Source organism: Aphanothece stagnina RSMan2012, assembly GCF_046764815.1.
In the GTDB taxonomy this organism is placed as follows: Bacteria; Cyanobacteriota; Cyanobacteriia; order PCC-6307; family Cyanobiaceae; genus NIES-981.
Genome location: NZ_JBKOUC010000010.1, coordinates 1 through 106,895, shown reverse-complemented (window position 1 = coordinate 106,895; position 106,895 = coordinate 1). Strand labels below are relative to the sequence as shown.

General features: G+C 68.1%; 121 protein-coding genes, 1 tRNA gene, 1 rRNA gene and 1 pseudogene (1 of these 124 running past the window's edge). 65 read left to right on the top strand and 59 right to left on the bottom strand.

Annotated features, from left to right (window positions below; translation table 11 throughout):
• Together hemB and ACLNEE_RS08650 are read right to left on the bottom strand one after the other, a co-directional pair.
• Nucleotides 1-668 carry the 5' portion of a porphobilinogen synthase gene (gene hemB, locus ACLNEE_RS08655; RefSeq protein WP_411423165.1) on the bottom strand. It extends 334 nt beyond the left edge of the window, so only the first 668 of its 1,002 coding nucleotides appear in the window; its start codon is at nucleotides 666-668; the stop codon falls past the left edge of the window.
• Between the two features lie 59 nt (nucleotides 669-727).
• A complete protein-coding gene (locus tag ACLNEE_RS08650; protein WP_411423164.1) occupies nucleotides 728-1,717 on the bottom strand; it encodes a DnaJ C-terminal domain-containing protein in 990 nt (329 codons plus the stop codon).
• Nucleotides 1,718-1,976: 259 nt separating this feature from the next.
• Between ACLNEE_RS08650 and ACLNEE_RS08645 the strand changes: the two genes are divergently transcribed.
• From ACLNEE_RS08645 to grrM, 6 genes are all read left to right on the top strand, one after another.
• Complete coding sequence (locus ACLNEE_RS08645) at nucleotides 1,977-2,429, top strand: hypothetical protein (RefSeq protein ID WP_411423163.1); 453 nt, start codon at nucleotides 1,977-1,979, stop codon at nucleotides 2,427-2,429.
• A gap of 23 nt (nucleotides 2,430-2,452) precedes the next feature.
• The gene (locus ACLNEE_RS08640; RefSeq protein ID WP_411423162.1) at nucleotides 2,453-2,908 is read left to right on the top strand and encodes a hypothetical protein; all 456 of its coding nucleotides are present in this window, start codon (nucleotides 2,453-2,455) and stop codon (nucleotides 2,906-2,908) included.
• A gap of 78 nt (nucleotides 2,909-2,986) precedes the next feature.
• Entirely contained in the window at nucleotides 2,987-3,235 is a 249-nt protein-coding gene (locus ACLNEE_RS08635) for a hypothetical protein (protein ID WP_411423161.1), read from the top strand.
• Nucleotides 3,236-3,356: 121 nt separating this feature from the next.
• Nucleotides 3,357-4,286: an extracellular substrate binding-like orphan protein GrrP gene (grrP, locus tag ACLNEE_RS08630; RefSeq protein WP_411423160.1), complete on the top strand. Its 930-nt coding sequence runs from the start codon at nucleotides 3,357-3,359 to the stop codon at nucleotides 4,284-4,286.
• A 41-nt stretch (nucleotides 4,287-4,327) separates the two neighbouring features.
• A complete protein-coding gene (gene grrA / locus ACLNEE_RS08625) occupies nucleotides 4,328-4,729 on the top strand; it encodes a GrrA/OscA1 family cyclophane-containing rSAM-modified RiPP (RefSeq protein ID WP_411423159.1) in 402 nt (133 codons plus the stop codon).
• Complete coding sequence (grrM, locus tag ACLNEE_RS08620; protein WP_411423158.1) at nucleotides 4,726-5,904, top strand: cyclophane-forming radical SAM/SPASM peptide maturase GrrM/OscB; 1,179 nt, start codon at nucleotides 4,726-4,728, stop codon at nucleotides 5,902-5,904. The genes grrA and grrM overlap by 4 nt, the downstream gene beginning before the upstream one ends.
• On the opposite strand, the gene ACLNEE_RS08615 is transcribed toward grrM, so the two are convergent.
• Complete coding sequence (locus ACLNEE_RS08615) at nucleotides 5,883-6,263, bottom strand: hypothetical protein (RefSeq protein WP_411423157.1); 381 nt, start codon at nucleotides 6,261-6,263, stop codon at nucleotides 5,883-5,885. The genes grrM and ACLNEE_RS08615 overlap by 22 nt on opposite strands.
• A 103-nt stretch (nucleotides 6,264-6,366) precedes the next feature.
• Nucleotides 6,367-6,861, bottom strand: coding sequence for an ankyrin repeat domain-containing protein (locus tag ACLNEE_RS08610; protein ID WP_411423156.1), 495 nt, complete (start codon nucleotides 6,859-6,861; stop codon nucleotides 6,367-6,369).
• Between the two features lie 424 nt (nucleotides 6,862-7,285).
• Between ACLNEE_RS08610 and ACLNEE_RS08605 the strand changes: the two genes are divergently transcribed.
• Together ACLNEE_RS08605 and ACLNEE_RS08600 are read left to right on the top strand one after the other, a co-directional pair.
• Nucleotides 7,286-7,876, top strand: coding sequence for a hypothetical protein (locus tag ACLNEE_RS08605; protein WP_411423155.1), 591 nt, complete (start codon nucleotides 7,286-7,288; stop codon nucleotides 7,874-7,876).
• Nucleotides 7,877-8,048: 172 nt separating this feature from the next.
• The gene (locus tag ACLNEE_RS08600; RefSeq protein WP_411423154.1) at nucleotides 8,049-8,372 is read left to right on the top strand and encodes a helix-hairpin-helix domain-containing protein; all 324 of its coding nucleotides are present in this window, start codon (nucleotides 8,049-8,051) and stop codon (nucleotides 8,370-8,372) included.
• 197 nt (nucleotides 8,373-8,569) lie between these two features.
• Here the strand turns inward: ACLNEE_RS08600 and ACLNEE_RS08595 are convergent, their stop codons facing one another.
• Entirely contained in the window at nucleotides 8,570-9,043 is a 474-nt protein-coding gene (locus ACLNEE_RS08595; RefSeq protein ID WP_411423153.1) for an HIT family protein, read from the bottom strand.
• A 109-nt stretch (nucleotides 9,044-9,152) separates the two neighbouring features.
• Nucleotides 9,153-9,425 carry a hypothetical protein gene (locus tag ACLNEE_RS08590; RefSeq protein ID WP_411423152.1) on the bottom strand — a complete coding sequence of 91 codons (273 nt, stop codon included), beginning with the start codon at nucleotides 9,423-9,425 and terminating at the stop codon, nucleotides 9,153-9,155.
• Nucleotides 9,426-9,744: 319 nt separating this feature from the next.
• On the opposite strand from ACLNEE_RS08590, the gene ACLNEE_RS08585 reads away from it, so the two are divergent.
• The gene (locus ACLNEE_RS08585) at nucleotides 9,745-9,933 is read left to right on the top strand and encodes a hypothetical protein (protein WP_412006994.1); all 189 of its coding nucleotides are present in this window, start codon (nucleotides 9,745-9,747) and stop codon (nucleotides 9,931-9,933) included.
• A gap of 15 nt (nucleotides 9,934-9,948) precedes the next feature.
• Here ACLNEE_RS08585 and ACLNEE_RS08580 read toward each other — a convergent pair whose 3' ends face one another.
• Nucleotides 9,949-10,164, bottom strand: coding sequence for a hypothetical protein (locus ACLNEE_RS08580; protein WP_411423150.1), 216 nt, complete (start codon nucleotides 10,162-10,164; stop codon nucleotides 9,949-9,951).
• 237 nt (nucleotides 10,165-10,401) lie between these two features.
• Here ACLNEE_RS08580 and ACLNEE_RS08575 point away from each other — a divergent pair, with 237 nt between their 5' ends.
• The 3 genes from ACLNEE_RS08575 (at nucleotide 10,402) to ACLNEE_RS08565 (ending at nucleotide 14,792) form a co-directional block, all read left to right on the top strand.
• A complete protein-coding gene (locus tag ACLNEE_RS08575; RefSeq protein WP_411423149.1) occupies nucleotides 10,402-11,091 on the top strand; it encodes a DUF6629 family protein in 690 nt (229 codons plus the stop codon).
• A 389-nt stretch (nucleotides 11,092-11,480) separates the two neighbouring features.
• Entirely contained in the window at nucleotides 11,481-12,536 is a 1,056-nt protein-coding gene (locus tag ACLNEE_RS08570; protein WP_411423148.1) for a hypothetical protein, read from the top strand.
• An 861-nt stretch (nucleotides 12,537-13,397) separates the two neighbouring features.
• Complete coding sequence (locus tag ACLNEE_RS08565; protein ID WP_411423147.1) at nucleotides 13,398-14,792, top strand: hypothetical protein; 1,395 nt, start codon at nucleotides 13,398-13,400, stop codon at nucleotides 14,790-14,792.
• Between the two features lie 200 nt (nucleotides 14,793-14,992).
• Here the strand turns inward: ACLNEE_RS08565 and ACLNEE_RS08560 are convergent, their stop codons facing one another.
• The 8 genes from ACLNEE_RS08560 to ACLNEE_RS08525 form a co-directional block, all read right to left on the bottom strand.
• Nucleotides 14,993-15,388, bottom strand: a complete 396-nt coding sequence (locus ACLNEE_RS08560) for a hypothetical protein (RefSeq protein ID WP_411423146.1) — start codon at nucleotides 15,386-15,388, stop codon at nucleotides 14,993-14,995.
• A 67-nt stretch (nucleotides 15,389-15,455) separates the two neighbouring features.
• Nucleotides 15,456-15,818: a hypothetical protein gene (locus ACLNEE_RS08555; RefSeq protein WP_412006993.1), complete on the bottom strand. Its 363-nt coding sequence runs from the start codon at nucleotides 15,816-15,818 to the stop codon at nucleotides 15,456-15,458.
• A complete protein-coding gene (locus ACLNEE_RS08550) occupies nucleotides 15,818-15,952 on the bottom strand; it encodes a hypothetical protein (protein ID WP_412006992.1) in 135 nt (44 codons plus the stop codon). The genes ACLNEE_RS08555 and ACLNEE_RS08550 overlap by 1 nt, the downstream gene beginning before the upstream one ends.
• Before the next feature lie 4 nt (nucleotides 15,953-15,956).
• Nucleotides 15,957-16,307, bottom strand: coding sequence for a hypothetical protein (locus tag ACLNEE_RS08545; protein ID WP_411423143.1), 351 nt, complete (start codon nucleotides 16,305-16,307; stop codon nucleotides 15,957-15,959).
• The gene (locus tag ACLNEE_RS08540) at nucleotides 16,304-16,663 is read right to left on the bottom strand and encodes a hypothetical protein (protein ID WP_412006991.1); all 360 of its coding nucleotides are present in this window, start codon (nucleotides 16,661-16,663) and stop codon (nucleotides 16,304-16,306) included. The genes ACLNEE_RS08545 and ACLNEE_RS08540 overlap by 4 nt, the downstream gene beginning before the upstream one ends.
• Nucleotides 16,663-17,079: a hypothetical protein gene (locus tag ACLNEE_RS08535; RefSeq protein ID WP_412006990.1), complete on the bottom strand. Its 417-nt coding sequence runs from the start codon at nucleotides 17,077-17,079 to the stop codon at nucleotides 16,663-16,665. Before ACLNEE_RS08535 ends, ACLNEE_RS08540 begins: the two co-directional genes overlap by 1 nt.
• A 43-nt stretch (nucleotides 17,080-17,122) precedes the next feature.
• Nucleotides 17,123-17,377, bottom strand: a complete 255-nt coding sequence (locus ACLNEE_RS08530; protein WP_411423140.1) for a hypothetical protein — start codon at nucleotides 17,375-17,377, stop codon at nucleotides 17,123-17,125.
• The gene (locus tag ACLNEE_RS08525; RefSeq protein WP_411423139.1) at nucleotides 17,374-17,532 is read right to left on the bottom strand and encodes a hypothetical protein; all 159 of its coding nucleotides are present in this window, start codon (nucleotides 17,530-17,532) and stop codon (nucleotides 17,374-17,376) included. The genes ACLNEE_RS08530 and ACLNEE_RS08525 overlap by 4 nt, the downstream gene beginning before the upstream one ends.
• Nucleotides 17,533-17,575: 43 nt before the next feature.
• Here ACLNEE_RS08525 and ACLNEE_RS08520 point away from each other — a divergent pair, with 43 nt between their 5' ends.
• Together ACLNEE_RS08520 and ACLNEE_RS08515 are read left to right on the top strand one after the other, a co-directional pair.
• Nucleotides 17,576-18,148: a hypothetical protein gene (locus ACLNEE_RS08520; RefSeq protein WP_411423138.1), complete on the top strand. Its 573-nt coding sequence runs from the start codon at nucleotides 17,576-17,578 to the stop codon at nucleotides 18,146-18,148.
• Nucleotides 18,148-18,321, top strand: a complete 174-nt coding sequence (locus ACLNEE_RS08515) for a hypothetical protein (RefSeq protein ID WP_411423137.1) — start codon at nucleotides 18,148-18,150, stop codon at nucleotides 18,319-18,321. The genes ACLNEE_RS08520 and ACLNEE_RS08515 overlap by 1 nt, the downstream gene beginning before the upstream one ends.
• 581 nt (nucleotides 18,322-18,902) lie before the next feature.
• Here the strand turns inward: ACLNEE_RS08515 and ACLNEE_RS08510 are convergent.
• Nucleotides 18,903-19,655 (bottom strand): tyrosine-type recombinase/integrase, encoded by a 753-nt coding sequence (locus ACLNEE_RS08510; RefSeq protein ID WP_412006989.1) that lies wholly within the window; start codon nucleotides 19,653-19,655, stop codon nucleotides 18,903-18,905.
• 652 nt (nucleotides 19,656-20,307) lie between these two features.
• On the opposite strand from ACLNEE_RS08510, the gene ACLNEE_RS08505 reads away from it, so the two are divergent.
• Entirely contained in the window at nucleotides 20,308-21,486 is a 1,179-nt protein-coding gene (locus ACLNEE_RS08505) for a THUMP domain-containing class I SAM-dependent RNA methyltransferase (RefSeq protein WP_411423135.1), read from the top strand.
• A 6-nt stretch (nucleotides 21,487-21,492) separates the two neighbouring features.
• On the opposite strand, the gene ACLNEE_RS08500 is transcribed toward ACLNEE_RS08505, so the two are convergent.
• Both ACLNEE_RS08500 and ACLNEE_RS08495 read right to left on the bottom strand, forming a co-directional pair.
• Nucleotides 21,493-21,885: a phage holin family protein gene (locus ACLNEE_RS08500; RefSeq protein WP_411423134.1), complete on the bottom strand. Its 393-nt coding sequence runs from the start codon at nucleotides 21,883-21,885 to the stop codon at nucleotides 21,493-21,495.
• Entirely contained in the window at nucleotides 21,882-22,328 is a 447-nt protein-coding gene (locus ACLNEE_RS08495; RefSeq protein ID WP_411423133.1) for a glycine zipper domain-containing protein, read from the bottom strand. Before ACLNEE_RS08495 ends, ACLNEE_RS08500 begins: the two co-directional genes overlap by 4 nt.
• 98 nt (nucleotides 22,329-22,426) lie before the next feature.
• On the opposite strand from ACLNEE_RS08495, the gene smc reads away from it, so the two are divergent.
• Nucleotides 22,427-26,065, top strand: a complete 3,639-nt coding sequence (gene smc, locus ACLNEE_RS08490; protein ID WP_411423132.1) for a chromosome segregation protein SMC — start codon at nucleotides 22,427-22,429, stop codon at nucleotides 26,063-26,065.
• A gap of 25 nt (nucleotides 26,066-26,090) precedes the next feature.
• Nucleotides 26,091-27,239 carry a PRC-barrel domain-containing protein gene (locus tag ACLNEE_RS08485; protein ID WP_412006988.1) on the top strand — a complete coding sequence of 383 codons (1,149 nt, stop codon included), beginning with the start codon at nucleotides 26,091-26,093 and terminating at the stop codon, nucleotides 27,237-27,239.
• 51 nt (nucleotides 27,240-27,290) lie between these two features.
• Here the strand turns inward: ACLNEE_RS08485 and msrB are convergent, their stop codons facing one another.
• From msrB to ACLNEE_RS08470, 3 genes are all read right to left on the bottom strand, one after another.
• On the bottom strand, nucleotides 27,291-27,731 hold the full coding sequence (gene msrB, locus ACLNEE_RS08480) for a peptide-methionine (R)-S-oxide reductase MsrB (protein WP_411424467.1): 441 nt from the start codon (nucleotides 27,729-27,731) through the stop codon (nucleotides 27,291-27,293).
• A 33-nt stretch (nucleotides 27,732-27,764) separates the two neighbouring features.
• Nucleotides 27,765-29,078 (bottom strand): glycosyltransferase family protein, encoded by a 1,314-nt coding sequence (locus tag ACLNEE_RS08475; RefSeq protein WP_411424466.1) that lies wholly within the window; start codon nucleotides 29,076-29,078, stop codon nucleotides 27,765-27,767.
• A 28-nt stretch (nucleotides 29,079-29,106) separates the two neighbouring features.
• Nucleotides 29,107-29,188, bottom strand: a tRNA-Leu gene (locus tag ACLNEE_RS08470).
• 179 nt (nucleotides 29,189-29,367) lie between these two features.
• Between ACLNEE_RS08470 and accC the strand changes: the two genes are divergently transcribed.
• Nucleotides 29,368-30,720, top strand: a complete 1,353-nt coding sequence (gene accC / locus ACLNEE_RS08465) for an acetyl-CoA carboxylase biotin carboxylase subunit (protein WP_411424464.1) — start codon at nucleotides 29,368-29,370, stop codon at nucleotides 30,718-30,720.
• A 43-nt stretch (nucleotides 30,721-30,763) separates the two neighbouring features.
• On the opposite strand, the gene ACLNEE_RS08460 is transcribed toward accC, so the two are convergent.
• Nucleotides 30,764-31,084, bottom strand: coding sequence for a YggT family protein (locus ACLNEE_RS08460; protein WP_411424463.1), 321 nt, complete (start codon nucleotides 31,082-31,084; stop codon nucleotides 30,764-30,766).
• Between the two features lie 89 nt (nucleotides 31,085-31,173).
• Here ACLNEE_RS08460 and psbX point away from each other — a divergent pair, with 89 nt between their 5' ends.
• The 4 genes from psbX to ACLNEE_RS08440 all read left to right on the top strand — a co-directional run bounded on the left by psbX (nucleotide 31,174) and on the right by ACLNEE_RS08440 (nucleotide 33,402).
• The gene (psbX, locus tag ACLNEE_RS08455) at nucleotides 31,174-31,296 is read left to right on the top strand and encodes a photosystem II reaction center protein PsbX (RefSeq protein ID WP_411424462.1); all 123 of its coding nucleotides are present in this window, start codon (nucleotides 31,174-31,176) and stop codon (nucleotides 31,294-31,296) included.
• A gap of 83 nt (nucleotides 31,297-31,379) precedes the next feature.
• Nucleotides 31,380-32,285 (top strand): Ycf66 family protein, encoded by a 906-nt coding sequence (locus ACLNEE_RS08450; protein WP_411424461.1) that lies wholly within the window; start codon nucleotides 31,380-31,382, stop codon nucleotides 32,283-32,285.
• A gap of 122 nt (nucleotides 32,286-32,407) precedes the next feature.
• Nucleotides 32,408-32,875, top strand: coding sequence for a TolB-like translocation protein (locus ACLNEE_RS08445; protein WP_411424460.1), 468 nt, complete (start codon nucleotides 32,408-32,410; stop codon nucleotides 32,873-32,875).
• A complete protein-coding gene (locus tag ACLNEE_RS08440; RefSeq protein ID WP_411424459.1) occupies nucleotides 32,872-33,402 on the top strand; it encodes a TolB family protein in 531 nt (176 codons plus the stop codon). The genes ACLNEE_RS08445 and ACLNEE_RS08440 overlap by 4 nt, the downstream gene beginning before the upstream one ends.
• Before the next feature lie 37 nt (nucleotides 33,403-33,439).
• Here the strand turns inward: ACLNEE_RS08440 and ACLNEE_RS08435 are convergent, their stop codons facing one another.
• The 3 genes from ACLNEE_RS08435 to ACLNEE_RS08425 are packed head-to-tail and all read right to left on the bottom strand — an operon-like array spanning nucleotide 33,440 to nucleotide 36,078.
• Nucleotides 33,440-33,634 (bottom strand): chlorophyll a/b-binding protein, encoded by a 195-nt coding sequence (locus ACLNEE_RS08435; RefSeq protein WP_412006987.1) that lies wholly within the window; start codon nucleotides 33,632-33,634, stop codon nucleotides 33,440-33,442.
• A 55-nt stretch (nucleotides 33,635-33,689) separates the two neighbouring features.
• Nucleotides 33,690-35,693, bottom strand: coding sequence for an ABC transporter ATP-binding protein/permease (locus ACLNEE_RS08430; RefSeq protein WP_411424457.1), 2,004 nt, complete (start codon nucleotides 35,691-35,693; stop codon nucleotides 33,690-33,692).
• A 40-nt stretch (nucleotides 35,694-35,733) separates the two neighbouring features.
• A complete protein-coding gene (locus ACLNEE_RS08425) occupies nucleotides 35,734-36,078 on the bottom strand; it encodes a histidine triad nucleotide-binding protein (RefSeq protein WP_411424468.1) in 345 nt (114 codons plus the stop codon).
• Between the two features lie 80 nt (nucleotides 36,079-36,158).
• Between ACLNEE_RS08425 and ACLNEE_RS08420 the strand changes: the two genes are divergently transcribed.
• Entirely contained in the window at nucleotides 36,159-37,739 is a 1,581-nt protein-coding gene (locus ACLNEE_RS08420) for a YifB family Mg chelatase-like AAA ATPase (RefSeq protein ID WP_411422495.1), read from the top strand.
• Here the strand turns inward: ACLNEE_RS08420 and ACLNEE_RS08415 are convergent.
• The 5 genes from ACLNEE_RS08415 to def form a co-directional block, all read right to left on the bottom strand.
• Nucleotides 37,721-37,972 carry a hypothetical protein gene (locus ACLNEE_RS08415; RefSeq protein WP_412006986.1) on the bottom strand — a complete coding sequence of 84 codons (252 nt, stop codon included), beginning with the start codon at nucleotides 37,970-37,972 and terminating at the stop codon, nucleotides 37,721-37,723. The genes ACLNEE_RS08420 and ACLNEE_RS08415 overlap by 19 nt on opposite strands.
• A 202-nt stretch (nucleotides 37,973-38,174) precedes the next feature.
• Nucleotides 38,175-38,345, bottom strand: a complete 171-nt coding sequence (gene rpsU, locus ACLNEE_RS08410) for a 30S ribosomal protein S21 (RefSeq protein ID WP_006172073.1) — start codon at nucleotides 38,343-38,345, stop codon at nucleotides 38,175-38,177.
• A gap of 76 nt (nucleotides 38,346-38,421) precedes the next feature.
• On the bottom strand, nucleotides 38,422-39,159 hold the full coding sequence (locus tag ACLNEE_RS08405; protein WP_412006985.1) for a DUF3747 domain-containing protein: 738 nt from the start codon (nucleotides 39,157-39,159) through the stop codon (nucleotides 38,422-38,424).
• A 109-nt stretch (nucleotides 39,160-39,268) separates the two neighbouring features.
• Nucleotides 39,269-39,469, bottom strand: a complete 201-nt coding sequence (locus ACLNEE_RS08400; RefSeq protein WP_411422488.1) for a hypothetical protein — start codon at nucleotides 39,467-39,469, stop codon at nucleotides 39,269-39,271.
• A gap of 6 nt (nucleotides 39,470-39,475) precedes the next feature.
• The gene (gene def / locus ACLNEE_RS08395) at nucleotides 39,476-40,060 is read right to left on the bottom strand and encodes a peptide deformylase (RefSeq protein ID WP_411422487.1); all 585 of its coding nucleotides are present in this window, start codon (nucleotides 40,058-40,060) and stop codon (nucleotides 39,476-39,478) included.
• A gap of 75 nt (nucleotides 40,061-40,135) precedes the next feature.
• Here def and ACLNEE_RS08390 point away from each other — a divergent pair, with 75 nt between their 5' ends.
• The 4 genes from ACLNEE_RS08390 (at nucleotide 40,136) to ACLNEE_RS08375 (ending at nucleotide 45,056) form a co-directional block, all read left to right on the top strand.
• The gene (locus tag ACLNEE_RS08390) at nucleotides 40,136-42,112 is read left to right on the top strand and encodes a S9 family peptidase (protein WP_411422486.1); all 1,977 of its coding nucleotides are present in this window, start codon (nucleotides 40,136-40,138) and stop codon (nucleotides 42,110-42,112) included.
• A 66-nt stretch (nucleotides 42,113-42,178) separates the two neighbouring features.
• Nucleotides 42,179-42,712, top strand: a complete 534-nt coding sequence (locus ACLNEE_RS08385; RefSeq protein ID WP_411422485.1) for a hypothetical protein — start codon at nucleotides 42,179-42,181, stop codon at nucleotides 42,710-42,712.
• Nucleotides 42,709-43,596 (top strand): hypothetical protein, encoded by an 888-nt coding sequence (locus tag ACLNEE_RS08380; RefSeq protein ID WP_411422484.1) that lies wholly within the window; start codon nucleotides 42,709-42,711, stop codon nucleotides 43,594-43,596. Before ACLNEE_RS08385 ends, ACLNEE_RS08380 begins: the two co-directional genes overlap by 4 nt.
• Before the next feature lie 89 nt (nucleotides 43,597-43,685).
• Nucleotides 43,686-45,056 carry a sodium/glutamate symporter family protein gene (locus ACLNEE_RS08375; RefSeq protein ID WP_411422483.1) on the top strand — a complete coding sequence of 457 codons (1,371 nt, stop codon included), beginning with the start codon at nucleotides 43,686-43,688 and terminating at the stop codon, nucleotides 45,054-45,056.
• A 25-nt stretch (nucleotides 45,057-45,081) separates the two neighbouring features.
• On the opposite strand, the gene ACLNEE_RS08370 is transcribed toward ACLNEE_RS08375, so the two are convergent.
• On the bottom strand, nucleotides 45,082-45,762 hold the full coding sequence (locus ACLNEE_RS08370; protein ID WP_411422482.1) for a class II aldolase/adducin family protein: 681 nt from the start codon (nucleotides 45,760-45,762) through the stop codon (nucleotides 45,082-45,084).
• A 62-nt stretch (nucleotides 45,763-45,824) separates the two neighbouring features.
• On the opposite strand from ACLNEE_RS08370, the gene ACLNEE_RS08365 reads away from it, so the two are divergent.
• The 3 genes from ACLNEE_RS08365 to ACLNEE_RS08355 all read left to right on the top strand — a co-directional run bounded on the left by ACLNEE_RS08365 (nucleotide 45,825) and on the right by ACLNEE_RS08355 (nucleotide 48,241).
• Nucleotides 45,825-46,199 carry a hypothetical protein gene (locus ACLNEE_RS08365; RefSeq protein WP_411422481.1) on the top strand — a complete coding sequence of 125 codons (375 nt, stop codon included), beginning with the start codon at nucleotides 45,825-45,827 and terminating at the stop codon, nucleotides 46,197-46,199.
• Nucleotides 46,200-46,251: 52 nt separating this feature from the next.
• On the top strand, nucleotides 46,252-47,223 hold the full coding sequence (locus tag ACLNEE_RS08360; protein WP_425625098.1) for an integron integrase: 972 nt from the start codon (nucleotides 46,252-46,254) through the stop codon (nucleotides 47,221-47,223).
• A gap of 202 nt (nucleotides 47,224-47,425) precedes the next feature.
• Entirely contained in the window at nucleotides 47,426-48,241 is an 816-nt protein-coding gene (locus tag ACLNEE_RS08355) for a class I SAM-dependent methyltransferase (protein ID WP_411422479.1), read from the top strand.
• A gap of 117 nt (nucleotides 48,242-48,358) precedes the next feature.
• Here ACLNEE_RS08355 and ACLNEE_RS08350 read toward each other — a convergent pair whose 3' ends face one another.
• Nucleotides 48,359-48,571, bottom strand: a complete 213-nt coding sequence (locus tag ACLNEE_RS08350) for a DUF3955 domain-containing protein (protein WP_197210783.1) — start codon at nucleotides 48,569-48,571, stop codon at nucleotides 48,359-48,361.
• Nucleotides 48,568-49,029, bottom strand: coding sequence for a lysozyme inhibitor LprI family protein (locus tag ACLNEE_RS08345; RefSeq protein ID WP_411422478.1), 462 nt, complete (start codon nucleotides 49,027-49,029; stop codon nucleotides 48,568-48,570). The genes ACLNEE_RS08350 and ACLNEE_RS08345 overlap by 4 nt, the downstream gene beginning before the upstream one ends.
• Before the next feature lie 116 nt (nucleotides 49,030-49,145).
• Here ACLNEE_RS08345 and ACLNEE_RS08340 point away from each other — a divergent pair, with 116 nt between their 5' ends.
• Entirely contained in the window at nucleotides 49,146-49,358 is a 213-nt protein-coding gene (locus ACLNEE_RS08340; protein ID WP_412006984.1) for a hypothetical protein, read from the top strand.
• Nucleotides 49,359-49,366: 8 nt separating this feature from the next.
• On the opposite strand, the gene ACLNEE_RS08335 is transcribed toward ACLNEE_RS08340, so the two are convergent.
• On the bottom strand, nucleotides 49,367-49,657 hold the full coding sequence (locus ACLNEE_RS08335; protein WP_411422476.1) for a hypothetical protein: 291 nt from the start codon (nucleotides 49,655-49,657) through the stop codon (nucleotides 49,367-49,369).
• A gap of 66 nt (nucleotides 49,658-49,723) precedes the next feature.
• On the opposite strand from ACLNEE_RS08335, the gene ACLNEE_RS08330 reads away from it, so the two are divergent.
• On the top strand, nucleotides 49,724-50,323 hold the full coding sequence (locus ACLNEE_RS08330; RefSeq protein WP_412006983.1) for an SH3 domain-containing protein: 600 nt from the start codon (nucleotides 49,724-49,726) through the stop codon (nucleotides 50,321-50,323).
• Nucleotides 50,324-50,917: 594 nt separating this feature from the next.
• Nucleotides 50,918-51,508: a hypothetical protein gene (locus tag ACLNEE_RS08325; protein WP_412006982.1), complete on the top strand. Its 591-nt coding sequence runs from the start codon at nucleotides 50,918-50,920 to the stop codon at nucleotides 51,506-51,508.
• Between the two features lie 290 nt (nucleotides 51,509-51,798).
• Here the strand turns inward: ACLNEE_RS08325 and ACLNEE_RS08320 are convergent, their stop codons facing one another.
• Nucleotides 51,799-52,647, bottom strand: coding sequence for an NAD(P)H-binding protein (locus ACLNEE_RS08320; protein WP_411422473.1), 849 nt, complete (start codon nucleotides 52,645-52,647; stop codon nucleotides 51,799-51,801).
• A gap of 106 nt (nucleotides 52,648-52,753) precedes the next feature.
• On the opposite strand from ACLNEE_RS08320, the gene ACLNEE_RS08315 reads away from it, so the two are divergent.
• On the top strand, nucleotides 52,754-53,698 hold the full coding sequence (locus tag ACLNEE_RS08315; protein WP_411422472.1) for an AraC family transcriptional regulator: 945 nt from the start codon (nucleotides 52,754-52,756) through the stop codon (nucleotides 53,696-53,698).
• A gap of 173 nt (nucleotides 53,699-53,871) precedes the next feature.
• Here ACLNEE_RS08315 and ACLNEE_RS08310 read toward each other — a convergent pair whose 3' ends face one another.
• Complete coding sequence (locus ACLNEE_RS08310) at nucleotides 53,872-54,117, bottom strand: hypothetical protein (RefSeq protein ID WP_412006981.1); 246 nt, start codon at nucleotides 54,115-54,117, stop codon at nucleotides 53,872-53,874.
• A gap of 24 nt (nucleotides 54,118-54,141) precedes the next feature.
• Between ACLNEE_RS08310 and ACLNEE_RS08305 the strand changes: the two genes are divergently transcribed.
• Nucleotides 54,142-54,708: a hypothetical protein gene (locus ACLNEE_RS08305; protein ID WP_412006980.1), complete on the top strand. Its 567-nt coding sequence runs from the start codon at nucleotides 54,142-54,144 to the stop codon at nucleotides 54,706-54,708.
• Here ACLNEE_RS08305 and mtnA read toward each other — a convergent pair.
• Nucleotides 54,699-55,820, bottom strand: a complete 1,122-nt coding sequence (mtnA, locus tag ACLNEE_RS08300; protein ID WP_411422470.1) for an S-methyl-5-thioribose-1-phosphate isomerase — start codon at nucleotides 55,818-55,820, stop codon at nucleotides 54,699-54,701. The genes ACLNEE_RS08305 and mtnA overlap by 10 nt on opposite strands.
• A gap of 68 nt (nucleotides 55,821-55,888) precedes the next feature.
• On the opposite strand from mtnA, the gene ACLNEE_RS08295 reads away from it, so the two are divergent.
• Complete coding sequence (locus ACLNEE_RS08295; RefSeq protein WP_411422469.1) at nucleotides 55,889-56,635, top strand: SpoIIAA family protein; 747 nt, start codon at nucleotides 55,889-55,891, stop codon at nucleotides 56,633-56,635.
• A gap of 74 nt (nucleotides 56,636-56,709) precedes the next feature.
• Here the strand turns inward: ACLNEE_RS08295 and ACLNEE_RS08290 are convergent, their stop codons facing one another.
• The 7 genes from ACLNEE_RS08290 to ACLNEE_RS08260 form a co-directional block, all read right to left on the bottom strand.
• Nucleotides 56,710-57,270, bottom strand: a complete 561-nt coding sequence (locus ACLNEE_RS08290; RefSeq protein ID WP_411422468.1) for a DUF1543 domain-containing protein — start codon at nucleotides 57,268-57,270, stop codon at nucleotides 56,710-56,712.
• Nucleotides 57,271-57,275: 5 nt separating this feature from the next.
• The gene (locus tag ACLNEE_RS08285; RefSeq protein WP_411422467.1) at nucleotides 57,276-57,671 is read right to left on the bottom strand and encodes a L,D-transpeptidase; all 396 of its coding nucleotides are present in this window, start codon (nucleotides 57,669-57,671) and stop codon (nucleotides 57,276-57,278) included.
• 31 nt (nucleotides 57,672-57,702) lie between these two features.
• Nucleotides 57,703-59,034, bottom strand: coding sequence for a SufS family cysteine desulfurase (locus tag ACLNEE_RS08280; RefSeq protein ID WP_411422466.1), 1,332 nt, complete (start codon nucleotides 59,032-59,034; stop codon nucleotides 57,703-57,705).
• Between the two features lie 5 nt (nucleotides 59,035-59,039).
• Nucleotides 59,040-60,173 (bottom strand): SufB/SufD family protein, encoded by a 1,134-nt coding sequence (locus ACLNEE_RS08275; RefSeq protein ID WP_411422465.1) that lies wholly within the window; start codon nucleotides 60,171-60,173, stop codon nucleotides 59,040-59,042.
• On the bottom strand, nucleotides 60,173-60,988 hold the full coding sequence (gene sufC / locus ACLNEE_RS08270) for a Fe-S cluster assembly ATPase SufC (protein WP_411422464.1): 816 nt from the start codon (nucleotides 60,986-60,988) through the stop codon (nucleotides 60,173-60,175). Before sufC ends, ACLNEE_RS08275 begins: the two co-directional genes overlap by 1 nt.
• A gap of 97 nt (nucleotides 60,989-61,085) precedes the next feature.
• Nucleotides 61,086-62,525 (bottom strand): Fe-S cluster assembly protein SufB, encoded by a 1,440-nt coding sequence (gene sufB / locus ACLNEE_RS08265; RefSeq protein ID WP_411422463.1) that lies wholly within the window; start codon nucleotides 62,523-62,525, stop codon nucleotides 61,086-61,088.
• A gap of 18 nt (nucleotides 62,526-62,543) precedes the next feature.
• Complete coding sequence (locus ACLNEE_RS08260; protein WP_411422462.1) at nucleotides 62,544-62,906, bottom strand: ferredoxin-thioredoxin reductase catalytic domain-containing protein; 363 nt, start codon at nucleotides 62,904-62,906, stop codon at nucleotides 62,544-62,546.
• A 265-nt stretch (nucleotides 62,907-63,171) separates the two neighbouring features.
• Between ACLNEE_RS08260 and sufR the strand changes: the two genes are divergently transcribed.
• Complete coding sequence (sufR, locus tag ACLNEE_RS08255) at nucleotides 63,172-63,930, top strand: iron-sulfur cluster biosynthesis transcriptional regulator SufR (RefSeq protein ID WP_411422461.1); 759 nt, start codon at nucleotides 63,172-63,174, stop codon at nucleotides 63,928-63,930.
• Nucleotides 63,931-63,979: 49 nt separating this feature from the next.
• A complete protein-coding gene (locus tag ACLNEE_RS08250; protein ID WP_411422460.1) occupies nucleotides 63,980-64,375 on the top strand; it encodes a hypothetical protein in 396 nt (131 codons plus the stop codon).
• Here ACLNEE_RS08250 and ACLNEE_RS08245 read toward each other — a convergent pair.
• On the bottom strand, nucleotides 64,372-65,274 hold the full coding sequence (locus ACLNEE_RS08245; protein WP_411422459.1) for an EamA family transporter: 903 nt from the start codon (nucleotides 65,272-65,274) through the stop codon (nucleotides 64,372-64,374). The genes ACLNEE_RS08250 and ACLNEE_RS08245 overlap by 4 nt on opposite strands.
• A gap of 21 nt (nucleotides 65,275-65,295) precedes the next feature.
• Here ACLNEE_RS08245 and ACLNEE_RS08240 point away from each other — a divergent pair, with 21 nt between their 5' ends.
• From ACLNEE_RS08240 to ACLNEE_RS08205, 8 genes are all read left to right on the top strand, one after another.
• Nucleotides 65,296-65,898, top strand: coding sequence for a phycobiliprotein lyase (locus ACLNEE_RS08240; RefSeq protein ID WP_411422458.1), 603 nt, complete (start codon nucleotides 65,296-65,298; stop codon nucleotides 65,896-65,898).
• A gap of 131 nt (nucleotides 65,899-66,029) precedes the next feature.
• The gene (locus ACLNEE_RS08235; protein ID WP_411422457.1) at nucleotides 66,030-66,788 is read left to right on the top strand and encodes a phycobilisome rod-core linker polypeptide; all 759 of its coding nucleotides are present in this window, start codon (nucleotides 66,030-66,032) and stop codon (nucleotides 66,786-66,788) included.
• A gap of 176 nt (nucleotides 66,789-66,964) precedes the next feature.
• A complete protein-coding gene (locus ACLNEE_RS08230; RefSeq protein WP_411422456.1) occupies nucleotides 66,965-68,056 on the top strand; it encodes a DUF4912 domain-containing protein in 1,092 nt (363 codons plus the stop codon).
• 47 nt (nucleotides 68,057-68,103) lie between these two features.
• Entirely contained in the window at nucleotides 68,104-68,277 is a 174-nt protein-coding gene (locus tag ACLNEE_RS08225) for a hypothetical protein (RefSeq protein WP_411422455.1), read from the top strand.
• 47 nt (nucleotides 68,278-68,324) lie between these two features.
• Nucleotides 68,325-69,773 (top strand): phospholipase D-like domain-containing protein, encoded by a 1,449-nt coding sequence (locus tag ACLNEE_RS08220; RefSeq protein WP_411422454.1) that lies wholly within the window; start codon nucleotides 68,325-68,327, stop codon nucleotides 69,771-69,773.
• 27 nt (nucleotides 69,774-69,800) lie between these two features.
• Nucleotides 69,801-70,043: a hypothetical protein gene (locus tag ACLNEE_RS08215; protein WP_412006979.1), complete on the top strand. Its 243-nt coding sequence runs from the start codon at nucleotides 69,801-69,803 to the stop codon at nucleotides 70,041-70,043.
• Nucleotides 70,044-70,084: 41 nt separating this feature from the next.
• The gene (locus tag ACLNEE_RS08210) at nucleotides 70,085-71,305 is read left to right on the top strand and encodes an FAD-dependent monooxygenase (RefSeq protein ID WP_411422452.1); all 1,221 of its coding nucleotides are present in this window, start codon (nucleotides 70,085-70,087) and stop codon (nucleotides 71,303-71,305) included.
• An 82-nt stretch (nucleotides 71,306-71,387) separates the two neighbouring features.
• The gene (locus ACLNEE_RS08205) at nucleotides 71,388-71,831 is read left to right on the top strand and encodes a hypothetical protein (RefSeq protein WP_412006978.1); all 444 of its coding nucleotides are present in this window, start codon (nucleotides 71,388-71,390) and stop codon (nucleotides 71,829-71,831) included.
• 71 nt (nucleotides 71,832-71,902) lie between these two features.
• Here the strand turns inward: ACLNEE_RS08205 and ACLNEE_RS08200 are convergent, their stop codons facing one another.
• The gene (locus tag ACLNEE_RS08200; RefSeq protein ID WP_412006977.1) at nucleotides 71,903-72,277 is read right to left on the bottom strand and encodes a hypothetical protein; all 375 of its coding nucleotides are present in this window, start codon (nucleotides 72,275-72,277) and stop codon (nucleotides 71,903-71,905) included.
• A 129-nt stretch (nucleotides 72,278-72,406) separates the two neighbouring features.
• On the opposite strand from ACLNEE_RS08200, the gene ACLNEE_RS08195 reads away from it, so the two are divergent.
• Entirely contained in the window at nucleotides 72,407-74,068 is a 1,662-nt protein-coding gene (locus ACLNEE_RS08195) for an alpha-D-glucose phosphate-specific phosphoglucomutase (RefSeq protein ID WP_411422494.1), read from the top strand.
• A gap of 38 nt (nucleotides 74,069-74,106) precedes the next feature.
• Here the strand turns inward: ACLNEE_RS08195 and ACLNEE_RS08190 are convergent, their stop codons facing one another.
• The 5 genes from ACLNEE_RS08190 to ACLNEE_RS08170 form a co-directional block, all read right to left on the bottom strand.
• Complete coding sequence (locus tag ACLNEE_RS08190) at nucleotides 74,107-77,370, bottom strand: efflux RND transporter permease subunit (protein ID WP_411422449.1); 3,264 nt, start codon at nucleotides 77,368-77,370, stop codon at nucleotides 74,107-74,109.
• 6 nt (nucleotides 77,371-77,376) lie between these two features.
• Nucleotides 77,377-78,585: an efflux RND transporter periplasmic adaptor subunit gene (locus tag ACLNEE_RS08185; protein ID WP_412006976.1), complete on the bottom strand. Its 1,209-nt coding sequence runs from the start codon at nucleotides 78,583-78,585 to the stop codon at nucleotides 77,377-77,379.
• Nucleotides 78,586-78,658: 73 nt separating this feature from the next.
• Complete coding sequence (locus ACLNEE_RS08180) at nucleotides 78,659-78,955, bottom strand: hypothetical protein (protein WP_412006975.1); 297 nt, start codon at nucleotides 78,953-78,955, stop codon at nucleotides 78,659-78,661.
• A gap of 53 nt (nucleotides 78,956-79,008) precedes the next feature.
• Nucleotides 79,009-82,434, bottom strand: coding sequence for an efflux RND transporter permease subunit (locus tag ACLNEE_RS08175; RefSeq protein ID WP_411422446.1), 3,426 nt, complete (start codon nucleotides 82,432-82,434; stop codon nucleotides 79,009-79,011).
• Nucleotides 82,435-82,474: 40 nt separating this feature from the next.
• Nucleotides 82,475-83,575: an efflux RND transporter periplasmic adaptor subunit gene (locus tag ACLNEE_RS08170; RefSeq protein WP_411422445.1), complete on the bottom strand. Its 1,101-nt coding sequence runs from the start codon at nucleotides 83,573-83,575 to the stop codon at nucleotides 82,475-82,477.
• Between the two features lie 106 nt (nucleotides 83,576-83,681).
• On the opposite strand from ACLNEE_RS08170, the gene ACLNEE_RS08165 reads away from it, so the two are divergent.
• Nucleotides 83,682-85,901, top strand: a complete 2,220-nt coding sequence (locus ACLNEE_RS08165) for an AAA family ATPase (RefSeq protein ID WP_411422444.1) — start codon at nucleotides 83,682-83,684, stop codon at nucleotides 85,899-85,901.
• 103 nt (nucleotides 85,902-86,004) lie between these two features.
• Here the strand turns inward: ACLNEE_RS08165 and ACLNEE_RS08160 are convergent, their stop codons facing one another.
• Nucleotides 86,005-86,676 carry an alpha/beta hydrolase gene (locus tag ACLNEE_RS08160; protein WP_411422443.1) on the bottom strand — a complete coding sequence of 224 codons (672 nt, stop codon included), beginning with the start codon at nucleotides 86,674-86,676 and terminating at the stop codon, nucleotides 86,005-86,007.
• Between the two features lie 255 nt (nucleotides 86,677-86,931).
• On the opposite strand from ACLNEE_RS08160, the gene bcp reads away from it, so the two are divergent.
• Complete coding sequence (gene bcp / locus ACLNEE_RS08155; protein ID WP_411422442.1) at nucleotides 86,932-87,399, top strand: thioredoxin-dependent thiol peroxidase; 468 nt, start codon at nucleotides 86,932-86,934, stop codon at nucleotides 87,397-87,399.
• Here bcp and ACLNEE_RS08150 read toward each other — a convergent pair.
• Together ACLNEE_RS08150 and ACLNEE_RS08145 are read right to left on the bottom strand one after the other, a co-directional pair.
• The gene (locus ACLNEE_RS08150) at nucleotides 87,377-88,126 is read right to left on the bottom strand and encodes a type III pantothenate kinase (protein ID WP_411422441.1); all 750 of its coding nucleotides are present in this window, start codon (nucleotides 88,124-88,126) and stop codon (nucleotides 87,377-87,379) included. The genes bcp and ACLNEE_RS08150 overlap by 23 nt on opposite strands.
• Complete coding sequence (locus ACLNEE_RS08145) at nucleotides 88,113-88,880, bottom strand: phosphoadenylyl-sulfate reductase (RefSeq protein WP_411422440.1); 768 nt, start codon at nucleotides 88,878-88,880, stop codon at nucleotides 88,113-88,115. Before ACLNEE_RS08145 ends, ACLNEE_RS08150 begins: the two co-directional genes overlap by 14 nt.
• An 83-nt stretch (nucleotides 88,881-88,963) precedes the next feature.
• Between ACLNEE_RS08145 and ACLNEE_RS08140 the strand changes: the two genes are divergently transcribed.
• The 5 genes and pseudogenes from ACLNEE_RS08140 to ACLNEE_RS08120 all read left to right on the top strand — a co-directional run bounded on the left by ACLNEE_RS08140 (nucleotide 88,964) and on the right by ACLNEE_RS08120 (nucleotide 94,448).
• Nucleotides 88,964-90,139, top strand: a complete 1,176-nt coding sequence (locus tag ACLNEE_RS08140; protein ID WP_411422439.1) for an NAD(P)/FAD-dependent oxidoreductase — start codon at nucleotides 88,964-88,966, stop codon at nucleotides 90,137-90,139.
• The gene (locus ACLNEE_RS08135) at nucleotides 90,136-90,789 is read left to right on the top strand and encodes an HAD-IA family hydrolase (protein WP_411422438.1); all 654 of its coding nucleotides are present in this window, start codon (nucleotides 90,136-90,138) and stop codon (nucleotides 90,787-90,789) included. Before ACLNEE_RS08140 ends, ACLNEE_RS08135 begins: the two co-directional genes overlap by 4 nt.
• Before the next feature lie 8 nt (nucleotides 90,790-90,797).
• Nucleotides 90,798-92,417: pseudogene (gene hflX / locus ACLNEE_RS08130) on the top strand (GTPase HflX); the annotation flags it as partial.
• 168 nt (nucleotides 92,418-92,585) lie between these two features.
• Nucleotides 92,586-93,221 carry a peroxiredoxin gene (locus tag ACLNEE_RS08125; protein ID WP_411422493.1) on the top strand — a complete coding sequence of 212 codons (636 nt, stop codon included), beginning with the start codon at nucleotides 92,586-92,588 and terminating at the stop codon, nucleotides 93,219-93,221.
• A 63-nt stretch (nucleotides 93,222-93,284) separates the two neighbouring features.
• A complete protein-coding gene (locus ACLNEE_RS08120; RefSeq protein ID WP_411422437.1) occupies nucleotides 93,285-94,448 on the top strand; it encodes an anhydro-N-acetylmuramic acid kinase in 1,164 nt (387 codons plus the stop codon).
• Here ACLNEE_RS08120 and ACLNEE_RS08115 read toward each other — a convergent pair.
• Entirely contained in the window at nucleotides 94,445-94,783 is a 339-nt protein-coding gene (locus tag ACLNEE_RS08115; protein WP_411422436.1) for a ribbon-helix-helix domain-containing protein, read from the bottom strand. The genes ACLNEE_RS08120 and ACLNEE_RS08115 overlap by 4 nt on opposite strands.
• A gap of 107 nt (nucleotides 94,784-94,890) precedes the next feature.
• Here ACLNEE_RS08115 and ACLNEE_RS08110 point away from each other — a divergent pair, with 107 nt between their 5' ends.
• From ACLNEE_RS08110 to ACLNEE_RS08095, 4 genes are all read left to right on the top strand, one after another.
• On the top strand, nucleotides 94,891-95,208 hold the full coding sequence (locus ACLNEE_RS08110) for a hypothetical protein (RefSeq protein ID WP_411422435.1): 318 nt from the start codon (nucleotides 94,891-94,893) through the stop codon (nucleotides 95,206-95,208).
• 90 nt (nucleotides 95,209-95,298) lie between these two features.
• A complete protein-coding gene (locus ACLNEE_RS08105; protein ID WP_411422434.1) occupies nucleotides 95,299-95,634 on the top strand; it encodes a hypothetical protein in 336 nt (111 codons plus the stop codon).
• 311 nt (nucleotides 95,635-95,945) lie between these two features.
• Nucleotides 95,946-97,673 (top strand): ABC-F family ATP-binding cassette domain-containing protein, encoded by a 1,728-nt coding sequence (locus ACLNEE_RS08100; protein ID WP_411422433.1) that lies wholly within the window; start codon nucleotides 95,946-95,948, stop codon nucleotides 97,671-97,673.
• 127 nt (nucleotides 97,674-97,800) lie between these two features.
• A complete protein-coding gene (locus tag ACLNEE_RS08095; protein WP_411422432.1) occupies nucleotides 97,801-98,028 on the top strand; it encodes a hypothetical protein in 228 nt (75 codons plus the stop codon).
• A 33-nt stretch (nucleotides 98,029-98,061) separates the two neighbouring features.
• Here the strand turns inward: ACLNEE_RS08095 and ACLNEE_RS08090 are convergent, their stop codons facing one another.
• A complete protein-coding gene (locus ACLNEE_RS08090; protein ID WP_412006974.1) occupies nucleotides 98,062-99,177 on the bottom strand; it encodes a trypsin-like peptidase domain-containing protein in 1,116 nt (371 codons plus the stop codon).
• Between the two features lie 364 nt (nucleotides 99,178-99,541).
• Here ACLNEE_RS08090 and ACLNEE_RS08085 point away from each other — a divergent pair, with 364 nt between their 5' ends.
• From ACLNEE_RS08085 to ACLNEE_RS08055, 7 genes are all read left to right on the top strand, one after another.
• Nucleotides 99,542-99,838: a DUF2973 domain-containing protein gene (locus ACLNEE_RS08085; RefSeq protein WP_411422430.1), complete on the top strand. Its 297-nt coding sequence runs from the start codon at nucleotides 99,542-99,544 to the stop codon at nucleotides 99,836-99,838.
• A gap of 65 nt (nucleotides 99,839-99,903) precedes the next feature.
• Nucleotides 99,904-100,266 (top strand): hypothetical protein, encoded by a 363-nt coding sequence (locus tag ACLNEE_RS08080; RefSeq protein ID WP_412006973.1) that lies wholly within the window; start codon nucleotides 99,904-99,906, stop codon nucleotides 100,264-100,266.
• The gene (hrpB, locus tag ACLNEE_RS08075; protein ID WP_411422492.1) at nucleotides 100,263-102,884 is read left to right on the top strand and encodes an ATP-dependent helicase HrpB; all 2,622 of its coding nucleotides are present in this window, start codon (nucleotides 100,263-100,265) and stop codon (nucleotides 102,882-102,884) included. The genes ACLNEE_RS08080 and hrpB overlap by 4 nt, the downstream gene beginning before the upstream one ends.
• Complete coding sequence (locus ACLNEE_RS08070; RefSeq protein ID WP_411422428.1) at nucleotides 102,884-103,105, top strand: hypothetical protein; 222 nt, start codon at nucleotides 102,884-102,886, stop codon at nucleotides 103,103-103,105. The genes hrpB and ACLNEE_RS08070 overlap by 1 nt, the downstream gene beginning before the upstream one ends.
• A gap of 22 nt (nucleotides 103,106-103,127) precedes the next feature.
• Nucleotides 103,128-104,309 (top strand): exodeoxyribonuclease VII large subunit, encoded by a 1,182-nt coding sequence (xseA, locus tag ACLNEE_RS08065; RefSeq protein WP_411422427.1) that lies wholly within the window; start codon nucleotides 103,128-103,130, stop codon nucleotides 104,307-104,309.
• 2 nt (nucleotides 104,310-104,311) lie between these two features.
• Entirely contained in the window at nucleotides 104,312-104,626 is a 315-nt protein-coding gene (gene xseB, locus ACLNEE_RS08060; protein WP_411422426.1) for an exodeoxyribonuclease VII small subunit, read from the top strand.
• The gene (locus ACLNEE_RS08055; protein WP_411422425.1) at nucleotides 104,623-105,009 is read left to right on the top strand and encodes a DUF2834 domain-containing protein; all 387 of its coding nucleotides are present in this window, start codon (nucleotides 104,623-104,625) and stop codon (nucleotides 105,007-105,009) included. Before xseB ends, ACLNEE_RS08055 begins: the two co-directional genes overlap by 4 nt.
• Before the next feature lie 155 nt (nucleotides 105,010-105,164).
• Here the strand turns inward: ACLNEE_RS08055 and ACLNEE_RS08050 are convergent, their stop codons facing one another.
• The 3 genes from ACLNEE_RS08050 to rrf form a co-directional block, all read right to left on the bottom strand.
• Nucleotides 105,165-105,620 (bottom strand): hypothetical protein, encoded by a 456-nt coding sequence (locus tag ACLNEE_RS08050; protein WP_412006972.1) that lies wholly within the window; start codon nucleotides 105,618-105,620, stop codon nucleotides 105,165-105,167.
• A gap of 88 nt (nucleotides 105,621-105,708) precedes the next feature.
• Nucleotides 105,709-106,659 (bottom strand): YhjD/YihY/BrkB family envelope integrity protein, encoded by a 951-nt coding sequence (locus ACLNEE_RS08045; RefSeq protein ID WP_412006971.1) that lies wholly within the window; start codon nucleotides 106,657-106,659, stop codon nucleotides 105,709-105,711.
• A gap of 136 nt (nucleotides 106,660-106,795) precedes the next feature.
• Nucleotides 106,796-106,895, bottom strand: a 5S ribosomal RNA gene (gene rrf / locus ACLNEE_RS08040); the annotation flags it as partial.

The following is a 106,895-nucleotide window of genomic DNA, read 5'->3' as shown; positions in this document are numbered from 1 at the left end:
TTGGGGATCGGCTTGCCGGCGGCGGCGCGGGGGGCCGAATCGAGGGCCTCGCGGAAGGGTCCGTAATAGGCGGAGGCGTACTTGGCCGTGTAGCTGATGATCCCCACATGCTCAAAGCCCTCCTCATCGAGGGCTTCGCGGATCGCACCCACACGCCCGTCCATCATGTCGCTGGGACCGATCAGATCGGCACCGGCCCGGGCCTGGGCCACGGCCTGGCGGCAGAGGATCGCCACGGTCTCGTCGTTGAGCACCACACCCTCCTGGCTGACGATGCCGTCGTGGCCGTCGCAGGAGTAGGGGTCGAGGGCCACGTCGGTCATGATCGCCATCTGGGGGTGCACCTCCTTGAGGCGGCGGATGGCCCGGGGGATCAGGCCGTGCTCGTTGAAGCACTCGGCGCCGTCCTCCGTCTTGAGGCCATCGGCGACCTTGGGGAACAGCACCACGCAGCGGATGCCGAGGTCCCAGGCCCGCCCCACTTCCTGCACCAGGCCCTCGAGGCTCCAGCGCTGGCAGCCGGGCATGGCCCCGATCGGCTCGTTCGTGGCCCCTTCGTGCACGAACAGGGGGTAGATGAAATCGGCTGCGCTGAGCTGGAATTCCCTCACCATCGCCCGCAGGGCCGGGGTGCGGCGCAACCGGCGGGGGCGGTAGCTGAGCTCCATGAATCCAGATGTGCTGGGGCGGATCCTACGGAGACGGCAGCCGGGCTCCGACCCTGGCCTCAGAGCCGTGCGGCCTGGATCCAACCGACCCGCGGATCGGCGCTGCGGGCCTGGCGGAGCTGCAGCAGCAGCTGGCGCTCCTGATCACTGAGCGCCTCGGGCAGGCGCAGCACGGGCGTGAGCAGCAGATCGCCGCGGCCATCGCGCAGCGGCCATCCCTTGCCCTTCAACCGCAGGCTGCGACCCAGGGTCATGCCCGGCGGCACCTGCACCGCCGCCTCACCATCCGGGGTGGCGACCCGCACCTCGCCGCCCAGGGCGAGTTCATCGAGGCTGAGCGGCAGCTCGGCCCGCAGCTGGTCGCCGTCGAGCTTCCAGATGGGGTGGTCCTGGATCTGGAGGTTGAGGTAGAGGTCCCCGCGGCGACCGGTGCCGGGCTGGAGGTTGCCCTTGCCCTTGAGCCTCAGCCGGCTGCCCTGCTTCACCCCCGCGGGGATCCGCACCTGAACCCGCTCCTCGTTGACGGCCAGCGTTCGCTCGCAGCCCTTGAAGGCCTCCGCCATGGTGAGGCTGATGCTCGCCTCGGCATCGAGATTGACCGGCGCCGCGCGGCCGCCCCCGGCGAAGCCGCCGCCCGGGAAGCCCCCGCCGAAGCCGCCGGGGAATCCCGACGGGAAGCCGAAGCCACCCGGTGTGCCGGCGCCGCCGGTGCCGCCGGCCCCGAAGCGACCGAGCAGGTCATTGATGAAATCGTCGAAGTTGCCGTAGCGGCCGAAGTCCACATCCATGCCGCCCATGCCGCTGCCGGCACCGGCCTGGCTCCAGTACTGGCCGAACTGTTCGTAGCGACGGCGCTTGTCGGGATCGGAGAGCACCTCGTAGGCCTCACTGATCTCCTTGAAGCGGGCCTCGGCCGCCTTGTCTCCCGGGTTCACGTCCGGGTGGTACTGGCGGGCGAGCTTGCGAAAGGAACGCTTGATGGCGTCGGCATCGGCCCCCCGGTCGACACCCAGCACCTTGAAGTAGTCGCGGTAGCCGTTGGCGGACATCGACAGGCGCTCATCAGGAGGGATGACGGGGGAATGGGGGCCCTGCGCCGCCAAGCAGCGGCGCAGGGCAGGACCAGCAAATTCCCGAGCCCAGTCTCTCAGCCGTGGCGCCCGCCCGCCGCCCGTGGGGCGGGGCGGAAGGCCGAACGGCGCCATCGGCGGCCCCCTGCCCCCCGGGGGACAGCACAGGAGGTGCTCACCGCACCCTGGTGACGCTGTGCAGGGTGCCTAGGGTCAGGTGACCTGTGCAATGCCCGTGGTGCAGATCCGATCCCGGCGTTCGGCTCTGTTGATTCCTCTGGCCATCGGTGTGGTGGGCTTCCTCGCCACCGCCAGCGCCGACGCGGGCGGATCGGCCAGCCAGCCCAGTTCCACCTCGCCCCATGTGGGTGAGCCCCTCAGCGGCTCCACCAGCGAACAGCGCGCACTCAGCGCCCACCTGAAGTCCCGGGGTGCGATCTTCTACGGCGCCTGGTGGTGCCCGGCCTGCTTCAAACAGAAGAATCTGTTCGGCAAGGAGGCCGGCAACTCCCTTCCCTACGTGGAATGCGACAAGACCGACAACGGGCGCGAGCGCTGCATGGCCGCCAAGGTGCGTGCCTTCCCCACCTGGGATCTCAAAGGCAAACCCCGGCTCGAAGGGATCCAGACCCTCCAGGAGCTCAAGGCCTGGAGCGACTACCCCGGCTCCGGCACAGCCCAACAGCCCTGATGCCGTCCTCACCGCCAGCTGCGATGTCCCGTCGTTCTTCCATGCCCCGGCCGGTCTTGCCCCCGGCCGTGCCGCTGACCAGCCGCCCCGGCCGCCTCTGCTGGGCCGCCATGGCCATGACCACTCTGCTCGCCCCGGCCCAGGCGGTCCGGGCCCAGACGCTGATGGATGTGACGGGGGCCACCGTCATCCAGGGAACGCTCAACAACTCCTCCACGGCGGTGCCGGGCAGTGGGTCCATCGAGAGGGCCCGCGCAGCCTCCGCCGCGGCCGAGGCCTCCCTCAACAATCGCTCCACCGGCGTCTCCCCTGCCGGCGATCAGGCCATCCCCACGCCGCCGCCCGCGCCACGCGGTGCTACCGGCGGCGCCCCCGCTGCCCCCCCCAGCAGGGCGCGGGTCAACGGCGTGGCGGTGCCCACCTGCTCCCATGGCGGCCTCTGCCATGGGGCCCTGTTGCGGGCCATGGGCGGCCGCTGAGTCCCGCTGAGTGTCCACCAGCAGCGGCTGGATTGTTCCAGGGCCCTTAAGATTTTCGGGGCAGTGCACAACCCGGTCATGATTGTGATCAAGGTCACCAATCCATCTGATCTCGTGGCCTCCCGCATCGGCCGTTTTCTGGCCGATCTCACACCGAGCGGGTTTGACCAGAACAAGGTGGAAGACGAACTGATCAAGCAGCTGGTCGCCCAGATGGCCGCCCAGGGGCTCCAGGGAGAGGTGGCCTCGGTCAAGGGCCTGGATCTGCACAACAAGACCATTGAGGTGAAGGAGCAGATCCAGGTGCGGCGCCACAAGGTGGTCTGAAGGGCCCCTGACTGGCCGGCTGCCGAGCTCACAACAGGCCCGGCCCTGGTGACGCCGGCGCAACATCCTCTGCCAATGGCGACAGCGCAGGCCAAGGTGGGTGGATCGAACGGCCGCCCCGATGGTTTCACCCTGGAGATCATGGGACTGGCAGGCCGCCAGCCGGCGTTGGCTGCTCGGGGCGCTGGCCCTGGGGCTGGTCATGGCACCCGCCACGGTCCTGGCGGAAACCTCGATCGAGCGGGCGGCCCGCACCGGTGAACTCTCCCTGGGTGTGCATGGCGACATTCCCCCCTACGTGAGCACGGGGGCCGGGGGCGCACAGGAGGGCTACATGATCGATGTGTCGGGCCTCATCGCCGCCGAGGTGAGCGATTACCTCGGCAGGCCGGTGAAGGCGGTCACCGAGGCGGTCGACGATCCGGACGCCCTGTTCCGGCGGGTGCACGACGGCGGCGTCGACCTGATGTGCGGCGCCCAGTTCACCTGGGAGCGGGAGATGTTCGTGGACTTCTCGATTCCCTTCGCCCTCTCCGGCATCCGGCTGCTCACCGGCAGCCCGGCCCTCGACGGCACGCCGGATTCCCTGCGGGGCAAGCGGATCGGCGTGGTGGCCGGCAGCCTGGGTGAAGCCACGATCAAAGCCCTGCAGCCCTCGGCCCGACTGGTCGTCCAGCCCAGCCTGAGCGGCGGCATCGAGGCCCTCCGCGCCGGCCGCCTCGACGCCGTGGCCGGAGATTCCGTGCTGCTCGCCGAGGCGGCCCTCTCGCGGGGCTACAGCAAGGCTGCCCTGGTGCCGGCCATGGCCCTGAACCGCTACGCCGTGGGCTGTGCGATGCCGGAGAACAACTCCACCCTGCGCAACCTGGTCAACCTGGCCATCGCCAAGATGCTGCAGGGCTACGTGGATGGGGTGCCCCGCTACCGGGAGCTGGTGAACCGCTGGCTGGGGCCCAGCAGCACGATGGGGCTGCCGGAGGAGGTGATCGCCCTGTACTTCGAGGGCGTGCTGCTCAATCACGAACGGATCGCGGTTCCCGCCCAGCCCTGAAGGTCTTTCCCGCCCTCTGCTCCCTCCTCCTCGCCCAACCCATGGCCATCACCCCCCGCACCTCCCTGCTGCTCCTGCTGCTGGCCTTTGCCGCCCTGGTTCCACCGGCTGCCGTCCAGGCCGGCGAGGCAGCCCCACGGGATGTGGAGGCGCGGCTGGAGCGGATCAGCCAGGCCCTGCTGGCGCGCTTTGAAGGTGGGCAAGGGGCTGGCCAAGGCGAGAGCCTGCTGGCGCGGGGCTTCGCCAACGGTGGCGGGCGCAGCTTCGCCAACGGCGGCGGCCGGGGTTTCGCCAATGGGGTGAACCGCGGCTTTGTGAACGGCCATGGCTACTACGGGGGCAGCCGGGGTTTCGTGAATGGCGGCGGGGGATTCGTCAATGCCCGGCCGGGGGGTGGATTCGTCAATGCCGCCCGGCCGGGTGTGGGCTTCGTGAACTGGTGAGCACCGGCGGATTCGGGCCGATCCGCCTGCTGGTGATCCAGCCCACCTCCCTGTGCAATCTGGATTGCAGCTACTGCTACCTGCCCGGACGGCAGCGGCGGAACCAGCTGGATGTGGCGCTGATGCGGCCGATCCTGCAGCGGGTGCTCGAGAGCCCCTTCGTCGCCGAGGGTTTCACCCTGCTCTGGCACGCCGGTGAACCGCTCACCCGGCCCCCCTCCTTCTACGACCAGGCGAATCAGATCCTGCAGGAGATGTTGGGCCCTCACCCGGCGCTGCGGGTGGCGCAGGCCCTGCAGACCAACGGCACCCTGATCAACGCGGCCTGGTGCGACTGCTTCCAACGCCACGGCATCGCCGTGGGGGTGAGCCTCGATGGCCCCGCCTTCCTGCACGACCGCCACCGCCGCTACCGGCAGGGCCGCGGCAGCCATGCCGACACGATGCGCGGCATCCGCAGCCTGCAGCAGGCGGGGATTCCCTTCTCCGTGATCAGTGTGCTCACCGAGGAATCCCTGCAGCACGCCGATGCCCTGGTGGACTTCTACCTGGCGCATGGCATCCACGAGGTGGGCTTCAACATGGAGGAAACCGAGGGGGTCCATCAGCGCTCCAGCCTCAGCGGCGAAAGCTGCGAAACCCAGTACCGGCACTTTCTGGACCGGGTGTGGGACCGGGTGGTGGAGTCCGGTGGAGCCCTTCGCATCCGAGAGTTCGAGGATCTCTATGCCTTCATCGCGAACCGCTCCCGGGTGGATCATTCCGATCTGAACCGTCCTATGGCCATCGTGAGCGTGGATCATCAGGGCCAGTTCTCCACCTTCGACCCGGAACTGCTGTCGGTGGAGACGCGCTACGGCCGCTTCAACCTGGGCCATGTGCAGACCGATTCCCTGCTGGAGGCCTGCACCAGTCCCCGGTTCCTGCACATGTGGGAAGACATGCGGGCCGGCATCCAGGCCTGCCGGAACAGCTGCGGCTATTTCGGCATCTGCGGAGGCGGTGCGGGAAGCAACAAGTACTGGGAGACCGGAAGCTTCCGGGCCAGCGAGACCCAGGCCTGCCGTTACCGCATCCAGCATGTGGCGGATGTGGTGATGGCGAAGCTGGAGCAGGACCTGCACCTGGCCGCCGGGGACGCCCGGCCGGGGGATCAACGCGGCGGGCCGTTGTAGATCACCTCTTCCACCTGGCGACCATCCGGGGAAATCTGGATCTCCGTCTCCAGCGTGGGAGCCAGGTCCTGCTCCTGCCAGGTGGGGGGGCCGCCCATGAAGCGAAAGACGAAGCCCTCCTTGTCGTTGGCCACGATGCAGGGGTTGGAGGGGGCCGCGGTCGCGAACATGCAGCGTTCAGGCCTGTAGGCCTGGAGGCCGCCGTTGATCTCCACGGCGCGGCTGCGGGCCATGTTGATGGCCCGCACCGCCTCGATCGGCACGCGATCCTGAGCCAGCAGTGGCAGACCTGCTGTCACCAGGGAGGCCACCCCCCCCAGCAGCAGACGACGGATCAGCACGGAGGAACGATGCGGCATGGATTCATCCTTCGCTTCTCTTCCTCTAGGCACAGCGTCGGGGCCTGACAAGGTGAAGCAGCGGTTTGTTCACCGCCAGGAGACGCCCCCGGAGCCGGCGGCACTAGGGCCCTGGGATCTCCCTGGACTCCAGCAGCGCCACCAGCTTGTCAGCCTGGGCGGTGCGGCTGGACCTGGCCAGGTCCAGAGGGGTCTGGTGGCTGCGGGATCGGATCGTGAGATCCGCTCCAGCCTCCACGATCACGGCGGCCGCCTCCAGATTGGATTGCCAGACAGCATCATGCAGGGCTGTGTAGCCATTGCTGGGCCCCTGCTGATTGAGGCTGATTCCGTGCGCAATCAACAGCCGACAGGCCTCGGCGTGGCCTGCATAGGCCGCGGCATGCAACGCCGTCGCCTTCATGCCGGGGTCCAGCACCGTCAGATCGGCACCGGCCTCGAGCAAGACCTGCAGGATCCGGGTATGCCCCAGATAGGCCGCAAAAATCACGGGCCAGTCCCCGGCGGCATCGGCCTGGTTCACATCAGCGCCTTGAGCGAGACAGGCCCGGACCGCGTCAAGGTCATCGGCCTTGACCGCATGCATCAGCTCTGTCACGACGAGAACCCGAGGAGGTGGAGCCTACGCCCGGTCTCTGGCCAGCGCAGACCAGTGCCGTGATTGCAGAAGGCGTGCCGCGTTGCAGCTCCTCGGCATCGGCCATGTGATCTCGAACCGACCCTGCCCCCTCAGGGCCATGGGGATTCGGCGGGATCCGGGAGAGGCAGCTGCTGCCAACATCGGGGGAAGGAGTCCTTGAGAGGCGGCCGCGCGGCTGAAGACAGTGGCCTGGGCCTGACATTCAGCGCGGCCCGAAACCCTCCAGGCCCAATTGAACTTTTCGTCATGGATCCTTGAGTCCGGCAGGTCAGCCGCAGCCCCACGAGACCGAGCGAATGCCTCATTAAGAAAACTCATTATCGATGGCGCCATCAATCAAAAGATATTAGGCTTGATTAAAAAGAACTCCGCAAACCCATCCATGTCTGACCCCAGATTCTTTCGTTGTGACGGCAGGCTTTACGACGAACAAGCAAAGAATCCTCTACGGCTAGCCGTCCGAGACTTATTCAATTCCATCCCCGGCACCGACGGCTCCAGAGTCCTCCGACGCGTCAAAACCGATCTCAATATCAAGGGCAAGCGCTTCTCCGCTTTTGTCAAGGGTCAGCTGAAAGACATCTCAGGCGAAACAGACTTAAACCTCAGATTCGAACTTGAGCTCGTCGCCAGGGGAAGAGCGATTGTACTCAAGAAGAATAACAAGATCGCCACAGAATTCAACGCCAAACGCCTTCAGGGAATCATCAGCTTTCGGGATCCATCCATTGAATCGTTCAATGGAACCGAAGCAATTGCCTTCAACCTGCAAACCATCGTGCCCATAAAGATGTGCAAAGACGTTTTCCTAGGCAACTTTGGAACCACTTTTGCCAAGATTGATTTCACGCGCTCAAGCTTTACAGGCCAAGGCTTCTTTGGCGGAATATCTTCCTCTCAAGTTGCGAGCACCCTCGCAGGTGGAATCGGGGGCGTGCTGAATGGCAGTGCGCTTGCAACTGCACTCGCCTAGCTCTTTAACTTCCACGGGTTGAATCGCTGGAGGAAGCCAAGGACTGTGCACCTCATCTCCCTTTCGCGATTCCCCTCGTGGCCAAAGGCTCTCGTTCCGCACACGAGCGGCTCACTGGGCCAGCCAGTTCAGCAGCCTGGCGATGTTGCAGGCCCACGCTCCCGCATGCGCCATGCACCCTTCCCGTTGCCGCCGCGACCACCTCGCCACGCTCCTCGATCTGCCCAACGTGGGGCCTGCCGTAGCTCATGCGCTGGCCGCGCTGGGCTATCAGGTGCCTGCGGACCTGATCGGCGCTGATCCCCTGGCTCTTTACCACCGCTTGGGCCGGCTGCGCGGCTGCCGCCAGGACCCCTGCGTGCTGGATGTGTTCATCGGGATCACCCGCTTCCTGGACGGTGAACCGGCCCGGCCCTGGTGGGCTTACAGCGCAGAGCGAAGGCGACGCCATCCTGAGCTCAGAGCACCTTCAACACCGCCGCCAGCCCCTCGCTGACAGCCCATCGGTGACAGCCACCAGCAAGGCCCGTTCGAGGCTGCCGATCGTGTCGCTCGGCTGATCGCCGCAGGGGGATAGGCCTGGCAGGTGGAGATGTCGCCGAGCATCTCCAGGCTCACCATCAGCCGCAGCCGCTGGGCCCGGGCCATGAGGTCCCTCGCCAGGGCCTGGTTGCTGGGTGACGTGACGCCGGATCACCCCCCGGAGTGGGGCACCTGGGGCCAATCCACCAGGTCCCGGCCGCGGGCCACCAGGTCCCGCACCCGCTGGGGATCGACGGGCGGGTGCGTGCCCGCTGCCACGGCCCGGTAGTGATCGGCCACACGCCAGGCAGCCGTGGCGTCATGGCCCTGGTGGCGGGGGATGAGGTGCAGATGCAGGTGGGGCGCCCCCTCGCCGAAGGCCACGGCATACACGCGCTCACAACCGGTGAGCCGCTGCACCAGCGCGCTGGCCTGGCGCACCGCCCGGCCCCAATCGGAGGCTTCCGCGTCATCGAAGGCCATGGGGCCCGGAAGGTGGCGAAGGGCATCGAGCAGCAGCCAGCCCGGCAGGGGGGCCGGGTCGGGATGGTGCCGCAGCAGCCAGAGGGGGCTGCGGGCGATCTCGAAGGCGGCCATGACGCCATCGCGGTGCAGGGCGCAGATGGGGCACGGTGGTGAGGTCACGGGATCCGTGAAGGACAGACAGGTTGAGGCTGCATCGGATGACCGCCCCGAGCCGAGAACTCCAGCAAAGCGCCGAGTCGGCAGCCAGCCGGGCTCTGCGGCAGGGGGTTCAGCTCATCCAGCGCAGCACGATCTCATCGGGATGCACATCACCCAGGTTGTCCTTCATCAGAGCACGGAAGAGAGCCGTTGTGAATGTTTCAGGCCCATGGCTGCTCACACATGTCCCGTCTTTCCAGACATCGATGGCCCAAAATCCGTCGGCGCATTCGATCCGGCTCTGTACAGGGCAATCTTCCGGAGATGGGGGCTCCTTAGGCACCTCGATCGAAATCCCAGCCAGACCCATCCGCATGGTCTCCATCGCGACAGGATGACCCATGAACTTTCTCCTCCCCAGATCTGTTCAAGCCTGCCACCATGGTGACCGGCTCTCTCCGAGCCGAAGCACCCCATGGATCACAAGGGCTGACCCGGCCTCAGGATCCTGGCCTGAGGTTGCAGCACAAGCTCCTCATTCCCGAGAACATCCGGCCAAGGCAGGCATCCTGTCGCGATCACCTTGAGGATTGTCGGCACAGGAGAACATTCTTCACGGTCGGCCTGCTGCTCGCCGTGAATCCTCCTTCGCCTGCATGGCCGATCGGGGTACGGAAAGGATCCTGAGCGATGCTGCAGAGGTCGAAAGATTCCCCCTGCCCATGCCCACAACGCCAGAGACGCTGGGCCGTTTCGTGCTTCGGGGCCTCCGCATCGGCGCCAGCACGGTGACGATCGTGGCGTTGCTGCGCAGCGACTGGACCGGTGGCATCAGCGCCGGTGCTGCTTGGCTGGTTGTTCTGCAGGTGGAGCGGCGGCTGCAGCCGCCGACAGACCCCAGCGCGGGGTGATCGCCCCCGGACGGCTCAGGCCACCGGCTGGCGATGCAGATCCGGCCTGGCCGGCGGGCGGGGTGGCTGCAGCAGCGGGACCAGGCTGCTGAGGCCGATCATCAGAAAGGAGAAGGCACCCAGCAGGGCCAGCAGCCGCAACCCCAGGCCCCGGCCCGGGTCCACCAAGGGTGCCTCGTCCTCCCCCGCGATCGGAGGAGGGCAGTGGGGCGACCGTCGATCGGGGGGCATCAGCGCACCACCAGCGCCGCTGTGCAGCGCAGCCCTGTTTCAGCCAGGCAGAGGATTTCCAGGTCGCCCTTGCAGGGGGTGACACCATCCTGGCCGCCCCTCCACCTTCAGGCGGCCGGCCCCTGCCCCAGAGGGCGGAACATCACCAGGGCATCCACATCACCGAACTGGCGGTGCTGACGCGAAAGCCTGCTGGAGGCATGTCGTTACTGTTGCGACTCAGGGAGACCGGCTGGGATGTGTTTCTCAAGTGCGGCGAGTTTCGCCGCCGCCGGCTTGCTGCTCCCGGCCGGCCTCGCCACCACGCGGCACTGCCGTCGCTCGGGACGGTGGGATCTCCTGCCGCTGGCCCTGTCCCCGCTGCTGTTCGGCGTGCAGCAGGCGCTGGAGGGGCTGGTGTGGATCGGCCTCGATGGCGGTGAGCTGGAGCCGCTGACGCGGAACGCAGCCGTGGCCTATCTCTTCTTCGCCCACGCCTTCTGGCTGGCCTGGATTCCTTTCTGCGCCCTGCATTACGGGCAGGACTCCAGGCCTGTGTTCCAGCCGCGGGGGCGCCAGCTGATGCTGGCGGGGGGGCTGGCGATGGGCCTGTGGCTGTGGCTGCCGCTGCTGCTGGATCCCGGACGCATCCATCCCACCGTGGTGCGCGGGTCGATCGACTACCTCCCCGTCCTTCCGGGCCATGGGCTGGTGAGCCACGAGGTGGGAACTCTGGTGTACGGGCTGGTCATCAGCCTGCCGTTGATCCTCACCGGTTCGCGCAGGCTGACGTGGTTCGCCGCGGCGCTGATCGCGGCCTTTGCCCTGGCCCAGGTGAGTTACCTCCACGCCTTCAGCTCGGTGTGGTGCTATTTCAGCGCCCTGCTCTCCCTGCTTCTTCTCTGGGTTGTACGGGAAGCGCGGCCGGTGAGACCCCAGCTCCGCTGACCCGGGGAAACACACTGAAACCCTCTCCGGCGCCAGACATGTGAAAGGGCCCTTCCAGGCCCCATGGGTCATTTGGGTGATAGGGGCTCCTTCCACGTGGGACAACGCTGAGAAGAACACCAGAACCCTAGTCCCCACAGTGAGTTTTGGGAAGCTTTGACAAACTCACGAAACCCCTGGAAGATTCATTTGTCCGCCGGTTTGTCCGCTGAGTGCCAGCTTCTGTCCGCCGTTCCGCCACATGGGAGGACGGCTTCCGCCAGATGGTTCGAGAGGGGCGCAAGGGCTGGACTGTCAGCGAGGACAAAGGGCGCATCCGGCTGAAGGTGCGTGGTCAGGGTGTACCAAGCCAATCGGCTGCACTGCCGTTTGACTGGGCTCCAGATCAGGTGGCTGATGCCCTTCTGCTGGTCAACCGCACCTACGTGGCATGGAAGCTGGGCGAAGTCACCCTGCAAGCTGCCCTACGCGAGGCGTTGGGTGCCAGTGACAAGCAATCTCACCGTGTTCTAAAGAGCTGGCCGGGAATCGTGGATTCGTTCCGCGAGTCTCTCCAGCAAGGCCGGAACCAGATCCTCACCAAGACATGGAAGGCCAACTACGAGCCCTATCTTCTTGAGGCTCTGAGGCTGCTAAGGCAACCTGCACCTCCAGCCGACGGCTACGAGCTTCTGAAGCGGACGCTGGAGCGGTGGAAAGCAAAGCCCGCTAGCAGGTTCGCCTGCTGCCTGGCATTGAGGAACTGGCTGGATCATGCCGTTGCACGCCACGGGATGCCACCCAGTTGGCGGATCGACCAAACCACAATTCAGGAGCTGCGCGGGCGCCCGCCGGAGAAGCGGACCAAAGCCACGCTCACCGACGTCGAGCTGTTGGATCTGATCGCAGCGATCGAGGCTAGGAATCCACGATGGGCGAACGTGCTGCGGTTGTTGACGCAATACGGCTTACGTCCGTGTGAGCTGCAGTGCCTCACGCCTCGATACAGCGACAACGGAGAGGTGGGTCTGTGGTGCTCCTACCGCAAGGTGTCCGGTCCAAACAAAACGGAACCGCGATGGCTGCAGCCTCTGCCTCTCGAGAACGCGAACGGGGGACTGGTGGCTTGGGAGCTGGCCGAAGCGATGGACGTAGGGCGGCTGCCGCTGCCCGTGGGCCAGGACGGGTTGGAGCGAAAGCTTGATGGCCACTTCGTGCAGCAATTTCTGGTGCGCCAGCCGGAGTGGAAGGCTCTGCAGCAGAAATACAGCAGGAAGGGCTTGTGGCTACGGGCATACAGCTTCCGTGATACCTACAGCGTGCGGGCGCACCGTATGAGTGTCGAAACAGCACAGATTTGCAGGGCTATGGGTCATGGACTACAAGCTCATAGCAGGGCGTATGAAACCGCCACGGACAGGACTACAGCCGCAGCCTTCTCCGCTTTGAAGCGAAGAAAGCATTGATCGAGAGCTTGCGGAAGCCGTGGGAGTGGTTAGAGTATTTTCGTTGACCCGATCAGCAACTTCGGTCGCCCCGGCGCAACACCCAAGCCATTCAACCTTCAGTTTGGAGCTAGCTGCCAAGCCAGAACGCAAGCCTGTCCCACTTAATGCACCTATTCCGGGCATGGAGACTGACCGGCTTCCCCGTGGGGTAGTCCGCTCCGCATGGCCAGGTTTCATTCGCCGCCTCACTCGCAACGGGCTTGTCCCAATTGACGAGCACTTCAGCTACGGCGGCAGCGATGCTCTCAAGTGGCAGAAACTGCTGAAAGCAGCTCGGCGCTGGCAAGACGCTCTGCTCCAAACGGAGGACAGACATGGCTTCCCTCGCGCTTAGCAGGCGCGATCCCAGTTATGAAACCCAGTTGGGTTGGTACCACCGCCATGGCTGAGCGCCTTGGGGTGCATCCTCAAACGCTGCTCAAGCTACGTCGATCTGCGCGATCACCCTTTCAGCAAGGGCGTGACTACCGCTTCGCCGGTCTTTCTACCGGGAAATTGCAGTGGCACCCCGAGGCTACAGAAGCCAGTTTCACTGAGATGCACCATGTCCCCGCGAGCGAGGTAGAAACCTTCTCGAAGGGAATGGCAGTCGCCCGCTGAAAACGGAGGCCACCGTGATTCAGCATGATCATGCTACCGGCTCCCAGGCCGGCGTAGGAGAGCTTGGGAAGACTTCTGCTGAGATTGTATTGCCTTCAGACCTCGCCTCAACCGAGCGACAAGCTCTTGCAGAAGCAGCATTGCTGTTCGCCCTAGTGGAAGTTGCAAGATCCAATGGCTTCAGCCTGCGCCAACAGGTCGCGATCTGGAGGCCATTTCATGACTAAGGAACGTGATGCCTGGGAGAGGTTAATTACTCTCAGAGTATTAGCCCCAGACAGTCTCTTCAGCCCATCGAGAGCCCAGGATGGCTGGTACAGCACCACGCTCAAAGCCGAGCTGAAGCGGCTTGATGCTCCCAGGCGTAAACAGTCGCAAGAGGCATTCCCGAAAGCCGTAACAGCACAGGGCCAGGAGCAGAAAGCAACTACGGCAGAGCTGATTCAGGCTGCCGTCGAAGGTCTCATGGCCGCCACGCTGGCAGACGATCACAACCAGATTGATGCCTTCTACGCCTCCCTGTACCGCCTAGGCGTAGCTCGTGACCGTGCCCAGGAGCGGGTTCTTTTCCACTGGGCCGAGCTGCACGGTTACCAGCTCTCCACCGGCGGCTCCTACAAGGCAGTGCGCGGGCGGGTGTTCGGCAAAGCCAAGGAAGGCACCGGTCTCCGGCAGCAGCTCCCAGGCTTCGGCCTTGACCGTGATCTGCACCTGCTGGTTTCTGATGGCGCTGGAGGGAAGACCACTGCTTTGGCAGAGCTGGCAGTGGTCTACAGCGCACGAGATCGTGGTTTCCTCGACCACGAAGCACCCCGCACCGATCCTGCCAACGATCCACGTAACACCGCCCTTGTGATCGCCTCCGATGGCGAAGCCACGGCCTACAGCATGTGGGGGAGCTACCTCGAAGACCTACAAGCCGAGGAACGCGGCGCTGACGTGGAGATCTGGGCCCAAAACGAAGAAACCGGGGAACGGGCTTGGAATGTCAGCCTTCCGAACCTCGATCGGCTGGCAAAGCGCCTGGCCCAAGGTGATGTGTGTGTGGTGATGATCGACACCGCCAACGCTGTGCTGCGCGGCGCCGGCATCAACGTTGGCGTAGGCCCCATCGAGACCTACCTACGGTTGCTGAAGCAGGTCGTATGTCGATACTGCGCGCTTTGGGTCGCACACCACACCACCCGCGCGGGCACGGCTGATCTGAAGGGAATCGGCGGCCATCCAGCCTTCCAAGAGGTGCCCAGCGTGATCCACATGATCGAAGCCAGGCAGCAGGCTGACGGCACCAAGCTGCGCCTGTGGCATGTGCTGAAGCTGCGAGGTGCGGACTACAGGCGGTTCGCCTACTTGCTGCGCGGCGGTCGCCTGTGTGTGACCGAGGGGCATCTGTTCCAGAACTGCACCGACCAGGTGCTGGTGGCGCTGCACACACAACTGCTGGTCAAGGCCAGCACAGCGCCAGGTGAGCTGATCCGCGTGACGGGGAGGCCTCAGCAGTCGGTCTACAACGCACTAAACCAGCTCCGCGGCGAGAAGGTCATCCGGCGGCATGGCCACGGCTACCGGCTCACCACATCGGGCCAAGCATTGATGGAGAGCCTGCGCGTCTGAGCCCCCCTACCTGCACACCCACACTTCGGTAGACAAAGCGCCCAGAACCATTGGGGCCAAGCGGTTCTAACCACTTGATTTACCGATGGACCCAAAGAGATGGAGAGAGGGGGGGGGGCAGTCGTAACAGGCCTTATGCCCAGAGAGGCCACGCTAGAAATCAAGCGCATATCAATCGTGAGCCAGGCAGAACCTGATTGCTATCTCTCCTCAACGTATCCTCGCATCAGCCACTTATTGCGCACAATACTTGGCGCAGCGATTGCATAGGCTATCCATACTATCCAGCCCAGAAAGATCAACCACAATAATAGGCCCAATAGCAAGTTGGCAAGGGCATGGCCTACTTCGCCAATACACAAGAAAAAAATAGGCCCGAAGAAGAATGCACCAGCAACAATTGCAAAGTTGCTTGGATACACCTTATGATTATTCTGCGGGTTTCTAAAATAACGGACTCCAGGGGAAGCTCTCTTTGCTAATTGATTGCTCGGCGGTGGTACTAAATCTGCCTGGCCTGCGGGCTTGTCATCGGCGGGTTCACCAGGAACAGTACCCTCTGGCGGGAGTGGTGGCGGTGGCGGTGGCGTTTTCATGCCCGGATTATGCCTCTAGCGTCAGTTGCGAGCAATAAACCTCTTTCAAGTCTGGTTGTGGTACTGCTTACCGCCGACCGTACTGATTGGGTGGAGCTGGCCGGCCCGGGTGGTTGATGCCGAGGCCCAAGAGATCGTCAAGCTGGCGGATGCAGCCCACCACCCACGCCGCCTGGCCGGCCTTAAGGGCTGCCTGAGTGGCCTGCTGCAACGACACCACCGCCTGAGCCAGCAGGGCCTCACGATCGCCCACGGCGTTCACCTCCTCAACGAGCTGGAGGTAAGCGGCCCGCACATCACGCTGGGCCTGGCGCCGCTTGATCCCCCACCGTTGCGTCAGATCCGTCACGACGTGCGGAATGGCGCGACCCTGCACCAGCTCGGCAAAGGCCCAGTCAACGCGCTGCCTGGCTCGGGCCTTTGTGGGCATCAGATGCCGGCCTCCGTCCATGCGCGTTCAACGGCGATCAGCACGGCGAGGCGCTGGTCTGCGGTGAGTTCCGACGTGGTGGCGATGGCCTCGCGCACCCGGCGCTGGAGGTCGATCAGGGTTGATGAGGGCATGGTTTCAAGCATCGTCAACACCGTCGAGGTAGACGGGCACACCAGCGGGGAAGGTTTCGTCCCACAGCGGATCTTTGGCGCCTTCCCATCGTCGGCCTTCAGCGATGGCGGCGGCCTTCAGGCTGTCCCATGCGGCCCAGTAGTGCGGGTTGAGTTCTCGCCTCCAGCGGTGGCCAAACTCTCTGTATCTGGCGATCTGCTCGGCGCTGGCCTTGGGGCTGTCCTGCTTGGCGAAACCGAGCAAGCCGCCACCGCTGCCGATGCCGAGCTTCTCCTCCCATGCCCTGACCGCCGGGCGATAGAAGTCCCAGCGGGCATCAGGCGGCGGGTTGAAGATGCGGCCGCGATGGTTCATGGCAGCTCGGACGGAAGATCAGTTACCGCTGCCGCGAGCTGATCAGCTTCGGCCTCGATTGCTTCGATCCGTTCGATCACCGCCGCGTGGGATTGACGGATCTGGCCGGCCTCCTTGCGCAGCTTTTGGATGTGGTCCTCAACCTGGGGCCGGTAGCAGGGGCGGTTGGCCCGGCTGGCGAGCCAGGCCAGGGCCGCCGCCTTCGCCTCCGGGCAGTTGGCGGTGCCGTGCTCGTGGCAAATGTCCCACCCCGCGCCGTGATCAGCGCGATCGACGCTCAGCCAGCCAAGAACCGGATGCCGTGGGGCGACTCGTGGATTCATGTATCGCCCGATGTTGTAAGAACCGATGCCCATCAGACCCAGCTCCCGGTGAACGGATCACGGCGGCCATGGGTGTGGAGCCGGCTCATGGCGTTCTGGTGGGCAAGCCGGGCTTTGCGCATGGCCTCGGTCTTGGCGCGGAGGTTGTCATGCCGAGCGGCGATGGCAGCCTGCTGCTCCCGCTTCTGGAGGTGCTCCTCAACGGCGAGGCCGAACTCCTGTTCCTTGCCGGCAGCACGGGCCAGGGCGAGGCCGAGGGCTTCATCCTTGGCCACCAGTTCCAGGACAACGGCACGGGCGGCGAGGGTGGAGTCCGCGAAGGGATTCGGCGGTGTGTAGGCCCCGTGGCGGGCCTTCTGGAGCCACTGATTCACGAGGGGCGAATGAAGATCAGCGAGGCGTTGTTTCACCTGCTGAGCCACCCGACGCTCCTCGGATGCTTCGGCCATGGTCTTGGCCATCAAGGCTGGGTCGTACTGAGAAGGCATGGCGTTACAGGTATGCGACGACGGCGCCGGAAGTGAGCTTCACGGCGGTGAACAGGCCGGAGATCTCCACGCCAGCGGCAACGGAAACACCGCCGAGGCCGAAGACAGCGGACACCGTGGCGGCGTCGAAAACGGTGGCCTGGAGGGTTGCAACCTTCCGCCAGCGTCCGGTGTGGAGGGCGGTGTCAGCGATGACAGTGCCGCCCGACTCCCAGAGCCTTTCGGCCATGGCGGCCATGGCAGCGGGCGCGGGGCTCATTGGCGCACCTCAGCGATGGGCACGTCGATGGCCTCGAAGTCCTCGCGGTTGAGGTGGGCGAGGTCGGCATCCGCCAAGGCCCGATCGACGCGGCGGGATTGAGCGGATGCGAGCGGATCATCTGACCCGACACGGGTGACGAGGTGCTCCGGCATGTGCGGGGGGCAACGTTACAGATAGATTGCCCCGCCGATGTTTATGACATTCACCGCATCCCGCTGTGCAACATCACTGCTGGCGGAGATTCCATCAGCACCCCTGGAGGTTGCGTCCCAGTTCTGCGGCCACCCGACTGATTCGCGCCGCTGCTGGGTTCAGGTGACGGGGAAGGATGACGGGCTCGAATTGCTGGCCCTGGGCAAGGGCACGGCCTGCCGGATCACCTGCCCAGGGTCTGCCCCAGAGCCGCTGATGGTGCCGGCGGCAGCCGTGAGGGCGTTGTTCAAGGCGGCCACGCCGGACCGGTGCCCGTGGGTGGGCGTCCATGGCGGCCCAGATGCACCGGGCATCACCCTGCGGGCATTGGGAACCACCACCGGCAAGCGGGCCGAGGGGCCACGTTGCGGCGAAGCTGGCTGGCTGCAGTGGCCGCTCCTGCCGAATCAGCCGCACCTGGGCCAAACCGTGGTCACCGCAGCCGGATTGAACCGGGCGCTGCGGGCACTGGAGGGCGGGCGGACCATGGCGCTGACGCTGTTGCCCCAGGGTCTGCTGCTGACGGCTGACGCTGGTGAATGGCGCGGAGAGGTGCTGATCGTCGGCCCCGCCTGATGGAGCTGATCTCCGCTGTTTTTTGCGTGTGGCGGCTGAGGCTGAGCTTCGGTGTGGAGTGGGTGGCCCCAGATGTTGATGAGCCCCCAGAACGGCGGCCCGTGACCCTGCACCTGGAGCCGGTCGAGGAGCCCGGCCTGGAGGATGACCCCGACGGCCTGGGGTTCCGGTAGGGCTGCAACCTATGGGCGTCACCGATCAGAAGTGCCCCCGGCGGGTGGAGTCAAAGGGGGCGCTTTTCTTTGCGATAAGTCTGGTTCGGACCGTCGCCCCCCGTGGCATGGAGTGCCTGATCAGGAGCCCCCGACGTGTCGCAGCCCATAGCTAACTAGTTGCCGGCTCCCCGCACATTGACCCTGTAGCAATAGAGTGCCATCTGATAATCATACCCGTACTGCTGAATGCAATAGTTGCGGAGTCTGGGATTTGTCGCGTGGCGAGTAAACGTCTGGTAGGCAGCGGACTGTCCCTGTATGCATGAAGGGACGAGAATCGGCATGCCAGGATTTTGCATCTTGCAGATTTCCGCCCATTGCTGCGTGAGTCCTTGTGGCGCAGCATCTGCGATTCCAGCCAGGCACGAGCATGCTATTGAAAGGCGAATCAGAGACGCAGGGACCCCGCGCAATTTAGTAGCCAGTCCCATGTTCAATGGATAATGCTTCCCTAATCTTGCATTGCTCTAGTTAGACATTGGCCCGGATGACACATAATTCTTATCAAGACTGAAGGGGCCTATGACTGGGATCGCTATTTATCCGAGCCTCAGCGAGGAACTGTCGGCAGGGTTGCTGGCGACGTAGTGGGCGGTGGTGGCGGTGCTGCTGTGCCCCAGGGTGGCGCTGAGCACGAAAACATCACACCCGGCACGGATGGCCGAGGTGGCATGGCTGTGGCGCAGACGGTGAGGGTGGAGGTGGACCCCGGCCTTCTTGCCCCAGCGGCTGAACCGGTCCGCGATGGCCTGCCGGCTGAGCGGTGCCGTGCCCGCTGGATTCGGGAACAGCCAGGCGTCGGCATCACCACGGCCCAGGCTCTCGAGCAGCGCCAGGGTTTCGGTGCTCACCCGGATGGTGCGGGCCTTCCCTCCCTTGCCGTTGCGGATGCTCACGAGGCCGCCACCTTCGACCGGTTCCACATCACCCCAGCGCAGGGACCGCAGCTCGGACACCCGGACGCCGAGCAGGAAACTGCCCCGGAGCATCACCAGATCACGGCGGGCGGTGCGATCACCGGCAGCAGCAGCGGCGGCCACAGTGCCGGTGACGGCGGCCAGCTCCGGTTCAGTCAGTGCCCGCGCCACCTTCGGCGCGTGGAGCAGCGCACGCCTGGGCCAGACGTTGCGGGCGATGCCGGTGACGCCGGAGCGGTTCGGTTCCGATGCCCACCTCCACAATGCGGACCATGCCGAGAGCCGGCGATTGAACGACCGTGGCGCCAGGGTGCCGGCCTCCACCAGATCGCGGAGATCAGCGACCGCATCTTCAGCACGGGAAGGGTCGAGCATCCGCAGCGGCGTCCCGGGGCAGTTCAATGCCATCCATGCGGCCAGGTGGCCCAGCTCCCTGTCGTAGGCGCGGTGGGTCTCCGGACTGCCGGTGCGACTGCATTGGCAAAGGAACCTTGATGTCAGTTCTGCGTCAGACCAGAGAAGGTTCCCTGCTGCCTGGGCGTCATAGAGACGACTGACGAAAGCCAGTGCTTGCTCACGGTCCATGCCGCTGAAGAGGCCAAGGCGGCGGTCAGCAGGGAGCGGAGAGGCGAGAATTTTGTCCGCGCATTTGTCCGCCGGGCAATCCTGTCTTGCGAAGGTCTTGCTGAGACTTGTTGCGGCGGAGGCATTGAAGGGGGGCTTCCACCCCCATGCGGTCATTTGGGTGATAAGGCTGACCTCACCCCATCTCCCTTAGAGATGTCAGGCAGCCACAGGGGCGGCTTGACGGGAGAAACGAACGATGTTGTTCGCTGTTACGGGTTTGCTCTTACCGAGCAGGCTTCAGTCACTCTCCTCATGCCCCGTCGAAACCATTGCAGCCCCGTGAGGGGGGGGAATGGAGCTGAGCGGAATCGAACCGCTGTCCGAAACACTGGTGTGAGCCACCTAGTCCGGCCGAAACCGGACTCGTGCATTGTGGCAGCAGCCAGGAGTCGACGCTGGGGTGGGCATCACCGAACCCGATGCAGGGGAGATCCGGGGGATCGCCGTGGTGCCGCCGGGCCTCGAAGCCCCGGCGGCCGAGGAGCTCCGCGCCCTGGGATGCGAGGCGGTGGCGGAGCTGCGGCGGGCCGTGCGCTTCCGCATCGACACCGCCGGCTTCTACCGCCTGCATCTCCAGGCCCGCCTGCCCTTCCGGCTGCTGCGGCAGCTGGCCGCCTTTCCCTGCCGCGGCCGGGACGAGCTCTATGCAGGGGTGCAGCAGGCAGCGGACTGGTCCCACTGGCTCCCCCCGGCCCGCAGCTTCCGCGTCGATGCGAGCGGCACGGCGCCGGGCCTCAACCACAGCCACTACAGCGCCCTGCAGGTCAAGAACGCACTGGTGGACCAGCAGCGCCGGCTGTGGGGGCAGCGCTCCTGCGTCGATCTCGACGATCCCGACCTCAGCCTCCATCTCCACCTCGGCGGCGGGATGGCCAGCCTCAGCCTCGATGGCTCCGGCGGCAGCCTGCACCGCCGCGGCTACCGCGCCGCCATGGGCCTGGCCCCCCTCAAGGAGAACCTGGCGGCCGGTCTGATCGCCCTCACCGGCTGGAACGGCACGGTGCCCCTCGCGGATCCCCTCTGCGGCAGTGGCACCCTGCTGATCGAGGCCGCGAGGCTGGTTCTGGGCCGGGCCCCGGCCCTCGGTCCCGACGGAGTCCGCCGCTTCGCCCTGGAGCGCTGGCCGGATTTCGATCCGCAGCTGTGGGATCAGGAGGTGCGGACCGCCGCGGCCCTGGCGCGCTCCACCCTGGCCGATGGGCAGCCGCTGGCACCCATGGTGGGCATGGAGCAGGACCCCGCCGTGCTGGAGCAGGCCCGCAGCAATGCGACGGACGCGGGGGTGGCGCCCTGGCTCGACCTCCGCCTGGGTGACTTCCGCGACTTCCAGCCCCCCGCGCAGCCGGGCGTGCTGGTGTGCAATCCGCCCTACGGCGAGCGGATCGGCGAGACCGCGGAGCTGGAGAACCTCTATGCCGACCTGGGCCGGATGGTCAAGGAGCGCTGCAGCGGCTGGAGCCTGTGGCTGCTGAGCGGCAACCCAGCCCTGACCGGCGCCCTGCGGATGAAGGCCAGCCGCCGGATCCCGGTGAGCAATGGCGGCATCGACTGCCGCTGGCTGCACTACACGATCCGCTGAAGCCGCTCAGCGACCCAGCAGGGCGCGGGTGGTCTTGGTGAGACCCGCGGTGGTCTGGGGCAGGTAGGGGCCCTTGAGCAGGCCGCCGCCGATGCGCAGGAACACCCCCGCCACCACCACGTTGAGCGTGGCCACCGCCAGGGCGCTGTGGATCCAGCTGAGGCTGAACGCTTCGTGCAGCCAGAACAGCAGGGCACCCTCCGCCGCGATCAGCGCCAGCAGCAGCATCGTGAGCCCGCCACTGAGCAGCAGGGCACCGCTGATCAGCCGCCGCTTCTCATGGTCGGCCTCCTGCAGCGCGATGCGCACGTGCAGGTCCATCACCGAAGTCATCAGGGCGCCGACCCGCCCCATCGCCTCGCGGGCCTTGCCGCCGCGCTCGCGTCGCTCCTCGCTCATGCCGAACGACGGCCGGACGACAGCAGCAGGCCCACGAGCACACCCACGCCGGCAGCGATGCCGAGCGCCATCAGGGGACGCTCCCGCACGGGCTTCTCGATGCGGGGCCGCAGGGTGGCGTTGAGATCATCGAGCACCCCCTCCAGCTGCTTCTCCAGGGGAGCCAGATGGTCCGCGATGCGGCTGGTCTGGGCCCCGGCCAGATCGACCAGCTCCACCAGCTGGTGCTTCACCAGGGTCACGGTGCGGCCGGTCTGGGAGGCGATCACCTCCGCCACCTCATCGAAGCTGCCCCGGGTGGCTTCGAGGGTCTGGCGGGCCACCTGGGGCCATTCGCGCTGGATGGTGGGGAGGAGGGTCTCGAAGCGCTCCCGGAAGGTCTCCTGATGGGCCTCCGCGGCCGGCGTCTCCTCGCGCGGCGTCTGGGGTGTCTCGTCGGTCATGGCGTGTCTCGCACTGACAGCTGATGGCTTCAACCTAGGGATGGGGTTGAGCAACGCAAACCCTCCGCTACATTTCAGCTGCTCGGCGGACGGGCCTGTTGGTTCACATCAATCAGGTCGGGCTCACCCACTTCAAGTCGTTCGGCGGAACGATCACCATCCCGCTCGAGGAAGGCTTCACGGTGGTGACCGGGCCCAATGGCTCCGGCAAGAGCAACATCCTCGATGCGGTGCTGTTCTGCCTGGGTCTGGCCAGCAGCCGTGGCATGCGCGCCGACCGCCTGCCGGATCTGATCAACAGCGCCATGCTCAAGGCGGGACGGGCCGCCGAGACCTCGGTGAGCGTGCGCTTCGACCTCAGCGACTGGGAACCCGACGAAGCCGAGACCGGGCTCGAGGCCCCCGAGGAAGGGCCCTGGATCCGGCCGGGCCAGACCAGCTGGACCGTGAGCCGCCGCCTACGGGTGGCTCCGGGGGGGACCTACGCCAGCAGCTTCAGCGCCGACGGACACCCGTGCAACCTGCAGCAGCTGCAGACCCAGCTGCGACGCCTGCGGGTGGACCCCGAAGGCAGCAACGTGGTGATGCAGGGAGATGTCACCCGCATCGTCTCGATGAGCGCCCGCGACCGGCGCGGCATCATCGACGAACTGGCCGGGGTGGCCCTCTTCGACAGCCGCATCGAGCAGACCCGCGGCAAGCTCGAGGATGTCCAGGACCGCCAGGAACGCTGCGCGATCGTGCAGCAGGAGCTGCTGGCCAGCCGCCAGAAGCTGGAACGCGACTGCGCCAAGGCCCGCACTTACCAGGCCCTGCGGCAACGGCTGCACGAGGGCCGGCTGCAGGAGCAGGTGCTGGCCTTCGAGGCCGCCCAGGCAGGCCTGGCGGCCCTGATCAGCCGCCAGCAGGCCCTCGGCCGCCAGCAGCACGATGAGCGGGAGGCCATCGCCGCCGCCGAGGTGGCCCTGCAGGGGGCCACCTCGGCGCTGGAGCAGCTGCAGGCCGAAGTGAAGGAACTGGGCGAGGACCAGTTGCTGGCCGTCCAGGCCGAACTGGCCGGCCTCGAGGCCAGCGGCCGGGAACTGGCCCGCCAGGCCGAGAAACACCAGCAGCAGGCGGAAGACCTCCAGCGCCAGCGCCAGGAACTCGCCCGCAGCCAGACGGAGCTGCGGCTGCAGACCCAGCAGCTGGAGGCCGCCAGCGACCAGGGCGAACTCGAGGCCGCCGAAGCGACCTGCCGTTCCGCCGAAGCCGCCGTGGAACTGTCCCGGCGCCGTTTGGGCGAGGTGGCCGGACGCTCGGGCAGCTGGCTGGAGGAACAGAAACAGCGCAGCCAGCAACGCCAGCAGCTCGGCGCCACCATCGGCCCCCTGGAAGCCCAGCGCCAGCAGCTCAGCGAGCGGCTGCGCCAGAACCAGGCCAGGCTGGCCGAGCTGACCGCCGAACATCAGCAGGAAAGCGCCAGCCAGGCCAGCGTCCAGCAGCAGCTCACCCAGGCGGATGGTGAGTGGCAGGAGCTGCAGACCACGACCCGCGACCACCAGCAGCGGGTCCAGGAGCTGGCCGAGGCGCTGGCGCTGCACCAGCGCACCCGCCAGCGCCTCGAGCAGGAGCAGACCCAGCTCGAACGGGAGATCGCCCGGCTCGACAGCCGTCGTGAGACCCTCCAGGAGAGCCGCGGCACCGGGGCCCTGCGCATGCTGCTGGAGGCCGGTCTCGAGGGCATCCACGGCCCGGTCGCCCAGCTGGGTGAGGTGGAGGACCGCCACCGCACGGCCCTGGAAGTGGCGGCAGGGGCGCGGCTGGCTCAGGTCGTGGTCGACGACGACCGGATCGCCGCCCGCGCCATCGAGCTGCTCAAGCAACGCCGGGCCGGACGCCTCACCTTCCTGCCCCTCAACAAGATCCGCGGAGGTGGAAGCGCGGGCTCCAGCGGCGGCGCCGCCCTGCAGCGGGGGCCGACGGCCGACGGCGGTGCGCTCGGCCGGGGGGATGGCCGCAGCCGGGATGGCCTGGTGGCGCGGGCCGTGGAGCTGGTGCGGCACGAACCCGTCTACGCCGAGGTGTTCCGCTACGTCTTCGGCGACACCCTGGTCTTTGTCGACCTGGCCAGCGCCCGCCGGGAGCTGGGCCGCTGCCGGGCCGTGACCCTCGATGGAGAGCTGCTCGAGAAGAGCGGGGCCATGACCGGGGGCAGCCTGCACCAGCGCGGCAGCCAGCTCAGCTTCGGCCGCAGCCAGGATGGTGACGAGGCCGAGCCGCTGCGCCGCCGGCTGCTGGAACTGGGAGAGAGCCTGGTGGCCTGCCAGCGGCGCGAGGCGGAGGTGGCGCGGCAGCTCGAGGAGCTGCGGCCCAGCCTGCAGCAGCTGCAGCACCGCCAGGCGGCGCTGGAAGCCGAACGGAGCAGCACCCAGCGCTCCCTGGCGCCCCAGCTGCAGCGCCAGCAGCAGCTGACCGCCCGCCTGGGCCAGCTGCAGGAGAGCCTGGCCCAGGACCAGCTCCAGCTCGAGGACCTCGACCGGCGGCTGGATCCTCTGCAGCGGGATCTGGCGGCCCTGCACCAGGCCGAAGCCGAGACGGAGGCCTCCGGCGATGCCGCCCGCTGGCAGGGGCTGCAGGCCGAGCTGGAGGCCGCCGACCGGGCGCTGGCCGAGGCCCGCCAGGGCCGTGACGCCCTGCTGGCCGCCCGGCGGGAACGGGCCCTGGCGGGAGAGCGGCTGCGCCACCAGCTCGAGGCCCTCGCCGCCGACGAACAGCGGCTGATCGCCGCCGTGAATGCCCTGGTCGCTGAGCGGGCCCAGTGGAAGGAACGCCAGCAGGCCGACCAGCAGCGCCGCAGCGCCCTGGAGAGTCAGCAGAGCGAACTGCAGACCCGCTTCGGCGAGCGCCGCCGGGCCCGCGATGCCGCCGAAGCCCAGCTGGCGGCCCAGCGCCAGGCCCTGCAGCAGCGCCAGTGGGAACTGCAGCGGCTCGGGGAGGAACTCCAGGCTCTGGCCGAGCAGCAGCGCAGCGGGCAGCTGCGGCTGGAGCAGCTCGAGCGGGACCTGCCCGATCCCCTGCCCGAGATCCCCCAGGAGGTGCGCGACAACGGCCTGGAGGTCCTGGAGGAGGAGCTGCGGCGTCTGCAGAGCCGGATGGAGGCCCTCGAACCGGTGAACATGCTGGCCCTCGAGGAGCTGGCCCAGCTCGAAGCCCGCCTCAGCGAGCTGGAGGAGCGCCTGGAGGTGCTCAGCAAGGAGCGCGAGGAACTGCTGCTGCGCATCGAGACGGTCGGCACCCTGCGCCAGGAGGCCTTCCTGGAGGCCTTCGCCGCCGTCGACGGCCACTTCCGCGAGATCTTCGCCGAGCTCTCCGACGGGGAGGGCCACCTGCAGCTGGAGAACCCCGAAGCTCCCCTGGACGGGGGCCTCACCCTGGTGGCCCACCCCAAGGGCAAGGCGGTCCGGCGCCTGGCCGCCATGAGCGGCGGAGAGAAGTCGCTCACGGCGCTCAGCTTCCTGTTCGCCCTGCAGCGCTTCCGGCCCTCGCCCTTCTACGCCCTCGACGAGGTGGACAGCTTCCTCGACGGGGTGAACGTGGAACGGCTGGCCGGCCTGATCGCCCGGCAGGCTTACCAGGCCCAGTTCATGGTGGTGAGCCACCGCCGGCCGATGATCGCCGCGGCCACGCGCACCATCGGCGTCACCCAGGCCCGCGGTGCCCACACCCAGGTGGTGGGCCTGCCGCCGGCGGCCTGACCGTGCGCTGGGTGAGAATGCGCCGATGACGACGACCCCGCCGCCCGGCAGCGACCCGGCCGCCACCCCCAGCGACCGCCTCTGGCTGCGCTCGGAGTTGATGGGTACCCAGGTGATCACCCGGGACACCGGCCGCCGCCTCGGCGTCGTGGGCGAAGTGGTGGTGGACATCGACCGGCGCGAGGTGATCGCCCTCGGGCTGCGGGACAACCCCTTCACCCGCTTCCTGCCGGGGCTGCCCCGCTGGATGCCCCTGGACCGGATCCGCCAGGTGGGGGACGTGATCCTGGTGGATTCGGCCGATTCCCTCGCCGAGGGGTTCACCCCCGAGCGCTACAGCAAGGTGATCAACTGCCAGGTGATCTCCGAGTCAGGAGAACAGCTGGGCAAGGTGCTGGGATTCAGCTTCGACATCGAGACGGGCGAACTCACCACCCTGGTGCTCGGTGCCCTGGGGGTGCCCCTGCTGGGGGAAGGGGTGCTCAGCACCTGGGAGCTGGCCGTGGAGGAGATCGTCAGCAGCGGGCCCGATCGGATCATCGTCTACGAGGGAGCCGAGGAGAAGCTCAAGCAGCTGGGCACCGGCCTGCTCGAGAAGCTCGGGATCGGTGGCCCCAGCTGGGAGCAGGAGGAGCGGGAGCGCTACCGCAGCACCATGGTGCCGGTGGAGAACCAACTGGCCCCTGGCGTCCCCAGCGTCCAGGAGCAACGGCGCATCCAGCCCGCCAGCAGCCAGGCCTTCGTACCGGAGGAGGAGCTTGACTACGTGGAGGTCGAGGAGCGCCGGGAGCGGGCGCCCCTACGCCAGCGCCGCTACCTGGACGAGGAGGAGGGGCTCGACGACCGGCGGTTCGAGGCCCCGCCCCGCTACCCCGACGGCCGCTACTCCGACAGCCGCTACCCCGAGGGCCGCTACGAAGAGAGCAACTCCGACGAAGGCCGCTACGGGGGCAGCCGGTTCGAGGGCAGCAGCTCTCAGGGCGGCCGTTCCGGAGAGGGCCGGTACGAGGACGGTGGCTACCGGGAGCGCAGGCTGCCGGGGGACCGCCCGGGAGAGCGCGAAGCGAGCCCCCGGGAGCTTCGGCCGATCGATGGCCCCCGCCGGCGTCCCCCCGGCCGGCTTCCCGCCGAACCGGTGGACGTGGACGCCGAAGAGCTGGATGATCCCTGGTGAACTGGTCCAGGCAGGACCGGTCCAGTCGATTGTGAACCAAGGGGCAGGAGCTCAGTCCGCCCGGAACTCGAGCGATGCGGAGTTGACGCAGTAGCGCTGCCCCGTGGGTGCCGGGCCATCCGAGAACACGTGGCCCAGGTGGGCATCGCACTGGGCACAGCGGATCTCGGTGCGCACCATGCCGTGGCTGCGGTCCAAGTGGGTGCTGATCGCGCCAGGGCGCACCCCATCCCAGAAGCTGGGCCAGCCGGTGCCGGAATCAAACTTGGTGTCACTGCTGAACAGTTCGGCATCACAGCAGATGCAGTGGTACATCCCGGAGCCTTTCTGGTTCCAGTAGGCGCCGCTGAAGGCCCGCTCCGTGCCGCCCTGGCGGGCGATGCGGAACTGCTCGGGGGTGAGCTTCTGGCGCCACACCTCCTCCTCCACCCCCCGCGCCAGACCACTCTCGAGCCCGCAGGCGGAGGACTGGGGATCGCTCTGATCAGCCATGGCCAAGGCAGGAGTCTGGATTGAAGCCCAACCCTAGGAATCCGTCCGGGTCGGCAGGAGCTCCTCCACCAGATCCGCCAGCGCCGCCACGGCCCCTGGAGCGCCCCGCAGGCTGCGCAGATCAGCCCGCATGCCGTCCAGGCGAGCCGGCGAGGCCAGCCAGTCGGCGGCCTCCGCCGCGATCTGCTCGGGGGTGATCGGCCCGACCCGCTCGGGCACCACCAGGCGGCCTGCGGTGATGTTCGGGGAGGCCAGGAAGCCGCGGTGTCGCAGGCGCCAGGCCGTGAGCGCCAGACCGAACAGCCACCGCAGCAGCGGCAGCCGCCCCAGCAGACCGGCCAGGCCGTCCCAGGCCTGCATCACCTGCAGATGCTGGGTGGGCACCAGCACCAGCATCGGCAGCCCCAGGGCCCCCAGTTCCGCCGTGTTGGCACCCACCGTGGTCAGGGCCAGGCGGCACTGGCTGAGGAGGGCATGGGCGGGATTGCGGCGCTCCAGCCGGATCCGGGTGCCGGCGGGGGTCACGAGCCCATCCCCGCCGGGCTCCAGCCGGGGCACGCCGGAGCGGTAAGCGCGGGCGATCGGATTGGCCGGCCCGGCATGGCTGAGCAGCTCCTCCACGCTGGTGGTGGGGGCCAGGGGAAGCAGGAAGCGGCAGCCGGGATTCAGGCTCGCCAGTCGATCGGCGGTCTCGAGCAGGAAGGGCACCCCGATCCGCAGCTTGGCCCGCTTGGAGCCCGGCAGCAGCGCCACCCAGATCCCCTCCGGCAGGGGCTCCTCGCTGCGGGCCGCCTCCGACAGATCCGCCATCAGGTCGCCCACCACCCGGCAGCGGGACGACCAGCGGGGGGGCAGCTGAGCGGCGGCGCGGGGCCCCATCGCCGCGATCCGGTCATTCCAGCGTGGCCAGCGGGCCACCCATTCGGCATAGGTGAGGTGGCGGTAGCCCAACCGGGCCGAGAGCAGCACACTCCAGAACTGGTCACCGCCCAGAAACACCACGACCCCCTGCCGGGGCCAGGGGCCGAACCGCCGCGGCCGCAGCAGCAGGCTCCAGAAGCGCCGCGCCGGGGTGATCCGCTCGAACAGCCCCCACTGGGCGGCGACCCGGTGCTCGCCGCCGGTGCCGTTGGGACAGGGCACCATCACCAGATCCAGGCTGCAGGGCCCATCCGGCTGGCGGGGCCTCAGGCTGAGGCGGCGATGCAGGCAGAGAGCCAGGGGTCTGACCCAGGTGGTCAGCTCACCGGGGCCGTTGCTCACCAGCACGATGGCCGTCGTGGCGGTGACCCGAGAGGCTGGGTCCCAGGCGGGGTACCGAAGGTCTGCGTTGGAGTGTGGCGGCACCCCGTCACCCAAACCGGAAAAGAAAAAATGCGGATGGCGAGACTTGAACTCGCAAGGCCGAAGCCACACGCCCCTCAAACGTGCGTGTCTACCAATTCCACCACATCCGCGTGATGCAACGGCTGGGCAATGCCCATCCGGGTGGTTCGATGGGCCGCGGTGGCGCATCGGTTGAGCAATATACCCATCACCCGGTCCATGCCCCGGCCCGAGGCCGGCTCGGGCCGCAGGACGGGCCTGTGAGCACTGATACAGTCCGCGATGGCCTGTACCAGCTGAGCGGCTGCGGATGTCCATCGGCAAGTTGCTGATCGCCAACCGCGGCGAGATTGCCCTGAGGATCCTGCGGAGCTGCCGTGAGCTCGGGATTCCGACCGTGGCCGTCTACAGCACCGTGGACCGCAACGCCCTGCATGTCCAGCTGGCCGACGAAGCCGTCTGTGTCGGCGAGGCCCCCAGCTCGAAGAGCTACCTGAACATTCCGAACATCCTGGCCGCGGCCACCTCCCGCGGAGCGGACGCGATCCACCCCGGCTACGGCTTCCTGGCCGAGAACGACCGCTTCGCCGAAATCTGCGCCGACCACGGGATCACCTTCGTCGGCCCCTCCCCCGAGGCGATCCGCTCGATGGGGGACAAGTCGACGGCGAAGGCCACCATGCAGCGGGTGGGGGTGCCCACCATCCCCGGCAGCGAGGGACTGCTGGAGACCCCGCGCCAGGCGGCTGCGCTGGCCGAAGCGATGGGGTACCCGGTGATGATCAAGGCCACGGCCGGCGGCGGTGGCCGCGGCATGCGCCTGGTCCCGGCCGCCGACCAGCTGGAGGGCCTCTTCAAGGCCGCCCAGGGCGAGGCGGAAGCCGCCTTCGGCAACCCAGGCCTGTACATGGAGAAATTCATCGACCGGCCCCGCCACGTGGAGGTGCAGGTGCTGGCGGACCGCCACGGCACCGTGGTGCACCTGGGCGAGCGCGACTGCTCGATCCAGCGGCGTCACCAGAAGCTGCTCGAGGAGGCCCCCAGCGTGGCCATCAATGCCGACCTTCGCCGCCAGATGGGAGAAGCGGCGGTGGCCGCGGCCCGCACCATCGGCTACGAGGGCGCCGGCACGGTGGAGTTTCTGGTGGACCGGGGCGGCAACTTCTATTTCATGGAGATGAACACCCGGATCCAGGTGGAGCATCCCGTCACCGAGGTGGTGACGGGGGTCGACCTGATCGCCGAGCAGCTGCGGATTGCCGGCGGCGAACCCATCTCCGTCCGCCAGGAGGACATCTGCCTGCGGGGGCACGCCATCGAGGTGCGGATCAATGCCGAAGATCCCCGTCAGAACTTCAGGCCGGCCCCGGGCAAGATCACCGGCTGGCTGCCGCCCGGCGGCCCCGGAGTCAGGGTCGACAGCCACGTTTACACCGGCTACGAGATCCCCCCCTTCTATGACTCCCTGATCGGCAAGCTGATCGTCTGGGGCGTCGACCGCGATCACGCCCTGCGCCGCCTGCACCGGGCCCTCTCGGAATGTGCCGTGACCGGCATTCCGACCACGATCGAGTTCCACCTGCAACTGCTCGAGCGACCGGAATTCCAGGCCGGGGACGTGCACACCAAGTTCGTGGAGGAGGAGATGCTGCCGCGCCCCTGAATCCCACGGCCCTGAATCAGACGGCCTGTGCGGACGGCAGGGTCTAGGCCACAGGGTGGCTGTGCTGCAGCACCTGGGTGAGCAGGCCCTGCTGGCCCACCAGCAGCTCCCGCAGCAGGCTGAGCAGGCCCACCCACACCACCGGTGTCACATCCACGCCGCCGATGGGCTGGATCAGCCGGCGGGTCGGGGTTAGCAGGGGTTCCGTGGGGGCTCCGACCAGGCGCATCACCCCCTTGCCGAGGTCCACCTGGGGGTACCAGGTCAGCACGATGCGGAACAGGAACAGCAGGGTCCAGAGGGCGAGCACCAGCCCCAGCAGCAGATGCGACCAGGCCAGCGGAGAAAGGGGTAGCGCCGTCACAAAGCTCTAAGCAGGGGCGAGGTCAGCGTAGGAAGCTGGCGTCGCTGCCTAGGATTCCGCGACGCCTGTCGCCGACGGTCCGCCGCGCCATGACCCCTTCCCTCGCCAACTTCCTCAGCAGCCTCGCCTGGGGTGCCGTGATCGTGGTTGTGCCGATCTCGATCGCCCTGGTGCTGATCAGCCAGAACGACCGGCTGGACCGGCGTCTCTGAGAACGCCCCGTCCCGGGCCTGGCCACCTGCCTCCGGGCCTGGACACCTGCCTACAGTGCCTGGGAGCTCCAGGGTGAGATTCCGTGGTCAATGCCAGCCTCAACTGGGCCAGCATCGTCGGCATCGTGCTGGCGGTTGGCGGAGCGCTGCTCTATTTCATGCGCAGCTTCAAGCCAGCCCTGGCCCGTGATTACGACGTCTTCTTCGCCGCCGTTGGCCTGCTCTGCGGCGGCATTCTGTTTTTCCAGGGCTGGCGGCTCGATCCGATTCTTCAGTTCGGCCAGTTCCTCCTCGCCGGCACCACCGTCTTCTTCGCCTACGAGAGCGTGCGGCTGCGGGGGGTGACCACGGAGCAGGCCCGCCGCTCGTCCTATTTCGACGATGACGAACCGGCTCCGGCCGGGCCCTACCGCCCCCGCATGGCTGGCCAGGCCTGGGACGAGCGCGACATGGATCGACTCGACGAACCCGAACCCCTGCGTCGCCGCATCCCCACCCGTGACCCCGACGAGGAGTTCTACCGGATGCGGCGCTCCAGCCGGGCAGCGATCCCCGAACGGGCTGCCAGCCGCCGGGGCGCTCCGACTGACAACTGGGAGACCGACGAAACCCCACCAGATGGGCCCCGTGGTCGCTACACCGCCGATGCTGCCAGGACCGCCGCCGATTTTGGCGCCCGCCGCCGCGATCGCGATACCCGTCCCGAGCCACGTCGGGGCTCCAGGCCGGCCGCCGCCGCCGCTGAGCCCGGTGCGCCGCGCTCCAGCCGAAGGCCCCCTGCCGGGGCGGCCGGCGCCATGGCCGAGCCCCCGGAGCGCCCAGGCGTACCGCAGGGTGCCCCGATCCGCGGCGCTCGCAGTGCCGACCGTGGGGTCAGCGACGCCGATTTCACCCCCGTGAGAGCGCGCTCCGAATCCTCCGAGCGGCCCCCGGCCCCTCCCGTTCAGGACGCCAGGCCCCGGGACAACGCCTCCCGCTTCGACGACTGATCCCCCAGCGTCGCCAGGCGCGGCCGAGACCGCCCAGCCGTTCCCGGCCCTGCCTCGCCCTCCTCGCCCTGGCCCTCAGCCTGGGCGGCTGTGCCTGGCTGGGTCGTCGCACGGCCACACCGGTGGGCTTCGGGCCTGACGGCAACCGGCTCGATCCAGCCCTGAGCGGCAATGGCCGGTATCTGGCCTCGGTGCTGGAAACGGGGGGAAGGGCCCGGCTGATCCTGCAGGAACAGCCGGGCGGCCGGGTGATCCCGCTCCGCCACCTGCGGGGCCGCGAACCCCACAGCTCCCCCTCGCTCAGCTGGAACGGCCGCTACGTGGCGCTGCTGGTGCAGCAGGGTCCCCAGAGGCTGGCCCTGCTGGAGGATCGCCTCAGCGGTCGGCTGGTGCGCCTGCCCCTCCGGGGCAATGCCATGCCGGTCAGGCTCAGCCTGGCCCCCGATGCCACCCGCGTGGCTCTCCAGGTGGTCAGATCCGGCCAGTGGCAGGTCGAACTGCTCGACCTCAGCGCTCTGGTGGAACCGGACCGTCCCGGCGGCACCCCGGAGATCGGCGGTGGCGCGGCAGATGGAGCGGCAGAGCGGTGACGACGCACGCCGATGGGGGAGGGAACGCGGTGGGGGAAGAACGCCCGAGGGGGCTGCCCCGCCTGGCCACCCTGCTCGCCCCCCTGCTGCTGACGGGGTGCCTGGCGGCCGGTCCGGTGTCCCTGGTAGGGATCAACCGCCAGCTGGAGCCACTGGGGGCCAACCGCGATCCCTCCCTGAGCGGCAACTGGCTGGCCCTGATCAGCGGCAGCGGCGGGCGGGAGCGGGTGGTGCTGGTGGATCTGCAGCGCCAGCGGCCTGTGCCCGTGCCGGGCCTGAACCGGCCGGACGCCCAGCCCATCCACGTGTCGGTGGACAGCCGCGGCGAGCGACTGGCCCTGGTGCGTCAGCTCGAGGGGCGCACCGAACTGGTGATCTATCGGCGCTCCCTGCAGGGCCTCCAACCGCTGCCGATCGTGCCCCCCGGGGTGCCACGCCAGGTGCACCTCCGGCCCGACGGCCGGGAGCTGGCCGTGCAGGTGAGCCGCCAGGGCCTCTGGCAGATCGATCTGATTCAGGTGCCCTAGATCCTGAGGCAACCTGATCCTGGGGCGACCTGGATCTTCAGGGCACCAGGCCGGCCCAGTGGAGGAAGGTGTCCCCGCTGAGGGCTTCGATCGCCAGCACAGCCACAAAGCCCACCATCGCGAAGCGCCCGTTGACGCGCTCGGCATAGCCGCTCCAGCCGAAGGCGGGGACATCGGGGGTGGTGGCGCTGGTGGCCCTGCTCGCCTCCTCCTGGGGCACAGGGTCAGGCAAACCAGGGGCAGACGAACCAGGGGCAGAGGAACCAGCGGCGGCGGAACCCATCGGATCAGACATGGCGGCCAACGTCATAACCCGCCGCGGGCAGAAGACGCCAGCCTCCGCGACCGTCGAGCTCCAGCACGGTGTCATGGAAGGCCGTGAGGGTGGGGCGGTGGCCGACGCTCACGAACGCCATCTCCCGTTGCATCAGCAGGTCGTAGAGATGGCGCTCCGTCGCCACGTCGAGGGCGCTGGTGGCCTCATCGAGCACCACGAAGTGGGGGGAGTTGAGCAGCAGCCGGGCGAAGGCCAGACGCTGCTGTTCGCCCAGCGACAGCAGGCGCGGCCAGTCCTGCTTGATCTCGAGGTCGGGATAGCGGTGCACCAGCTCAGGCAGGCGCACCTGCTCGAGGACGTGGCGCAGCTGCTCGTCACTGAAGCGGTCCGGCTGGAGCGGGTAACAGAGCTGTTCGCGCAGGCTGCCCAGCAGCATGTAGGGCTTCTGGGGGATGAACAGCAGCTCGCCCTCCCGCGGTCGCTGCACGCTGCCGGCGGCCGGTGGCCAAAGGCCGCTCACCATCCGCAGGAAGGAGGTCTTGCCGCAGCCGGAGGGTCCCACCACCAGCAACCGCTGGTGACGGTCCACCTCGACGCTGAGATCGTGGATCAGGGTGCGGCTGGTGCGGGGTGGCACCAGATCCACATGGCTGACCAGGATGGAGGCGTCGCGATCCCTGGCAGGACGCGAGGCCTCGTCCAGCTTCTCCCGGGCCACCAGGGCCGCCATCTCACCACCGATCGCCTCGACCTTGCCCTGAAAGCCCTCGAGACGGCTGATCGAGGCGGAGAAAGCCGCCAGTCGATCGATGTTGTTGACGATGTAACTGACCGAGAAGAGCACCTGGGAAAAGGCGATGCTCGCCTGGCCGAACACCCCGAAGTCGACTCCCTTGGCAAAGTAGATCGGCGCGATCACCAACCACGGCAGAAAGCGCGAGAAGTAATCGTAGGAACGCTGGATCACGCTGATCAACGCTTCCCAGATGATCAGCCTGTTGTAGTTGCGGATTGCGCCACCAAGGCGACGCTCGGCCTCCCGCGACTCCTGCTGCTCGCCGCGGTAGAAGGCAATCGACTCGGCGTTGTCACGGATGTGTACAAGCCCGTAGCGGAAATCGGCCTCCAGCTTGAGCTGCTGGTAGTTCAGCGCAACAAGCTTTCGGCTGGCGAATACGATGATGACCGTACCTCCAACCGAATAGATCAACAGCCATAGTGCCAACTGCGAGCTGATGCTCCACAGCACAATGATGAAACTGAAGAATGTAAGCAGAGCCGAGAGGATCTCCACCGTGACACTGAGGCTGGTTCCGGTGAAGCTGGCCGTGTCCTGGGAGATCCGTTGATCCGGATTATCGATTTCTTCGGCAGACTCATCGTTGGGATTAAGGACGTAGTAGGCCCGGTTGGACAGGTAGCGCCCCAGCAGCCGATTGCTCAGCCACTCTCGCCACAACAGGCCGAGCTTGGGAATCAGATAACTCTGAATGGCCCGGATCGGCAGAGCCAGAACGAGACAGAATGCATAGATCGCGACAATTTTCCAGAAGGCGTCCTGGTCATAGGCGACCAGGGCATTGTCGACATTGCGGGCGATATAACTGATCCCCACATTGATGCCGTTGATGACAAGGATCAACAGCACGATCACCCCCAGCAGCAGCCAGGGAAGCCAGCGGCCCTGGCGGAGCTTGGTGCGGAAGGCGGCGAAGCAACCCAGGCCGGCCGCCAGCACCACCATCGCGCCTGGACCGAAGGGGCTCCGCCAGATGGCCGCCACCTGTTCCGGGACCCCGGGGAGGAAGCGACTGCGCAACACCGGGATGAAAACCCCGCTGAGGGCGATGACGCCGGTGAGCAGCAGCAGGGTGGTGCCCACCACCACCGCGAGCATCGCCACCACCAGCAGCAGGAACTGCCAACCCCGGGTCTCCTCCACCGGGAGGAAGTAAGGCTGGGACAACCGCTGCAATTTGCCCAGCTGGCTGCGGAGGGCATGGAAGGGTGTCATGGGCCGGCACGGATCCAGGCATTGTGGCTGGCGCCGGGACTCAGCCGGGCGGCCAGGCCAGCGGACGGCCACCGATCACATGCACATGCAGGTGGAACACGGTCTGGCCGGCCTCGGCGCCGCTGTTGATGACGGTGCGGAATCCCTCCAGTCCCTCCTGCCGGGCCACCCGGGCGGCCACCAGCAGCAGATGGCCGAGCAGCTCGGCGTGACCGGGCTCGGCATCCAGGAGATTCTCCAGGGGCTCGCGGGGAATGATCAGGATGTGAACCGGCGCCTGAGGGGCCACGTCCCGGAAAGCCAGGCAGCGGTCGTCGGCATGGACCTGGTCGCAGGGAATCTCGCCGCGCAGGATGCGGCCGAAGATCGTGTCGGAGCTGGCCATCGCTGCGGAGACAGGGGTGGACGGAGGGAACTGGCGGTGAGACGGGGGTGGCACTGGAATCCCGGCGACCCCGGATGGCGATGTTGGCACGGTGCAGCAGTGCGGCGCTGCGGGGGCTGGAGGCCCGCGAGGTCACCGTGGAGGTGGACATCGGCCCTGGGCTGCCGGCCCTGCAGATGGTGGGCCTGGCCGATGCGGCCGTGCAGGAATCGCGCGAGCGGGTGCGCTCGGCCCTTCGCCACAGCGGCTTTCGCGTTCCCCTCAGCCGGGTCGTGGTCAACCTGGCCCCGGCGGATCTGCGCAAGGAGGGGCCGGGACTTGACCTGCCCATCGCCCTGGGACTGCTTCTGGCCAGTGGCCAGCTGGCTCCGAGTGCCCTCGAGGGTGCCTGGAGCGCCGGTGAACTGGGACTCGACGGCCGACTGCGGCCGATCCGGGGCCTGCTGTGCATCGCCATGGAGGCCCGCCGGCGCGGCGCCCGGGCCCTGCTGGTGCCCGCGGCCAATGCCGGGGAGGCGGCCCTGGTCTCGGGGCTGCGGGTGTGGGGGGCGACCGACCTCCGCTCAGCGGTCGCCCAGCTGCAGGGGGCCGAGCCGCCGCTCACGCCGCCCGCGCGCCAGCCTGCCCGTCCGCCACGGCTCTCCTCGACGGACCTGGCCGATGTCCAGGGACAGCCCCACGGCCGCAGGGCCCTGGAGATCGCCGCCGCCGGAGAGCACCATCTGCTGCTGGTGGGACCTCCCGGAAGCGGCAAGACAATGCTGGCCCGGCGGCTGGCCGGTCTCCTCCCGCCCCTGATGCCGCACCAGGCCCTGGAGCTGACCCGCGTTCACTCCGTGGCCGGGCTGCTGGGCGAGGGGGAAGGGCTGCTGCAGGAACGCCCCTTCCGCAGCCCCCACCACAGCTGCTCCGGTGCCGCCCTGATCGGGGGCGGAGCGATCCCCCGCCCCGGGGAGCTGGCCCTGGCCCATCACGGTGTGCTCTTCCTCGATGAGCTGGCGGAATTCCGCCGGGAGGTGCTCGATCTGCTGCGCCAACCACTGGAACAGGGGGAGATCTGGATCCACCGCGCCCGCCAGCGCACCCGCTTCCCCGCCGCGATCTGCCTCGTGGCCGCCACCAATCCCTGCAGCTGTGGCTGGTTCGGCGATCCGGATCGGGAGTGCAGCTGCGGGGAGGCGGCCCGACGGCGCTACTGGAACCGCCTGTCAGGCCCCCTGCTGGACCGCATTGACCTCCAGGTGGTGATGCGGCGGCCGGAGGCCTCCACCCTCAGCGCCGGCTACCGCGGCATCCCCACGCGGCAACCGGAGACCACCGCCATCGTGGCCGAGCGGGTAAGGCAGGCCCACCGGCGCATGATCCGCCGCAATCCTGCAGGCCTGAGCAACGGGCAGCTTCCGGCCCGCGAGCTGCAGCGGGTGCTCCAGCTGGAGGCGGCCGCCGTGGACCTGTGGGAAGGGGCACTTCGGCAACGGCAGCTGACCGCTCGCGGCGGGGAACGCCTCTTGCGCGTGGCCCAGACCATCTGTGATCTCGAGGCCCGGGATCGGATCGCCCCGGCCGATGTGGCCGAGGCCCTCACCTACCGGAGCTTTGACCGCCTCGAGGACGGTCCAGCCGCCCAGGGCACCGGCGCCGCTCAGCGGGCGGAGCGGTAGGGACGATCCCGGTAGGGCTGGACGCCGAGCAGCGGAGGCTGGAAGCGTCGCTCTTCCTGAGGATTGCCCAGGGCATGGATGAGGCTGTCGCCGAACCACACGGCAAAGCGGGTGAACCGCGTCACCAGATCCTCGATCGCTGGAAGGGGCCCATGGCCGGATGGCCGAAGTGCGGCAGCGGCATCGCCGCCGCCACGAGCCAGAAAACCCAATCTGCCGAGACGTTCAGCCATGGCGCTCTCCTGGGAGGGATGCCACCAGCCTGATCGATCGGAGAGCGTTGGGGAACCGGTAGAAAGACCGATTCCGTGATCGTGCTGGGGGGCAGGCCGGGGGCAGAAAGCAGGGGTTCGCTGGCCAGGGGTTCTCTGACCAGGGGCTCCGCGTTCATGCCCCCAGGACGTGGTGGACCCGCAGGAGTGGGCTGGGCTGGAATCAGCGGCGACGGCGGCGCTGCTGAGCCTTGCGCTTGTACTTCTCGGTCGGGGTCTCGTGGTGACGCAGACGCTTGAGGTCAGCAAAGATGCCCGCCTTGGACACCTGGCGCTTGAAGCGGCGCAGGGCCGATTCGATACCTTCGTTTTCGCCGACGGTGACCTGGGTCATGTAGCGGGAATGGACTCACGGAGTTGGTCACCATAGCAACCCCCCCTCAACCCCTTCGGCGCCGGGAGCCATGGTTTCAGCCCCCACTGGCCCCCGGCTGGACCTCCGCTTCGGCCGCCGGCACGGCAGGATCGACCGGCCCCGCCAGTTGATCGGGCCAGCTGTCCCTGTAGATGTAGACATGGCCGAGCCGCCGACCGCCGTAGGCCCGGCGCTTGAGCTGCCAGCCCGGTTCGAACACCAGCTGCAGGAAGCCCGTGCCTGGCCCCTGGGTGCGGGCCACCACCATCTCGGGGCCGGCGCCGGCCTTGGTCGGCACCGCCAGCAACAGGTTGTCGCTGTTGCTCCGGATCACACTCAGCCGGTACATCGCACCCAGGTCCATCCCGCCGACGCGCAGCGAGTAGCCGTTGGCATCGATGAACCGCCCACAGATGCCCGTGAAGTCGAAGGTGGACAGCAGGGGCTCCACCAGGCCGGGCTGGGCGCCGTTGACCGCATAGCAGGGGCGGGTGGCCTTGATCTGTTCGTAGATGTTCAGCTGGGCCCGCTGGCCATCGCCGATCGGAGCCGCCACCAGGACGAAGTTCTGCTCCTCCAGATCGTTCGCCTCGAAGAGGGCGCTGGCGCCGGCGGGCTGGAGCGCTGGGCCGAGGCACAGCAGGCCCAGGAGGGCACCGAAGAGCCTGCGGCTGGCCAGGGAGCGGCAGCGCCAGGCTGAGCGGACAGGGCGCACGAGGGCGTGCACGGGTTGGGCGTGCGGTGCTGAGGACTCCATCGCGGCACGGTCCGGAACGAAGGCAATGGTATGCATGGCCCCTCGCCCGGGCCAGGGGCCAGGGCCAGCCCCAGCGCTGTTCCGGCATCCCCGGCAGGACCGCGCTGGGCCGACGTCCGCAGGGGGCAGGCGCCGCTGGAGGCGCTCAGGGCGCGGGCCTGTTGATGCGGATCGCCACGAGCAGGGCCGCCAGGGTGGCCGGCCCGCTCAGCGCGAGAATCCATCCCGTCGTCGTGACGCCCAGGTCAGGGTCGCCGTAGGCCAGCTCGAACACCGAGCCGGTGGCCGCGATCCCGAGCACGCAGGCCAGGGCCAGGAAGACCCCGGCCAGAGGCTTCATCGGCATGGGAAATCAGCGAATGGAATGGACGTCGGTGCGATCGAAGCCCTGCTGCTTCAACCCTTCGTTCAGGCTCAGCTCATCGGTGACCCGGTCGACGAACAGCACGCCGTTGAGGTGATCCATCTCGTGCTGGATGCAACGGGCCAGCAGACCGTCGGCCTTGAGTTTCTGGGGGCGGCCCTGCTCGTCGCGGTAGGCCACCTCGACACTCCCGGGGCGCACCACATCGAGGTAGACGCCTGGAATGCTCAGGCAGCCCTCCTCATAGGTGTCGATGGAGGCGCCGAAGGAGCGGATCTCGGGATTGATCAGCACCATCGGCGGCGTGGCCGGATTCTCAGGATCCAGGTCGATGACCAGCAGCTGCCTGTGCACCCCCACCTGGGGAGCGGCCAGGCCGATGCCCTTGGCCGTGTACATGCTGCGCAACATGTCACGGGCCAGGTCCCGCACCGACTCATCCACCTTGGTGATGCGCCTGGCCGGGGTGCGCAGCACCGCATCGCCCAGGGTGTGAATCGTCAGGGGCGGCTGATCCAGCGGCTCCTTCGGAACCTGGACGCTGCGGCTGCTGAGCTCCGCAGAACGTGCCATCTGGGCAAAGCTGCGGGCCAAGGACACTGCTCAATACGGTGAAGCCAGTTTAGGGCGGACCGCCGAGGAATCAGCTTGACCCCCGCAGGCCCACGCTCCGAGTCGCCGTCCGACCCACTCTCCGGCCCACTGCCCAAGGCACTGCCCGGCCCGCTGCCAGCCTCCGCCGTGGTGGGACAGACGCCCTCCGTCAAGGAGCCACGGCTGTGGCGGGGGCGGCTGCTGTGGCTCGAACAGCGTCCCCAGGAGGGCGGGCGCACCACCCTGCTGCTGCGGCCGCAGCCGGGCGCCGAGACGATCGAACTCACCCCCGGTGACTGGAACCTGCGCAGCCGGGTGCACACCTACGGCGGCGGGACCTACGCCATCGGCGGCAACGGTGATCTGGTGGTGATCCATGACGGCGACCGCGGCCTCTGGCACCTCCCCCTCGATCCCGCCACCGGCCTGCCCCAGGGCCCGCCGCGGCGCCTCACCCCGCCCGCGGCCACCCCGGGGGAACGGGCCTTCGCCGATGGCCTGATCGACACCGAGCGGCGGCGCTGGATCGGTGTGATGGAAGCGGGCGGCACCGACCAGCTGGTGGCGGTCCCCCTGGCGGGTGGCCTGCCGCAGCCCCTGCATCAACCCGCCGACTTCTGCGGCTACGCCAGCCTCAGCCCCGACGGCCGCCAGCTGGCATGGGTGGAATGGCAGCAACCCTTCATGCCGTGGGAACGGAGCCAGCTGTGGCTGGCCCGGCTGAGCCCCCGGGGCGAGCTGCTCCAGCCGCGGCCCGTGGCGGGCTCAGGCCCGGCCCATGGGCGAGCGGTGTCGGTGTTCCAGCCGCTCTGGCTCGGCCCCACTGACCTGGTGGTGGCGGAGGACAGCAGCGGCTGGTGGAACCTCAAGCGCCTCGACACCGACCGGCCTGGGGAGCCCCAGTGGCGGGAGCTGGTGCCGATGGCCGCAGAATTCGCCACACCCCAGTGGGTCTATGGGCTGGGCACCACCGCCTGGGACGGTCGGCAGCTGTGGGCCGCTGCCTGCCGCGACGGGCGCTGGGAGCTGGGCCGGGTCGTGCTGGAGGGACCGGCGGCCGGGACCGCCGCAGCCTGGGACCCCCTGCCCCAGCCCTTCGACGACCTGAGCGGCCTCCATGCGGAAGCCGGACGCCTGGTGGCCGTGGCGAGCAACCCCACGACCCCGTCGGGACTGCTGGACCTGGACCTGGACAGCCGGCACTGGCAGCACACACCCGTGGCCCCCTGCCCCCTGCCCCCCGAGGGGATCAGCCCCCCCGAGGCCCTCTGGTTCAGCGGCCATGGCGGCGCCCCCACCCAGGCCTGGTTCCATCCGCCTGTCGGCGGTGCCACCCCCGCCTCGCCGCTGCTGGTGAAGGGGCACAGCGGGCCCACCGGCATGGCCCGCCGCGGCCTCAGCCTCGCCATCCAGTTCTGGACCACCCGCGGCTGGGGCGTGGTGGATGTGAATTACGGGGGGTCCACCGGCTTCGGCCGGGCCTACCGCGCACGCCTCGATGGCCAGTGGGGCATGGTGGATGTGGCCGACTGCGCCGCGGCCGCCACGGCCCTGGTCGCCGCCGGCAAGGCCAGCCCCGCCCGCATCGCCATCGAAGGCGGCAGTGCCGGCGGCTTCACGGCCCTGGCGGGCCTGTGCTTCACCGGAGTCTTCCGTGCCGGGGCGATCCGCTACGGCGTCGCCGACCCCAGTGCCCTGGCCCTCGAAAGCCACCGCTTCGAAGCCCGGTACCTCGATGGCCTGATCGGCCCATGGCCCGAAGCCCGCGCGCTCTACGAGGCCCGCTCCCCCCTGTTGCATGCGGATCGGATCCGCTGTCCGGTGGTCTTCTTCCAGGGCCTGGACGACCCGGTGGTGCCCCCCGAGCAGACCGACCGGATGGCGGCGGCCCTGGCAGCCCATGGGGTTCCGGTGGAGGTGCACCGCTTCGCCGGCGAGGGCCATGGCTTCCGCAGCGGCAGCGTGCAGCTCCAGGTGCTGGAAGCCACCGAGGCTTTCTTCCGGCACCACTTCGGATTGGGGCCGTCCTAGGGCTGGCGGCGCCGTCGGGCGGGTCTGGCTAGCACGAGCGAAGACCCAAGCTCGGAGGACATCGCCATGAACCGCATGCTGCGCTGGGGGCTGGCCCTGGTGGTGGGTGCAGGCCTGCTGATCGGAGCCCTTTTGCTCCTGCCCGTCTCCACCTGGCTTCCTGGTGGCACGGTCGGTGATGTTCCCACCGCCCAGGTGGTGAACGGCAGTGCCTTCAACCGGCTCTTCCCCACCCCCGGCCCCGGGGAGCAGCTGGTGTTCACCCAGGAGAAACGGGGCTTCAGCCAGGCCCGACTCAGCCACGGCGGCCAAGCCCTCGCCCTGCTGGCGATCTCCGACACCGCCACAGCGCCCGAAGCCCGTGACAAGTTCCTGGACAGCCGCGACCGGCTCAGGGGCTGGCCGCTGGTGGAGCAGGGCAGCCAGGCCAGCGCGGTGCTGGTGGCCGAGCGGTTCCAGGTGAAGGTGATCGGCCAGAACGAGGGACTGGACACCACCCAGCGCCATGAACTGCTCGAGGCCTTCGATCTGCCGGGCCTGGCCAGCCTGCCCCAGCCCCGCCAGTCCCCGGCCCTCGCTCCCTCGCGCCAGCCCGCATGAGCCGCACCGTTCTCGAGCGCCTCGAGCGCCTGCCGAAACGCAATCTCACCGTGCTGGCCCTCAAGGGCATCGGCACCCTGGTGCCGGGAGGGTGGCAGAACATCACCCGGGCCGATGCCCTGATCGCCGAGGTGCTCGGCACGGAGGATCCCCAGCTGATCGCCCAGGTGCGCGCCCGGGCCGACACCCTCAGCCGGGCACGCCATGAGGGCTACGCCCGGGCCCTGAGCCTCTACGACGCCGTCAACCGGTCCCAAAGGGCCAGTGGAGGCCTGCGCCTGGCCGCCAACGTCGGCGCAGCCCTGCCCCTGATCAAGGGGCTGGCCAACCTCACCCCCGCCACGGACACCCTGCAGGCCGCCGATCTGGCGCTGAAGGTCTCGGCGGAGCTGCTGGCCTTCACCCAGGTCAACGGCCTGCCGGGCGACAGTTTCGGCGACTTCACGGCGTCCCTGGCCGACTACGCCGGCCAGGCCAGGGTCCGGATGGTGGCCATGCTGTGCTTCGACGCGCTGCTGCCGCTCGGCGACCAGGCGCTGGAGCGGCTCGACAACCTGCTCGGGCAGGTCGGGCACGGGGAACTGCGCCAGTTGCCCGGCTACAGGGCGATGGCGCCCCTGATCCCCGGCCGCAGCGAGGAGGCCCACCTCGGCTTCGTGCGACGCGGGGTGGAGGCCTGGCTGGGCTGGGCCTCGGGCCTGGTGGGGACCCTGGGGCTCAGTGGCCAGAAGGCGGTCCAGGCCCTGGAGAGCACCCTCGGGCCCTGGCAGGGTCGTTTCGAGCAGCTGGCGACCTTTCTGGACGCCTTCACCGACACCTACCAGCACACCGGCACCCAGGCCGTGGCCCGCCGGTTGGTGGAACGGGCGGCCGCGGAGATCTGAGCCCCACCCGCCAGCCGGGGGGCCAACACCGCAGCCCGCGCCGGCGCCATGACTAGGATTCGGGTCCCGTTTTTCTTGAAGGGCGCGCCATGAGCCTTCTGGCGCAGGAGGCCCCCGGCTGGCTGATCGACGCGGGCTGGGTGGCCGCCGCCCTGGCCCTGCTCACCCTGCTTCTGCTGGTCGCCCGCGCCGTGTCCCACCGGCTGTCGCTGGTGGTGTGGGGCATTCCGGAGGCGCTGCTGGCGGGGGTGCTGGGGCTGCTGATTGCCCCCGGCGGGCCCCTGCCCTTGGTGCCCGAGCCCGTGATGCGGGTGTGGGCGGAGCTGCCCCAGGTGCTGCTCACCCTGGTGTTCGCCTGCCTGATGCTCGGCAAGCCGCTGCCGAAGCTGGCGGGGCTGTGGCGGCCGGTGAGCGGCCAGATCTCCCTGGCCCTGGTGCTGGCCTTCGGGCAGTACGTGGTGGGCGGCCTGGCGGTGCTGCTGGTGCTGGGCCCGCGGCTGGGGGTGAGCCCGATGATGGCCTGCCTGATCGAGGTGGCCTTCGAGGGCGGCCACGGCTCGGCGGCCGCGATGGGCCCGAGCTACGCGGCGCTGGGGTTCCCCGGCGGACAGGCCCTGGGGCTCACCCTGGCCTCGGCCGGCCTGGTGGCCTCCACCCTTGTGGGGGGCCTGGTGGTGCTGCTGGGGCGGCAGCTGGGCTGGCTGTCGGTGCACCCGGAAGACCTGCGGCAGCCGCCGCGCACGGGCAGCCTCGAGCAGCCCAGCCACCCGGGAGCCGCCGCCTGGCTGGTGAATCTGGCCCTGGCGGGTTGCGCCGTGCTGGTGGGTCTGGCCCTGCTGGGAGGGCTGCGGCTGATCGGCGGCTGGGTGGGCGGGGGCGTGGACACCGTGGTGGAAGACCTGCCGGTGTTCCCCTTCGCGATTCTCGGATCACTGATCACGCGGCTGCTGCTCGAGAGCAGCGGCCAGGCCCACCGGGCCCTCGCCCCGATCCAGACGCGGGTGAGCACCACCTCCGCCAATCTGCTGATCACGGCCGCCACGGCGGGCCTGGATCTGGGACTGCTTCGGGCCGACTGGCTGCCGCTGTCGGTGCTGATCGCCGCGGGGCTGGCCTGGAACCTGGCGGTGGTGCTGCTGCTGGCGCCGCGCATCCTGCCGCGCGACTGGTTCGAGCGGGCCGTGATCGAGTTCGGCCAGGCCACAGGGGTGTCGGCGAGCGGCCTGGTGCTGCTCCACATGGCCGATCCCTTCGACCAGAGCACGGCCCTGCCGGCCTTCTCGATCAAGCAACTGATGCTGCAGCCGTTCCTGGCCGGTGGGGTGATCACCGTGGTGGCGCCGCTGGCGGTGGCCGGCTGGGGGTTGCCGGTGTGGACCGGGGTGTGCCTGGGCCTGGTGCTGATCTTCGCCACCACGGGCCTGGTTCTGGCCGGCACGGCGCCAAAGGCGGTGGCCTGAGGGGGGGTTGGGTTTCGAGGGGGGCTCAGCGGCCGTAGTGCAGCGCGGCCATGCGCTCAGCCACCCGCCCCATCTCCTCCAGCGAGAGCTGGGGCGGCTCCCCCAGCTGCAGCGCCTGCAGGTACATGTGGGCCAGGGTTTCCACCTCGATCGCCAGCCGCAGGGCCTGGGCCAGGCTGCCCCCCAGGCACACCTGGCCGTGGTGGGCCAGCAGGCAGGCGCGGCGATCGCGCAGGGCCTCCAGGGCCAGATCCGAGAGCTCCTGGCTGCCGAAGGTGGCGTAGGGGGCGCAGCGGATATCGGCGCCGCCGGCGATCACCACCATGTAGTGGAAGGGGGGGATGGGGCGGCCATGGCAGGCGAGGGCCGTGGCCTGGATCGAGTGGCAGTGCAGCACCGCCTCCACATCCGGCCGGCAGCGGAGCAGGTCGGCATGGAGGCGCCACTCGGAGGAGGGGCGAAGGCTTCGGCCAGGAGCTCCGCCGCCGCTCTCCTCAGATGTCGTCAGCAGCTGGCCGTCGAAACCGATGGCCAGCAGGTCAGCCGGCCCCATGCCGTCGTAGGGAACGCCGCTGGGGGTGATCAGCAGCCCGCCGGGAATCCGGGCCGAGAGGTTGCCCGAGGTGCCCTGATTGATGCCGGCGCTTCCCATCGCCCGCGCCGTGGCCACCAGCTCCTGGCGCAACTCCTGCTCTGTGGCCGCCATGGTGATGCCCCCTGAACGGCTGAGGCTAGGCAGGGGGGTACGACGTCTTCCGCTCCCTCACCATGCACCTCCTTCCCAGGGCTGGAGCCATCGCGGCGCTGGCGCTGCTCGCCCCGGGCCCTCTGCCGGCCCAGACCACCCGCACCTACACGCCAGACGGCTTCGAGTTTCCGCTCAGCACCCCCCGCTTCACCTATCACTTCGCCACCGGCAGCCGCAGCGGAAGCCGCTTCGAGGGCACCTGGTTCGCCGAAACGGTGGAAGGAGTGCCCTCCGATCAGCGCATCGACAGTGCCGCTGTGGACACCAAGCCGGGGCAGGAATCGGTGCTCTTCACGCTGGCCCCGACCCGCACCCCCTGGCCCCCCGGCCTTTACCGGCTGGAGATCCGCGCCGACGGGCGCCTGGTGCATCAGGAGCGCTTCGTGCTGCGCTGAGACGGCTGAAAGCACGGGGCAAACCTGAACCAGTCCCAGGCCGGCGATGACCATGACGCTTGAAGCCAGACCTCCAGGGCTGATCCAGCGCTATCGGGAGGAACTGCAGACCCGCCACTACGCCCGTCGCACGGTGAAGACCTATGAGCTGTGGTTGAGGCGGTTTCTTCGCTTCCACAACCTGCGGCATCCCCGAGAGATGGGCAGTGTCGAGGTGAACAGCTTCCTCACCCACCTGGCGGTGGATCTTCAGGTGAGCCCCTCCACCCAGAACCAGGCCCTGGCCGCGCTGCTGTTTCTGTACCGCGAGCTTCTGGGTCGTGACCTTGAGCTGGATGGGGTGGTGCGGGCCAGGAACCGACGCCGCTTGCCGGTGGTGCTGAGCGAAGCCGAGGTGCGGGCTGTGCGCGAGCACCTAGATGGTGACCCAGCGCTGGTGGTGGGGCTGCTGTATGGCAGCGGCCTCCGCTTGATGGAAGCCCTGCGGCTGAGGGTGAAGGATCTCGACTTCGAGCGACGGGAACTGACCGTGCGGGATGGGAAAGGCGGCAAGGACCGGCTCACCCTGCTGCCCCAGAGCCTGGTGGCAAACCTGCAGCACCATCTACGGGGTGTGCGCCGATTGCATCAAATGGATCTGGCGGCTGGTTGGGGCCAAGTGCTGATGCCCTATGCCCTGGCAAGGAAGTACCCGAATGCCGATCGGGAGTGGGCCTGGCAGTGGGTGTTCCCCCAGGAGCATCGCTGGCACGATCGGGCCTCAGGCACCGAGGGGCGGCACCATCTGGATCCAAGCCTCGTGCAGAAAGCCGTGAAGCGGGCCGTGGCTGCAGCTGGAGTATCCAAGGCAGCCAGCTGCCACACGTTCCGCCATTCGTTTGCCACCCATCTACTGGAGCGCGGCCAGGACATCAGAACGATCCAGGAATTGCTGGGGCACAAGGACGTAAGCACAACGATGATCTACACCCACGTGCTCAACCGCGGCCCGCTGGGTGTGCGCAGCCCCGCCGACATTCTGTAGCCGCTCGAACAAGTGGTTTGCGGACCCGTGAACCACGGCTAGATTTACGATCCAACTTGTGAAACCGATTGGCGCATGGGGATTCAGCGGGATCCGAACAGAGCTTCCTTCTATGGTTATCGGAAAGCGAGGGGTCCTGGAGCGTGGTTCACGGAACCTTCCAATGACTAGTTCGACGCACAAAGAGACTGAACCACCCCAAATGTATTACAAACTTCGGCTACTGCTTGCGATCCTAAAGAACTTCATTCGGCAGCCACGCGCGTTCGTACGTTTTGCCAGCTTGTTCCCAGCATTTATTCGAGGTTTGGCGATAGAAGAGAGATTGGCACTTCGCGCGCCCGACGAAGGAGACGCAACATCACCTTCTAATCCGCTTTGGGATTACTTCTCAAAGCACGAAAAGGGTCCCGGAATCTGGAAATGGACGCACTATTTCAATGCCTATGACCGACACTTCGCACGGTTCAGAGACCAAGAAGTCAACCTCTTGGAAATCGGCATCTACAGCGGCGGCAGTCTTGACATGTGGCTCGAGTATTTTGGCGACCGCTGTCGCATATATGGTGTGGACATCGAGGATGCCTGCAGATCATATGAAACGGATAGAATTCGCGTATTCATCGGCGATCAGGAAAGCCGCGAGTTTTGGGCACGATTCAGGACTGATACCCCTCAGATTCACATTCTAATCGACGACGGCGGGCACACACCGGAACAGCAAATGGTGACGCTGGAGGAAATGCTGCCTTGCATGCCGGTCGGCAGCGTATACGTTTGTGAAGACATCCACGGCATCTCGAACCGGTTTGCTGCTTTCGCCGCTGGCTTGGTTCAAAGCTTGAACGCATGTAATGGCATGGTCAGCGGAGTCCTGGGATTCACATCAACGCGAGCCCAACAGGAGATCAACTCCATTCACTTCTATCCATATTTGTGTGTAATCGAGAAACACGAAAATCCTCCGAGCACACTGACGGCACCAAAGCACGGGACTGAGTGGCAACCATTCCTTTGAGTGTGGTCGTCGAACAATTGCGTGAACCGGAGCGGCGAATCCAGCGAAATCTGAAATCGACGCGTAGCGTCGCCGCCCGGTTACGCTGGTCGTTCGGAAGTACCTTGGTACTCTGAATCACCGGCCTCTTGCTGGCTTCCTCCACAGCAAGCCAGCGATCCCAGCCCCAACGCCACCTAAGCCCAGAAAATAACCAATAGGGATCAGAGGAAAGGCCTCCCGCAGGATGCCATCTGCATCCACATGTACGCCGATCAGCCGATAGGCGACCCAGCAGGCCATTGAACCAGCGAGCAGCAACAGCGATAGGCGGATGAGCGTGCGTTTCATGGCCGCAGCTGCTCCAGCAGGGTCTGGGTGAGCGCCAGCTCACAGCGCGTCGTGAAGATGCCGTAGCCCGTCCCCTGAAAGCTCACCGACTTGGCGTAGGCGCACACCTTGCGGCGTTCGGCGCGGAAAGCACGCGCCTGCTCGCTTGGGTCGGCACTGGTCTTGTAGAAGCCGGTGAGGTTGTCGCGCCAGAGCGTCTGGAAGGTTTCGCTGGGCACTTGCCTGGCCTCGCTGGCCACTCGCACCAGGGCCTTCTCCAGCTCTCGATCCTTGGCTTGGAGCGCTTTCATCACGCAGCGGGTTTCGGCCACGGTGCTTTCTGATGGGGTGCAGACCTCCGCTGCTGGTGCCGGCAACGGCAGCAGAAGCGGCACCAGGGAAGCGGCCAGCAGCAGGTGGAGACAGGTGCGCATCGTGAGGCTGTTCTCGAGACGGATTTTCTCCAGACAGATTGTCATGATGGGTGCTGCTGTTCCTAGTCGCCGCGCCTCTTCCCCGTGACCAGCCTGTTCTCCCGGCTCCCCCCGCTGCTCACGGCCATCGCCGGCTGCCTTGTCAGCCACCCGGCTGCCGCATGCGCCTCTACGACGGTGTGCGCTTCGTGCTCATCAACGCCTCCGACGGCACCCGCATCACCGTCACGATCAACTGCGGGCAGGAGCTCTGGCGGGTGGCCCGCATTGAGCCCAGAACCGGCCGAGCGGACTTCCGCGACGATCGCTTCCAGAGTGCTGCCGGAGTCGGCCGCAGCCGCTGGTGCACCACCCCCGTGCGCACGATGGAGTGAGTCTGGGCTCACTCCTCCAGTAGCTGCACCTGGTACACGGCCACATTGCTGTGGGCTAGCGAGCGCACGATCTCAGGCACCATCTGAATCGGGGTGCAGAGCGTCAGCGAGCGGCGCCTGCCGGCGGCCATCTCCGCCAAATGCTGGGGATCGATGCTGGTGGAGCGCTGCTGCGCTGCAGCCTCAAACACCTCCACCGCTGGGCTCTTCCCGGAACCCAGCACAAACAGCACCCGCCGGGGCGTCTCGCTGTAGTCGCGGCTGAGGGCCTCCAGGGCAGGGATGTCCGAGTGTGTCATGGCCTACTGCTGGCGGGGGATTGCTACACCCACCTGGATAATCGATTGGCTTTCCTTTGCTCTCGCATGCTCCACCGCCGCTTCCTTGCCATCGCTGCTGTCAGCGCAGGTGCCATCGCCGGGGCCTCCCTGGTGCGTCCTGCCGCAGCCGCCCAGGCGCTGGACTGCTGGATGAACGACAGCAAGCAGACCTGTCAGGTGAAGCCCTGGGGCAACGGGGGATTTGAGATCAGCTTCAGCGGCAGTGCCATCTATCGCTTCGTGCCGGCCGGTCCACCCACCACTGACAACCGCCGCATGCGTGATGAACAGGGCCGCATCTGGCTGATGAGCGGCCACCACAGCTTCACGCTCAGCGAGCAAAACGGCGATGGGAACCGGATTGCCGTCTCCAACGTCAAGAGTCGGCCCGCAGCGGCCGTGGATCACCAGGCCCACAGCAAGGTGAAACTCAGCGGCCATGGTCAGCCCACGGTGACCCTGTACGCCAAGCCCAACTACGGCGCCGCGATCGCGGGGATGGGGGTGTCGGGGGAAACGCTCGACAAGTTGGCGTGCACCTCAAACAGCCAGGGCACCTGGTGCCGGGTGGGCTACCCAGGCCAGAGCGGCCGGGTGCTGTGGGTGAACCGGGACTCGCTGATCTTCCTGGGGGACGGGGAGTAGACCGTCGCGCCTGCGCCTGCGTTGCCCTGATTGGGTTCAACGACAGCGCGAAATCCGCCGCCGATTCAGGCCAGCTGGCGGAAATTCCTTAGCACCTCCACCCAGGAACCGACGTCCCCCGGATGAAAGGCCAGCTCCACTGCTCCGCAACTGGTCTCAAGGGCAGGAAGAGGCTCACATGCTGGTCAGCGAGGCTAAGCGGTTGCCTCTACTCCAAATCCCGGAAGGATGTATCGGAGGCGATGGAATGGCCAGATCTCAACCATGGAGTTCTGTCTGTCTTCTGGTAATGTCTTCTGGTGGCACTCTTGTTCCGGACAATCGCTTAGACCAAACGGAAGAAGAATATGCACAGCAATTCAACGCCACCATTAAGTCTCCAGTCAAGTCTGTCGGACTGCCCTTGTGTTTTGCACTCTGTTTATCCAGCAGAGATTATGTCTCAGCGACGAGAAGACTGTTCGCCAGATCAGAGAGAATGGGGGGACTCCGAACAAGCCCCTGGAGTAGTCAGGCCGCCGCAGCTCTCTGCTTCTCCAGTCACTCGTTGCCTGCCACTCAGGGGCACCGTTGGGCGCAGCATTACGAGGCATCATGAGGTCATCGCTAATCGCCGCAGTTCTCAGTTGCGCTGTCCTCGCAGGCTGCACGACGCGCCAGGCAGATGAACTGACCCTGCGCCGCGAGTTCAACATCCCGAGGGCTGCCACAGCAGTCACCTACGAGGCCACGCCCTCGGAACCAGGATGGTTTGGGCGCGAGGGCCTCAAGATCACGATGGTCTTCCAGCTCAGCGGTGCTGACTTCAACGTCTTGGCTCGCGCAGCTGCGGACTCCGGCAAGTGGCAGCGTCTGCCGATCCCTGATGGTGTCTTGAAACACCTTGCAGGTATCCGAACTTCAAGAGAAGCGAGGGCCAGGTCTACTCGGGAGTCAGGGCGGGCTCTCCCGCCGGAGGGCTCTATTTACAACCCGACAGAACAGCAGATCCTCGAACGCTTCAAGCAGTCCATGCCCTCGCAGCCTCGTACAGGGTTGTACCAGATCAGGACCGCAGGCAACGACATCATGCACGCTCCGAAGACCGTTCGTCCGACGCTGGATGCGGATGTAAACGACTTCATGCTCGTTATGCTTGATTCCGAGCATCACAAGGTAGTCATCCGAGCGAGCACTAATTATTAGGTAGTAAAGCCTGTGCCTTGCGCGCCCAACCCATCATTCCACCGGACCTGCGCGAAAAGCGGCGCAGGCCGGTGAATTCAAACGTTAGCCAGCCAGGCCACTCGCCCGTAGTGCTGCTTCATCACTCATTCACGATGATGAAACAACAATGAATCCTGAACACACGGCTAACCCATCAGGATGGAGGAATAGGAACGAAGGAGTAGTTCCATTGAGCAAGGCTCAGCGCGGCTTGGGTGTTGTGGGGGCCTGCACCGGTCGGCACAAGCCCTGACGGACGATCCGGAGGGTCATGAAGCCAGCGTCTCGAGCCGCCAGGCGCCTGTCTCGGCGGTGTCCTTGGCGTAATCGGCGAAGTCGCGAGCTGGGCGTCCCAGCGCCCGCCACACGCCATCAGCCGTGTGGGAACTGCGGCCATCGAGCACCTCGCTGAGCAGCGTGGCGAGGTGGGTGGCGTCCGCTGCCGGCATCCCGTGGGCTCCCAGCTCGGCGCCGAACTCCTCGGCGCTCAGCGGCACGTAGCGCACCTCCCGGCCAATGGCGGCGCCCAGCTCCTGCGCGGCTTCGGCGAGCGTGAGCAGGCGAGGGCCTGTCAGTTCGTAGATCTCGCCGATGTGACGGTCGTCGGTCAGTGCAGCCACGACGACGTCGGCGATGTCATCGGCGTCGACGAACGGTTCGGCGGTGTCACCGGCCGGCATCCCGAGAACACCGTGGCGCACGGAGTCGGCGAAGTTCTCATCGAAGTTCTGGTTGAAGAACGCGCAGCGGACGATCGTCCAATCGGCGCCCGAATTCTGCAGGTAGCGTTCGGCGCGCTGGGCCCCCGCCTCGCCGCGGCCGGAGAGCAGCACGAGGCGCCGAACACCGCGCGCAACGGCGAGTCGCGCGAACGCGTCCACGGTCTCGGCCGCGCCGGGCAGGGCCAGGTCTGGGAAGTAGGTGATGTACACAGCGGCGATGCCGTCGAGGCAGGGCGACCAGGTGCTGGGGTCCTGCCAGTCGAAGCGTGGTTGCGTCGAGCGGGACACGGGACGAACCCGCCGGCCCTGGGCGACGAGCCGATCCGTCACGCGGCGGCCGGTCTTGCCACTCGCTCCGATCACCAGGATCGTTGTGGTGTGGTTGGTGCTTGGCATCCGTTGGTTGAGAGGGTCGACTCAGATCCTCGGCAGGACCCTCCGTTCAGGCCATCGCTGAGCTGCTCAGATCCATACGCGAGCGTCCAGCCCTAGCCTCGGAACGATGGACTTGTTTGGTGGCTTGCTGGACGGTCCGCGGGCGCGTGGGGCCTTCGCGCTGCGTACCGTGATGCGTCCGCCGTGGTCGCTGCGGATCCTTGCCAAGTCCCCGATCACGGTGCTGGCGATCGTGCGCGGACACGCCTGGGTTGTGCCCGATGGAAGCGAGCCGGTGCGCCTCGGCGTGGGCGATGTTGCCGTGACCCGTGCGCCGCTGCACTACTGCGTGGCCGACCATCCGGACACCGCACCAGAGATCGTGATTCACCCCGGTCAACGCTGCACCAACCTGAACGGGGAGTCGCTCGAGCAGGAGTTGATGCACGGGGTTCGCACCTGGGGTAACGATCCGAACGGTTCGACCCTGATGTTGGTGGGCGCCTATGAGTCGACCAGCGACATCAGTGATCGGTTGCTGCGTGTGCTGCCCCCGGTGCTGACGCTCTCCAACGACACCTGGGGCTCGCCGCTCGTGAGCTTGCTGTGCGAGGAAATGGAGAAGGAGTGTGCGGGCCAGGCGGCCGTGCTCGACCGCCTGATCGATCTCCTCCTGATCGCGATCCTGCGCGCCTGGTTCACTCGTCCATCCGCCAGCGCGCCCACGTGGTACCGGGCCCACAGCGACCCGTTGGTGAGCCGCACCCTGCAGGTGCTGCATCAGCAACCGGCGTTTCCATGGACCCTGGCGACGCTCTGCCGCGAAGTGGGGGCCTCTCGATCGGCGCTCTCACGACGGTTCCGGGACGTCGTCGGAGAATCGCCGATGAAGTTCCTGACAAGCTGGCGACTTGCCCTCGCCGCCGACATGCTCTGCGACCCGGAGGCCACTGTGGGCACGGTTGCCTACGCCCTGGGCTACAGCACGCCGTTCGCGCTGAGCGCAGCCTTCAAGCGAGTTCGCGGCATCAGCCCGCAGGAACACCGGTTGCGGGCGATGCGGGCCTCTTGAGGCACAGCCGGGATACCCATTGGTCGGCGTACCCATCGCAGTGCTTGCCTTCCGCCTCCATGATCCAGAGGAGCAGGATGGCCTCCAGATCGGGGCCGAACGCCTGGCCCGCATCGGCTCACCCCATACGCCAGCACGAAGAACGGGCTCAGCATTCCATGATCAACAACGCCTCAGGCCTGATCCACGTCGCGGATAATCTCTTCCTGCTGGCCGATGACAACCGAGATCAGATCCGCCTGTTCCGCTTCAGCGATGATGCTTCGAAGCCGGAATTCAAGGAGCTCAATGTCTGCCTGAATCTTGGTGATGGCGGCCATGGCAACAGCGACTTCGAGAGCCTGGCCATGCTGCAGGATGCGCTCTACGTCATCGGCAACAGGCAACCGCGACTCCGGCATTTCAGGCTCAACGGCCATGCCCTCGCCGGGCCGCCCGCGGCCATGACACCCGATCTCCGCACAGACCTCGCCGGCGACGACATCAACATCGAAGCCCTCTCCGCCTGGCGCGGCAACCAGCTGCTGGTGGGGCTCAGAAAGCCAGCGGCAGAAGATGGCCATGCCCAGGCCCTCCTGCTGGATCCCGCAGTCCCTGAGGCCGCACCCACACCCCTGCTGTTCGATCTGGGCGGCCGCAGATTTCGCGACTGCGTGCGCATCGACGATCAGCATTTCCTCATCCTGGCCGGCCCGAAGCATGACGACGACAGCGACCGCAAGAACAAGACGAAGCGGCCGATGTTCTTCTGGAATGGCGACCTCACCAGCTCTGAACCGATTCAGCCAACGCGGTGCCGGCTGGACTACGGCAAGTTACGCGCCGAGGGCCTCTGCATTCGCCGCAAGGATCAGCATGGCCTTGAGATCTTCATCGGCTCCGACGAAAGCGCCGTTGACCGCCGCGATCCCTTCAAGCTGCGCTACGCGACGGTGAGCAGCATCGAGCAACTCCTCACAGACACCATCCCAACCCGCAAGGTGAGGGTGGAGCTCTACGGCTACGACTGATCAGCCCCCCCGTACAGCCCTCGCAGCCCCGCCTCACTCGCCGGCGCCACACCGCGCTCGGTGATCAGCGCCGTCACCAGCCGGGCCGGGGTCACATCAAAGGCCGGGTTGAAGCCGGCACTGCCGTCCGGGGTGAGCTGCACCGTGGCGATCTCCCCAGCTGCCGTGCCGCTGCAGATCCGGCCCTGGATGTGGGTGACCTCCTCCGCGCTGCGGGCCTCGATCGGGATGGCCGTCAGCCCATCGCTGAGGGTCCAGTCGATGGTGGAGGCCGGCAGGGCGACGTAGAAGGGCACGCCGTTGTCGTGGGCGGCCAGGGCCTTGAGGTAGGTGCCGATCTTGTTGCACACATCGCCCGTCCGGGTGGTGCGGTCGGTGCCGACGATCACGGCATCGACCAGACCGTGCTGCATCAGATGGCCCCCCGCGTTGTCGACGACCACGGTGTGGGGCACCCCCTCACGCCCCAGCTCGAAGGCGGTGAGGCTCGCCCCCTGGTTGCGAGGACGGGTCTCGTCCACCCACACGTGGATGTTCAGCCCAGCCCGGTGGGCCTTGTAGATCGGCGCGAGGGCCGTGCCCCAGTCGACGGTGGCCAGCCAGCCGGCGTTGCAGTGGGTGAGCACCTGGAAGGGGCTGTCCCGGCGCTCGGCCGGTCGGGCCGCCGCCAGCTGCCGGAAGATCTCCAGGCCATGGTTCCCGATGGCCTCGCACATCGCCACGTCCTCCTCGGCGATGGCCTCCGCTTCCTCCCGGGCAGCCTCGACCCGGCCCGCCTGCGGCAGGGCCGCCACCCGATCGCGCACCCGCTCGAGCGCCCAGCGCAGGTTCACGGCCGTGGGTCGGGTGCTGTTGAGCTGGTCGAAGGCCGCTTCCAGGGCGGCATCGCCAGGATCCTGCTGCAGGGCCAGCATGAGCCCATAGGCGCCGGTCACCCCGATCAGGGGGGCCCCGCGCACCACCATGCTGCGGATCGCCTCGGCGGCGTCCTCGCAGGTGCGCAGGCTGCGGGTCGTGAAGCGGTGGGGGAGCTGGGTCTGGTCGATCACCCCCACCGAGCAGCCCCCCGGTTCCAGCCAGATGGTGCGCCAGGCCGTGCCGTCGATGTTCATGGTGCGTGAAGCCGTCAGGCCGAGGCCTTCTTAGTTTGCGAGCAGGGAGTCACGGGAGAGCTGGAACCATGATCGAACAGATCCCCGGTCTGCCGGAAGGCACGGTGGGCTTCCGGCTGCGGGGGCTCGTGCGTGGGGAGGACTACGACAGGGTGCTCGTGCCGCAGATGGAGCGGGCCATCGAGGAACACGACCGCATCAAGGCCCTGTTGTGCTTCGGCCCGGACTTCGAGGGCTACGCCCTCGACGCCGCCTGGGACGACACGCTGCTGGGCCTGCGCCACTGGCAGGGGTTCGAGCGCATCGCCGTGGTGAGTGACGCGCCCTGGCTGCGCACCGCCATCCGAGCCATCGGCGCCCTCCTGCCCTGTCCCGTCAGGCTCTTCCACGACGGGAACGAAGCCGAGGCGCGGCGCTGGTTGGCTGAATCCCTCGGCAGCATCCATCTCACGGAACAGGACGGGGTCGTGCGGGTGCAGCTGATCGGCAGGCTCGAGCCCAGCGCCTACGCCGCGATCGAGGCGGAGATCGACAGCCTGTTCAGCCGGGTGGAGCCGGTGAAGCTGCTGGTCGATCTGCGCGAGTTCGACGGCTGGTCCGGCCTGGCCGCCCTGGGGGAGCACCTCTCACTGGTCAGGGAGCACCGCCGCACCCCACGGCGTGTGGCGGTGCTGGGCCACGCCGGCTGGCAGAAACTGGCCCAGCGGCTGCTTTCCCGGTTCATCGCCGCGGAGACGCGCTATTTCGATGCGGCCCACAGCGAGCAGGCCGATCTCTGGATCCAGGCCGACCTCCACGCCGCGCAGCACGGCTGACGAGGAACTCCGGTCGCCGCTGGGATCAGGCGTCTGCCCAGAGCTCAGAGCACCAGCCCCTGGATCACCAGGTCTCAGATCAAGCGGTAGCCGAACCAGTCCGGCACCAGGGGTTCGCCGCCAAGCTGGGATTCGGGCGTGAGATGCACGTGCAGGGACAGCCCGTCGAAGAGGGACAGCTGATCCACCGTCAGGCAATCATCCACGGCGACCAGATCGTCCCTGTGCCGCTGGCGCACCTGGGCCTGCCAGCGGCGCTTCGCCTGGACCACGGCGGCCTGGGGAGACGGGGCGACCTCCAGGCCGAAGCGGTGCTGCTCCGCCAGCTGGCCGGGGTCATAGCCCCCCAGGTTCACGAAATAGAGGCGCTCGGCTCCAGCCCAGCGCTCCGGCCTGAGCTCCACCCGGTAGCCATCGACGTGGCGCACGGCCACGTAGCTGTCGATATGCAGGCCCCGGCGGGACCCGAACCACTGGCGCCGCAACAGCGGCAGGGTCGCCTCGATCGTGGCACCGGCCACGAAGCGCACGTCGTGGAGCTCGAGGTTGCAGCCCGGCACGCGGCCACCGAGCACCACCAGGAAGAGCTCGGCAGGCGCGCCGGGCGGACGCTCGGGGCATGGTCGACTCCCCATCTCCGCTACGGCCTGATTTCCACAGGCGTGCCCACGGCGGTGCGCTCGAACAGCCAGCGGGCCGTGGCAACGGTGGTTCGGATGCAGCCATGGCTGCGCGGCACGCCGAAACACTGGCCGCCCTGCTCCTGCCAGGGGGCGGGGTGGATGCAGTAGCGGTCGGGGCCGAGACCGGGCCCGCCCAGACACATCACATGGGGCACGCTCTTCACCTGGTAGGTGGCGCCGGTGAGGTCCGTGCTGGCGTACTTGGCCTGGATGTGGAACGCGCCGACCGGCGTGGGGGAAGCGGGGAGACCCGTCGAGACCAGGGCCGAGTACAGCAGCACCTGGCTGGGTCCATAGGCATAGAGCCGCTGCTCGGAGAGATCGATGATCAGCCGGGCGATCAGCTCAAGCATGGGAGGCCCGGAACGCCGGTGGTCAGCACGCTCAGCTGTGTTCGCGCAGGAACCCGATCGTTCCCTGCAGCTCCTCGGCGAAGCGGTCGATCTCCTGGCGCGTGGTGGTGAAGCTCAGACTGGCGCGGGCGGATCCAGGGATGCCGTAGAGGCGGTGCAGGGGCTGGGTGCAGTGATGGCCGCTGCGAATGCAGATGCCGGCTGAATCGAGCAGGGCCGCCAGATCGTTGGCATGGAGGCCGTCCACCGTGAAGGCCGCCAGGGCGCCACGGTCAGGCTGCTGCTCCGGCGTGGGCCCGAGGATACGCACGCCGTCGATGGCGCCGAGCCGGTCGAACAGCTGGCGGGTGAGCTGCTTTTCCCAGCCGCGGATGCGATCCAGCCCGATGGCCTGAAGATAATCCAGGGCCGCACCCAGGCCGATGGCCTCGCCGATGGCCGGCGTTCCCGCCTCGAACTTGTGGGGCAGCTCGGCCCAGCTGCTGTGGTCGAGGTAGACGTCCTGGATCATCTCCCCGCCGCCCAGGAAGGGGGGCATGGCCTCGAGCAGCGCTTCGCGGGCCCAGAGGAAACCCATCCCGGTGGGCCCGCAGAGTTTGTGCGAGCTGCCGACCAGGAAGTCGCAACCGAGCGCCGCCACATTCACCGGCATGTGCGGCAGGCTCTGGCAGGCATCCACCAGCAGCAGAGCACCGGCGGCATGGGCCAGGGGTGCCACCCGTTCGACGGGGTTGAGACAGCCCAGGGTGTTGCTCACCTGCACCAGGCTGACCAGGCGCGTGCGGTCCGTGATCTGGGCCTTGAGGTCCTCCAGGTCGAGTTCCCCCGTAGGGGTGACTCCCGCATGGCGCAGCACACAGCCGGTGCGGGCCGCGAGCAGCTGCCAGGGCACCAGGTTGCTGTGGTGCTCCATGACCGTGAGCAGAACCTCATCGCCTTCGCGCAGGTTGGCGTCGCCCCAGCTGCGCGCCACGAGGTTGATCGCCTCACTGGCGTTGCGGGTGAAGACGATCTCCCGCGGGCTGGCCGCCCCCACGAAGGCCGCGACCTTGGCCCGTGCCGCCTCAAAACCCTCGGTGGCCCGGGCGCTGAGCTGGTGGGCACCCCGGTGCACATTGGCGTTGTCGTGGTCGTAGTAGCGCTGCAGGGCCTCGAGCACCTGGCGGGGCTTCTGACTGGTGGCGGCGTGGTCGAGGTAGATGAGGGGCTGGCCCAGGCAGGCGGTCTGGGCCAGAAGGGGAAAGTCCGGCCGGGTGATGGCGGCCAGATCGTCAACCACCTGGGCGGCTGGGGCGGCGGCATCCGGGATGCCGGCGAGGGAGGGGGCGGTGGAGAGACCGCCGAGCGCGGAGGAGGTGGGCATGGCGTTCAGACCTCCCCCAGCAGGCTCTGGAGCGGACGATGGGGAGCGGCAGCGGCGGGCAGCTCCCGCAGGACCTCATCGCAGAAGCCCCTCTGGAGCAGCGCAGCGGCCTGGGCGGCAGCGATGCCGCGGCTCTGGAGATAGAAGAGCTCGTCACGCTGCAGCCGACTCACGGTGGCTCCGTGGGCGCACTTCACATCGTCGGCGACGATTTCGAGCTCAGGTTTGGTGTCGATCCGCGCCCGGTCGGAGAGCAGGAGGTTGCGGCTCAGCTGGGCCGCGTTGGTCTGCTGGGCAACCCGCGGCACCTGCACGGCGCCGTTGAACACGCTGCGGCCGGAACCATCCGCCACGGCCTTGTGGAGCTGGTCGAGCACACCGGCAGGCCCCTCGAAGCGCACGTGGCTGTGGGTGTCGGCCACCTCCTGACCATCCACCAGCTGCAGACCCCGCAGCTGGGTGTGGGCGGCCCCCTCGAGCTGCACCACACGAGGCTCCTGGCGGATGAGCCCCCAGCCCGAGCTGGCGCTGATCAGGCTGAGCTCACTGCCGGCGGCCTGCCGCACGGCCGTGTGGGCCAGCAGCGTGGATCGGGCGCCCCGCCCCAGGGCCAGGGTGCCCAGCTTCAGACGGCTCTCCGGCCCCATCTCCACTTCGACCACGAGGCTGAGGGCCTGGTCGTCCGTGGCACGGATCACCTGCAGCAACTGGAGATCAGCCCCGGGTTCGAGCACCAGCAGCAGGCGGCGGGCCTGGCAACCGGGCATCGACCCTCCCTCCCAGGGCAGCTCCAGCGTCCAGGTTCCGGCACCGACGCGCAGGGCGAGCGTCGCGGGCCCCAGGCCGGCGTTGAACCGCACGGGCCAGTGGTCCGCGCAGGCGGTGCCGGCGACCGCGCGACCGCGGTGGGTCTCGGCGTCCCCATCCGCCAGGGTGGTGATGCCCGAGGGCAGGTGCGGGGGGATCCAGCCACCATTCTCGCTGGAGGCGACCTGGTGTGGAACGCTCCGCAGGGTGGTGAGATCGGTGAAGCGCCAGTCCTCCTGGCGGCGGCTGGGGAGAGGCGCACCGGCCAGGGCGGCGAGCCAGTCAGCCGACCCCTCGGACACCGGAGCGGTGCGGGGTGTGGTCGCCGTCATCAACCCACCTCCACTGGCTGGCGCCCGGAGTCCGCCTCGAGCCGGGCCAGTTCCTGGTCCACCCAGTCGTAACCGGTGCGTTCCAGCTCGAGGGCGAGCTCCTTGCCGCCACTGCGCAGCAGGCGACCGGACGCCATCACATGGACGTAATCGGGAGTGATCAGATCGAGAAGCCGCTGGTAGTGGGTGATCAGCAGGGTGGCGTTGTCAGGACTGGCAAGGTGGTTGACACCGCCGGCCACGATCCTGAGGGCATCGATATCCAACCCGGAATCGGTCTCATCGAGAATCGCGACAACAGGTTCGAGCAGTGCCATCTGGAGGATCTCGTTGCGCTTCTTCTCGCCGCCGCTGAACCCTTCGTTGACACTCCGCTCCAGAAAGGCCGGGTCCATCTGGACCACGCCCAGACGTTCCTGCACCAGGTCTTCGAAGGCGAAGGTGTCGAGCTCCTCCTGACCCTGGGCAGTGCGGCGGGCGTTGGTGGCCACCCGCAGGAATTCGAGATTGCTGACACCAGGAATCTCCACGGGGTACTGGAATCCGAGAAACACCCCGATGCGGGCGCGATCTTCCGGATCGAGACCCAGCAGATCCGTGCCCCGGTAGCGCATCGTGCCGGCGGTGACGGTGTAAGCCGGATGGCCGGCCAGCACCTTGGAGAGGGTGCTCTTGCCACTGCCGTTGCGCCCCATCACGGCATGGATTTCACCGGCGCGGATGGTGAGGTTCACGCCCTTGAGAATCGGCAGATCATCCACCGAGGCATGCAGATCGGAAATCTCGAGAAGGACCGGGGCGTCGGTGCGGATCACGGGGAGGGGAGACGAGCGGAAGAACGGGGAGACAGGGGTGGATGGCAGGTGAGTGGAGGCAGAACGACGAAGGGCAGCCTGCAGCCGGGGGAGGGTCTTATCCCACCGATCCCTCGAGCTTGAGGGCGAGCAGCTTGTCGGCTTCGGCGGCGAACTCCATGGGCAACTGGTTGAAGACGTCCCGACAGAAACCACTGACCATCATCGACACCGCCTCTTCAAAGCCAATGCCACGGCTCTGCAGATAGAACAGCTGATCGGCCGAGATCCGGCAGGTGCTGGCCTCGTGCTCCACGGCGGCATCGGGCTGCTGGGAGCGGATGTAGGGGTAGGTGTTCGCCGCCGCCTCGTCCCCGATCAGCATGGAGTCGCACTGGCTGTAATTGCGGGCGCCAACGGCTTTGGGGCCGATCTGCACCTGGCCGCGATAACTGTTGGAGGAGTGACCGGCGCTGATGCCCTTGCTGACGATCGTGGAGCGGGTACGGGGGCCGACATGAACCATCTTGGTTCCGGTATCCGCCTGCTGCCTGTTGTTGGTCAAGGCAACGGAATAGAATTCCCCAACCGAATCAGCTCCTTGCAGGACGCAGCTGGGATACTTCCACGTGATCGCTGAGCCAGTTTCCACCTGGGTCCAGCTGATCTTGCTGCGATCACCTCGGCAATGGCCCCGCTTGGTCACGAAGTTGTAGATGCCGCCGACGCCATTTTCGTCGCCCGCATACCAATTTTGAACTGTTGAGTACTTGATCGAGGCATCGTCCAGCGCGACGAGCTCAACGACGGCAGCATGGAGCTGATTGGTGTCGAACATCGGGGCCGTACAGCCTTCCAGGTAGCTCACGGAGGCGCCCTCCTCAGCCACGATCAAGGTGCGCTCGAACTGACCGGTGTCGCCGGAATTGATGCGGAAATAGGTGGAGAGCTCCATCGGACATTCCACACCTTTGGGGATGAACACGAAGGAGCCGTCGCTGAACACTGCCGAATTCAGCGCCGCAAAGAAGTTGTCATTGGTTGGGACGACTGTCCCTAGGTAGGCCTCGACGAGATGGGGATGCTCCCGGACCGCTTCACTGATGGAGCAGAAGATCACCCCATGCTCGGCCAGCTGCTCCTTGAAGGTGGTGGCGATCGAAACGCTGTCAAAGACCGCATCCACAGCCACGTTGGAGAGGCGCTTCTGTTCACTCAGGGGGATGCCCAGCTTGTCGAAGGTTTCGAGCAGCTTGGGATCGACCTCGTCCAGGCTCGATTTCTTCTCCTGCTGGCGCGGAGCGGCGTAGTAGATGATCTCCTGATAGTCGATGGGCGGATAGGCCAGCGCCGCCCAATCAGGCTCCTTCATCTGTTGCCATTGCCTGTAGGCACGCAGCCGAAACTGAAGCAGGAAGTCGGGTTCCTGCTTTTTAGAGGAAATCAACCGAACCACATCCTCACTGAGGCCCTTGGCGATCTTTTCGGTTTCAATATCCGTGACGAAACCGTACTTGTACGGCTGCGAAACCAGATCACCAACGGTGGCAGTGGACATGGCGGTGAGACGACTGGATCAGCCGGCGGTTAGGGATTTGACTTCATCGAGAGCGATGGTCTGCTTCTCGCAGCGGAACGGGTTGTCCTCCGTCAGGAAGAGCATGCAGTGGCATTCCTTGCGCTCCCGCATGGGCACACAGGGACAGTTCCAGAAGGCCTGAGCCACTTCGGCCTGCTTGTCTTCGTAGTGACGGCAGGGGCAGAGGGCTCCACCCAGTTCGTCCTTGTGCCGGGCCAGGCCCTCGAGCACCACGGCGGTCACACCCGGATCACTGCAGAAAAAGGTGCCGGTGCGCTGGGCATAGGTTTCGGCGAACTTGCGGATCACCTCCAGGCTCTCGGAACTGGGTGTGGGATTGCTCGCAGCGGGGTCGGCCATGGCTGAGGGTGGGCTCTGCAGAGGGCGGGAACACTGAACTGACTGGGCCTGGGTTCCGGCCTGGGATGGGGGCTGCCAGCATGGAAACCGCTGGGCAGGCCATCGCAGGGCGGAGTTACGAAACCAGAAAGTTTCGTTACCCGAAGCCTAGGGCACCGGTCCGACGCCTGGGGGAACGGCCATTGTGCCGTCCTGGGGTGGCCCTCCCACCCCGATCCCCAATCACCCGGGGGACGTGGCATCGTGTGAGAGCCAGGTGTCGGTCATGTCTTCAACCATCGACTCCCACACCCGAGCAGTCACCACGCCCGGTCCGCAGCAGACCGGCAGCCAACACGGCAGCCCACGGCCAGCGACTCCTGAGGAAGCAGGCCAAACGGCCTCGTCACCGGCCCCCTCCACCACCCGCCAGGCGGCCCTGACCCTCCTCCTGCGCGAGGGTGAAACCACCGCGGCGGCCCTGGCCAGCGAGCTCGGGGTCTCCGTTCAGGTGATGCGTCGCCACCTGCGGGCCCTGGAAGAGGAAGGCCTGGTCCAGTCGATGCCGGCCGCGGCCGGACCGGGGCGTCCGATCAACCGCTGGCACCTGACAGCCCGGGGCCAGGCCCATTTCCCGGATGGCAGCGAAGCGTTCGCCCTCGGACTGCTCCAGTCGATGGCGAGCGCCCTCCCGCCGGAAACCATCCAGGTGCTGCTCATGCAGCAAGGCGCCCAGAAGGCCCGCACCTACCGTCAGCATGTGGGGGACGGCAGCCTGCAGCAGCGGCTCGAGCGTCTGGTGGAACTGCGACGCCGGGAGGGTTATGTCGCCGAGTGCTGCCCGCATCCCGACGGCCACTCCTGGGTGATCCAGGAGTTCCACTGCTCCGTGATGCGCATCGCCGAGCAGTTTCCCTGTGTCTGCGATCAGGAGCTGCAGCTGATCCGCGCGACCTTCCCGGACTGCGAGGTGGAGCGGATCCACTGGCGGCTCGAGCAGGGCCACTCCTGCGGCTTCCGACTGCAGCCCCAACCGCCCCCGTGAAGCCGCCCGGGCCCGCCGGCAGGATGGCCGGGGTGGGAAGGACAGCGCGATGAGCGACAGCAGATCCCCGGCTGATTCGGCCCACGGCCCGCTCACGCCCAGCGAACTCGCCGAGCTTGAGTCCACCCTGCTGCCGGCGCTTGAGCGTCACCATCTCCGGCTGCTGGCCCATGCCCTGCGCACCCTGCAGACGATCGCCGGACGGGAGCAGGGGGCTCCGCCCACCCCGGCGGATCTGGCGGGCTGGGCCGCGAGCCAGCCGGACCTCGCCGGGGATCCTGCCTTTACGAGGGTCTTCCTGGAGCAGCTGGAGGGTGCGGGGAGCCAGCTGGCCGCGATCGCGGCAGGACTGGCCACGTCGGCCCTCGCCCTCGAGCTCAGCCAGCTGTGTGGCTGGGCCCGGAATCAGGCCGATACCCGGCTGCGGCGGGACTCCGGGATCTAGCGGACCAGAAGCGTCACCCCCGTCAGGGCGGCACAGGCGGCCATCCAGCCCACCCAGCTGACCCGGTCCCCCTCCAGGGGAGCCAGCAGGGCGGCCATCACCGGCGAGGTGGCCAGCAGGCCAACCGCCAGCCCGGCTGGAAGACGGCTCAGCGCCAGCTGCTGCAGCACGATGCCGGCGCTGGTACCCAGCAGAGTCGCCATCAGAACCCTGGGCCAGCGCCGCTGGGCGGGCCGGGGACCGGAGCGCCAGCGGCGCAGCCCGGGCAGCAGCCCCGGCAGCAACGGCGAGAGGGTGAGGCAGGCCGCCGCCAGTCGGATCGTGGCGGCCTGAAGCGCCGAGATCGCCCCGTCCTGCAGGGCCGCCCGGGCCAGCAGCGCACCGCCGCTGCCGCAGGCGAGGGCGGCGAGGGCCAGCAGCAGGCCGAGGCGCTGTGGACCGGCGTCGGCCGGGTCCGGCGTGCGCTGACGCGCGACCAGCACCAGCGCCAGGCTGATCAGGGCGATACCGCCCCACTGCCCCGGGCCGGGGACCTCCCCAAGCCAGAGGCTGCCCGCCGCGCTGGCCACGGCCGGTCCCCCCGCCTCCAGGGTGAGGGTCCGGCGGGTGCCGAGCCTGCGCAGGGCGGCAAAGAAGAGGCTGTCCCCGGCGGCGATCCCCACCACGCCGCTGGCGACCAGCAGGACCATCGCCGCAGGAGCCGGTCGCCCCGTCGCGAGACCGGCCGGACCGACCAGCATCCCCAGGGCCAGCAGATTCTTCAGCAGGTTCAGCTGGAGTGCTCCCAGGGAGGTGGGCAGCCGGCGCCAGAGGCCACTGGCCAGGGTCCAGCAGAGCGCCGCCGCCAGGGCCGCTGCCACGCCGATCGCCACCACGCCCGCCCCGTGCCTTGCGATCATCGCCACAGCTGCAGCCCGACCGTGTCCGAGGCCATCGCCGATGCCATCAGCTTCTTCCGGCTGAGCTGCGGCCGCTGGCGCTCCCAGCGCAGCAGCCACCATCTGCTGCATCGACGGGCCGAGGCCGGCGGTTCCTGGATCGAGGTGGCGGAGCTGGCCGCGGACCATCCGCGCCTGATCGCCATCGCCGAACTCCACGGCCAGTCCCCGGCGGCCCTGGTGGGGGGATGCCGGGTCACCTGGAACGCCTCGATGGCGTGGGACCAGGCCGGTGAGGCCCATGAAGGGGAGAGCGTCTTCGGCCTGATCCCCACCGACGCCAGCGGACGGGAGGGGCTGCTGCTGCGCGACCGGGGCTACGCGGAGACCGCGCCGGTGGCGGGCCGCTTCGCCATGGACGAGCGCGACGGGCTGCTGCTCACCACCAGCTACGAGACGATGGACAGCCTGGAGCGCTTCAGCTTCGCAGGGCCGAACGTAAGGCTGCGCACCAGCACGGTGGAGGGCCTGTCCAACACCGCCTCGTTCTGTGTGGAGACCCGGGTGCTGGAGACACCGGGCCCAGGCGCCACCGCAGCGGGAGCCCAGGCCACCGACGCGCCCCTCTCCCCACTGGGTTGGTGACCGGGCGTGGGGCCACCACCGCCAGGGGTGAGGCGGCGGAAGCGTGTTACGGACTGTGAGCCCTGCCCGGAGGTGGTCAGCCCAGCCCCGGGCGCACTTCTACGATCCCTGGCGACGGTTGCTGAACTCGCGTGGCCCTGCCCCTCCTGAAGTACGCGCCCACCACTCAGAACGCGCGGGTCCGCGCGCTGCGGGTGGGCTCGGATGAGGATCCCAAGGCCGTGTCCATGGACAAAGCCATGGACCGCGAAGATCAGAATTTCGTGATCGAAGCGGCCTACCGGCAGATCTTCTTCCATGCCTTCAAGGTCGACCGCGACCGCACCCTGGAGTGCCAGCTGCGCGACGGTCAGATCACGGTGCGGGATTTCATCCGCTCCCTCTGCCTGTCGGACACCTTCACCCGCAGCTTCTACAACCTCAACAGCAACTACCGGGTCGCGCGCCACCTGGTGGAGAAGCTGCTGGGCCGTCCCACCCACGGCAAATCCGAGGAGATTGCCTGGTCGGCCGTGCTGATGACCCGCGGAGTCAAGGGCATGGTGGATGACATCCTCGACTCCCAGGAGTACCTGGAGGCCTTCGGTTACGACGGCGTGCCCTACCACCGCAACCGTGTGGTGGGCAGCCGCGACCTGGGCGAGACCCCCTTCAACCTCACCAGCCCCCGCTACGACGCCTACTACCGCAGCATCCTGGGCTTCCCCCAGGTCGTCTACACCGGTACGGCCAAGGTCTACCCCGAGCGCTCCCGCCAGCGCCGCGGCGGCTTCCCCGAGGACTACCTGCCCTGGGTGCGCAGCCTGCCCGCCATGCGTGCCACCAGCGCCTCCTCCAGCGCCGACATCAATTACATGGCCAAGGTTCCCTACCGGAGCATCGGGCGCTGAGACAGCCCCCACCCGAACCACCCATGGCAATCCCAGGCGGCCCCAAGGCCGCCTTTTTTGTTTCCGCAACCGCCGCCCCCGGGGGGTGACGCCCCGAGCCCCAGGCAGTCAGAGGATGCTGACCCCGGGGAGCAAGGCCGATCGGTTTGGCGAAAAGTGCTTCACACTGATCCCAAATGAAATCTTTCGCTGTGAGCCAGGCCCTGACCGCGTTGGCCAAGATGACCTTGAGGCAGCTGCGCCAGGTTGCCAGCGACCTTGGCGTGAGCCTTTACAGCCGCAAGTCCAAGGACGAGCTGGTGAGTGAGATCACCTCTCGCAAGCAGCCCGATGAGCTTTCGCTGGAAGCGATTGAAGCCGAGATGGCGCCGGCTCCCCGCCCGATGGCCGAGACCAGCGTGGTGTTTCTGCCCCGTGATCCCCAGTGGGCCTATGTGTTCTGGGACATCGCCGAGGACGATCGAGCCGAGGCCCTAGCGGCAGGTGCCAGCCAGCTGTGCCTCAGGGTCGCCGATGTGACCGGCCTCTCCGGCGGCTCGGCGCACCCCCACACCCTCCAGGAGGTGGTGGTCGACAGCCATGCCACCGAGTGGTACCTGCCCGTGCCGCTCAGCGATCGCGACTACCGGGTCGAACTCGGCTACCGCAAGGCCAATGGCGGCGGCTGGATCTCCCTGGCGTTCTCTTCGGTGGCCCGGGTCCCGGCCCTCCACCCCAGCGAGCAGATCCTCGATCAGTTCGTTCCCTTCTCCCTGGAGACCGCTCCGGCCACGGCCCCCGTGCCGACCACCATGGAGCCTCCGGGCGATACGGGCCTGCACGAGCGCCTCTACCAGACCGCCACATCCCAGTGGCGCCGGATCAGCCGGGGTTCTGAGGCCTTCCACGAACTCGACAGCAGCCTGCTGGAAGACTCCGAGCGCAGTGCATCCGGCATCGGCATCTGGGCCAGCGGCCGGAGCGACTCCGGCATCGGTGGGGTGGCCCCGCGACAGCGCTCCTTCTGGCTGGTGGCCGACGCGGAGCTGATCGTCTACGGCGCCACCGACCCCGCGGCCAAGCTGAGCATCGGTGGGGAGGATGTGCCCCTTTCGTCCGACGGAACCTTCCGCGTTCAGGTTCCCTTCCGGGACGGACGCCAGCTCTATCCCATCGAGGCCGTGGCGGCCGACGGGATCCAGAAGCGGAACATCACCCTGGAGTTCAGCCGCAACACCCCGGAAGACAACAGCAATCCCGCGGACAAGGCGATCGCCGAGTGGTTCTGAACACCTCCCCAGCCCCGTCACCCCCTGCCGCTTCGCCACCTGTCACGATGCGACGCCTCGTTGCCATCACCCCCCTGGCCGGTGCCCTCGCCTTCCCGCTGGTGGTGCCCCTCGTGCTCCGCTGGGTCGGCCTGCCTGCCGCGGTGCTGACGGCTGTCGTGGTGGGCACCCTCTGGTTCGTGCTGATGTTGCGCACGGCTGAGATGCCCAGCCACGACTGAGTCGGCCGGGCTGCGGCAACACTCCAGACAGTGCGTGTCAGCCGCCCGTGGGAGTCCAGCCTCTGTCCGCCGGCCCTGGCCACCGGATTCGGCCGCGCCTGCTGGGTGGGCCGAGCCTGCTGGGTGCCGTTCTTCTTGCCGGCCTTGTGCAGGGGTGCAGCGCCACGGCTCAGCTGCTCGGGCAGGGACCGCGGCCGCTGCCGCTGCCGGCGGGGATCGAGCTGGCCTTCAACCACCGGCTCGGCCCGCGCTACCGCAGCCCGATCGACGGGCAGTGGCGTCAGGGCGATGACCTCGAGGCCTTCCTGCTCGAGAGCATCAACGCGGCCCGGGAGGAAATCCTGGTGGCCGTTCAGGAGCTCTCCCTTCCCAGGGTCGCGGAGGCGCTAGTGGCACGCCATCGGCAGGGGCTCCGGGTTCAGGTGGTGCTTGAAAACACCTACAGCGCCCCGTGGTCCGAGGCCCATCCGGCCGATCTGGCCCCCCACCAACGCCACCGGCAGGCCCAGCTGCAGGCGCTGGGTTGGGGCGATGCGGTGGCGATCCTGCGGGCCGGTGGCGTCCCGATGCTCGATGACACCGCGGACGGCAGCGCCGGCAGCGGCCTGATGCACCACAAGTTCGTCGTCATCGACCGCCGGGTGGTGGTGACGGGATCGGCCAATTTCACCGCGTCCGGCATCCACGGCGATCCCGACGATCCGCGCAGCCGGGGCAACGTCAACCACCTGCTGCGGCTCACCAGCCCGGAGCTGGCGGCCTTGTTCATCGAGGAGTTCGCGCGGCTCTGGGGGGATGGGCCCGGCGGGGCCAGCGACAGCCGCTTCGGGCTGGCCAAGCACAACCCCGGACTGAAGACGGTGCGGATCGGCGGGACCTCCGTCGGGGTGCTGTTCGCTCCCCATCGCCGCAGCGACCCCAACCATGGGCTGGCCCTGCTCCGCAGCCTGCTGGAGCAGACCCACGCGCAGGCGGATCTGGCGCTCTTCGTGTTCTCGGACCAGCGGCTGGCCGAGGCCCTGGGCGCACTGCAGCAGCGGGGCGGGACAGTCCGGCTGCTCGCCGACCCTGGTTTCGCCACCCGGTCCTTCAGCGAGGTGCTGGATCTGCTGGGTGTGGCGCTGCCCGACCACCGCTGCGGCCTGGAGGCCGGCAATGCTCCCCTAAAGCAGCCGCTCGAGGGGGTCGGCACACCGCGGCTGGCGGGGGGGGACAAGCTCCATCACAAGATGGCCGTGCTGGACCACAGGCGCGTCATCACCGGATCGTTCAACTGGAGTCCGAGCGCGGCGCACCAGAACGACGAGACCCTGCTGGTGATCGACTCCCCCCTGGTGGCCGCCCACTTCACCGGCGAGATCGACCGGCTGTGGAAGGGGGCGGAGCTCGGCATCACGGCCCGGCTGGCACGCAAGCAGGAGCGCCAGCGGCTCCGCTGTGGCAGTGGGCGGCTCCGACCCGCCCCCGCCAAGGGCCCCATCGATGCCGCCACCTAGGATCAACGCTGCCAAGGCGTGGTGCCGATGGACTCGCGATCCGCCTCCCCGACTGAATCGGCCACCCTGGATGCCATCCAGTTGATGCTGCGCGACCTGAACACCCGGCACGACGAGATCCGTCACAGGGCCGCCTTCCGCGGATGCACCCGCGAACTGCTGGAGGTGCAGCAGGAGCTGGTCGATTACCTGCTCACCAAGAAGAGCCAGCTGATGGGACAGAGCGAGAGCGAGAGCCTGATCAACCGCAACTACAACGCGTTCCTCTGATCGCAGCGTCCACGCCCCCCCGCGCCGCTGCCGCGGCCACCGTGCTGATCGTGGGAGCCGGTCCGGCCGGGGCCGGCCTGGCCCTGCTCCTCGCCCGCCGGGGTGTCCGCGTCACCCTGATCGAAGCCAGCACGCGGATGGATCGCCAGTTCCGCGGTGAGGCGCTGATGCCCCACGGCCTGGCCGCCCTGGAGGCCATGGGGCTGACCACCTTGGTGGAGAGCCTGCCCCATCGCGCCCTGGCCGGATGGCGGTTCGTGCTCGATGGCGGGGACCTGTTCCGGATCGCCGAGCCACTGGAAGGTCCGGGCGAACCCGCCTGCACCCTGGTGAGCCAGCCAGCCCTGCTGCAGGCCCTGCTGCTGGAACTGCAGCGCCATCCCTCGGCCACCGTGCTGCTGGGGCATCGCGTCAACGGTCTCTGCCGGCAGGCTCAACGGATCGTGGGGGTCCAGCTGGCCGACGGCAGCGAGCTCCGGGCTGAACTCGTGGTGGGCTGCGACGGCCGCCACTCCACGCTGCGGCAGCAGGCCGGCCTCGCCCTCGCCCCAGGCGGCGGAGAGATCGGCGTGCTGTGGTTCCGGCTGCCGGCCCAGGGGCCCGACCCATTGGGCGGCGACTTCCTGACCGCGGTGGGTGAGCAGGGAATCTTCAGTGCCTTCGCCAGCGCCAGCGGGGCGATGCAGCTGGGCTGGGTGCCGGAGGGGGGCGGCCTTGGTGACGCCGGCGCGGGGACTGGCTGGCTGGAACGCCTGGCCGGCCAGTCCCCCCCGGAGCTGGCCCTGTGGCTGCGACAGCACTCGGGGGACATGCCGGATCCGGTGCGCCTGCAGGTGAGCGTGGGGCTGGCCGAGCGCTGGTGGTGTCCCGGCCTGTTGCTGCTCGGTGATGCAGCCCACCCGATGAGTCCCGTGCGGGCCCAGGGCATCAACCTCGCCCTGCGGGATGCCTGGCTGGCGGGTCAACTGCTGCTGGAGGTGCTCCAGCAGGCCCCGGATGCTGAGGCCCCGGATGCTGAGGCCATGGATCCTGAGGCCATCGATGCCGTCCTGGCCCGCATCGAAGCCCGGCGGCGTCCCGAAGTGGTCACCGTGCAGCGCCTCCAGGCCCGGGAAACCAGCCGCGGCCTGCTGCTGCGCCGGCACGCCTGGCTGCGCCGGGGGCTGATCGCCGCCGCACCATGGCTGGCCCCCGCCCTGGCTGCCCACTGGCGTCACAGCCAGCACCAGCTTCGCCAGGGCACCGGGCCCCTGGGGGGCTGACGGGCGTGCCGTGGGTTCTCTCTCGCCAGGAGCGCAGCGGTGGAGCCGCTACCGCAATGATGGAGAGACGTCCGGCCCCTCCATGGTTCCCATGCAACGCCACGTCGCCCTGCCTCTCCTGATGTTGGCCAGCCTCGGCGGCCTCGCCGTGTCCGCACCGGCGGTGGTGATCGCCAAGGAGCCGCAGTACCCCAGCGAGGAGCTGCTGCGAAGGCTGCAACTCGACACCATTGCCTGCGGACGGGACAACCGCCGCGAGGACTGCGACAAGTCCCGGACCACCGCCGACCCCATGCTCGACAATCCCCTGCTGAGCGGCAGCTGCAAGGACGCCCTCTGGACGATCGGCCAACAGGCCGTGGTGGCGAGCCGCAATGACTTTGCCCGGCGGGACGCGCTGACCGATGCCGCCAACGACATGGTCCGCTTCTGCCGCCGTCAGACCACACCCGTGAAACCCGGCTCCGCGTCCCCCTCCGGAGACAAGCGCAGGCCGGGCGGTTTCGGTCTGGTGCCGGGGTCGTGAAGAGGCCGTCCTGAAAACAGGAACGCCTGGAGGCGGAAGGGCCCGCGGATCGGACCGGAGCGGGGCAACGATCAGCGCTCCGCCGCCGCCCTCTCGGCGGCCGCCGGAGCAGCGGACATCAGCTGCAGCAGGTCCCGGGCGGTCGCATCCATGAACTCCAGGGACCAGCCCATCTGGACGACCGCCGTGTCCGCCAGGTTGCACAGGCCGTTGCGCTCACCGGAGGCGGCGCAGCTGGCCGAGAGGCCCAGCAGGGCATTGGTGAGCTTGCCGCGAAGGCAGGTCTCGGTGCCACGCCTGCCGAGCACCGCCTCGGCAGCCTTGCGGGTGCGCTCCACCGACTCGCCGTAGGGCCTGGCCTTGGGGCCGCCCATGATGGCGGCCTCCACCCCGGGAGCGCCCAGGACCACCAGAAGCAGAGCCAGAGGGAGGGAGCGGGTGATCAAGACGAAGCTGGGATGCTGCATCGAAGCTAGCCAGCCTGCCCTGGCTTGCCCACCGGGCGGCCTCTGCGGAGGGGGTGCCCCTGGGACGAGGGCTAGCTTGGTGCCCCCGGGATGCGCAGCCCCATGGCCATGAACGTTCGGCAGGTTTCTCTGAGCCAGCCGTTCAGCGACCAGAAACCGGGCACCTCGGGGCTGCGCAAGAGCTCCCGCCAGTTCCAGACCCCGGATTACCTCGAGAGCTTCATCGAGGCGATCTTCCGGGTGCTGCCGGGCGTGGTGGGGGGAACCCTGGTGGTCGGGGGCGATGGGCGCTATGGCAACCGCCAGGCCATCGAGGTGATCTGCCGCATGGCCGCCGCCCATGGCGTGGGCAGGATCATCACCACCACGGGAGGGATTCTGTCCACCCCGGCCACGTCCCACCTGATCCGCCAGCGGCAGGCCATCGGTGGCATCATCCTCTCGGCCAGCCACAATCCGGGCGGTCCGGAGGGGGACTTCGGCGTCAAGGTGAACGGCGCCAACGGCGGACCCGCCCCCGAGTCGATCACCGACGCGATCTACGCGGTGACCCAGGGGCTGGAGGGCTACCGCATTGCCGAACCGGAAGGTGATGCCGGTGATTCGGACGGGGCGGCCCGCCGGCTGGAGGCCCCCGGCAGCTGGAGCCTGGGCTCCCTGGTGGTGGAGGTGATCGATGGCGTCGAGGACTATGTGGCGTTGATGCAGCGCCTGTTCGATTTCGACGCCATCGCCGGGCTGCTCCAGGACGACTTCCCCATGGCCTTCGACGCCATGCATGCGGTCACCGGTCCCTACGCCCAGCGGATCTTCGAACAGCTGCTCGGCGCCCCGGCGGGCACCGTCCGCAACGGGATCCCGCTCGAGGACTTCGGCGGTGGTCACCCTGACCCCAACCTGACCTATGCCCACGAGCTGGCGGACCTGCTGCTCAGCGGCGATGCCTACCGCTTCGGGGCGGCCTGTGACGGAGACGGGGACCGCAACATGGTGCTGGGCACGGGCTGCTTCGTGAATCCCAGCGACAGCCTGGCCGTGCTCACGGCCAACGCCACCCTGGCGCCGGGCTATGCCGATGGGCTGGTCGGCGTGGCCCGCTCCATGCCCACCAGCGCGGCCGCCGATGTGGTGGCCAAGGAGCTGGGCATCGCCTGCTACGAGACGCCCACCGGCTGGAAATTCTTCGGCAACCTGCTCGATGCCGGGCGGATCACCCTCTGTGGCGAGGAGAGCTTCGGCACCGGCAGCAACCACATCCGCGAAAAGGATGGTCTCTGGGCCGTGCTGTTCTGGCTGCAGATCCTGGCCCGGCGCCGCTGTTCGGTGGCCCGGATCATGGCGGAGCACTGGGGACGCTTCGGCCGGCACTACTACTCGCGCCACGACTACGAAGCCATCGCCAGCGACGCCGCCCGGGAGCTCTACGGGCGGGTCCGGGGCATGCTGCCGGCCCTGGTCGGCCAGGGCTTCGCCGGCCGCACGATCCGGCTGGCCGACGACTTCGCCTACACCGACCCGATCGACGCTTCGGTCAGCAGCGGCCAGGGGCTGCGCCTGCTCCTCGATGACGGCAGCCGCGTGGTGCTGCGTCTCTCCGGCACCGGCACCCAGGGGGCGACCCTGCGGGTCTATCTCGAGCGCTATGTCACCCCCACCGGCAACCTCAACCAGGATCCCCAGGCCGCGCTGGCCGATCTGATCACCGCGATCGATGGGCTGGCCGAGATCCGCAGCCGCACCGGCATGGAGCGGCCCACGGTGATCACCTGATCCCAGGGTGATCACCGGATCCCACAGCGATCACCTGATCAGCCCACTTCCGCACGCTCGGGGAGCCAGCGGGCCTCCAGGCCTTTGACGAGCACGTAGATGGGTGGCACCACCCCGAGCGAGAGCACGGTGGCCACGAGCAAGCCACCGAAGATCACCGTCCCGAGGGACTGCTGGCTGTTGGCCCCGGCGGTGCTGGCCAGCACCAGGGGCAGGAAGCCGGCCAGGGCCGCCATCGCCGTCATCAGGATGGGCCGCAACCGGGATTCGGCCGCGGCGGTGGCCGCCTCCACCACAGCCATGCCATCCCGGAGGTGCTGTTCCGCCACCTCCACGATCAGGATGCCGTTCTTGGCCGCCAGACCGATCAGGGTGACCAGGCCCACCTGGGCATAGATGTTGAGATCGATCGACCGGAGGGCGAGAAACACCAGGGCCCCCAGCATGGCCAGCGGCACGGTCAGCAGGATCACCAGCGGCGTGACTGTGCTCTCGTACTGGGCCGCCAGCACCAGATACACGACCAGCACCCCCAGGCCGAACACCAGCACGCTGGCACTGCCCGCAGACAGCTGAAGCGCCGCGATGCCTGTGAAGGCATCGCCGATGGTGTTGAAGTCGAGGCTGCGGAAGATCCGCTGGATCGCACTCAGGGCCTGCCCGGAACTCCTGCCGGCGGCCTCGGCTCCCTGCACCAGGATCGTGCGGTACAGGTTGTAGTGGCTGATCACCGGCGGTGCACTGCTGAGCTCCGCACGGGCAAAGGATGCGACCTGAACGAGCTCACCATCGCGGTTGCGCACGTAGTAGGCCAGCACGTCATCCAGGGTGTCCCGTCCCTTGGGCTCGGCCTGCACATAGATGTTGCGCACCTGGCCGCTCTCATAGGTGAGGCCGGAATAGTTGCCCCCCGCCAGCACCGCGATGGTCTGCATCGCCTCTCTGAAGTCGATGTTGAGGGCACCCATGACCGAACGGTCGATCTTGAGGCCGAACGCCGGAGCACTGGGGATGAACTGGGTGTAGAGGGTGGAGAACTCGCCACTCGCCTGGCCGGAGGCGACCAGCTTCCCGGCCAGATCATTCAGCTGGTTGAAGCTGAGCGCCCCACCGCTGAGGTCATTGAACTGGAAATAGAAGCCCCCCTGGGCGGAGAATCCGGGGATGGCGGGGGGCTGGGCCGCCACAGCCATGCCGCCGCTCAGGGTGGAGAGTTCCCGGTTCAGCCGTTGCACGATGGCGGGGGTGCGGTGCTCCACGCCGGAGCGTTCGGCCAGGGGGCGAAGCCCGAAGAAGAACACCCCCTGATCCGGACTGCTGCCGTTGAACCCCGAACCGCTGATGATGCCGGCGGTGGTGATGTCCTTGTCCTGGCGGAGCACCGCCGCGATCTGCTGCCCGAGCGCTGCGGTCTGGGTCAGGGAGGCTCCGTTCTGGAGCTGATAGATGCCCAGACCGTAGCCCTGATCTTCCTGGGGAATGAAGGCCGTCGGCAGGGCGGCAAAGGCGATGGCCGTCAGCACGATGCCGCCGGTCAGGCCGGCCAGGATCCAGCGGCGCCAGGCGATCAGCCGCCGGATCAGGCGGGCGTAGGTCTGCTGCAACCAGCCGAAACCGCGATTGAAGCGCTCGAAGATGGCACCGAGCTGACTGCCGGCAAGGCCGAACGCCAGCACCCCGCCGAGGTAGGCCCCGACGCCGAAGGATGCGGCGCTGAAGCGGCCAAAGGCCAGGCCCACCACAACGCCGGCGACACTCCAGCGCCAACCCTTCGGCGGCGGCGGCGGCTCGGTGCGGAGCACGAGGGCCGCCAGCATGGGCGAGAAGGTGAGGGCGTTGAAGGCGGAGATCGCGATCGAGAAGGCGATCGTGAGAGCGAACTGGCGGTAGATGATGCCGATGCCGCCGGGATAGAACGCCACCGGGACGAACACCGCCATCAGCACCAGCGCCGTGGCGATCAGGGCCCCGGTCAGCTCACCCATGCACGCCAGAGCGGCCTGGCGAGGAGGCATCCCCCGTTCGAGATTCTTGGCGACGGCTTCGATCACCACGATCGCGTCATCGACCACCAGGCCGGTGGCCAGCACCAGTCCCAGCAGGGTGAGCTGGTTGATCGAGAAGCCGAAGACCTTCACGAAGGCAAAGGTGCCGACCAGGGAGATCGGGATGGCCAGGGTGGGCACCACCGTGGTGCGCCAGTCCTGCAGAAACAGAAACAGGATCACCAGCACCAGCACGATGGCCAGGCCGAGGGCATCAATCACACCGTCGACTGCCGATTCGATGAACTGGCCGATGTTGTAGATCTGGTTGAGGCTGACCCCGGGAGGCAGCTGGCTGACGAAGTCATCCATCAGCGCCACCACCGCCTTGGACACCTGCAGGGCATTGCTCTCCGGTGTCTGGTAGACGCCGATGGTGATGGCCGGGTGGCCCGCGATGTCGACCCCCTGGGTGGTGAAGGAGTTGAAGCCGTACCTCGCCTCACCGACATCCTCCAGGCGCAGCAGATTGCCCTGGGGAGAGCGGCCGATGATCAGTCGGTTCAGCTGTTCAACGGAGACCAGATTGCCATTGTTCTCCACAAGAATCGGATAGGTGTAGCGCTGATCGCCCGCCGCCGGCGGACCTCCCACCAGCCCACCGACGGCCACGGTGTTCTGGCTCTGGATCGCCGACACCACCTGATCGGCACTGAGCTGGTTCGCCGTCAGGCGCAGCGGATCCACGAACAGCCAGAAGGCGGGATTGCTGCCCCCGAACAGGCTGACCTGGGCCACCCCAGGGATCCGCTCCAGCTGGTAATAGAGCTTCTGGAAGATGAGCCCATTGAGGTAGGCCGCATCAAAGTCTCCCTGCGCTGAAGAGAGCTGATACGCCAGCAGGATGGAGGGCGTCGTCTGCTTCACCGAGACACCGGTGCTCGACACCTGGCTGGGCAGCTGGGGCATCGCCAGGGAGACCCGGTTCTGCACATTCACCTGATCGATGTTGATGTCCGTGTCCTGCTCAAAGAACACGTTGACCGTGCTCGTGCCGGTGTTGCTCGTCAGCGAGGCGATGTAGGCCGAGCCAGGCACACCATTGATCTGCTGCTCCAGGACGTTCGTCACCGCCTGCTCGGTGACCAGGGAGTTGGCCCCGCCGTAGGTGGCCGTCACCTGGATCTGGGGCGGTGCAATGTTGGGCAGGTTCTCGATCGGCAGGGTCGGGATGGCGATCAGCCCGGCCAGCACGATCAGGATGCTGCAGACCGCGGTGAGAACCGGCCGCCTGATGAATGGATCGGAGAGCGACATGGGGCCTCAGGTCCCCGGTGGGGCGACCTTCACCGGCATGCCGTTGCGCAGCAGGGCCGTGTTGCTGATCACCACCTGGTCGCCCGGCTGGAGTCCCGAGAGCAACGGATAGCGGTTGCCCTCCAGCCGGCCCAACCTCACGGGGGACTGAACCACGATGGGGGTGGCCGGCGGGAGTTCGGCGAGTCTGGCCTTCTGGGCAGCGGAGATCTGCTCGGCGGCGCGGGCATTCGCCAGGACCGAGCGCAGCGGCACAACCCGATAGACGAACGGTTGCTGGGCCTGCAGCATCACGGCCTCCACCGGCACGGAGAGCTGGCGGCTGGACCCCGTGAGAATCCGGTTGCTGACGAACTGACCGGTCTTGAGCTGGCCCGTCAGGTTCGGAAACTCAGCCTTCACCAACACCGTGTTCGGGGCCGAACTGTCGCCGCTGAGGCCGTAATAGGGGGAGATGAACACCACCTTGCCCGTGCCGCTGACGGGCGGATCGCCCAGGGAGCGCAGGGCCACCGGCTGGCCCAGCCTCACCTGGCCGGCCTGCGTCGCCGGCACATCCATCAGGGTCCAGAGAGCCGTGTTGTCGACAATGCCGGTGATGGCCTGGCCCTGGCGCACGTAGTCGCCGAGCTTGACGGTGTCGAGGTCTCCGATGAACCCCTGGATCGGGGCCCGCACGACCTTGTAACCGAGGTCCGCAGCCTTGGCCCGGGCCCTGTCACGGCTCTCGATGGCCTGGGTGACGTAGAAGTCGCGATCCTTGGTGGAAACAGCGCCCTGCTGGTTCAGAAAGATGTAGCGCTGGGCATTGACGTGATCCTTGCGGGCCTCTGCCTGGCTGGCATCGAGGGCCGCGGCCTCCTGCACGTTGTCGAGGACGAGGATCGGCTGACCGGCCGTCACCGCCTGGCCCTCGCGGGCCAGAATCTTCACGACCCGTCCATCCGCCTCCGGGCGCAGGGCCACATCAGCCGTGGAGGAGACCCGGCTGATCACCTCGATCGACGGCGTGAAGGTTGCCTCCTCGAGGCTCGCCACCTGAACGTCGAGGGCAGGACGATGGGCCTGGGGCTGGCGGGCCGCGGTGCAGCCGGTGACGGCGAGGCCGCTCCCGCCGCAGCCGGCCGCGGCCAGCAGCGCCGGGAGGACCTGGCGGAACAGCCCGGTGAACCAGCCGGATCTCTCAGGGGCGAGGGCGGGAGCGGGAGGGACCATCCTGGGGGCCAGCACGGGCATCCTTCGGAGCCAACCTAACGACCACCACCGGGCCTGTCCTCCCCGGCCGGACTCAGCGCTTCAGGCGGCTGCGGCGGTGATAGGCCGGATCGGGATTCGAGGCCTGCAACTGCCGCATCGCCTCGATCGCCAAGCCGCAGAGCCCACCTGCTGCGGCCACCAGGCGGCGCAACCAGCGCAGCTCGACCGGATCGATGTCATTGGGGGTGTTGGCGACGATCGACTCGAGGAAGATGCCGATGCACCAGCCGATCGCCAGGCCGACGAGCAGCGCGAGCACCACCTTGCGCCCGTTCATCGGCCTGGGGGAGGGTGGTTGCGACTCCTGCTGGGGACCGGGGGCTGTCATGGCGAAGACGTGCAGATGGTGGGCAGGAGCCGAGGCAGGAAAGTGATCAGCACTCACCCCCCTGCCGATTCAGGGCCGGGGGTCGCCACTTCAGCCTTGCCACCCATCAGGGACTTGACCACCACATAGAACACCGGCACCACCAGCAGCGAAAGCACGGTGGCCACCAGCAGGCCCCCGAACACCACGGTGCCCAGGGAAGCCTGGCTGCGGGCGCCGGCGCCGCTGGCCAGGACCAGCGGCAGGAAGCCGAACAGGGAGGAGATGGCCGTCATGATGATCGGCCGCAGGCGCGAGCGGGCCGCCTCCCGGGCGGCCTCGATGGCAGTGGCCCCGGCCGCCATGCGCTGGTTGGCCAGATCGACGATGAGGATGCCGTTCTTGGCGGCCAGACCGATCAGCATCACCAGACCAACCTGGGCATAGATGTTGAGCACCTCACCCCGGATCCCGAGGAACACCAGGGCGCCCAGCATGGCGGTGGGCACCGTCATCAGGATGATCAGCGGGTCGGCGTAGCTCTCGTACTGGGCGGCCAGCACCATGTAGACCACCAGGATGCCGAGAGCGAAGATCACCACGGCCAGGGAGCCGGCCTTGACCTCCTCGCGGGAGATGCCGGTCCAGTCGAAGCCCAGGCCCTGGATCGACTGGGCCTCGAAAATCCGGCGCATGGCGTTGATGGCCTGGCCGGAACTGTTGCCCGCAGCTGGTTCTCCCTCGATCTTGATCGAGCGGTAGAGATTGAAGTGGGGCACCACATTGGGGCCTTCGATCGACCGCACGCTGAAGAACTCCGAGAGCGGGATCTGATCGCCCTTGCTGTTGCTGACGTAAAGAGCCTTGAGGCGCTCAGGTGTGGCTCGGCTGGACTCGTCAGCTTGCACAAAAACGCGCCTCACCTTGCCTTCCTGGAACGTGTCGTTCACGTAGAGACCACCGAAGTTGATGCTGAAGGAACGCATCGCGGCACCGAAATCCACGCCCAGAGAGGCCAGCCGATCCCGGTCCACGTCGATCGCCAGCTGGGGGGCCGACGGGGAGAACTGCGTGCGCACCGGCGGGGTGCGGCCGAACAGCGGATCGGTGTTGGCCGCGCGGATGATCTGCCCGGAAGACTCGAAGAATTCCGGCAGGTCATAGCGGCCGCCACTGCGATCGAGCAGCTGGAACTCGAAGCCGCCCGACTGCCCATAGCCAGGGATGGCCGGAGGCTCGATCACCACCACCCGGGCCTCCTGGATCTCCGAGGCGAAACGTCGGTTGAGGCGCTGCACGATCGCGCCCACCTCCTGGTCCCGTGATGCACGGTCATCCCAGTGACGGGTACCGAAGAAGAAGAGCCCCTTGTTCGGTGCGTTGCCATCGAAGCTGGCTCCGCTGAACAAGGATGCCGCGGTGATGTCCTTCTCGTCCCTGAGGATGGCGCCCACCTTGTCGTTGATCCGTTGGGTCACCTGAATCGATCCGCCATCCGGCGCCTGAACGATGCCGAGGGCATACCCCTGATCCTCGATGGGCACAAACCCCCCGGGGATGGCACTGAAGGCCACGCCGGTCAGCAGGATGCCCCCGGCCAGCACCGCCATCACAAGGGCTCTGTGGCGGAGCACCCACTCCAACAGGCCGTGATAGCCCCCCTCCAACCGGCCGTAGAAGGTATTGAAGCGGCGAAAGATCAGCGGCGTGAACCACCCGGCGGCAATCCCGAGGGCGGTGAACAGGAGCACGGGGATCGGGCGTTCCACGCCCGCCAGCAGCAGGCCGCTGACGGCACCACCGATCACAAAGGGCAGACGCAGGGGAAGCCCCGTGACCAACTTCGCCCCATACCCCACCAACAGCCCGATCGCCACGGCCATGAGGGTGCCGACCACTCCACTGCCTGCCGACAGCACGCCATAGACGAAACCGATCGCGCCTCCGGCGATGGCATAGGTGCGGCGCGAGGGGGGTTCGCTCTGATTGGCCAGCAGCAGGGCTGACAGCATCGGCGAGAAGGTCAGCGCGTTGAAGGTGGAAATGGCCACGGAAAAGATGATGGTGGCGGCGAACTGCTTGTAGATCGTGCCGGTGGCCCCAGGGAAGAAGAGCACCGGCAGAAACACGGCAAACAACACCACCGAGGTGGCGATCACGGCGCTGAACAGCTCATCCATGGTGCCGCTGGCGGCCTCCACCGCCGTGAGGCCCTCGGCCTTCTTGCTGGAGGTGTCTTCAATCACCGTGATCGCGTCATCCACCACCAGGCCCGTGGCCAGAATCAGCCCGAACAGGGTGAGCTGGTTGAGGGAGAAGCCGAACGCATTGACCAGGGCAAAGGTGCCGACGAGGGCCACCGGAATGGCGATGCCAGGCACCAGGGTGGCCTTCCAGTCCTGGAGAAACAGAAACAGGATCAGCACCACCAGCATCACGGCGTCCCGCAGGGAACCGAGCACCCCCTTGATGGAGGCATTGATGAAGTCGGTGCTGTCGTAGATCTTCTCCATCTTCAGACCCACGGGCATGACGGCCTGAAAGTCGTCGAGCACCTTCTTGATGCCTTTTGAGGTCTCCAGAGCATTGGTGCCACTGAGCTGATACACGGCCATGCCGACCGAGGGCACCCCCCGGATGTCCGTGGCACTGAGGGCATAGTTCTCCCCCCCCAGCGAGGCCTTGCCCACATCCCGCAGGCGCACGATGCTGCCCTCGGGAGTGTTGCGGATGATCAGATCGTTGAACTCCTCTTCACTGACCAGTCGCCCCTGCAGCTGCACGGTGAAGGTGAACTGCTGCCCCTCAGGAGCCGGTTCCCCACCCACCTGACCCGCCGGGACCAGGCGATTCTGGCTGGTCAGGGCCGACACCACATCATTGGAGCTGAGCGAGAACGCGGCGAGCTTGTCGGGATCGAGCCAGAGGCGAAAGGCCAACTTGCGTTCGCCGAAATAGGTGAGATCGCCCACCCCGGGCACCCGCTTGATGGCATCGGTGAGGTTCTGATCGAGCAGGCCGCTGATCGTTTCAGCCGAATAGGTGACCTTCTCGGGATCCTCACTGACAAAGTTGTAAACCAGGAGAATATTGTTCGAAGCCTTGTTCACCACCACCCCGGCCTGTCTCACCTCGTCCGGCAGGGAGGGGTTGGCGAGGGAAACCCTGTTCTGGACATTGACCTGATTGATATCGCCATCGGTGCCGCTCGCAAACGACACAGTGATTTCACTACGCCCATCAGCCGAGCTGCTGGACGTGATGTAATCCATATTCTCCACACCGTTGATCTGCTGCTCCAGAACGTTCGTGACGCCCTGCTCCACCGTGATGGCATCGGCGCCGCCATAGAGCGCACTCACGTTGACCGTGGGTGGGGCGATATCCGGCAGGTTCTCAACCGGGAGCAGGGGAATCGAGATCAACCCTGCAATCACAATGATCAGGCTGCACACCGTGGTGAGCACAGGCCTGACGATGAACTTGTTGGAAGGAGACACAGGCGGAGTTGGACGGGGCCGGCAGGTGCTTGGAACAGACTCAGTTGACCTTCACCGCCGTGCCGTGCCGAAGGTTCAGCAGGTTGGTGGTGATCACCTGGCTGCCGGGAGAGATCCCCTCCAGAACGGCGTAGCGGTTGTTCTGGAGCGGACCGAGCTTCACCGGGGTCTGCAGGGCGAAGCGGGTGCCCGCCGGCAGCAGACTCAGCTGCTCCAGGGGCGCCTTGCCCGGCTGACGGCGCAGCTCCTCCAGGGTGCCCAGTCGGTACACGAAGCTCTGTCCCGAGGTCTGGGTCACGGCGGCGAACGGCACGGCCGGCAGGGTCCGGCGATCGAGCTCGACCACGCTCTGAAGCCGCAGTCCGGTGCGCAGCAGGCCGTTGGGGTTGGGCAATTCCGCCTTCACCAGCAGTCCCTGACTGTCGGGCGTGACGTTGGGGTCGACGAAATCGATGGTTCCCCTGGCCAGGGTGCCGCTGGCATCCGGCTTGCGCACGGTGACGGGCTGGCCCAGACGAACCCGCTCGGAATGAACCGCCGGAATGTCGATGCGCATCAGCAGGCGATCGTTGCGGATCACCTTGGTGAAGGGGGAACCGGCCTGGACCACATCCCCCTGCTTCACCGTGAGGTCACCGACCACACCGGCGATGGGAGCCCGGAGGTTGCTGAAGGCCAGATCGGCCTCCCGGGCCTTCACATCCTGGTTGGCCTGCAGGCACCGGGCCCGGAAACTGTCGCGCTGCAGCACGCTGGCCGCGCCCTTGGCCGCGAGGAAATCGAAGCGGCGGAAGTCGATGCACACGTTGTCGCGCCCCTCCCGGGTGCTCGCCAGATCCGCCCGCTGCTGGGTCTGATCGAGCTGGAGCAGCAACTGGCCCTTGGTCACCAGCTGGCCCTCCCGCACCAGCAGGCGGTCGATCCGGCCCGCAGTGCGGGTGGCCAGGGACACCTCCTCCAGCGCCTCGAGGGTGCCGATCGTGTCGACGATGTCCTGGAAGGACGCGGTCTCCACCGGAGCGGTGCTCACCGACACCACCCGAGGCAGGGGCGGCGGCATCTTGGCGCAGGCGGACAGGAGCACCCCCCCACCCACCAGGGTGAGGACCGCCCCTGCCATGGCCTTGTGCTGATTCAGCACGGAGTTCCCGTTTCGCTCCGCGCAGTCTGGGGGCTGGCTTCTCCGAACGCCACGGGCTGAGGAAGGCATCAGGATCGTCCACAACGGGCGACGGCGGAGCCAACCCTTGGCCGATCTGTTCAGCCATCACGGAGAGCAGCGGCGCCAGGCCCAGGCCCCCCTGGCCGATCGGCTGCGGCCACGCAGCCTCGAGGATTTCGTGGGGCAGGAGGCGATCCTGGGTCCAGGTCGGCTCCTGCGCCGGGCCATCGCGGCGGACCGGGTGGGCAACCTGATCCTGCACGGCCCCCCCGGCACGGGCAAGACCACCCTGGCGCGCATCATCGCCGGCAGCACCCGAGCGCACTTCACGAGCCTGAACGCCGTGCTGGCGGGGGTGAAGGACCTGCGCATCGCCGTGGAGGAGGCCAGGCAGCGCCTCGATCACCACGGTCTGCGCACCCTGCTGTTCATCGACGAGGTGCACCGGTTCAATGCCGCCCAGCAGGATGCCCTGCTTCCCTGGGTGGAGAACGGCACGGTCACCCTGATCGGCGCCACCACCGAAAACCCTTACTTCGAAGTCAACAAGGCCCTGGTGAGCCGCTCCAGGCTGTTCCGGCTGCAGCCTCTGGAAACGCACCACCTCCACCAGCTGCTGGAGCGGGCCCTGACGGATCGCGCCTGGGGTTACGGGGAGCGGCAGGTCCAGATGGCGGCCGAGGCGGCCGACCACCTGGTGGATGTGGCAGGGGGTGACGCCCGCAGCCTGCTGAATGCCCTGGAACTGGCCGTGGAGACCAGCGACCCCGATAGCGCCGGGGTGATCCACATCGATCTGGCCATCGCCGAGGAGTCGATCCAGCAGCGGGCCGTGCTCTACGACAAGCAGGGGGACGCCCACTTCGACACGATCAGTGCCTTCATCAAATCGCTGCGGGGCAGCGACCCCGATGCCGCCCTGTTCTGGCTGGCCCGGATGGTGGAGGCCGGCGAGAACCCCCGCTTCATCTTCCGACGGATGCTGATCGCCGCCGGCGAAGACATCGGCCTGGCCGACCCCCAGGCCATCGTGGTGGTGGAGGCCTGTGCGGCCGCCTTCGAGCGGGTCGGGCTGCCGGAGGGCCTCTACCCGCTGGCCCAGGCCACGCTCTACCTGGCGGGAGCCGAGAAGAGCAACAGCGTGCTGGGGTTCTTCGACGCCCTCAGGACCGTGCACCAGGCCAGCCGGCAGCAGGTGCCCTCGCACCTGCGCGATGCCAGCCGTGATGGCAAGGCCTTCGGCGACGGTGTCGGCTACCGCTACCCCCATGCCTACGCCGAGCACTGGGTGGCCCAGCAGTACCTGCCGGCCAGCCTGCAGGGGGAAGTGTTCTGGCAGCCCGGAGCGCTGGGCTGGGAAGGGCAGCTGCGCACCCGACTGCAGCAACGCCGGGCCGCCCAGCTGGCGGCCGCCGCCGAGACCGCCGCCGAGCAGGGGGAGATTCTCAGCGGCAGCCCGGACGATCCCCAGCTGGAGCGCTGGCTGCAGCGCCAGGCCGTCGCCGAGGGAGCCCGGCTCGATCAGCTGCGTCAGCGCCTGTGGGCTGGCGCCCGCTGGCAGCGCCACGACCGCGTCCTGGTGCTGGAGGCCCAGTCTCTGCTCTGGGCCCTGGACCCCCTGGAGGCCACGCCGGAGGGTGGGGTGGTGGTCACGGTCGCCAGTCCGGCGGAGCGGGACCGGCTGGCCGCCCAGCTGGAGGTTCTCGACACCCTGCGGCGGCCCGAGATTCTGGTGGTCCCCCCGCACGAGCCCTCCAGCCTGCTGGCCGCCCTTGGCGAGGAGGGCAGCGGACGGTTCGAGTGGATCGCGGCGCGCCATCCCTGGCGGGGTCTGCCGGAACGGGCCGTGGCGGCGTGGATCGCGGCGCTGGTGCCGCTGTTGAGCCCGCACGGTCAGTGGCGGCTGCTGTTCAGCCATCCGCAGCTGGGGCCGGCCGGGGCCCTGCAGCAGGCCTGGGGCGGCCCGCTGCCACCCCCCGAGGCGCTGAACGCCGTGGCGGAGGCCGAGCGTGCGGCGCTGCAGCGCCGCGAAGCACCGTTGCGGGCGGTGCAGCGGTTGCTGCCCCCGGTGGGGGAGGGCTCCGCGTCGGGGCCGGACGAGTGGACGGAGCTCCTGCAGATGACCCTGGATGGGGCCCTGCTGGAGCGCTGGCTGAATCCGGCCAGCCGCTACCGGCAGGAGCTGGGCGAGGCTGGAGCTGCCTCGCCAGGCGATGGGGCCGTGGCCGCCGTGGCCGAACTGCTCCGGGCACGGAGCGGGCAGCAGTTTCCCCTGCCGGTGAGGCACACCCTGCTCCGGAGCTGAGCCGTGCCCGTCACGGCTGGGCCAGGGGGGCCTGGAGGCTCCGGCAGGGCATGAAAAAAGCCCCGGGATTCCCCGGGGCTGGAGGCTGGCGGAACCGTGCCGCTCACCAGAGTCCGCGGATGACCTCGGGCTGGGCCATCGGGGCCGGGGCCGGGGCGGAGCGGACCTCAGCCACGGGATCGCTCATCTGATTGGCCTGGATGCAGGCGGGCAGGAAGACGTACCAGGAGAGGAGCGAGGTGCACTGAGCGTCGCCCTGGCAGCGCCCCTCGGCGCAGACGTTCTGGGCACCGGTGTAGGTGTTGCAGAAATCCGCCAGGCGCATGTCGGTGGGGAGGGCCGCCATGATCCCGGCTGAGGAGATCTGGCCATCCCGGGCATCCATGATGATGGCCGAACGCAGCGCCTGAACGGCGTAGGTGTTCATGCTCCAGTAGGGGAAATAGCTGGAGGACTGGTTCTTGAGAAACTTGACGCCCTCGTCGGAGTAGAGGAAGCGGGTAACACCCGTCAGATCGACGTCGTAGGTCTTGTTCATCCCTTCACGCACCTCGTCGGCCGTCCAGCCGGAGCCGTTGAGGCCACCCTGAAGGCCACGATCGGTCACGGCGCCCGATTCGAGGAAGGTGTCGAAGGCACCCTGGTTGGTGGACCACACGGCACCACCACTGTTCCAACGGACGGGGAGGTCGTTATCGACGGCAGCCGAGGCGGGCAGGGCGGTCGAGGAGAGAGCCGCACCAACGAACAGGCCGGCCAGCAGGCGCTTGATCACGGGAATTGAAGTTCACTTCAATCTCAAAGTAGCCATCGGGTGCACCATGACCCTGAACAGGCAAGTCGTGTCAACAAATCGAAACCAAATCGCCAGACTTTCTTCCGCATCCTGCCCTGAACTTCCCGATCGCGTCTATCCCTGAGACGGCCACTGTGTGGGACTCGCGAATCTCCCGCGTCTCAGGCGTGACTGCCGTTGCGGCGGGGGGGCGCAGCAACCCGTAGGCTCCGCCAGGTGTTGCGACAGGACGTCATGGCTCTGCAGATCGGCGACCCCGCCCCTGACTTCAGCCTTCCCGACCAGGATGGGCATCCCGTCAACCTGTCGGACCTGCAGGGCCAGCGGGTGGTCATCTACTTCTATCCCAAGGACGACACGCCAGGCTGCACCAAGGAGGCCTGCAACTTCCGCGACCAGTGGGACGCCTTCACCCGCCACGGCATCCGGGTGCTCGGCATCAGCAAGGACGGCGGCGCCAGCCACGCCAAGTTCATCGCCAAGTACGACCTGCCCTTCACCCTGCTCACCGACGCCGAGCCCTGCCCGGTGGCCAGCGCCTACGGGAGCTACGGCCTCAAGAAGTTCATGGGTCGCGAGTACATGGGGATGATGCGCCACACCTTCGTGGTGGATGCGGCAGGCAGGCTCGAGCGGATCTACACCACGGTGAAGGCCGAGTCGATGGCCGACACGATCCTCAGCGACCTCGCTCTGGCCTGAGCCCAGCCAGGGCCCGCAGGGCCAGCTGGCCGTCGCAGGGTTGGCCCAGCAGGGCCCCCAGGGCCGGACCGTCCCCCCCGGTGATCCAGAGCCCACACCGCCGATCCACCTGAAGGGCCTCCTGCCAGGCCGCCTGCACGGCCGCGGCCAGCCCGCGAAGCACCCCGGTCCGGAGCGCCTCGGCGGTGCGCTCCGGCCAGGGCTCGCCGTCCAGGGGGCCGTTCAGCGGGATGGCGGGGAGACCGACGGTGCCCTCCGCCAGGGCTCGCCACTGCAGGGCCGCCCCCGCCAGCAGCCGCCCCCCGGCGAAACGTCCGGCCCCGTCCACCCGGGTCAGGCTCAGGGCGGTGCCGGCATCCGCCACCAGCACGGGCCCCTGGCTGTCGGACCAGGCCTGCCAGCCCACCAGAGCCCGATCGATGCCCAGCCAGGGGGGCAGATTGCCCAGGGGAACGTGCTCCAGGGTCAGGCGGGTCCTGGGATCGAGGCCGCTGGCGGCGACCCCGGGGCCCACGGCGGCCCAGGCCGTGATCCAGCCCGTGATCGGATCGGCCATGCCGGCTCCGGAGGGAGGCGGGGCTGGAGGCGGGGCCTTGGGTGGGGTTGCAGCCGGTGGTGGTTCACTCCAGCAGCGCAGCCGCTCGGCTCCCCCCTCGGCCCAGTGCCAGCGGCTGTTGCCGATCAGCAGCCAGCGACCCGCCGGCTCGGGCCCCTCAGATGCCTTCACCCATCAGGCCCGGCAGATGGATGCCGCACTCCTGCTTGAGCCCGCCGAAACGGGTGGCGCGTCCATTGAGCGTCCCGTCGTCGGGACCACTGGAATGCCAGTCGCCGACGGTGGAGTACCCCTGGGCGAAGAGGGGATGCTGGGGCAGCTGGTGCTCGTCCATGTAGTAATAGACGTCGCGGTTGGTCCAGCTGAGCAGGGGGCGCAGGGCCCAGCGGTCCCGTACCGCTTCCAGCACGGGCATGGCGCGGCGATGGTCGGTCTGGGAGCCACGCACCCCACTGGCCCAGCAGGTCACGCGCAGGTCGCGCAGGGCCCGGTCGAGCGGCTCCACCTTGCGGATGCGGTGGTAGAGCTCCAGATGTTCCACCTTGCCGGTCTCCCAGAGCCGGCCATGCAGGGCCTCCATCCGTGCGGGGCTGAGCCTGGCCTGGGCGACATGGGGCTCGACGCCCAACAGGGCGGAGAGCTGCTCGGCGTACTGGTAGGTCTCCGGGGGCAGGTATCCGGTATCCACCCAGATCACGGGCACGGCGCTGCCGGTCCGCCGGCCCAGTTCACTCACCATGTGCAGGAGCACGGCGGACTGGATGCCGAAGCTGGTGGTGATCGCGAAGCCGTCACCGAAGGTGTCGAGGGCCCAGCCCAGCTGCTCCTGGGGGCCGAGGCCCTCCAGCTCACGGCGCGCGGCCTCCAGCACCAAGGGCTGGCCGCTGCGGTCGGTGGGCAGGTTGAGGGCCTGGGTCGTCACCATCGATCCATCATCACCTCTTGGTCGGGCCCCTGGTTAGGGTTCGGATCCGCGTGTGGGCGCCCCCCTACAGAGCCATGTCGGCCATGACGGATCCAGCGCTGCCGTCGTCCGCACCGATCGTGATCGTGGGCGGCGGTTTCGGCGGCCTCTACACCGCCCTGGCCCTGGCTGAACGGCGCCAGCCGGCCCCGATCCTGCTGGTGGAACCCCAGGAGCGCTTCCTCTTTCTTCCCCTGCTCTATGAGCTGCTCAGCTCGGAACTGAGACGCTGGGAGATCGCGCCCCGTTACGACGCTCTCCTGGCGGGCAAGGGCATCGCCTGGCTGCGCGATCGCGTCGTGCACATCGACGGCCGCACGCGGCAGTTCACCACCGCGGGCGGCCGCACCCTCCCCTTCCGTGAACTGGTGGTGGCCTGTGGCGCCGCCACCAGCAGCTTCGGCATCCCGGGGGTCGTGGAACACAGCCTGGGCTTCCGCACCCTGGCCGATGTGGAGCGGCTGCAGCAGCTGGTGACAACCCTGCGCGACCAGCGACGGCCGCTGCAGCGGCTCGCGGTCGTGGGCGCCGGGCCCAGCGGCGTCGAGCTGGCCTGCAAGCTGACGGACCTGCTGGAGGGGGCCGCGGTGGTGGAGCTGATCGAACAGGGTCCCCAGCCCCTCCCCCTGGCCAGGGCGTTCAACCGGGAGCAGGCGATCCGGTCCCTCCAGGCCAGGGATGTGCGGCTGCGCACCGGCACCCGGGTGCGCGCGGTCGGCGCCGACCGGCTGCACCTGGATGGGCCCGCCGGTGCCGAAGAGGTGACTGTGGAGGCCGTGGTCTGGACGGCCGGCCTCGCCTTCCACCCCCCCAGCCTCGAGCCCCCGGCAGCCTGTGATCGGCGCGGACGGCTTCTGTGCGAGCCCACCCTGCGGCTGCAGGGCGCCGAGCACCTCTATGCCGTCGGTGACATCGCCGCCGTGGACCCCGGCGAGGGCCCCCTGCCCGCCACCGCCCAGGTCGCGTTTCAACAGGCTGCCTGCCTGGCCGACAATCTGGCGCGCGCTGCGGCGAACGAACCGCTGGCCCCGCTGGCGTTCCAGGATCTCGGCGAGATGATGAGCCTGGGCATCGGCGAGGCCAGCCTGGTGGGCGGCGGCCTCACCCTCGCCGGCAGTGCCGCCTTCCAGCTGCGCAGACTGGCCTACCTCACCCGCCTGCCCGGCCGGAGCCACCAACTGCGCGTCGCAGCCGGCTGGCTGGCCGACTGGCCGGCGTGAACCCCAGCATCCCCTCCCACCCGCGCCCCCGGGGCCTGCTGCTCGACGCCATGGGCACCCTGTTCGGGCTGCGTGAGCCCGTGGGCCGCACCTATGCCCGCTGGGCCGCCCGCCATGGCCTGACCCTGGAAGCCGGGCAGCTTGAGCAGGGATTCCGTACCGCCTACCGCACCGCACCGCCGCTGGCCTTCCCGGGCCTGGAGGGGCCCGCCCTGCATCAGGCCGAACTGGGCTGGTGGGCGGATCGCATCGCCGCCAGCCTGGCCGCGGCGGGGGCCGCCACCATGCCGTCGGGCCTGGCGTCGGAGCTGTTCGAGCACTTCGCCGACCCCGGACCCTGGCGGGTCTATCCCGAGGTGCCCGCCCGACTGGAACAGTGGCATCGGCAGGGCCTGCGGCTGGCGGTGGTCAGCAATTTCGACAGCCGTCTGCCAGCGCTGCTGGACCGCCTGGGCCTGGCCCGATGGTTCCGGGCCGTGGTGGTGTCCAGCAGCGCCGGGGCCGCCAAGCCCGACCCGGCTCCCTTCCGGCAGGCCCTGCAGCAGTTGGACCTGCCCGCGACGGCGGCCTGGCATGTGGGCGACAGCCCGGAGGATGTGGCAGGGGCCCGTGCGGCCGGACTTCCCTGTGTGCTGGTGAGGCGATCTTGAGGCAGGGTGTGCTGGCCGGACAGACGGCCGGGCTGCGGCCGGCGCAGCGGCGGCGCCTCGAACGGCTCTGCCACCGCCGCCACCCGGACACCACCGTGGCCGAGACGCTCTGCCTGCAGCGGCTGGCCGCCGAGAGCCGCGAGCTGGAGCTGCCCCTGAGCCTGGTGGTCGATGGCCGGGGGCTTGGTCGACTGCTCTGGATCGGTCCTTTGGAGCAGTCCGGCCGCCTGCTGGAGAAACTGCCGGGTTCCCAGCGCCGTCAGGGCTCGGACCTGCGGCTGCTGACCTGCTGCGGCCGCGAGAACCGGCTGGAGCCCTCCATCCAGGAAGGGGTCGTGGGGCTGGATCTCACCCCGCAGGTCTGGCTGCGCTTCACCGATCAGGCCGGGGCCGGGGGGCACTGGCCGGCACGCCTGCTGATCCGGAGCGGGGAGCAGGGCCACCCCTGGGCAGCGGTCAGCAGCGGTGACCTGGCCGACCTCTGCGCCAGCGACCCCCAGGCCCTGGCCCCAACCCAGGCCAGCGGCGGCCAGGAGCCTGCCGGAGAGGCCGCAGGACCGCAGAGCCGCGAGGCTGTCGAGCGCGTGCTGCTGCTGGTGCTCACGCCCGCGGACCGGGGTGAGGCCCAGCGGCAGATCGCCGAACTCGAGGGCCTGGTGCGCAGTGCGGGTGCCGTGCCCATGGGGGTCCTGCAGCAACGACGCCACCGCATGACCCCCCACACCCTCTGGGGCGAAGGAAAACTGGCCGAGGCGGCGATCGAGGCCCGGCGGCTCGGGGCAACCCTTGTGGTCACCGATCGGGAACTCTCGCCCCTGCAGGCCCGCAACCTGGAACGGCTGCTGGATCTGCCCGTCAGCGACCGCAGTGAACTGATTCTCGACATCTTTGCCCAGCGGGCTGCCAGTGCCGCCGGGCGCCTGCAGGTGGAACTGGCCCAGCTGCGCTACCGGCTTCCACGGCTCACCGGGCGTGGACGCAGCCTCTCCCGCCAGGGAGGCGGCATCGGCACCCGCGGTCCGGGAGAAACCCAGCTGGAGAAGGACCGCCGTGCCATCGCCCGACGCATCGAGCGCTTGCAGCGCGATCTGCGGCAGCTGGAAGCCCACCGCGCTCGCCTCCGCTCCGGCCGTCGCCCCATGCGGCGCCTCGCCCTGGTGGGCTACACCAATGCCGGCAAGAGCTCCCTGCTCAACAGGCTCACCCGGGCCGAGGGGCGCGGTGCGGTGCTGGCCGAGAACAAGCTCTTCGCCACCCTGGACCCCACCACCCGGCGCCTCACCCTGCCCATCCCAGGCACCGGCGAGACCACCGACCTGCTGCTGACCGACACGGTGGGCTTCATCCGCGACCTTCCCCCCCCGCTGGTGGAGGCCTTCCGCTCCACCCTGGAGGAGACCCTCGATGCCGATGGTCTGCTGGTGGTGGTGGACCTGAGTGATCCGGCCTGGCCGGAACAGCTCCGGACGGTGCACGCCATCCTGGACGGCCTGGGGGCCACCACAGCCCGCCGGCTCGTGGCCAACCAGATCGACCGCTGTGGGGCCCATGAGCTGGATCGGGCCCGCAGCTTCGACCGTGCGGCCCTGTTCGTCTCCGCCACGGAAGGGCTGGGACTCCGTCGTCTGCGGGAGGAGCTGGCCCTCTGGCCCCCCGGGGAGACTGAGGCGTTCAACCGTCCAGCGGCCTGGGAAGAAGCGGCTCGATCACCACAAGCGGCATCACCGGCGCCTGTGTCACCATCGTCAGCTGCGGGCCTCCACCGGCCCCATCCTCTCCCTGCGTCCTGCTCTCCCATGGCTCTGCAACTCGGCGACACCGTCCCCGACTTCACCCAGGATTCCCAGCTCGGTCCGATCCATTTGTACGACTACGCCGGCGACAGCTGGGTGGTCCTGTTCTCCCATCCTGCTGATTACACGCCGGTGTGCACCACCGAACTCGGCGAGGTGTCGCGGCTGCGCCCCGAGTGGGAGAAGCGCAATGTCAAGACCATCGCCCTCAGTGTCGACTCGGCCGAGAGCCACAAGGGCTGGATCTGTGACATCAACGAAACCCAGAACACCACTGTCGACTATCCGATCCTGGCGGATGAAGACAAGAAAGTGAGCGATCTCTACGGGATGATCCACCCGAATGCGCTCAACAACCTGACCGTGCGCTCGGTGTTCATCATCGACCCCAACAAGAAACTCCGCCTCCAGATCACCTATCCCGCCAGCACGGGCCGGAACTTCGATGAGATTCTGCGGGTGATCGACTCTCTCCAGCTCACCGACTACCACCAGGTGGCCACCCCGGTGAACTGGAAGGACGGCGACGACTGCGTGGTGGTGCCCTCCATCCCGACCGAGGAAGCCAGGAGCAAGTTCCCGAAGGGCGTCACCGAGGTGAAGCCCTACCTGCGCATGACCCCCCAACCCAACCGCTGAGCCGGCCAGCTCCGGATCCAGGCCCGCTCCTATAACCCAGCCGACCCCCCCGACACCGACACGATGCGCGTTCTCGGTCTGATGAGCGGCACCAGCGCCGATGGGGTCGATGCCGTGCTGGCGAGCTTCCAGGGACCGCTCCGGCGGCCCCGCTGGCGCCTGCTCGCCCGGGCCAGCCTCCCCTACCCCGAGCCCTTGCGGCAGCAGCTGATCGGGCTCGGCCAGGGGGAGCTGCTCAGCGCCGCGGCGCTGCTGGAGCTGGCCGAGGCCACCACCGAGGTGCAGGCCGCGGCCGCCCGTGCCTGCGACCCCCAGGGCAGCGCCGAACTGGTGGGCTGCCATGGGCAGACGGTCTGGCACCGCCCGCCCGTGGGCAAGCGGCGGGGCAACAGCTGGCAGCTGCTGCAGGGTCCCCTGCTGGCCGCGCTGGTGCAGCGCCCGGTGGTCTTCGACTTCCGGGCGGCCGATCTTGCCCTCGGCGGCCAGGGGGCGCCCCTGGTGCCACCCGCCGACGAGGCCCTGATCGGCCGCTGCGGTGGCTGGCGGGCGGTGCTCAACCTCGGCGGGATTGCCAACCTCACCCTGCTGCCGCCGCGCTGCGGCCCCGATCGGCATCAGCCGGTGCGCGGCTGGGATTGCGGGCCCGCCAACACCCTCCTCGACCTGGCCGTGCACCGGTTCAGCGGGGGCAGCCGGACCTATGACGCCGATGGCGCGTGGGCCCGCCGGGGGCAGGTGAACGAGGCCCTGATCGGGCGGTGGCTGCAGGAACCGTTCTTTCAGCAGGTTCCACCGAAATCCACCGGGCGAGAGCTGTTCGGCCGCCCCGACCTGGAGCGTCGGCTGGAGGCCCTGGATGCCGTGCGCCAGCCCGCCGGCCCAGACCGACCAGCCGAGGGGGAGGCCGCCGATGCGCTGGCCACCCTCACGGCCTTCAGCGCCGCCGCCGTGGCCCAGGAGTTGGCACACGGGCCCCGGCCCATCGAACTGCTGGTGGCCGGCGGTGGCGCCCGGAACGGCCTGCTGATCGAGCAGCTGCGCCGCCGCTGCCGGGGTGTGATCGTGCGTCCCCTGGCCGATCTGGGCATTGCCGACAGCGATCGTGAGGCGCTGGCCTTCGCGCTGCTCGCCTGGTGGCATCACCGCAACCACCCCGGCAATGCGCCTGAGGTGACCGGCGCTCGCCGCCCCACGGTGCTGGGGGTCTGCGCCCGGCCACCGGGCTAGCTGGGGCGCTGGAGACGCAGCCTGCGGGGTGCGCCCCGCAGGCGCTGGGGGCGCCCCTGGCCCTGCTGTTCCAGCTGCTGGCGGAACTGGTCCGCATTGGTCAGCGACGGGGCTGACGGGGCAGGCGAGGCGGTGGCGGGGGTGGGGCCAGCGCTGCCGCGGGCCTGCTCCAGGCGCTCCACACCCTGCTGGATCAGCACCTTGGCCATGTTGCTCACGGTCCGGGAATCGGCCTCGGCCAGCTGGGCCAGCCGCAAGCAGAGATCCTCCGGCAGAACGACCTGGATCCTGGGCGACTTGGGCCGCCCGCTGGAGGAGGTTTGCCGGGTCGCCACGCCAGACGGGAACGGACAACAGGGGGACGGGGAGGGCGGCGGCAGGCCCGGGGTGGAACCGGGCCTCCAGGTTCCACCCGGATACGTTGCAGTGTACTCAGATGCGCATGGATAGTATCCATGCCTATGCTGGCGACAGCCCATCCGTTCCCCATCCATCCGGAGGTGGCCCCATGCCCCACAGCCGCAACCGCCGCACCGCCGAGCGCAGCGACGTGCTGGTCTCGGCCGTGATCAGCACCTACCTGCTCACCCATCTGCACCATGTGCTGCAGCGGGCCGAGTACGGAGCCCAGCAGGAGGGGCGCACCGCCCTTGCCGCGAACTACGCGGAGCTGCGCAAGGTGCTCTGTCTGGATGCCCGCAGCATGGAGGACGCCTCCGCCTGCGGCACACCGGTTAACGACAACCCGAAGGCCGCCTGAAAAAGGCCGCCTGAACAACAAAGCCGCAATGCGTCGCGCCAGGGTCCTGAACGGCCCATAGGGTCAGAGAAGAGTCGCTGGACCCTCCCCATGAGCAGCAGCCCGAGTCACAGCCCGAGCCAGGGTCCCGGCCACAGTTCGCGCGGGGAGGACGCTTCGGTGGATCCGATCCCGGTGGATCCGATCTCGGCGGATCCGACCGGCAACGCTGTGGAACTGTATGGCCGCATCAGCGCCGACCCCGAGCTGACCCAGTCGCTGTTCCGCCAGGCGCTGCAGGATCCCAGCGGCGCGCTGGATCGCATCGTGGGTCTGGGTGCGGAACTCGACCTACCGGTGAGCCGGGAAGAGGTCAAGGCCCACATCGCCGCGCTCGACGACCCCGCCAGCAAGCAGTGGCTGCTCAAGGCCCGCGGAGGTCTCTGATCGGGGCGACGCCGCCGGACGCTTCATCCCCCCTCCCTGGGCCCAGCTGAAAAACAGCCAGTAGCTCACGATGGCCAGGCCCGCGGCCACCACCAGGGCAGCGACCTGCTCGAGGCGCTTGATCATCCCGGGACAACGGCGACTGCCCGGAGTCTGCCCGAGGCAGGCGTCCCCCGCAGGCCCGGCGGCCAGCCCGATCGGCCCCTTAACCGACCGGGCACGTCCACGGTGCGGCAATGATGCGAAATGATGAGCTTGGGACGAGTCCCCCATCCCGGCCTCGCCTGCAGCCCTCCGCTCCGCTCCGCCCCGTGCTCCGTCTTGAACGCATCGGCAAGATCTATCCGACCGGGGAGGTGCTGCGCGACGTCACCTGGGAAGTCAAGGCCGGGGACCGCATCGGCCTGGTCGGCGTGAATGGTGCGGGCAAATCCACCCAGCTGAAGATCATCGCCGGACTCGAGGAACCCAGCAGCGGTCAGGTGATCCGCCAGGGCGAACCGCGGATCGCCTACCTGCAGCAGGAGTTCGACGTGGACCCTCGCCGCACCGTGCGGGAGGAGCTGTTCCAGGCCTTCGGGGAAGCGGCGGAGGTGCTCGTGCGCCAGCACGCGGTGGAGCACGCCATGGCGAGCGAGCGGGCGGCCAGCGATCCGGAGCATCTCGATGCCCTGATCCACGAACTGGGCCAGCTGCACAGCCGCTTCGAGGCGCTGCACGGCTACGAGCTCGATGCCCGCATCGACAAACTGCTCCCCACGATCGGCTTCACCCCCGAGGGGGCCGAACAGGTGGTCGGGGACTACTCGGGAGGCTGGCAGATGCGCATCGCCCTGGGCAAGATCCTTCTCCAGGACCCCGATCTGCTGCTGCTGGACGAGCCCACCAACCATCTGGACGTCGAGACGATCCAATGGCTTGAGGGGTATCTGATCCAACAGACCGCCGCCCTGGTGGTGATCAGCCACGACCGCACCTTCCTGGATCGGGTCTGCAACCAGATCGTCGAAACCGAGCGGGGCGTCTCCCGCACCTACCTGGGCAACTACACCCAGCATCTGGAGCAGAAGGCCCTGGAGCGGGAAGCCACCCAGTCCGCCTTCGAGCGCCAGCAGAAGGAGCTCTCGGCCCAGCAGGCCTACATCGATCGGTTCCGCGCCAGCGCCACCCGTTCGACCCAGGCCAAGAGCCGCGAGAAGCTCCTGGACAAGATCGAGCGGGTGGAGGCCCCAGTCGAGTCGGTGAGTGGACCTCGCTTCCACTTTCCCGAGGCTCCCCGCTCCGGCCGGCTGGTGGCCGAGATCGCCGATCTCACCCACAGTTACGGCGACCGGATCCTCTTCCTCGGGGCCAACCTCGAGGTGGAGCGGGGGGACCGTATCGCCTTCGTGGGCCCCAACGGGGCCGGCAAGTCCACCCTGCTGCGTCTGGTGATGGGCCTGGAGCAGCCGCTCGAGGGCCGCGCCGGGCTGGGAGAGCACAACGTGGTGGCGGGCTACTTCGAGCAGAACCAGGCCGAAGCCCTGGATCTCTCCAAAACGGTGATCGACACGATCTTCGAGGCGGTGCCGGACTGGACCCAGACCCAGGTGCGCTCGCTGCTGGGCAGCTTCTGCTTCAGCAACGAGAGCGTGTTCAAGGAAGCCGGCAAGCTCTCCGGGGGGGAGAAAGCCCGCCTGGCCCTCGCCCAGATGCTGCTCACCCCCTGCAACCTGCTGGTGCTGGACGAACCGACCAACCACCTCGACATCCCCGCCAAGCAGATGCTCGAGGACGCCCTGATCGCGTACGAGGGAGCGGCACTGCTGGTGAGCCATGACCGCTATTTCATGGCGCGGGTGGCCAACCGGATCGTCGAGGTGCAGGACGGCGAACTGGTGCTCTACCGGGGTGACTACGCCTACTACCTCGAGAAAAAGGAGGAAGAGGCCGAGCTCGCGCGCCAGCAGGCCGCCGAAGCCACGCGCCTCGCCAAGCGAGCCGCCAACCGCCAGAAACAGCAGGAGCGGCAGGCCTCCCGCAAGCACAAGGCGGCCTGAACGGGCCACCGGGGATCACGCTGACAGGAAATCACCACAACCAAGGGCCCCTGTCGCAACGGCTACGAGCGGAACTGAAACAGTTTGTAGCTTTGGGCCGGTCCATCGCCCCATCGCGACGCCCGCCATGCCTGAACCACTCGCCCTCAGCCTCGGTCAGCAATTCGAGCTGGAACGGATGAGCCGCGCCATCGATGACACGGCAGACCTCAAGGCCCTGCAGGGGATCGCCAAGCAACTGCTGCAGGCCTGGCACAGCCAGAAAGCCGCGACCCAGTGGGTCATGCGCCAGCAGCTGGCGGCGCCCTCGCAGTTCGGCCCGGGATTCACGGCCCCCTGGGGTCAGGAGGCCTGATCCGGTGACGATCCGGGCGAGAAGGGCGGCGCGTCAGGCTCCGCCCATCTGCACCGGCACGACCGTCACCTTCAGAACCTGGCCCTGGCGCTGAATGCTCAGCGTGAGGCTTCCCCCCACACCGGTCCTTTCCACGGCAGACACCAACTGGGAGGGCTGAACCACCGATTCCCCTCCGGCCGCCACCACCACATCACCTTCTTTCAAGCCGGCACGCTCGGCAGGGCCGTTGGCCAGAACCGAGGCCACCCGCACCCCCCGGGTCAGGCCGGTCCCATCGCCCGGACGCACGAGATCGAGGCCGACACCGATCATCGGGTGGCTCACCTTGCCGGTCGCCACCAGCTGGCGCGCGATGTCCCTGGCCCGGTTGATCGGAATGGCGAACCCCAGGCCGGCCCCGGGGCCCTGACGCACCAGGGTGTTGATGCCGATCACTTCACCATCGGCGTTGAGCAGGGGCCCACCGGAATTGCCGGGATTGATGGCCGCGTCGGTCTGGATCAGATCCAGACGCTTGTCGGTGATCCCGAGCTTCGCCGCGTTCCGGTTGAGGTTGCTGATGATCCCCATCGTCACGGTGTTGTCGAGCCCATAGGGATTGCCGACGGCAATCGCCCATTCCCCGACCTGGAGGGCATCCGAATCGCCCAGGGGAGCCACCGGCCAGGGCCCCGATCCAGCAAGGCGCACGACGGCCAGATCGGTCAGCCGGTCCAGCCCCATCACGGTGCCTTCCACACGCCGGCCGTCCTGGAGGCCCACCGTGACACGGTCCGTTTTCTCCACCACATGGGCGTTGGTGAGGATCAGACCATCGGCCTGAATGATGAAACCACTGCCCTGGCCGCGCTCGGTGCGCTGGGCCGGGGGGACGGAACGCTGGGGGAGGCCGAAGAACTGGCGGAAGGCCGGATCGTTCATCAGGGAGTTGGAAGCTCCCCCCCCCGCTCCCGCGACCCGCACAGTGCGCTCGGTGTCGATCGTGACCACCGCGGGGCCGGCGCGACGGACCGCGGCGGCCACGAAGGACTGGCGGCTGAGGGCAGTCCCGATGCTGGTGCCGGACTGGGCGGCGGCCAGGGGCTGCGGAATGGCCAGGCCGGCAGGAAGGCAGAGGGATGCCGCCAGAAACGGAGCCCAGGTCAAGGGCAGGGCACGGTGCGAACCCATGTACGAAGCGGCCACGACATCCCAGAACCGTAGTCAGACCCGCAAGACCCAGAAGGGCGGATCCCCGGCCCTCCCGTGACTCCTGGCCGGACCCGGCCCTGCGCACCCCAAGGCTTCCGCAGGCCCGACCCCCAGGAGAAGGGGCGACGACCCTAGGCTGCGCAAAGATTTGTATCGATCCATGGGCACTGAGCGACTTCTCCTGGCCTTCCTCGCCTTCGGTGCTGCCTGCACCACCCTCTGGGCCTGGATGCTCGCCACCGCAGGGACCAGTTCCCGCCAGTCCGGGCAATGATGGGGGTGCGGCTCGGCCGACTCCACCTGCACCAGCCCCCCGGGCATGAACGCGATCCTCTCCCAGCTCTTCCCGATCATTTACGGCGCCTGTTTTCTGGTCTTGCTCTGGCAGGCCTTTCGGGTGATGGGGCAGGGTTTCAGGGCGGTGCCGCGCCCTGGGGATCCCCAGGGCGCCGTGGGACCGGTCGGAGAGACCCCGGAAGTCGCTGACCGCACCGGCAGGGTGACCATCCATCCCGAACTTCTCGATGCCGATGGTCAGCTCACCAGCGAAGATCTGCTCACGGTGCGGTTCAGTGGGGACAACGAGCGTCCCGCCTTTCCGGGAGACCCCAGCTGAATAGGCTCATCGGTGAGAACGTGACTTCAGGGAGTGAGCGAGCATTGGACCAACGGACGCGGATCGTGGCTGCTTTACTGCGCACCCTCAAGCTCCCGCCTCGCTTTCGCCTGAAGTTGGTCAAGGACGATCCGATCCGTCTGGAACTGAGCCTGACCCCTGCCTACGGCAAGGATCCCGTGCTGGTCGGCCTGGTGGAATCCCAGGACCTGGTAGCCCGGCGTGACCGTGAGGGTCGTATTCCCAGGGATCTGCAGGGCACCTGGGACTGGACCGTGCGGCACGGTTCCGTCAGCACCGGTGGATGGAACCCCTACCTGAAGGAAGCCCTTCAGACCATGTTCGAAACCGGCCTGCCGGCGATCGTCTACGAGGAACTCACCGGCGAGGCCTACCACCCGGTCGATGGTGTGCGCCACGTGCGCTGAAGGCCATCGGGCCCCGGTTCGGCTCCGCATCCGCCTCTCCTGACCATCCGCCCCTGACCGAACGCCTGCCGATCGACCCCCTCCTGCCCCAGATCCGGGCAGCGCTGGCGGAACCGGGGGCGACCCTGCTGCTTCAGGCCCCCCCCGGCGCGGGCAAGACCACCCGGGTGCCAGGGGCTGCCCTCGCGGCCCTGGCTGGGACCGGCGGCAGCGGAAGCGGCCGCGTCTGGATGCTGGAGCCCCGCCGGATCGCCGCCCGCTCGGCGGCACAGCGGCTGGCGGTGGAACGCCACGAGGCCGTGGGCCAGGTGGTGGGCTACAGCGTGCGGCTCGAGAGCCGCACCAGCCCCGCCACCCGCATCGAGGTCCTGACCGGGGGGGTGTTCCTCCGCCGCCTGCAGCAGGATCCCGCCCTGGAGGGGGTCGGCTGCCTGATCCTCGATGAATTCCACGAGCGTCACGCCGACACCGACCTCGCCCTGGCCCTGGTGCGCCAGGCCCGGGAGCTCCTCAACCCCGCCCTGCGGCTCGTGGTCATGTCGGCCACCCTGAACCTGGAGGCGCTCGCAGCCCAGATGCCGGAGGCCAGGGTGCTCAGCAGCGCGGGCCGCAGCCACCCTGTAGAGATCCTTCACCAGCTCCCCAGACCTGGGGAACGGCTGGAACGGCAGGTGCTGCGGGCACTGGAGAACCATTGGCAGGCCGAGCCCCCCCAGGGGGACACCGCCCTGGTGTTTCTGCCGGGTCTGGCGGAGATTCAGGCCTGCAGCCGCAGCCTGGCCGCGGCGGGCTGGGAGGACACGCTCGATTGGGTTCCCCTGCACGGCAACCTGCCCCTGGCGGAACAGGGCCAGGCGATCGCCCCGGCCCGGCCCGGCCGCTCCAAGCTGGTCCTGGCCACCGCCCTGGCGGAGAGCTCCCTCACGATCGCCGGGGTGACCCTGGTGGTCGACAGCGGCCTGAGCCGCCGCAACCGGTTTGACCCCGTGAGCGGCATGGACACCCTGGTCACGGTTGCCGCCAGCCGCGCCAGTGCCGACCAGCGGACCGGTCGGGCCGGGAGGCTGGGGCCGGGCCGCTGCATCCGGCTCTGGTCGCCGGCCGAACAACAGCGGCGACCTGATCACGACACGCCTGAGATCCAGGAGGCCGACCCGCTGCCCCTGGCGCTGCAGCTGGCCTGCTGGGGGGATCCCCTCGGGCAGGAGCTGAACTGGCTCGATCCACCGCGGGCTGCGGCCCTGAAGGAAGCCCGGGCCCTGCTGGGCCAGCTCGGGGCCCTCGATGCCGGCGGAGCGCTGAGCGCCGACGGGCGCCGGCTCGCGCGGCTGGGGCTCCACCCCCGGCTGGGTCACATGCTCTTGGTGGCCCAGCGCTGGCAGGCCGAGAGCCTGGCCTGTGAACTGGCGGTGCTGCTGAGCGAGCGGGACCCCCTGAACCGCCAGGAGGCCGGCAGCGACCTGCTCAGCCGGCTCGACTGGCTGCGGGAGCGGAACCCCCACCATCCCCTGCGGCAGCTCAAGCGCCAGTGGGAGCGTCAGCTGGGGGCTCTCCCCCACGCCACACCGGCCGCGGACCAGGCGCAGGACCAGGAGCAGCCGCCCAGCCCGGAAGCCACCCTGGCCGCCCGGCTGGTGGCTGAGGCCTACCCGGAGCGGGTCGCGCTGGCGCGAAGCGATGGGCGGGGGAGGTTTCTGATGCGCGGCGGCCGGGGCGCGGTGCTGCATCCGCATGACCCGCTGCGGGGGGCGACGCTCCTGGCGGTCGCCGCCGCCGATGGCGCGGACCAGGACGCCCGGATCCTCCAGGCCCTGCCCCTGGATCGGGCCTACCTGGAGAACCTGGCCGACCGGGGGGGGCAGCGGCGGTACCAGGCCCGCTGGGATGCCGCTGCCGGCCGGGTGCGGTGCGAGCAGATCCTCGAACTCGATGCCCTCACCCTGGACGCGCGCCCCTGGCCCCAAGCCAGCGGTGAAGCGGTGGTGGCAGCCCTGCTCGACGGCCTGCGGCAGACAGGCCTGGCGGCCCTCCCCTGGCGGGCCAGCACCCGCCAGCTGCAGCAGCGGCTGTGCCTGGCCCACCGCCATCTGGGGACGCCCTGGCCGGACCGCAGCGACACCTGGCTGCTCGCGGATCTGCAGAGCTGGCTGGCTCCCCAGCTGGAGGGCCTGCGCAGCCTGGACGACCTGCAGGGGATCGATCTCGCCGAGGCGCTCTGGGGGGATCTGGACTGGTCACGGCGCCTGGAACTGGATCGGGTGTTGCCGGCCAGGCTCACGGTGCCCTCGGGACGGGCGGTGAGCCTCGACTACAGCAGCGGCGAGGCGGTGCTGGCGGTGAAACTGCAGGAGGTGTTCGGCATGGCCGTGGGTCCGACCCTGCTCGACGGGCAGCTCCCCGTGACCCTGCACCTGCTCACCCCGGCGGGACGTCCCGCTGCGATCACCCGGGACCTGGCGGGGTTCTGGCAGGGCAGTTACCGGGAGGTCCGGCGGGAGCTCCGCGGGCGGTACCCACGCCACCCCTGGCCGGAGGACGGCGCCAACGCCCAGCCCACCGGCCTGACCAAGGCCGCCCTGGCCCGGCAGGGCGGCACAGCCCGGCCCACGGGAGGCTGATGCCGCGCCCCTGCTGCAGACTCGCCCTGTTCGCCATGCCGTCCGTGGCCCGCTTCTTCGTCAACAACCGCCGTGATGGCTCGCGGCTGCTGAGCAGTGCCCTGGTCATCTGCGGAGCGGGGCTGATCCGGATCGACCACCCCGCCGGCCAGGCCATCGCCCTGCTGGCCGGACTCGTGAGTCTGTACTGGTGGACCTGCTACCGCCAACTGGAATCATGAAGGGCCTCCATGCCCTCAGGCCATGAACGGCCCAGGCGAGGGGTCCGGTCTGCCCCGCTACAGCGTCAGCGCGCTCAACGCCGCCGTGGGCAGCCTGCTGGAGCGCGGCTTCGCGCCCCGCTTTCTGCTGGAGGCCACCGTCAGCCGGCCCCAGCTAAAGAAGGGCCATCTGTGGATGACCCTGGTCGATGACCAGGCGTCGATCACGGCCGTGGTGTGGGCCTCCCAGCTGTCCCGGCTGAGCCTGCAGCCGAGCGATGGGGACGGCGTTCTGGTGGTAGGCAAGCTCAACTTCTGGGCCAGCCGGGCCTCCCTCAGTGTGCAGGTGCTCGATCTGAGGCCCAGCCTCAGCAGTGTGCTGCGCCGCTTCGAGCAGGTGCGCCAGCTGCTGAGCGGCGAAGGGCTGTTTGCCCCTGAACGCAAGCGGACCTTGCCCCCCCTGCCGCAGTGCATCGCCCTGCTCACCAGTGTGCCGAGTTCGGCCCTGGCGGACATGCTGCGCACGGCCGCGGAACGCTGGCCGGCCACCCGGATTCTGGTGGTGCCCATCCCGGTTCAAGGGGCCGTCGAGGGACAGATCTGCGCCACCCTCAGCCACCTTTACACCCACCTGGAGAGCCAAGGCATCGAGGCCATCGTGCTGGCACGGGGTGGAGGCAGCCGCGAGGATCTGACGGTCTTTGACGGGGCCGATCTGGCCCGCGTCCTCGCGGCCTCACCGGTGCCGACCGTGAGTGGGATCGGGCACGAGGATGACACCACCATTGCCGACCTGGTCGCCGACCACCGGGCGGCGACCCCGACTGCGGCGCTGGTGGCCCTGCTGCCGGAACGGGCGGCCGTGCTGGCGGGCCTGGCGCAGGCGCGCCGCCATCTCGCCCAGCTGGTGACCCTGCGCCTCCAGGGGGAGCGGCAGCAGCTCGGCCGGCTGGACGAACGGCTCAGCCAACTCCACCCCCGGGACCTGCTGGACCAGCGGCGGACCAGCCTGCGCCAGGCCCGGTCGCTGCTGCGGGCCCTTTCCCCGGAGCACATCCTCCAGCGGGGATTCAGCCTGATCCGGCTCGGCACGGGTCCGCTGGTGCGCTCGGTCCACGACCTGCATCCCGATCAGGCCGTGGTGCTCGAACTCGCGGATGGGCAGGCCGATGCCCTCGTGCGCCAGATTCACCCCCATCCATCCCCACCAGCGGCTCCTGCCTGACCATGGCCAGCACCGGTTCCAGTGCCCGCGGCCAGGGCCGCTCCAGCGGCCAGCGCAGCAGGACCCCTGACCCCGGCCGTCAGGCGGAACGCACGGCAGCGCAGCTGTCCTACAACGAAGCCCGGGCGGCTCTGGAGCTGATCCTGGCCGAACTCCAGGCCAGCGACCTCCAGGTGGAGGAGATGGCCGCGCTCTATCGCCGCGCCCAGGCCTATGCGGAGCGCTGTGAACAGATCCTCGAGCACGTGGAGCAGGAGATCCTGCTCTGGGACTTGAGTGACGACGCCGAACGCCCCCCCACCCCGTACCACCCATGACCACCGACGAGATCTCCGCATCCGGCGGCAGCGGACGCCCCCTGCGCTGGCTCCGATGGGTGTACCTGGCCCTGGCCGTCGCGGGCGCGGTGCTGCCCTGGCTGGCCAACCTGGCGTTCATCCAGGACTACGGCGCCAGCTTCGATATCGGGCTGTTCGTGGCCCTCGCCAACGCCAACCCGGCGGCCTCATCCCTCTCGCGGGATCTCGCCATCGGCGCCACGGCCGTGGTGCTCTGGATGGTGCAGGAGAGCCGGCGGCTGCAGATGCGGGGACTGCCCTGGGTGCTGCTCGGCTGCGTGACTGTGGCGTTCGCCTTCGGCGCTCCGCTGTTCCTCTACCTCCGTGAGCGGCGGCTGGACGAGCTGGACCGCATCTCCTGAGGGGGACGGTCCCACGAGCGAGCAAAGCCCGTCCGGGCCAGGCCGCCAGGCCAGGGTTGGACCACCCAGGTGGACATGGCCAGGTGGACATTCCCAGGGGTCGGACGCTCTGCGGAGCGTTCTGGTCAATCAACCGGGTCGATCAACCTGGCCGATCAAGGTGCTTCCGAACGGCTGTCGCTGTCCATGGACTGGGAGGACACCACTTCGACGTCGATGGTCGCGGTGGAGGCCTCGCGATCACTCCCGAAGACCTGGCTGTCCGGCCTGGGCGACGGCCGCTCCGCCGACGCCGAGGCGCCGAGGGAGGTGCCGCAGGCGGGGCAGACCTCCAGACCGAGGCTGGTAAACCCACAGGCCGGGCAGACCTGCAGGCGGCGGCGCAACACCTGCCAGGCGATAAACCCGACCGCACCCAGCAGGACCGGCAGGAGCAACAGGGTGAGGGTGATGCCCCCCAGCAGATCCAGCAGGAAGCGCCCGAACGGCAGCGGTGCCAGCAGCAAGGCCCCGATCAGCAGAATGGGCAACCAGGGAACCGACCTCTGCATGGCTGACGGGAAGGGGAACGGGCAGGGCCAGTCCTGGCGCATGGCGACCGGGATGACCATCCTGGCCCCTGGCAAGTCTGCTCCAACTCGGTGACTGGCACCGTGAGCTGGCAGCGTGAGAGGTTGGCTGGAAGGCTGCTGAAGCCATTCACGACCGGTGGCTGGCCGGACGGCTGATCACCACACTCAGGCATTGGGCGAAATAGATCAGGACTCCGATCAGCCAGATCCAGAAACCAAACACCAGAACCCCACCGACGAGGCCATAGGCCTGAAAGCGCAGCCCCAGGGCCACCAGCACCCGACCCACCACCAGGTTCAGGAGGGTCAGCGACAGCGAAAGGAAGACACCTCCGGGCAGAAGATGGCGCCAGGGCACCCGTCGTGACGGCAACATCCACAGCAGCAACAGTGACGCCAGGAAGATGAAGCCCAGGGTCATCAGCAGGTCCACAGCCAGGGTCAGGGGGTGCTGCAGATCGAGCGTCAACGGAATGACGCGGGGCATCATCCCGATCCGCGGCGGCGCGTCGGCAAGACGCCAGGGACTGATCACCCTGTCCAGCACGATCATCAGGGCCAACAGCGATACCAGCGCCAGGGCCTTGAAGCGCAGCTTCAGATAGCGCAGGACCAGCTGGGACGCACCCATCCTCTCAAGACCGAAGGGCCGGTTCCACCAGATCCGGTCGGCACCACGCTGAAGGGTCAGGTAGGCATTGCTGGCCGTGAGCAGGAGCACCAGCACACCCAGCAGTCCGGCCCCGAAACCCTGCCGAAGAAACGCGTTCAAGCCCGTGGAGACAGCGGGCATGGCGGAATCGGGCAGCACCTGCCGAGCCCCACTGAGCAGCCGGTCCACCAGGCCCTCATCCTGACCCAGAACCCTGGCGGCCAGGGAGAGGGCAATCAGTCCGATCGGGAAGACCGACTGCAGGGCGTGATACGCGAAAGCGGCGCTCAGATCGACACAGTCATGGCGAAACCACAGCTGGATCGCTCGCCAGACGATGCGCCCTGCAGCGAAGCGCCTCAGACCGGCCCGCCGCCCTGCATTCCTCGGCAAAAGATTCTCCGGCGAGAGCTCACACCGCCCCAAGGACCCAGGCGTCACCGGAGCCTAGCGGGACGGCCCGAGCGCTCCCCACCTTCAAAGCCTCCCCACAACAAAGCCACCCCGTGTGGGGTGGCTCTGGCGCTCCAGCCGCTGGGGCTGGAGCAGAAGCGAATGTTTTACCTGGCATCGACCTATTTTCTCAGGGGGCTACCCCCCAAATATCGTCGGCGCTGCAGCGTTTCACAGCCGAGTTCGAGATGGATCGGCGTGGTTCCACT

Coding starts and splice junctions, on each gene's coding strand:
- ACLNEE_RS08650 (WP_411423164.1), bottom strand. CDS start 1,717: ATGTCCGCCAACGGCTACCGCGACTACTTCAAGGTGCTGGGTGTCGAC.
- ACLNEE_RS08640 (WP_411423162.1), top strand. CDS start 2,453: ATGTCCCGTCGTTCTTCCATGCCCCGGCCGGTCTTGCCCCCGGCCGTG.
- ACLNEE_RS08635 (WP_411423161.1), top strand. CDS start 2,987: ATGATTGTGATCAAGGTCACCAATCCATCTGATCTCGTGGCCTCCCGC.
- grrP (WP_411423160.1), top strand. CDS start 3,357: ATGGTTTCACCCTGGAGATCATGGGACTGGCAGGCCGCCAGCCGGCGT.
- grrA (WP_411423159.1), top strand. CDS start 4,328: ATGGCCATCACCCCCCGCACCTCCCTGCTGCTCCTGCTGCTGGCCTTT.
- ACLNEE_RS08615 (WP_411423157.1), bottom strand. CDS start 6,263: ATGCCGCATCGTTCCTCCGTGCTGATCCGTCGTCTGCTGCTGGGGGGG.
- ACLNEE_RS08605 (WP_411423155.1), top strand. CDS start 7,286: ATGTCTGACCCCAGATTCTTTCGTTGTGACGGCAGGCTTTACGACGAA.
- ACLNEE_RS08600 (WP_411423154.1), top strand. CDS start 8,049: ATGCACCCTTCCCGTTGCCGCCGCGACCACCTCGCCACGCTCCTCGAT.
- ACLNEE_RS08590 (WP_411423152.1), bottom strand. CDS start 9,425: ATGGGTCATCCTGTCGCGATGGAGACCATGCGGATGGGTCTGGCTGGG.
- ACLNEE_RS08585 (WP_412006994.1), top strand. CDS start 9,745: ATGCCCACAACGCCAGAGACGCTGGGCCGTTTCGTGCTTCGGGGCCTC.
- ACLNEE_RS08580 (WP_411423150.1), bottom strand. CDS start 10,164: ATGCCCCCCGATCGACGGTCGCCCCACTGCCCTCCTCCGATCGCGGGG.
- ACLNEE_RS08575 (WP_411423149.1), top strand. CDS start 10,402: ATGTGTTTCTCAAGTGCGGCGAGTTTCGCCGCCGCCGGCTTGCTGCTC.
- ACLNEE_RS08565 (WP_411423147.1), top strand. CDS start 13,398: ATGACTAAGGAACGTGATGCCTGGGAGAGGTTAATTACTCTCAGAGTA.
- ACLNEE_RS08560 (WP_411423146.1), bottom strand. CDS start 15,388: ATGAAAACGCCACCGCCACCGCCACCACTCCCGCCAGAGGGTACTGTT.
- ACLNEE_RS08555 (WP_412006993.1), bottom strand. CDS start 15,818: ATGCCCACAAAGGCCCGAGCCAGGCAGCGCGTTGACTGGGCCTTTGCC.
- ACLNEE_RS08550 (WP_412006992.1), bottom strand. CDS start 15,952: ATGCCCTCATCAACCCTGATCGACCTCCAGCGCCGGGTGCGCGAGGCC.
- ACLNEE_RS08545 (WP_411423143.1), bottom strand. CDS start 16,307: ATGAACCATCGCGGCCGCATCTTCAACCCGCCGCCTGATGCCCGCTGG.
- ACLNEE_RS08540 (WP_412006991.1), bottom strand. CDS start 16,663: ATGGGCATCGGTTCTTACAACATCGGGCGATACATGAATCCACGAGTC.
- ACLNEE_RS08535 (WP_412006990.1), bottom strand. CDS start 17,079: ATGGCCGAAGCATCCGAGGAGCGTCGGGTGGCTCAGCAGGTGAAACAA.
- ACLNEE_RS08530 (WP_411423140.1), bottom strand. CDS start 17,377: ATGAGCCCCGCGCCCGCTGCCATGGCCGCCATGGCCGAAAGGCTCTGG.
- ACLNEE_RS08525 (WP_411423139.1), bottom strand. CDS start 17,532: ATGCCGGAGCACCTCGTCACCCGTGTCGGGTCAGATGATCCGCTCGCA.
- ACLNEE_RS08520 (WP_411423138.1), top strand. CDS start 17,576: ATGACATTCACCGCATCCCGCTGTGCAACATCACTGCTGGCGGAGATT.
- ACLNEE_RS08515 (WP_411423137.1), top strand. CDS start 18,148: ATGGAGCTGATCTCCGCTGTTTTTTGCGTGTGGCGGCTGAGGCTGAGC.
- ACLNEE_RS08510 (WP_412006989.1), bottom strand. CDS start 19,655: ATGCTCGACCCTTCCCGTGCTGAAGATGCGGTCGCTGATCTCCGCGAT.
- ACLNEE_RS08500 (WP_411423134.1), bottom strand. CDS start 21,885: ATGAGCGAGGAGCGACGCGAGCGCGGCGGCAAGGCCCGCGAGGCGATG.
- ACLNEE_RS08495 (WP_411423133.1), bottom strand. CDS start 22,328: ATGACCGACGAGACACCCCAGACGCCGCGCGAGGAGACGCCGGCCGCG.
- ACLNEE_RS08485 (WP_412006988.1), top strand. CDS start 26,091: ATGACGACGACCCCGCCGCCCGGCAGCGACCCGGCCGCCACCCCCAGC.
- msrB (WP_411424467.1), bottom strand. CDS start 27,731: ATGGCTGATCAGAGCGATCCCCAGTCCTCCGCCTGCGGGCTCGAGAGT.
- accC (WP_411424464.1), top strand. CDS start 29,368: ATGTCCATCGGCAAGTTGCTGATCGCCAACCGCGGCGAGATTGCCCTG.
- psbX (WP_411424462.1), top strand. CDS start 31,174: ATGACCCCTTCCCTCGCCAACTTCCTCAGCAGCCTCGCCTGGGGTGCC.
- ACLNEE_RS08430 (WP_411424457.1), bottom strand. CDS start 35,693: ATGACACCCTTCCATGCCCTCCGCAGCCAGCTGGGCAAATTGCAGCGG.
- ACLNEE_RS08425 (WP_411424468.1), bottom strand. CDS start 36,078: ATGGCCAGCTCCGACACGATCTTCGGCCGCATCCTGCGCGGCGAGATT.
- ACLNEE_RS08420 (WP_411422495.1), top strand. CDS start 36,159: ATGTTGGCACGGTGCAGCAGTGCGGCGCTGCGGGGGCTGGAGGCCCGC.
- ACLNEE_RS08415 (WP_412006986.1), bottom strand. CDS start 37,972: ATGGCTGAACGTCTCGGCAGATTGGGTTTTCTGGCTCGTGGCGGCGGC.
- rpsU (WP_006172073.1), bottom strand. CDS start 38,345: ATGACCCAGGTCACCGTCGGCGAAAACGAAGGTATCGAATCGGCCCTG.
- ACLNEE_RS08405 (WP_412006985.1), bottom strand. CDS start 39,159: ATGCATACCATTGCCTTCGTTCCGGACCGTGCCGCGATGGAGTCCTCA.
- ACLNEE_RS08400 (WP_411422488.1), bottom strand. CDS start 39,469: ATGCCGATGAAGCCTCTGGCCGGGGTCTTCCTGGCCCTGGCCTGCGTG.
- def (WP_411422487.1), bottom strand. CDS start 40,060: ATGGCACGTTCTGCGGAGCTCAGCAGCCGCAGCGTCCAGGTTCCGAAG.
- ACLNEE_RS08385 (WP_411422485.1), top strand. CDS start 42,179: ATGAACCGCATGCTGCGCTGGGGGCTGGCCCTGGTGGTGGGTGCAGGC.
- ACLNEE_RS08380 (WP_411422484.1), top strand. CDS start 42,709: ATGAGCCGCACCGTTCTCGAGCGCCTCGAGCGCCTGCCGAAACGCAAT.
- ACLNEE_RS08375 (WP_411422483.1), top strand. CDS start 43,686: ATGAGCCTTCTGGCGCAGGAGGCCCCCGGCTGGCTGATCGACGCGGGC.
- ACLNEE_RS08370 (WP_411422482.1), bottom strand. CDS start 45,762: ATGGCGGCCACAGAGCAGGAGTTGCGCCAGGAGCTGGTGGCCACGGCG.
- ACLNEE_RS08365 (WP_411422481.1), top strand. CDS start 45,825: ATGCACCTCCTTCCCAGGGCTGGAGCCATCGCGGCGCTGGCGCTGCTC.
- ACLNEE_RS08360 (WP_425625098.1), top strand. CDS start 46,252: ATGACGCTTGAAGCCAGACCTCCAGGGCTGATCCAGCGCTATCGGGAG.
- ACLNEE_RS08355 (WP_411422479.1), top strand. CDS start 47,426: ATGTATTACAAACTTCGGCTACTGCTTGCGATCCTAAAGAACTTCATT.
- ACLNEE_RS08350 (WP_197210783.1), bottom strand. CDS start 48,571: ATGAAACGCACGCTCATCCGCCTATCGCTGTTGCTGCTCGCTGGTTCA.
- ACLNEE_RS08345 (WP_411422478.1), bottom strand. CDS start 49,029: ATGACAATCTGTCTGGAGAAAATCCGTCTCGAGAACAGCCTCACGATG.
- ACLNEE_RS08340 (WP_412006984.1), top strand. CDS start 49,146: ATGCGCCTCTACGACGGTGTGCGCTTCGTGCTCATCAACGCCTCCGAC.
- ACLNEE_RS08335 (WP_411422476.1), bottom strand. CDS start 49,657: ATGACACACTCGGACATCCCTGCCCTGGAGGCCCTCAGCCGCGACTAC.
- ACLNEE_RS08330 (WP_412006983.1), top strand. CDS start 49,724: ATGCTCCACCGCCGCTTCCTTGCCATCGCTGCTGTCAGCGCAGGTGCC.
- ACLNEE_RS08325 (WP_412006982.1), top strand. CDS start 50,918: ATGAGGTCATCGCTAATCGCCGCAGTTCTCAGTTGCGCTGTCCTCGCA.
- ACLNEE_RS08320 (WP_411422473.1), bottom strand. CDS start 52,647: ATGCCAAGCACCAACCACACCACAACGATCCTGGTGATCGGAGCGAGT.
- ACLNEE_RS08315 (WP_411422472.1), top strand. CDS start 52,754: ATGGACTTGTTTGGTGGCTTGCTGGACGGTCCGCGGGCGCGTGGGGCC.
- ACLNEE_RS08310 (WP_412006981.1), bottom strand. CDS start 54,117: ATGGCCGTTGAGCCTGAAATGCCGGAGTCGCGGTTGCCTGTTGCCGAT.
- ACLNEE_RS08305 (WP_412006980.1), top strand. CDS start 54,142: ATGACACCCGATCTCCGCACAGACCTCGCCGGCGACGACATCAACATC.
- mtnA (WP_411422470.1), bottom strand. CDS start 55,820: ATGAACATCGACGGCACGGCCTGGCGCACCATCTGGCTGGAACCGGGG.
- ACLNEE_RS08295 (WP_411422469.1), top strand. CDS start 55,889: ATGATCGAACAGATCCCCGGTCTGCCGGAAGGCACGGTGGGCTTCCGG.
- ACLNEE_RS08290 (WP_411422468.1), bottom strand. CDS start 57,270: ATGGGGAGTCGACCATGCCCCGAGCGTCCGCCCGGCGCGCCTGCCGAG.
- ACLNEE_RS08285 (WP_411422467.1), bottom strand. CDS start 57,671: ATGCTTGAGCTGATCGCCCGGCTGATCATCGATCTCTCCGAGCAGCGG.
- ACLNEE_RS08280 (WP_411422466.1), bottom strand. CDS start 59,034: ATGCCCACCTCCTCCGCGCTCGGCGGTCTCTCCACCGCCCCCTCCCTC.
- ACLNEE_RS08275 (WP_411422465.1), bottom strand. CDS start 60,173: ATGACGGCGACCACACCCCGCACCGCTCCGGTGTCCGAGGGGTCGGCT.
- sufB (WP_411422463.1), bottom strand. CDS start 62,525: ATGTCCACTGCCACCGTTGGTGATCTGGTTTCGCAGCCGTACAAGTAC.
- ACLNEE_RS08260 (WP_411422462.1), bottom strand. CDS start 62,906: ATGGCCGACCCCGCTGCGAGCAATCCCACACCCAGTTCCGAGAGCCTG.
- sufR (WP_411422461.1), top strand. CDS start 63,172: ATGTCTTCAACCATCGACTCCCACACCCGAGCAGTCACCACGCCCGGT.
- ACLNEE_RS08250 (WP_411422460.1), top strand. CDS start 63,980: ATGAGCGACAGCAGATCCCCGGCTGATTCGGCCCACGGCCCGCTCACG.
- ACLNEE_RS08245 (WP_411422459.1), bottom strand. CDS start 65,274: ATGATCGCAAGGCACGGGGCGGGCGTGGTGGCGATCGGCGTGGCAGCG.
- ACLNEE_RS08230 (WP_411422456.1), top strand. CDS start 66,965: ATGAAATCTTTCGCTGTGAGCCAGGCCCTGACCGCGTTGGCCAAGATG.
- ACLNEE_RS08225 (WP_411422455.1), top strand. CDS start 68,104: ATGCGACGCCTCGTTGCCATCACCCCCCTGGCCGGTGCCCTCGCCTTC.
- ACLNEE_RS08215 (WP_412006979.1), top strand. CDS start 69,801: ATGGACTCGCGATCCGCCTCCCCGACTGAATCGGCCACCCTGGATGCC.
- ACLNEE_RS08205 (WP_412006978.1), top strand. CDS start 71,388: ATGGTTCCCATGCAACGCCACGTCGCCCTGCCTCTCCTGATGTTGGCC.
- ACLNEE_RS08195 (WP_411422494.1), top strand. CDS start 72,407: ATGAACGTTCGGCAGGTTTCTCTGAGCCAGCCGTTCAGCGACCAGAAA.
- ACLNEE_RS08190 (WP_411422449.1), bottom strand. CDS start 77,370: ATGTCGCTCTCCGATCCATTCATCAGGCGGCCGGTTCTCACCGCGGTC.
- ACLNEE_RS08185 (WP_412006976.1), bottom strand. CDS start 78,585: ATGGTCCCTCCCGCTCCCGCCCTCGCCCCTGAGAGATCCGGCTGGTTC.
- ACLNEE_RS08180 (WP_412006975.1), bottom strand. CDS start 78,955: ATGACAGCCCCCGGTCCCCAGCAGGAGTCGCAACCACCCTCCCCCAGG.
- bcp (WP_411422442.1), top strand. CDS start 86,932: ATGGCTCTGCAGATCGGCGACCCCGCCCCTGACTTCAGCCTTCCCGAC.
- ACLNEE_RS08145 (WP_411422440.1), bottom strand. CDS start 88,880: ATGGTGACGACCCAGGCCCTCAACCTGCCCACCGACCGCAGCGGCCAG.
- ACLNEE_RS08140 (WP_411422439.1), top strand. CDS start 88,964: ATGACGGATCCAGCGCTGCCGTCGTCCGCACCGATCGTGATCGTGGGC.
- ACLNEE_RS08125 (WP_411422493.1), top strand. CDS start 92,586: ATGGCTCTGCAACTCGGCGACACCGTCCCCGACTTCACCCAGGATTCC.
- ACLNEE_RS08120 (WP_411422437.1), top strand. CDS start 93,285: ATGCGCGTTCTCGGTCTGATGAGCGGCACCAGCGCCGATGGGGTCGAT.
- ACLNEE_RS08110 (WP_411422435.1), top strand. CDS start 94,891: ATGGATAGTATCCATGCCTATGCTGGCGACAGCCCATCCGTTCCCCAT.
- ACLNEE_RS08105 (WP_411422434.1), top strand. CDS start 95,299: ATGAGCAGCAGCCCGAGTCACAGCCCGAGCCAGGGTCCCGGCCACAGT.
- ACLNEE_RS08095 (WP_411422432.1), top strand. CDS start 97,801: ATGCCTGAACCACTCGCCCTCAGCCTCGGTCAGCAATTCGAGCTGGAA.
- ACLNEE_RS08085 (WP_411422430.1), top strand. CDS start 99,542: ATGAACGCGATCCTCTCCCAGCTCTTCCCGATCATTTACGGCGCCTGT.
- ACLNEE_RS08070 (WP_411422428.1), top strand. CDS start 102,884: ATGCCGCGCCCCTGCTGCAGACTCGCCCTGTTCGCCATGCCGTCCGTG.
- xseA (WP_411422427.1), top strand. CDS start 103,128: ATGAACGGCCCAGGCGAGGGGTCCGGTCTGCCCCGCTACAGCGTCAGC.
- xseB (WP_411422426.1), top strand. CDS start 104,312: ATGGCCAGCACCGGTTCCAGTGCCCGCGGCCAGGGCCGCTCCAGCGGC.
- ACLNEE_RS08055 (WP_411422425.1), top strand. CDS start 104,623: ATGACCACCGACGAGATCTCCGCATCCGGCGGCAGCGGACGCCCCCTG.
- ACLNEE_RS08050 (WP_412006972.1), bottom strand. CDS start 105,620: ATGGTCATCCCGGTCGCCATGCGCCAGGACTGGCCCTGCCCGTTCCCC.